Source organism: Saccharothrix espanaensis DSM 44229 (assembly GCF_000328705.1).
Lineage (GTDB): Bacteria > Actinomycetota > Actinomycetes > Mycobacteriales > Pseudonocardiaceae > Actinosynnema > Actinosynnema espanaense.
The window spans coordinates 5,388,523-5,503,865 of the sequence record NC_019673.1; the positions used below are offsets into that span (position 1 = coordinate 5,388,523).

Annotated in this window: 90 protein-coding genes, 3 pseudogenes and 2 riboswitches (1 of these 95 running past the window's edge); of the genes and pseudogenes, 39 read left to right on the top strand and 54 right to left on the bottom strand. The window is 73.4% G+C overall.

Going from position 1 to position 115,343, the window contains the following annotated elements; all coding sequences use genetic code 11:
• Positions 1-9,779, bottom strand: partial view of a type I polyketide synthase gene (locus tag BN6_RS23375; RefSeq protein ID WP_015102217.1) — the 5' portion only. Its footprint begins 2,968 nt before the window's first position; the window shows 9,779 of its 12,747 coding nt (coding positions 1-9,779); it begins with the start codon at positions 9,777-9,779; the stop codon falls past the left edge of the window.
• A 463-nt stretch (positions 9,780-10,242) separates the two neighbouring features.
• Here BN6_RS23375 and BN6_RS23380 point away from each other — a divergent pair, with 463 nt between their 5' ends.
• Entirely contained in the window at positions 10,243-11,106 is an 864-nt protein-coding gene (locus BN6_RS23380; RefSeq protein ID WP_197540177.1) for an NAD(P)-dependent oxidoreductase, read from the top strand.
• 261 nt (positions 11,107-11,367) lie between these two features.
• Here the strand turns inward: BN6_RS23380 and BN6_RS23385 are convergent, their stop codons facing one another.
• The 5 genes from BN6_RS23385 to BN6_RS23405 form a co-directional block, all read right to left on the bottom strand.
• On the bottom strand, positions 11,368-13,131 hold the full coding sequence (locus BN6_RS23385) for an acetyl/propionyl/methylcrotonyl-CoA carboxylase subunit alpha (protein WP_015102219.1): 1,764 nt from the start codon (positions 13,129-13,131) through the stop codon (positions 11,368-11,370).
• Positions 13,132-13,185: 54 nt separating this feature from the next.
• The gene (locus tag BN6_RS23390; protein ID WP_041313732.1) at positions 13,186-13,380 is read right to left on the bottom strand and encodes an acyl-CoA carboxylase epsilon subunit; all 195 of its coding nucleotides are present in this window, start codon (positions 13,378-13,380) and stop codon (positions 13,186-13,188) included.
• Entirely contained in the window at positions 13,377-14,945 is a 1,569-nt protein-coding gene (locus tag BN6_RS23395) for an acyl-CoA carboxylase subunit beta (protein ID WP_015102220.1), read from the bottom strand. Before BN6_RS23395 ends, BN6_RS23390 begins: the two co-directional genes overlap by 4 nt.
• The gene (locus tag BN6_RS48035) at positions 14,942-16,753 is read right to left on the bottom strand and encodes a fatty acyl-AMP ligase (RefSeq protein ID WP_015102221.1); all 1,812 of its coding nucleotides are present in this window, start codon (positions 16,751-16,753) and stop codon (positions 14,942-14,944) included. Before BN6_RS48035 ends, BN6_RS23395 begins: the two co-directional genes overlap by 4 nt.
• A 211-nt stretch (positions 16,754-16,964) precedes the next feature.
• The gene (locus BN6_RS23405; RefSeq protein ID WP_015102222.1) at positions 16,965-17,435 is read right to left on the bottom strand and encodes a YybH family protein; all 471 of its coding nucleotides are present in this window, start codon (positions 17,433-17,435) and stop codon (positions 16,965-16,967) included.
• A gap of 469 nt (positions 17,436-17,904) precedes the next feature.
• Here BN6_RS23405 and BN6_RS42295 point away from each other — a divergent pair, with 469 nt between their 5' ends.
• Positions 17,905-20,457, top strand: coding sequence for a BTAD domain-containing putative transcriptional regulator (locus tag BN6_RS42295; RefSeq protein ID WP_015102223.1), 2,553 nt, complete (start codon positions 17,905-17,907; stop codon positions 20,455-20,457).
• Here the strand turns inward: BN6_RS42295 and BN6_RS23415 are convergent.
• On the bottom strand, positions 20,438-20,815 hold the full coding sequence (locus tag BN6_RS23415) for a winged helix-turn-helix transcriptional regulator (protein WP_015102224.1): 378 nt from the start codon (positions 20,813-20,815) through the stop codon (positions 20,438-20,440). The two genes, BN6_RS42295 and BN6_RS23415, sit on opposite strands and share 20 nt — an antisense overlap.
• A gap of 146 nt (positions 20,816-20,961) precedes the next feature.
• Complete coding sequence (locus tag BN6_RS23420; protein WP_015102225.1) at positions 20,962-22,536, bottom strand: aspartate aminotransferase family protein; 1,575 nt, start codon at positions 22,534-22,536, stop codon at positions 20,962-20,964.
• Positions 22,537-22,645: 109 nt separating this feature from the next.
• On the opposite strand from BN6_RS23420, the gene BN6_RS23425 reads away from it, so the two are divergent.
• A complete protein-coding gene (locus BN6_RS23425; protein ID WP_015102226.1) occupies positions 22,646-23,158 on the top strand; it encodes a flavin reductase family protein in 513 nt (170 codons plus the stop codon).
• Positions 23,159-23,776: 618 nt separating this feature from the next.
• Positions 23,777-23,983: pseudogene (locus tag BN6_RS44055) on the top strand (IS5/IS1182 family transposase); the annotation flags it as partial.
• Between the two features lie 248 nt (positions 23,984-24,231).
• On the opposite strand, the gene BN6_RS23440 reads toward BN6_RS44055, so the two are convergent.
• A complete protein-coding gene (locus BN6_RS23440) occupies positions 24,232-25,422 on the bottom strand; it encodes an acyl-CoA dehydrogenase family protein (protein WP_015102229.1) in 1,191 nt (396 codons plus the stop codon).
• 223 nt (positions 25,423-25,645) lie between these two features.
• Between BN6_RS23440 and BN6_RS23445 the strand changes: the two genes are divergently transcribed.
• The gene (locus tag BN6_RS23445) at positions 25,646-26,890 is read left to right on the top strand and encodes a cytochrome P450 family protein (protein ID WP_015102230.1); all 1,245 of its coding nucleotides are present in this window, start codon (positions 25,646-25,648) and stop codon (positions 26,888-26,890) included.
• Between the two features lie 41 nt (positions 26,891-26,931).
• Here the strand turns inward: BN6_RS23445 and BN6_RS23450 are convergent, their stop codons facing one another.
• The 6 genes from BN6_RS23450 to BN6_RS23475 all read right to left on the bottom strand — a co-directional run bounded on the left by BN6_RS23450 (position 26,932) and on the right by BN6_RS23475 (position 34,910).
• A complete protein-coding gene (locus BN6_RS23450; RefSeq protein ID WP_015102231.1) occupies positions 26,932-28,416 on the bottom strand; it encodes an aldehyde dehydrogenase family protein in 1,485 nt (494 codons plus the stop codon).
• Between the two features lie 66 nt (positions 28,417-28,482).
• Positions 28,483-29,916, bottom strand: coding sequence for a flavin monoamine oxidase family protein (locus BN6_RS23455; protein ID WP_015102232.1), 1,434 nt, complete (start codon positions 29,914-29,916; stop codon positions 28,483-28,485).
• A gap of 139 nt (positions 29,917-30,055) precedes the next feature.
• Entirely contained in the window at positions 30,056-31,240 is a 1,185-nt protein-coding gene (locus BN6_RS23460) for an acyl-CoA dehydrogenase family protein (RefSeq protein WP_148302978.1), read from the bottom strand.
• The gene (locus tag BN6_RS23465; protein WP_015102234.1) at positions 31,237-31,614 is read right to left on the bottom strand and encodes a YybH family protein; all 378 of its coding nucleotides are present in this window, start codon (positions 31,612-31,614) and stop codon (positions 31,237-31,239) included. Before BN6_RS23465 ends, BN6_RS23460 begins: the two co-directional genes overlap by 4 nt.
• A 171-nt stretch (positions 31,615-31,785) precedes the next feature.
• The gene (locus BN6_RS23470) at positions 31,786-33,372 is read right to left on the bottom strand and encodes a long-chain-fatty-acid--CoA ligase (protein WP_015102235.1); all 1,587 of its coding nucleotides are present in this window, start codon (positions 33,370-33,372) and stop codon (positions 31,786-31,788) included.
• The gene (locus BN6_RS23475; protein ID WP_015102236.1) at positions 33,369-34,910 is read right to left on the bottom strand and encodes a class I adenylate-forming enzyme family protein; all 1,542 of its coding nucleotides are present in this window, start codon (positions 34,908-34,910) and stop codon (positions 33,369-33,371) included. Before BN6_RS23475 ends, BN6_RS23470 begins: the two co-directional genes overlap by 4 nt.
• Positions 34,911-35,133: 223 nt before the next feature.
• Between BN6_RS23475 and hemA the strand changes: the two genes are divergently transcribed.
• Both hemA and BN6_RS23485 read left to right on the top strand, forming a co-directional pair.
• The gene (gene hemA / locus BN6_RS23480; RefSeq protein WP_015102237.1) at positions 35,134-36,369 is read left to right on the top strand and encodes a 5-aminolevulinate synthase; all 1,236 of its coding nucleotides are present in this window, start codon (positions 35,134-35,136) and stop codon (positions 36,367-36,369) included.
• Between the two features lie 233 nt (positions 36,370-36,602).
• On the top strand, positions 36,603-36,884 hold the full coding sequence (locus BN6_RS23485; protein ID WP_015102238.1) for an RICIN domain-containing protein: 282 nt from the start codon (positions 36,603-36,605) through the stop codon (positions 36,882-36,884).
• 77 nt (positions 36,885-36,961) lie between these two features.
• On the opposite strand, the gene BN6_RS42300 is transcribed toward BN6_RS23485, so the two are convergent.
• From BN6_RS42300 to BN6_RS23500, 3 genes are read right to left on the bottom strand one after another with little or no spacing between them, the layout of a single operon-like run.
• The gene (locus tag BN6_RS42300) at positions 36,962-38,599 is read right to left on the bottom strand and encodes a CATRA conflict system CASPASE/TPR repeat-associated protein (protein ID WP_015102239.1); all 1,638 of its coding nucleotides are present in this window, start codon (positions 38,597-38,599) and stop codon (positions 36,962-36,964) included.
• Entirely contained in the window at positions 38,589-38,894 is a 306-nt protein-coding gene (locus tag BN6_RS23495; protein ID WP_015102240.1) for a CATRA system-associated protein, read from the bottom strand. Before BN6_RS23495 ends, BN6_RS42300 begins: the two co-directional genes overlap by 11 nt.
• Positions 38,876-41,512 carry a CHAT domain-containing protein gene (locus BN6_RS23500; RefSeq protein WP_041313739.1) on the bottom strand — a complete coding sequence of 879 codons (2,637 nt, stop codon included), beginning with the start codon at positions 41,510-41,512 and terminating at the stop codon, positions 38,876-38,878. Before BN6_RS23500 ends, BN6_RS23495 begins: the two co-directional genes overlap by 19 nt.
• Positions 41,513-41,885: 373 nt before the next feature.
• On the opposite strand from BN6_RS23500, the gene BN6_RS23505 reads away from it, so the two are divergent.
• The 5 genes from BN6_RS23505 (at position 41,886) to BN6_RS23520 (ending at position 46,264) form a co-directional block, all read left to right on the top strand.
• The gene (locus BN6_RS23505; RefSeq protein WP_015102242.1) at positions 41,886-42,749 is read left to right on the top strand and encodes a DUF4231 domain-containing protein; all 864 of its coding nucleotides are present in this window, start codon (positions 41,886-41,888) and stop codon (positions 42,747-42,749) included.
• Between the two features lie 155 nt (positions 42,750-42,904).
• A complete protein-coding gene (locus BN6_RS23510) occupies positions 42,905-44,098 on the top strand; it encodes a tetratricopeptide repeat protein (RefSeq protein WP_015102244.1) in 1,194 nt (397 codons plus the stop codon).
• 55 nt (positions 44,099-44,153) lie between these two features.
• Positions 44,154-44,915, top strand: a complete 762-nt coding sequence (locus BN6_RS23515) for a maleylpyruvate isomerase family mycothiol-dependent enzyme (protein WP_015102245.1) — start codon at positions 44,154-44,156, stop codon at positions 44,913-44,915.
• Between the two features lie 87 nt (positions 44,916-45,002).
• Positions 45,003-45,140 (top strand): hypothetical protein, encoded by a 138-nt coding sequence (locus tag BN6_RS46845; RefSeq protein WP_015102246.1) that lies wholly within the window; start codon positions 45,003-45,005, stop codon positions 45,138-45,140.
• A 452-nt stretch (positions 45,141-45,592) separates the two neighbouring features.
• A complete protein-coding gene (locus BN6_RS23520; RefSeq protein ID WP_015102247.1) occupies positions 45,593-46,264 on the top strand; it encodes a DNA alkylation repair protein in 672 nt (223 codons plus the stop codon).
• Between the two features lie 150 nt (positions 46,265-46,414).
• Here BN6_RS23520 and BN6_RS49035 read toward each other — a convergent pair whose 3' ends face one another.
• The 4 genes from BN6_RS49035 to BN6_RS23530 form a co-directional block, all read right to left on the bottom strand.
• Positions 46,415-46,732 carry a hypothetical protein gene (locus BN6_RS49035; protein WP_015102248.1) on the bottom strand — a complete coding sequence of 106 codons (318 nt, stop codon included), beginning with the start codon at positions 46,730-46,732 and terminating at the stop codon, positions 46,415-46,417.
• A 42-nt stretch (positions 46,733-46,774) separates the two neighbouring features.
• The gene (locus BN6_RS49040; protein ID WP_051075704.1) at positions 46,775-47,050 is read right to left on the bottom strand and encodes a hypothetical protein; all 276 of its coding nucleotides are present in this window, start codon (positions 47,048-47,050) and stop codon (positions 46,775-46,777) included.
• Positions 47,008-47,538: a hypothetical protein gene (locus BN6_RS49045; RefSeq protein WP_015102249.1), complete on the bottom strand. Its 531-nt coding sequence runs from the start codon at positions 47,536-47,538 to the stop codon at positions 47,008-47,010. Before BN6_RS49045 ends, BN6_RS49040 begins: the two co-directional genes overlap by 43 nt.
• A gap of 97 nt (positions 47,539-47,635) precedes the next feature.
• Positions 47,636-48,301: a DUF4097 family beta strand repeat-containing protein gene (locus BN6_RS23530; RefSeq protein ID WP_015102250.1), complete on the bottom strand. Its 666-nt coding sequence runs from the start codon at positions 48,299-48,301 to the stop codon at positions 47,636-47,638.
• 224 nt (positions 48,302-48,525) lie between these two features.
• Here BN6_RS23530 and BN6_RS23535 point away from each other — a divergent pair, with 224 nt between their 5' ends.
• Positions 48,526-49,257: a MarR family transcriptional regulator gene (locus tag BN6_RS23535; RefSeq protein WP_041313741.1), complete on the top strand. Its 732-nt coding sequence runs from the start codon at positions 48,526-48,528 to the stop codon at positions 49,255-49,257.
• A 6-nt stretch (positions 49,258-49,263) separates the two neighbouring features.
• Here BN6_RS23535 and BN6_RS23540 read toward each other — a convergent pair whose 3' ends face one another.
• Positions 49,264-50,406 carry a polysaccharide deacetylase family protein gene (locus BN6_RS23540; protein WP_015102252.1) on the bottom strand — a complete coding sequence of 381 codons (1,143 nt, stop codon included), beginning with the start codon at positions 50,404-50,406 and terminating at the stop codon, positions 49,264-49,266.
• Between the two features lie 84 nt (positions 50,407-50,490).
• Between BN6_RS23540 and BN6_RS23545 the strand changes: the two genes are divergently transcribed.
• Positions 50,491-52,068, top strand: coding sequence for a putative glycoside hydrolase (locus BN6_RS23545; protein ID WP_015102253.1), 1,578 nt, complete (start codon positions 50,491-50,493; stop codon positions 52,066-52,068).
• On the top strand, positions 52,065-52,835 hold the full coding sequence (locus tag BN6_RS23550) for a DUF3152 domain-containing protein (RefSeq protein WP_015102254.1): 771 nt from the start codon (positions 52,065-52,067) through the stop codon (positions 52,833-52,835). The genes BN6_RS23545 and BN6_RS23550 overlap by 4 nt, the downstream gene beginning before the upstream one ends.
• A gap of 58 nt (positions 52,836-52,893) precedes the next feature.
• On the opposite strand, the gene BN6_RS23555 is transcribed toward BN6_RS23550, so the two are convergent.
• Positions 52,894-53,304, bottom strand: coding sequence for a hypothetical protein (locus tag BN6_RS23555; protein ID WP_148302980.1), 411 nt, complete (start codon positions 53,302-53,304; stop codon positions 52,894-52,896).
• A 403-nt stretch (positions 53,305-53,707) separates the two neighbouring features.
• Between BN6_RS23555 and BN6_RS23560 the strand changes: the two genes are divergently transcribed.
• The gene (locus BN6_RS23560) at positions 53,708-54,991 is read left to right on the top strand and encodes a M14 family zinc carboxypeptidase (protein ID WP_015102256.1); all 1,284 of its coding nucleotides are present in this window, start codon (positions 53,708-53,710) and stop codon (positions 54,989-54,991) included.
• 55 nt (positions 54,992-55,046) lie between these two features.
• On the opposite strand, the gene BN6_RS23565 is transcribed toward BN6_RS23560, so the two are convergent.
• The 3 genes from BN6_RS23565 to BN6_RS23575 all read right to left on the bottom strand — a co-directional run bounded on the left by BN6_RS23565 (position 55,047) and on the right by BN6_RS23575 (position 57,632).
• Positions 55,047-56,066 (bottom strand): helix-turn-helix transcriptional regulator, encoded by a 1,020-nt coding sequence (locus BN6_RS23565; RefSeq protein WP_041313744.1) that lies wholly within the window; start codon positions 56,064-56,066, stop codon positions 55,047-55,049.
• A 302-nt stretch (positions 56,067-56,368) separates the two neighbouring features.
• Entirely contained in the window at positions 56,369-56,719 is a 351-nt protein-coding gene (locus BN6_RS23570; protein ID WP_231904733.1) for a VOC family protein, read from the bottom strand.
• Positions 56,720-56,816: 97 nt separating this feature from the next.
• Positions 56,817-57,632, bottom strand: a complete 816-nt coding sequence (locus BN6_RS23575; protein ID WP_015102259.1) for a DUF6597 domain-containing transcriptional factor — start codon at positions 57,630-57,632, stop codon at positions 56,817-56,819.
• A 309-nt stretch (positions 57,633-57,941) separates the two neighbouring features.
• Here BN6_RS23575 and BN6_RS23580 point away from each other — a divergent pair, with 309 nt between their 5' ends.
• Entirely contained in the window at positions 57,942-58,808 is an 867-nt protein-coding gene (locus BN6_RS23580; protein ID WP_015102260.1) for a hypothetical protein, read from the top strand.
• Positions 58,809-58,968: 160 nt separating this feature from the next.
• On the opposite strand, the gene BN6_RS23585 is transcribed toward BN6_RS23580, so the two are convergent.
• Positions 58,969-59,388, bottom strand: a complete 420-nt coding sequence (locus BN6_RS23585) for a transposase (RefSeq protein ID WP_158509417.1) — start codon at positions 59,386-59,388, stop codon at positions 58,969-58,971.
• Between the two features lie 577 nt (positions 59,389-59,965).
• Here BN6_RS23585 and mdlC point away from each other — a divergent pair.
• Together mdlC and BN6_RS23595 are read left to right on the top strand one after the other, a co-directional pair.
• Positions 59,966-61,582, top strand: coding sequence for a benzoylformate decarboxylase (gene mdlC, locus BN6_RS23590; protein ID WP_015102262.1), 1,617 nt, complete (start codon positions 59,966-59,968; stop codon positions 61,580-61,582).
• A 240-nt stretch (positions 61,583-61,822) separates the two neighbouring features.
• On the top strand, positions 61,823-64,219 hold the full coding sequence (locus BN6_RS23595) for a LuxR C-terminal-related transcriptional regulator (RefSeq protein WP_041313747.1): 2,397 nt from the start codon (positions 61,823-61,825) through the stop codon (positions 64,217-64,219).
• A 62-nt stretch (positions 64,220-64,281) separates the two neighbouring features.
• Here the strand turns inward: BN6_RS23595 and BN6_RS23600 are convergent, their stop codons facing one another.
• From BN6_RS23600 to BN6_RS23610, 3 genes are all read right to left on the bottom strand, one after another.
• Positions 64,282-65,730, bottom strand: coding sequence for a dynamin family protein (locus BN6_RS23600; RefSeq protein ID WP_015102264.1), 1,449 nt, complete (start codon positions 65,728-65,730; stop codon positions 64,282-64,284).
• Positions 65,727-67,526: a dynamin family protein gene (locus tag BN6_RS23605; RefSeq protein ID WP_015102265.1), complete on the bottom strand. Its 1,800-nt coding sequence runs from the start codon at positions 67,524-67,526 to the stop codon at positions 65,727-65,729. The genes BN6_RS23600 and BN6_RS23605 overlap by 4 nt, the downstream gene beginning before the upstream one ends.
• Before the next feature lie 114 nt (positions 67,527-67,640).
• Complete coding sequence (locus BN6_RS23610; protein WP_015102266.1) at positions 67,641-68,816, bottom strand: IniB N-terminal domain-containing protein; 1,176 nt, start codon at positions 68,814-68,816, stop codon at positions 67,641-67,643.
• A gap of 282 nt (positions 68,817-69,098) precedes the next feature.
• Here BN6_RS23610 and BN6_RS49720 point away from each other — a divergent pair, with 282 nt between their 5' ends.
• Positions 69,099-70,985, top strand: a complete 1,887-nt coding sequence (locus tag BN6_RS49720; RefSeq protein WP_015102267.1) for an Hsp70 family protein — start codon at positions 69,099-69,101, stop codon at positions 70,983-70,985.
• Between the two features lie 205 nt (positions 70,986-71,190).
• Here BN6_RS49720 and BN6_RS44975 read toward each other — a convergent pair whose 3' ends face one another.
• The gene (locus BN6_RS44975) at positions 71,191-71,610 is read right to left on the bottom strand and encodes a hypothetical protein (RefSeq protein WP_148302981.1); all 420 of its coding nucleotides are present in this window, start codon (positions 71,608-71,610) and stop codon (positions 71,191-71,193) included.
• Positions 71,611-71,776: 166 nt separating this feature from the next.
• Here BN6_RS44975 and BN6_RS23625 point away from each other — a divergent pair, with 166 nt between their 5' ends.
• Positions 71,777-74,035 (top strand): XRE family transcriptional regulator, encoded by a 2,259-nt coding sequence (locus BN6_RS23625; RefSeq protein ID WP_051075707.1) that lies wholly within the window; start codon positions 71,777-71,779, stop codon positions 74,033-74,035.
• Positions 74,036-74,067: 32 nt separating this feature from the next.
• Here BN6_RS23625 and BN6_RS23630 read toward each other — a convergent pair whose 3' ends face one another.
• Entirely contained in the window at positions 74,068-74,619 is a 552-nt protein-coding gene (locus BN6_RS23630) for an alpha/beta hydrolase (RefSeq protein ID WP_015102269.1), read from the bottom strand.
• Positions 74,620-74,858: 239 nt separating this feature from the next.
• Complete coding sequence (locus BN6_RS23635) at positions 74,859-75,863, bottom strand: helix-turn-helix transcriptional regulator (RefSeq protein WP_015102270.1); 1,005 nt, start codon at positions 75,861-75,863, stop codon at positions 74,859-74,861.
• 64 nt (positions 75,864-75,927) lie between these two features.
• On the opposite strand from BN6_RS23635, the gene BN6_RS42330 reads away from it, so the two are divergent.
• Positions 75,928-76,722, top strand: coding sequence for a nuclear transport factor 2 family protein (locus BN6_RS42330; protein ID WP_148302982.1), 795 nt, complete (start codon positions 75,928-75,930; stop codon positions 76,720-76,722).
• A 175-nt stretch (positions 76,723-76,897) separates the two neighbouring features.
• On the opposite strand, the gene BN6_RS23645 is transcribed toward BN6_RS42330, so the two are convergent.
• The 4 genes and pseudogenes from BN6_RS23645 to BN6_RS23655 form a co-directional block, all read right to left on the bottom strand.
• On the bottom strand, positions 76,898-77,065 hold the full coding sequence (locus tag BN6_RS23645) for a recombinase (RefSeq protein WP_148302983.1): 168 nt from the start codon (positions 77,063-77,065) through the stop codon (positions 76,898-76,900).
• 290 nt (positions 77,066-77,355) lie between these two features.
• Positions 77,356-77,898 (bottom strand): annotated as a pseudogene (locus BN6_RS48040) (tyrosine-type recombinase/integrase); the annotation flags it as partial.
• 209 nt (positions 77,899-78,107) lie between these two features.
• A complete protein-coding gene (locus BN6_RS48045; RefSeq protein ID WP_084672742.1) occupies positions 78,108-78,425 on the bottom strand; it encodes a hypothetical protein in 318 nt (105 codons plus the stop codon).
• A 187-nt stretch (positions 78,426-78,612) separates the two neighbouring features.
• A complete protein-coding gene (locus BN6_RS23655; RefSeq protein ID WP_015102275.1) occupies positions 78,613-78,918 on the bottom strand; it encodes an alpha/beta fold hydrolase in 306 nt (101 codons plus the stop codon).
• Positions 78,919-79,254: 336 nt separating this feature from the next.
• On the opposite strand from BN6_RS23655, the gene BN6_RS23660 reads away from it, so the two are divergent.
• On the top strand, positions 79,255-82,275 hold the full coding sequence (locus BN6_RS23660) for a BTAD domain-containing putative transcriptional regulator (protein WP_041313753.1): 3,021 nt from the start codon (positions 79,255-79,257) through the stop codon (positions 82,273-82,275).
• A 72-nt stretch (positions 82,276-82,347) separates the two neighbouring features.
• Here the strand turns inward: BN6_RS23660 and BN6_RS23665 are convergent, their stop codons facing one another.
• On the bottom strand, positions 82,348-82,749 hold the full coding sequence (locus BN6_RS23665) for a hypothetical protein (protein ID WP_015102277.1): 402 nt from the start codon (positions 82,747-82,749) through the stop codon (positions 82,348-82,350).
• Between the two features lie 176 nt (positions 82,750-82,925).
• Between BN6_RS23665 and BN6_RS48050 the strand changes: the two genes are divergently transcribed.
• The 3 genes from BN6_RS48050 to BN6_RS23680 all read left to right on the top strand — a co-directional run bounded on the left by BN6_RS48050 (position 82,926) and on the right by BN6_RS23680 (position 85,733).
• On the top strand, positions 82,926-83,744 hold the full coding sequence (locus tag BN6_RS48050) for a hypothetical protein (protein ID WP_015102278.1): 819 nt from the start codon (positions 82,926-82,928) through the stop codon (positions 83,742-83,744).
• Between the two features lie 92 nt (positions 83,745-83,836).
• Entirely contained in the window at positions 83,837-85,330 is a 1,494-nt protein-coding gene (mhpA, locus tag BN6_RS23675) for a bifunctional 3-(3-hydroxy-phenyl)propionate/3-hydroxycinnamic acid hydroxylase MhpA (RefSeq protein ID WP_015102279.1), read from the top strand.
• An 85-nt stretch (positions 85,331-85,415) separates the two neighbouring features.
• A complete protein-coding gene (locus BN6_RS23680; protein WP_041313756.1) occupies positions 85,416-85,733 on the top strand; it encodes a hypothetical protein in 318 nt (105 codons plus the stop codon).
• Positions 85,734-85,805: 72 nt separating this feature from the next.
• Here BN6_RS23680 and BN6_RS23685 read toward each other — a convergent pair.
• Positions 85,806-85,976 (bottom strand): annotated as a pseudogene (locus BN6_RS23685) (LuxR C-terminal-related transcriptional regulator); the annotation flags it as partial.
• Between the two features lie 140 nt (positions 85,977-86,116).
• Between BN6_RS23685 and BN6_RS23690 the strand changes: the two are divergent.
• A complete protein-coding gene (locus BN6_RS23690; RefSeq protein ID WP_015102282.1) occupies positions 86,117-86,326 on the top strand; it encodes a hypothetical protein in 210 nt (69 codons plus the stop codon).
• 235 nt (positions 86,327-86,561) lie between these two features.
• Positions 86,562-87,299: a L,D-transpeptidase gene (locus BN6_RS23695; RefSeq protein ID WP_041313758.1), complete on the top strand. Its 738-nt coding sequence runs from the start codon at positions 86,562-86,564 to the stop codon at positions 87,297-87,299.
• 18 nt (positions 87,300-87,317) lie between these two features.
• Here the strand turns inward: BN6_RS23695 and BN6_RS23700 are convergent, their stop codons facing one another.
• Genes BN6_RS23700 through BN6_RS46850 form a run of 4 tightly spaced genes read right to left on the bottom strand, consistent with a single transcriptional unit; the run spans position 87,318 to position 93,460 of the window.
• Positions 87,318-88,049 carry a MerR family transcriptional regulator gene (locus BN6_RS23700; protein WP_015102284.1) on the bottom strand — a complete coding sequence of 244 codons (732 nt, stop codon included), beginning with the start codon at positions 88,047-88,049 and terminating at the stop codon, positions 87,318-87,320.
• 34 nt (positions 88,050-88,083) lie between these two features.
• Positions 88,084-88,986, bottom strand: a complete 903-nt coding sequence (locus BN6_RS23705; RefSeq protein ID WP_015102285.1) for an alpha/beta fold hydrolase — start codon at positions 88,984-88,986, stop codon at positions 88,084-88,086.
• A 44-nt stretch (positions 88,987-89,030) separates the two neighbouring features.
• On the bottom strand, positions 89,031-89,993 hold the full coding sequence (locus tag BN6_RS23710; protein ID WP_015102286.1) for a hypothetical protein: 963 nt from the start codon (positions 89,991-89,993) through the stop codon (positions 89,031-89,033).
• The gene (locus BN6_RS46850) at positions 89,990-93,460 is read right to left on the bottom strand and encodes a hypothetical protein (protein WP_041313761.1); all 3,471 of its coding nucleotides are present in this window, start codon (positions 93,458-93,460) and stop codon (positions 89,990-89,992) included. Before BN6_RS46850 ends, BN6_RS23710 begins: the two co-directional genes overlap by 4 nt.
• Before the next feature lie 146 nt (positions 93,461-93,606).
• Here BN6_RS46850 and BN6_RS23720 point away from each other — a divergent pair, with 146 nt between their 5' ends.
• Entirely contained in the window at positions 93,607-94,365 is a 759-nt protein-coding gene (locus BN6_RS23720) for a hypothetical protein (RefSeq protein ID WP_041313764.1), read from the top strand.
• A gap of 7 nt (positions 94,366-94,372) precedes the next feature.
• Here BN6_RS23720 and BN6_RS46855 read toward each other — a convergent pair whose 3' ends face one another.
• A complete protein-coding gene (locus tag BN6_RS46855) occupies positions 94,373-94,693 on the bottom strand; it encodes a hypothetical protein (RefSeq protein WP_158509418.1) in 321 nt (106 codons plus the stop codon).
• Positions 94,694-94,787: 94 nt separating this feature from the next.
• Here BN6_RS46855 and BN6_RS23730 point away from each other — a divergent pair, with 94 nt between their 5' ends.
• Positions 94,788-95,375 carry a YkgJ family cysteine cluster protein gene (locus tag BN6_RS23730; protein ID WP_051075708.1) on the top strand — a complete coding sequence of 196 codons (588 nt, stop codon included), beginning with the start codon at positions 94,788-94,790 and terminating at the stop codon, positions 95,373-95,375.
• Between the two features lie 243 nt (positions 95,376-95,618).
• Here the strand turns inward: BN6_RS23730 and BN6_RS42335 are convergent, their stop codons facing one another.
• The gene (locus tag BN6_RS42335) at positions 95,619-96,311 is read right to left on the bottom strand and encodes a DUF4328 domain-containing protein (protein ID WP_015102290.1); all 693 of its coding nucleotides are present in this window, start codon (positions 96,309-96,311) and stop codon (positions 95,619-95,621) included.
• A gap of 394 nt (positions 96,312-96,705) precedes the next feature.
• Here BN6_RS42335 and BN6_RS23740 point away from each other — a divergent pair, with 394 nt between their 5' ends.
• A complete protein-coding gene (locus BN6_RS23740; RefSeq protein WP_041313770.1) occupies positions 96,706-97,695 on the top strand; it encodes a serine hydrolase domain-containing protein in 990 nt (329 codons plus the stop codon).
• Positions 97,696-97,729: 34 nt separating this feature from the next.
• Here the strand turns inward: BN6_RS23740 and BN6_RS23745 are convergent, their stop codons facing one another.
• On the bottom strand, positions 97,730-98,302 hold the full coding sequence (locus BN6_RS23745; protein ID WP_231904734.1) for a DUF4240 domain-containing protein: 573 nt from the start codon (positions 98,300-98,302) through the stop codon (positions 97,730-97,732).
• A gap of 411 nt (positions 98,303-98,713) precedes the next feature.
• Between BN6_RS23745 and BN6_RS23750 the strand changes: the two genes are divergently transcribed.
• From BN6_RS23750 to BN6_RS23755, 3 genes are all read left to right on the top strand, one after another.
• On the top strand, positions 98,714-99,151 hold the full coding sequence (locus BN6_RS23750; RefSeq protein ID WP_015102293.1) for a hypothetical protein: 438 nt from the start codon (positions 98,714-98,716) through the stop codon (positions 99,149-99,151).
• Between the two features lie 277 nt (positions 99,152-99,428).
• Positions 99,429-99,551, top strand: coding sequence for a hypothetical protein (locus tag BN6_RS49725; RefSeq protein ID WP_015102294.1), 123 nt, complete (start codon positions 99,429-99,431; stop codon positions 99,549-99,551).
• Between the two features lie 154 nt (positions 99,552-99,705).
• Positions 99,706-100,188, top strand: coding sequence for a hypothetical protein (locus tag BN6_RS23755; RefSeq protein WP_148302985.1), 483 nt, complete (start codon positions 99,706-99,708; stop codon positions 100,186-100,188).
• A 66-nt stretch (positions 100,189-100,254) separates the two neighbouring features.
• Here BN6_RS23755 and BN6_RS23760 read toward each other — a convergent pair whose 3' ends face one another.
• Both BN6_RS23760 and BN6_RS23765 read right to left on the bottom strand, forming a co-directional pair.
• Positions 100,255-101,175 (bottom strand): alpha/beta hydrolase, encoded by a 921-nt coding sequence (locus tag BN6_RS23760; protein ID WP_015102296.1) that lies wholly within the window; start codon positions 101,173-101,175, stop codon positions 100,255-100,257.
• 85 nt (positions 101,176-101,260) lie between these two features.
• Complete coding sequence (locus BN6_RS23765; RefSeq protein ID WP_041313777.1) at positions 101,261-101,839, bottom strand: TetR/AcrR family transcriptional regulator; 579 nt, start codon at positions 101,837-101,839, stop codon at positions 101,261-101,263.
• 56 nt (positions 101,840-101,895) lie between these two features.
• Here BN6_RS23765 and BN6_RS23770 point away from each other — a divergent pair, with 56 nt between their 5' ends.
• Positions 101,896-102,546, top strand: a complete 651-nt coding sequence (locus BN6_RS23770) for a pentapeptide repeat-containing protein (RefSeq protein ID WP_041317874.1) — start codon at positions 101,896-101,898, stop codon at positions 102,544-102,546.
• A 137-nt stretch (positions 102,547-102,683) separates the two neighbouring features.
• On the top strand, positions 102,684-103,106 hold the full coding sequence (locus BN6_RS23775; protein WP_015102299.1) for a hypothetical protein: 423 nt from the start codon (positions 102,684-102,686) through the stop codon (positions 103,104-103,106).
• 56 nt (positions 103,107-103,162) lie between these two features.
• Here the strand turns inward: BN6_RS23775 and BN6_RS46860 are convergent, their stop codons facing one another.
• From BN6_RS46860 to BN6_RS23785, 3 genes are all read right to left on the bottom strand, one after another.
• Positions 103,163-103,315 (bottom strand): hypothetical protein, encoded by a 153-nt coding sequence (locus BN6_RS46860; protein WP_158509419.1) that lies wholly within the window; start codon positions 103,313-103,315, stop codon positions 103,163-103,165.
• A 135-nt stretch (positions 103,316-103,450) separates the two neighbouring features.
• Entirely contained in the window at positions 103,451-103,681 is a 231-nt protein-coding gene (locus BN6_RS23780) for a hypothetical protein (RefSeq protein WP_015102301.1), read from the bottom strand.
• A gap of 194 nt (positions 103,682-103,875) precedes the next feature.
• Entirely contained in the window at positions 103,876-105,021 is a 1,146-nt protein-coding gene (locus BN6_RS23785; protein WP_015102302.1) for a glycosyltransferase, read from the bottom strand.
• A 350-nt stretch (positions 105,022-105,371) separates the two neighbouring features.
• On the opposite strand from BN6_RS23785, the gene BN6_RS23790 reads away from it, so the two are divergent.
• Positions 105,372-106,142 (top strand): phosphatase PAP2 family protein, encoded by a 771-nt coding sequence (locus tag BN6_RS23790; protein WP_231904735.1) that lies wholly within the window; start codon positions 105,372-105,374, stop codon positions 106,140-106,142.
• Between the two features lie 476 nt (positions 106,143-106,618).
• Here BN6_RS23790 and metE read toward each other — a convergent pair whose 3' ends face one another.
• On the bottom strand, positions 106,619-108,853 hold the full coding sequence (gene metE / locus BN6_RS23795) for a 5-methyltetrahydropteroyltriglutamate--homocysteine S-methyltransferase (RefSeq protein WP_015102304.1): 2,235 nt from the start codon (positions 108,851-108,853) through the stop codon (positions 106,619-106,621).
• Between the two features lie 118 nt (positions 108,854-108,971).
• Positions 108,972-109,181, bottom strand: a riboswitch (cobalamin riboswitch).
• Positions 109,182-109,453: 272 nt separating this feature from the next.
• Positions 109,454-109,671, top strand: a riboswitch (cobalamin riboswitch).
• Between the two features lie 116 nt (positions 109,672-109,787).
• Between metE and BN6_RS23800 the strand changes: the two genes are divergently transcribed.
• Entirely contained in the window at positions 109,788-112,652 is a 2,865-nt protein-coding gene (locus BN6_RS23800) for a ribonucleoside-diphosphate reductase subunit alpha (RefSeq protein ID WP_015102305.1), read from the top strand.
• Positions 112,649-113,719, top strand: a complete 1,071-nt coding sequence (locus tag BN6_RS23805; protein WP_015102306.1) for a ribonucleotide-diphosphate reductase subunit beta — start codon at positions 112,649-112,651, stop codon at positions 113,717-113,719. Before BN6_RS23800 ends, BN6_RS23805 begins: the two co-directional genes overlap by 4 nt.
• Before the next feature lie 237 nt (positions 113,720-113,956).
• Here the strand turns inward: BN6_RS23805 and BN6_RS23810 are convergent, their stop codons facing one another.
• Positions 113,957-115,054: an LLM class flavin-dependent oxidoreductase gene (locus BN6_RS23810; RefSeq protein ID WP_015102307.1), complete on the bottom strand. Its 1,098-nt coding sequence runs from the start codon at positions 115,052-115,054 to the stop codon at positions 113,957-113,959.
• Positions 115,055-115,343 lie beyond the last annotated feature (289 nt).

Sequence of the window (115,343 nt, forward strand, 5' to 3'; positions counted from 1 at the left end):
CCGGCGGCGCTCCACCGCTCGGCGATCGCGCGGACCGCTTCGGCGTCGCCGGACACGACGGTGGACCGCGGCCCGTTGACGGCGGCGACGGCCACCCCGGCGTGGTCGCCGATCAGGGCGCGGGCCTCGTCCTCGTCGGCGCGCAGGGCGACCATGAGCCCGCCGGGACGGGCCGCGCCCATCAGCCGGCCGCGCGCCGCGACGAACCGGCAGGCGTCGGCCAGGTCGAGCACCCCGGCCAGGTGGGCGGCGGCGACCTCGCCAACGGAGTGCCCCAGCAGGTAGTCCGGCGTGATGCCGTGCGCGGCGAGGGCGCGGGCCAGCGCGACCTCCACGGCGAACAGCGCGGGCTGCGCGGACGCGGTGTGGTCGAGCGCGTCCGCGTCGGCCAGCACGTCGGCCAGCGGCGTGGGCAGGTGCGGGTCGAGTTCGGCGGCGACCTCGGCGAACGCCTCGGCGAACGGCGTCGACGCGGCGGCCAGGTCACGACCCATGCCGAGCCGCTGGCTGCCCTGCCCGGCGAGCAGGAACGCGGTGCGGCCGGGCGGGGCGTCCGACACCGGCAGCACGGCGGGGTGGGCGGTGCCGGCGGCGACCGCGTCCAGCCCGGCGAGCAGGTCGTCCCCGGTGAGCACGACCCGGCGCGGGTGGCGGGTGCGGGTGGCCAGGGTCGCGCCGACGTCGGCCGGGTGCGCGGTCTCGGCGGCGGGTCGCAGCCGGGCGGCGGTGGCGCGCAGGTCCTCGTCGTCGCGGCCGGTCACCAGCCAGGCGACGGGCCCGGTCGGCTCGGCGGGCGGCACCGGTTCGGGTTCCTCGATGACGACGTGCGCGTTCGTCCCGCTGATCCCGAACGACGACACCCCCGCCCGACGCGGACGACCACCCCGCGACCACGGCTGCTGTTCCGTCAACAACCGCACCGCACCGCTGTCCCAATCGACATGCGGACTGGGCTCCTCCGCGTGCAAAGTGCGCGGCAACACACTGTGCCGCAACGCCTCCACCACCTTGATGATCCCACCCACACCAGCAGCAGCCTGCGAATGACCGATGTTCGACTTCAACGACCCCAACCAGAGAGGACGATCCCGGTCCTGTCCGTACACCGAGAGCAGCGCCGTCGCCTCGATCGGGTCGCCCAGGGCCGTTCCGGTGCCGTGCGCCTCCACAGCGTCCACATCGGACGGACGAAGCCCGGCATCCGCGAGCGCGGCCAGGATCACCCGTTCCTGCGACGGTCCGTTGGGTGCGGTCAACCCGTTGGACCCGCCGTCGGAGTTCACCGCCGAGCCCCGGACGACGGCCAGCACGCGGTGTCCGTTGCGGCGGGCGTCGGACAGCCGTTCGACCAGCAGGAGTCCCGCCCCCTCGGACCAGCCGGTGCCCGACGCGCCCGCGCCGAACGACCGGCAGCGGCCGTCCTCCGCCAGCCCGCGCTGCCGGGAGAACTCCACGAACGTGTCCGGCCCGCACATCAGCGTCACGCCGCCGGCCAGCGCCAAGTCGCACTCGCCGCGCCGCAACGCGTTGGCGGCCAAGTGCAGCGCCACCAACGACGACGAGCACGCGGTGTCGACGGTGACCGCCGGGCCCTCCAGCCCGTAGACGTAGGCGAGCCGGCCGGACACGACGCTGGACAGGGTGCCGGTGAGCAGGAACCCCTCCACCTCGGCCGGCGTGGCGGGCAGCCGGGACGCGTAGTCGTTGTACATCGCGCCCGCGAACACGCCGGTCCGGCTGCCGCGCACCGACTCCGGTGGGAGACCGGCGGATTCGAACGCCTCCCACGCGGTTTCCAGCAGCAGCCGGTGCTGCGGGTCGGTGGCCAGCGCCTCGCGCGGCGACATGCCGAAGAACGCCGCGTCGAACAGGTCGGCGTCGTGCAGGAAGCCGCCGTGCCGGGCGTAGGACGTGCCGGAGTGGTCGGGGTCCGGGTGGTAGAGCCGGTCCAGGTCCCAGCCCCGGTTGTCCGGGAACGCGCTGATCGCGTCGACGCCGTCGGCGACCAGCCGCCACAGGTCGGCCGGGGACTCGACACCGCCGGGGAAGCGGCACGCCATGCCCACGATCGCGATCGGCTCGTCGGCCCGGACCGGCGCGGCGGCGACCACCGCGGCCTTCGTCCCGATGACCCGGCCGAGCAGGTACCCGGCCAGCGCGTCCGGCGTCGGGTGGTCGAACGTGGCGGTCGCGGGCAGCCGCAGCCCGGTGCGCTCGGCCAGCCGGGACCGCAGTTCCAGCCCGGCCAGCGAGTCGAACCCGAGGTTGCGGAACGGCCGGTCGCCGGGCACGCCCGCCGCGTCGCCGTGCCCCAGGACGGCCGCGACGGTGGCCCGCACCAGGTCGTGCACGGCGGTGCGGCGGGCGTCCTCGGGCAGGGCGGCGGTGCGGGCCCGCCACGAACCGTCCACAGTGGCCGGACGGGCGCGGTCGGCGGGCCGGCGGGTGAGGCGGGCGGCGACCAGCGCGGGCCTCGGGTCGCCGAGCACGGCGTCGAACAGGGCCAGGCCGGCGGCCGGGTCCAGCGGTTCGACGCCGGCCCGGGACCAGCGGGTGCGGTCGGCGTCGCCGAGCGCCGCACCCATGCCGACCTCGGACCACAGGCCCCACGCCACGGACGTGGCCGGCAGGCCCTGCTCGTGGCGGTGCGCGGCGAGGGCGTCGAGGTAGGCGTTGGCGGCGGCGTAGTTGGCCTGGCCGGGCGTGCCGAGCACGGCGGAGACCGAGGAGAACAGCACGAACGCGGTCAGCGGCCGGTCGCGGGTCAGGTCGTGCAGGTGCCAGGCGGCGTCCGCCTTGGGCGTGAGCACGGCGCTGATCCGCTCGTCGGTCAGGTTCTGCACGGTCGCGTCGGCCAGCACCCCGGCCGCGTGGACGACCGCGCACAGCGGCCGGTCGGCCGGGATGGCGTCGAGCACGCGGGCGACTTCGGCGCGCAGCCCCAGGTCGGCCGCGACGACGTCGACGCGCGCGCCGAGGTCGCGGAGTTCGTCGGCCAGCGCGTCGGCTCCGGGCGCGTCCGGGCCGCGCCGGCCCACCAGTGTCAGCGAGCGCACGCCGTGGGCCGTCACCAGGTGCCGGGCCACCAGCGCGCCGAGCCCGCCGGTGCCGCCGGTGACGAGCACGGTGCCGGGGAACTCGACAACTTCCGTCGCTGCGGTCGTCTTCTCCAGGCGGGGTGCGGTAAACGCCCCGTCGCGCACGGCGAGGGCGGGTTCGCCGGTCGCCAGCGCGGCGGGCAGCACGTCCCCGTCCTCCGGTGCGGCGAGGTCGACCAGGGCGAACCGGTCGGGGTGCTCGGACTGGGCGGTGCGCACCAGGCCCCACACCGGACCGGCGGCGGACCGGCTCGTGACGACGGTGAGCCGCGCGGCCTGGGTCCAGTCGAGGGCGAGCCACTCGCGCAGCAGGCGGGCGGTGCGGTGCAGCACGGCGTGATCGGGCGCGGGCCCGGTGTCGGGCACGCGCCACACCACGTCCGCCACCGATTCATCCACAGTGGACAGATCGGCGTCGGCGGGCAGTTCGACGTGGTCGGTGGGCGGTGTCGCCGGCACGCCGACAGGCCGCCACCCGACCACGTGCAGGCCGCCACGGACCGGGGCGAGCGCGCTCCGATCGACTTGGCGCAGCACGAGCGACCCCACCGACACGACCGGGGCCCCGGTGGCGTCGGCGACCAGCACGGAGACCCGGTCCGCGCCGGTCGGGGTGACCCGCACCCGCAGGGTCCCGGCGGCCGGGCCGTGCCGGCGGACGTCGGTCCACGCGAACGGCAGCGCGGTGCCGGGCCGGTCCAGCACGGCCGGGTGCAGGGCGGCGTCCAGCAGCGCCGGGTGCACGCCGTAGCCGGCGGCGTCGACGGTCGGGGTGATCTCGGCGTACACGGCGTCACCCGCGCGCCACAGCGCCCGCACCCCGGCGAACGCCGGGCCGTAGTGGTACCCGGAGTCCGCGAGCCGTGCGTAGGCGTCGGTGACGTCTTCGGGGTCCGCGCCGGACGGTGGCCACTGGGTGAGGTCGCCGGGGGCCGCGGTGCCGTCGCCGAGCACACCGGTCGCGTGGCGGGTCCACGGGTCGTCGTCGGTTTCCCGGGCGTGCACCACGAGGTCCCGCCCGGTCACCACGACCTGCACGGTGACGGTGGCCGCGTCGGGCAGCGGGAGCGGCTTCTCCAGCACCAGCTCCGCCACCCCGGCGGCGCCCGCGCGGGCCGCGGCCTCCCCCGCCAGCTCGACGAACAGCGTCGCGGGCACCAGGACGGCGTCCCCGATGCGGTGATCGGCCAGCCACGGGTGGCTGCGCACGTCCAGTTCGGCGGTGAGCACGGTCTCGTCCCGCCCGGCGACCGACACGGCCGCCGACACCAGCGGGTGGCCGCCCGCCACCGACCGGCCCGGGGCGAGCCAGAACCGCTCCCGGCGGAACCGGTAGGTCGGCAGGTCGGTCAGCCGGCCCGGAGTGAGCGCGGCCAGGTCGACCGGGACGCCCGCCACGTGCAACCGGGCGACCGCGTCGGCGAACACCGCCGGCTCGTCACGGCCGGCGCGGGCCAGCGGCACCGTGCCGGGGACCAGCGGGGCGAGCACGGCGTCCGGACCGAGTTCCACCGGCAGGCCGGTCACCCCGGACACCGCGTCGTGGAAGTGCACGGCGGTGCGGATCTGGCGCACCCAGTACTCCGGGTCGCGCAGGTCGTCGGCGGTCGCGCCGGCCACCGTCGGCACCACCGCCAGCTCCGGCTCCCGGTACTCCAGGCTCGCCGCGACCTCGCGGAACCCCGCCAGCACGTCGTCCATGTGGTGCGAGTGGAACGCCCGGCCGACCTTGAGCCGCCGGGTGCGCCGGCCGCGGTCGGCCCACTGCCCGGCCAGCGCCAGGGTCGGCTCGGCGTCACCGGACACCACCACCGCGCGGGGCCCGTTGACGGCGGCCAGCGAGACCCCCTCGGGCAGCTCCACCTCGTCGGCCGACGCCTCCAGCGCGACCATCACGCCCCCCGGCCGGGCCGCGCCCATCAGCCGCCCCCGGGCCACGACGAGCCGGGCCGCGTCGGGCAGCGACCACAGCCCGGCCACGTGCGCGGCGGCCACCTCGCCCACCGAGTGCCCGACCAGCGCGGCCGGGACGCACCCCAGGTCGCGCAGCAGGCCCGCGGCGGCCACCTCGAACGCGAACAGCGCGGGCTGGGTGTACTCGGTGCGGTGCACGTCGTCGGTGCCCAGGACCTCGCGCAGCGGCCGGTCCAGGTGCCGGTCCAGCTCGGCGACCACGCGGTCGAACCGCTCCCGGAAGCCGGGGTGCGCGGCCAGCCCCGCGCCCATGCCGGGCCGCTGCGCGCCCTGCCCGGAGAACAGCCAGACCACGTCGGGCGAGCCGGCGACACCGCGCACCAGGCCGGGCGCGTCGCCGTCGGCGGCCAGCGCGTCCAGCCCGGCGAGCGGCCGGCTCCCGACCACGACGGCCCGGTGCGCGAACGCGGTGCGGCGGGCCAGCGTGTGCGCCACGTCGTCCGGCTCCGGCCCGGCGGCCCGCACGTGCTCGGCCAGCGCGGCGGCCTGACCGCGCAACGCCTCCGCGTCGACCCCGGACACCGCCCACAGCCGCACCGGCGCGCGGTCAGCCGGCTCGGCGGCGGGTGGGGCGGGCGGCTCCTCGATCACGACGTGGGCGTTGGTGCCGCTGATGCCGAACGACGAGACCCCGGCCCGGCGGGGGCGGCCGGCGCGCTCCCACGGCCGGGCCGCCGTGAGCAGCTCCACGTCGCCGGTCCAGTCCACGTGCGGGGTCGGCTCGTCGGCGTGCAGGGTCGCCGGCAGCACGCCGTGGCGCATCGCCAGCACCATCTTGACCACGCCGCCCACGCCCGCCGCCGCCTGCGCGTGGCCGATGTTGGACTTCAGCGACCCCAGCGCCAGCGGGCGGTCGCGGTCCCGGCCGTAGGTCGCGGCGATCGCCTCGGCCTCGATCGGGTCGCCGAGCCGGGTGCCGGTGCCGTGCGCCTCCACCGCGTCCACGTCGGACGGCCGCAGGCCCGCGTCGGCCAGCGCCGCCCGGATCACCCGGCGCTGGGCCAGGCCGCTGGGCGCGGTCAGGCCGTTGGACGCGCCGTCGGAGTTGATCGCCGTGCCGCGCACGGTGGCCAGCACGCGGTGGCCGTTGCGGACCGCGTCGGACAGCCGCTCCAGCAGCAGCACGCCCACGCCCTCGGCCCACGACGTGCCGTCGGCGGCGGCCGAGAACGCCTTGCTGCGGCCGTCGGCGGCCAGGCCGCGCTGGCGGGAGAACTCCACGAACATGCCGGGCCCGGCCATCACCGCGACACCGCCCGCGAACGCCAGCCCCAACTCGCCCGACCGCAGCGACCGCACCGCCAGGTGCAGGGCGACCAGCGACGACGAGCACGCGGTGTCCACCGTGACGGCGGGGCCGTGCAGCCCGAGGTGGTAGGCGATCCGGCCGGAGAGCACGCTGGGCGCGGTGCCGGTGAGCACCGCCCCGTCCACCTCGGCGCGGCCGTCGTGCAGCCGGGGCCCGTAGTCGCCGGCGGTGGCCCCGACGAACACGCCGGTGTCCGTGCCGCGCAACGAGGTCGGGTCGATGCCCGCGTGCTCGACGGCCGACCAGGCGGTCTCCATCAGCAGCCGCTGCTGCGGGTCCATCGCCAGCGCCTCGCGCGGCGAGACGCCGAAGAACGCCGCGTCGAAGGCCGCCACGTCGTCGAGGAACCCGCCGCGCGCCACCGTGCTGTGGCCGCTGCGGTCCGGGTCGGGGTGGAACAGGTCGGCGGGCCAGCCCCGGTCGGCCGGGAACGGCCCGATGGCGTCCACCCCGTCCTCGACGACCCGCCACAGGTCGTCCGGCGAGTCGACACCGCCGGGGTAGCGCACGGCCATCCCGACGACGGCGATCGGCTCGGCCGGGTCGACCCGGGCGGCCGGGGTGTCCACACCGGACTCGTCACGGCCGGCGGCGAGCGCGGTGAGGTGGTCGGCGAGCGCGGCGGGCGTCGGGTGGTCGAACAGCAGACCGGTGGGCAGGGCGGTGCCGGCGACGGCGGACAGCGCGTCGCGCAGTTCCACGGCCATCAGCGAGTCGAACCCGAGCGCCTGGAAGGTCCGGTCGCGGTCGACCCGGTCGGCGTCGGCGTGCCCGAGGACGGCGGCGACGTGCGCGTGCACCAGGTCGGCCACCGCCCGCCGCCCGCCGGCCGCTTCCGGCGTCGTCACGGCGGGTGCCGGGGCGGCGGGTGCGGTGGCGACGGGTGCCGGGGCGTCGAACCAGTGGCGTTCGCGCTGGAACGGGTAGCCGGGCAGGTCGACCGGGCGGACGTCGACGCCGTCGAACGCGCGGCTCCAGTCGACCGCCGCCCCTCGGGTGAACGCGGTGGCGAGCGCGGCGGTGAACGTCTCGGGTTCGGGCCGGTCGCGGCGCAGCACGGGGACCGCGACGCACCCCGACTCGGCGGCCGGCGCGGACAGCGCCCCGTCCGGTCCCAGCTCGACGGCGGTGGTCACGCCCGCGTCGGCGAGCGCCCGCACGGCGTCGGCGAACCGCACCGGGGCGGCGATCTGGTCGACCCAGTAGTCCGGGGTGGACAGCGCGCCGGTGACCGACCCGGTGACGGTGGAGACCACCGGCAGCCGCGCCGGGTGGAACTCCAGCCCCGCCACCACCTCGCGGAAGCGGTCCAGCACCGGGGCCATCAGCGGCGAGTGGAACGCGTGCGAGACCGGCAGCCGCTTGACCTTGCGGCCCCGGGCCCGCAGCACCTCGGCGACCTGCGCGCACGGCCCGGCGGCACCGGAGAGCACGACCGAGCCCGGCGCGTTCACCGCGGCGATCCCGACCTCCGGCACGTCCGCGAGCAGCGGCAGCACCTCGTCCTCGGTCGCGCCGACGGCGATCATCGCGCCGCCCGGCGGCAGCGCGCCCATCAGCCGGCCGCGCTCGACCACCAGCCGGGCCGCGTCGGGCAGCGACAGCACCCCGGCGACGTGCGCGGCGGCGATCTCGCCCACCGAGTGGCCCACCAGGTGGGTCGGCCGCAGCCCCCAGTGCTCGGCCAGCCGGTAGAGCGCGACCTCCAGCGCGAACAGCGCGGGCTGGGTCAGCGCCGTGTCGTCCAGCCGCTCGCCGGTGGCCACCGCGCGCCCCACCTCGGCGGGCAGCAGTGCGCTCACCTCGGCGTGCGCGGCGGCGAACACCGGGTGCTCGGCCGCCAGCCCGAGCCCCATGCCCGCGCGCTGCCCACCCTGCCCGGCGAACAGCACGCCCAGCCCGCCGGACCCGCCCGCCGAGCCGACGACGACGTCCGGGTGCGGCACGCCGGCGGCCAGCGCCGCCAACGCCGCCGCCCGCCGGTCCGGTCCGGGACTGGTCACCACCGCCCGCTCGGCCAGCAGCTCACGCGTCGCCACCAGCGAGTGGGCCACGTCGACGGGGTGCTCCCCCACCACCGCGGCCAGATCGGCGGCACGGGCGCGCAAAGCGGCCGGTGCTGCGGCGGTCACCACCCACGGCCGGCCGTCGGGCAGGTCGCCGCGCGGCGGCCGCACGACGGCGGGCGCTTCGGAGATCACGACGTGGCAGTTGGTGCCGCCCATGCCGAACGAGCTCACGCCCGCCACCAGCGGACCGGTCAGCGCGACCGGCTCGGCGGCCACCGCCAGCCCCAGCTCGGCGAACGGGATGTCCGGGTTGGGCGCGGTGAAGTTCAGCGTGCCGGGCAGTTCCCGGTGCGCCACCGCGAGCACGGCCTTGAGCAGGCCCGCGATGCCCGCCGCGCCCGCGAGGTGGCCGATGGCGGGCTTCACCGAGCCGATCAGCAGCGGGTCCCCGGCCGGGCGGCCGGCACCGAGCGCCGCGCCGAGCGCCCGCGCCTCGACCGGGTCGCCCACGGCCGTGCCGGTGCCGTGCGCCTCGACGAACCGGACCGCGCCCGGTTCGATCCCGGCGCGGCGCAGCGCCGCCCGCACCACCGCCGTCTGGGCCGGCGCGCCGGGGACGGTCAGGCCGGGTGCCGCGCCGCCGTGGTTGACCGCCGTGCCGCGCACCACCGCGTACACCCGGTCACCGTCGGCCTGAGCCCGCGCCAGCGGCTTGAGCACCAGCACCACCGCGCCCTCGCCGGGCACGAAACCGTTGGCCCCCGACGCGAACGCGCGGCTCACACCGTCCGGGCTGAGCCCGCCGAAGCGCTCCTCGACCACCCGGCCGCCGGGCAGCAGCCCCAGGTGCACGCCGCCCGCCAGCGCCAGGTCCGACTCGCCCGCCTCCAGGCTGGCCACCGCCAGGTGCACGGCCACCAGCGACGAGGACTGCGCGGTGTCGACGGTCAGGCTGGGCCCGGTGAAGTCCAGCGCGTAGGACACCCGGTTGGCGATCAGGCCGCGGCTCAGGCCCGTCATCGAGTGCGAGGTGACGGCGGCGGGCCCGCTGCGGTGCACCAGGGCCGCGTAGTCGTCGCGCAGCGCGCCGACGAACACGCCGGTCCGGCTGCCGCGCACCGTCGAGGGCACCACCCGCGCGTCCTCCAGCGCCGCCCACGCCAGTTCCAGCACCAGCCGCTGCTGCGGGTCGGTCGCCGCCGCTTCGCGGGGCGACACGCCGAAGAACCCGGCGTCGAACCCGTCCGCGTCGGCCAGGTACCCGCCGCGGGCACCGTCCGGGCCGGTGGTGATCGCGCTGGCGCCGGACCGCAGCAATGTCCAGAACCCGGCGGGTCCGGTGGCCATCGGCAAACGGCACGCGACACCGACAACAGCGATTTCAGGCACCGGTCAACCCCTTTTGCGTTGCCGAAAAAGAATTCGGTCCACAGCCCGCGATCCGGATCGTCGTGGACCAGTATCGCCAGGTCGGGACAACCGCCGGTCATGTCGCGGTAACCGCTCGCGCCACCGGCCGCCGGCCGTGCCGCCGACACCTCGGCCGCCCGGCCGGCACGGGCCGGAACACCTGCCGCGACAGCACGATTCGTGACCGATTACCCGACCGGTGGCACAGTCCCGGCGGACGGGTGGCACCGGGCCGGCGGATACCGGCGATTAACGCACTTTGGAGTAAGTACTTGAAGACCCGCGCCGGGCGCGGATAAAGTGGGGCGCGACGGAAAAACCCGCGCCGCACCCGGCGTGACGCGCAGCGGCGCGAATCCGTTCGACCATTCCCGTGCCGTCCGCATTCCGGGGCAGTCCCGAAGGAGTTGTTATTGTGGTGACCGAGGCAAGTCCTGCGCCCGTGTCCGTGATCGGTCTGGGGTTGATGGGCGCAGCGCTGGCCGGCGCCTACCTCAAGGCAGGGCACCAGACCACCGTGTGGAACCGCTCCGCCGGCAAGGCGGACGCCCTGGTGGCGCAGGGCGCGACCAACGCCGCCGACATCGCCGAGGCGGTGGCGGCCAGTGACGTCCTGGTGGTCTGCGTGGTCGACTACGCGGCGTTCCACGCCATCCTCGAACCGGTGAAGGACGCCCTCCAGGGCAAGGTGATCGTCAACCTCACCTCCGGCCTGCCCGACGACGCCCGCGGCGCGGCCGAGTGGGCGAGCGGCACCGGGGCCGAGTACCTCGACGGCTACATCATGTCCGTCCCGCCCGGCGTCGGCCTGCCGCAGACGCTGCTGTTCTACGGCGGCGACGCGGACGTGTTCGCCAAGCACGAGGCCACGCTGAAGGTCCTCGGCGGCAACAGCATCCACCTGGGCGCCGACGCCGGCGTGGCCGCGCTCTACGACCTGGGCCTGCTGGCCATCCTGTGGTCCTCGCTGGCCGGCGCGCTGCACGCCTACGCGCTGGTGGCCAGCGAGAAGATCCCGGCCGCCGCGCTGGCCCCGTTCGCCGAGCAGTGGATCACCCACGTCGTGCTGCCCAGCGTGAAGGGCGCGGCGGCGGCGGTCGACTCCGGCCAGTACGCCACCAGCGTGTCCACCACCGCGCTCAACGCGGTGGGCCTGGGCAAGATGGTCGAGGCCAGCAAGGCCGCGGGCATCCGACCCGACCTGATGCTGCCCATCAAGGCGTACCTGGAGCAGCGGGTCGCCGACGGCCACGGCGAGGAGGCCCTGGCCGGCATGTTCGAGGTCATCCGCTCCCCGGAGCGCTAGACCCGGACCGCTCGACGGCCCGTCCGCGCGCGATATCCCCCAGTCTCCGCGCGGACCCGGCCACCCGGTGACGGCGCTGGTGCCGACCGGGACCCCTGGCCCGCACCCCTCTCCGGGTGCGGGCCGGGTGTACTTCCGCCGTGCCGAGGGGTTTCCGCGCCGGAACCCCTCGGCACGGCGAAGGGCCCGCCGCACCTCCGGCGGGCCCTTCGCCGTCGAAGTCGCCCAGTCCGCGACCTCACCACGATCCCCGATCCCGCCTCAGTCCTTGATCTCACACAGGGCGGCACCGGCCGCGACCGAGGCGCCGACCGCCACCGCCAGCCCCTTCACCGTGCCGGAGCGGTGCGCGGCGACCCGCTGCTCCATCTTCATCGCCTCCAGCACGGCGACCGGCTCCCCCTGCTCGACCCGGTCGCCGTCGGACACCAGCACCTTCACGATCGTGCCCATCATCGGCGCGGTGAGCGTGTCGCCCTCCACCACCGCGACCCCGCCCGATGCGGCACGGCGGCGCGGCGGCGCGGTCCGGGCGACCGGGCCGGCCGGGCCGATCGGCGACGCGGGCACGGTGATCTCGATCCGCTTGCCGCCGACCTCGACCACCACCGACTCCCGCACCCCGGCCGGCCCGCCCGCCGCCGACCCGCCCTCGTACGGCGGGAGGTCGTTGGCGAAACCGGTCTCGATCCAGCGCGTGTGGACGGTGAACGGCTCGGCGGACCCGGTGAGCTCCGGGGCGAACGCCGGGTCGACCACCACCCGGCGGTGGAACGGCAGCGCGGTCGCCAGGCCGGTCACCTTGAACTCGGCGAGCGCGCGGGCGGCCCGGCGCAGCGCCCGCTCCCGGGTCGCCCCGGTCACGATCAGCTTGGCCAGCAGGGAATCCCACTCCGGGCCGACCACCGACCCGGCGGCCACCCCGGAGTCCACCCGCACGCCCGGTCCGGCGGGCGGCTCGAACACCTCCACCGTGCCGGGCGCGGGCAGGAACCCCCGGCCGGGGTCCTCGCAGTTGATCCGGAACTCCAGCGCGTGGCCGCGCACCGGCGGGTCGTCGTAGCCGAGCGGCTCGCCGGCGGCGATGCGCAGCATCTCGCCCACCAGGTCGATGCCGGTGACCTCCTCGGTGACCGGGTGCTCGACCTGCAACCGGGTGTTGACCTCCAGGAACGACACCGAGCCGTCCGCACCCACCAGGAACTCGCAGGTGCCCGCGCCCACGTAGCCGACCTCGGCCAGGATCGCCTTGGACGCCGCGCGCAGCCGCGCGTCCTGCTCGGCGGTCAGGAACGGCGCGGGGGCCTCCTCGACCAGTTTCTGGTGCCGCCGCTGGAGCGTGCAGTCCCTTGTGGACACCACGACCACCGCGCCGTACCGGTCGGCCAGGCACTGCGTCTCCACGTGCCGGGGCCGGTCCAGGTACCGCTCGGCGAAGCACTCGCCGCGCCCGAACGCGGCGGTCGCCTCGCGGACGGCCGCCTCGAACAGCTCGGGGATCTCCGCCAGGGTGCGGGCGACCCGCATCCCGCGCCCGCCGCCGCCGAACGCGGCCTTCACCGCGACCGGCAGGCCGTGCCGGCGGGCGAACTCCACCACCTCGTCGGCCGACGTGACCGGGTCGGGCGTGCCGGGCACCAGCGGCGCGCCGACCCGCGCGGCGACCCGCCGGGCGGCGACCTTGTCGCCCAGCGCCCGGATCGCCGCCGGCGGCGGCCCGATCCAGGTCAGCCCGGCGTCCACCACCGCCTGGGCGAAGTCGGGGTTCTCCGACAGGAACCCGTAGCCGGGGTGGACCGCGTCCGCGCCGGCGGCCCGCGCGGCGGCCAGCACCGCCGCGCCGTCGAGGTAGCTGGTCGCCGGCGTGTCGCCGGGCAGCCGGTAGGCCTCGTCGGCGGCGCGCACGTGCGGCGCGTCCAGGTCCGGGCCCGCGTAGACCGCGGCGCAGGCGATGCCGGCGTCACGGCAGGCGCGGGCGATCCGGACCGCGATCTCGCCGCGGTTGGCGATCAGCACCTTGCGCACGATGACTCTCCTCGGATCGACGTGGTCGGGAGTGGTTCGGGAGCAGGACCGGGGCTACAGGCGCGCACCGCGCCGCCAGGGACCGCGCACCAGCGGATCCCGCAGCCCGCGCGGCCGGGACCGTGCGGTGGCCGCGGCTGGGTCCCCCTCGGTGCGCGCGCCGGCCAGCGCCCGGACGACCACCAGCGCGACGGCCAGTTCCTCGGGCGTCGGGTTCCCCGCGACGGCCACCACCTCCGGCGGCGTCACAGCGGGATGTTCCCGTGCTTGCGGGGCAACCGGTCCACCCGCTTGTCGCGCAACGCCGCCAGCGCCTCGGCGACGTACCGGCGCGTCTCGCTGGGCAGGATCACCGCGTCGACGTAACCCCGGTCCGCGGCCACGTACGGGTTGCACAGCCGCTGCTCGTACTCCGCGCGCAGCCGTTCCCGCTCGGCCTCCGGGTCGTCGGCGGCGGCCAGTTCGCGGCGGTGCAACAGGGTCACCGCGCTGTCACCGCCCATCACCGCGATCTCGGCCGTCGGCCAGGCGAGGTTCACGTCGGTGCCCAGGTGCTTGGACCCCATCACGCCGTACCCGCCGCCGTAGGCCTTGCGGGTCACCACCGTCACCATCGGCACGGTCGCCTCCGCGTAGGCGTAGATCAGCTTCGCGCCGCGCCGGATGATCCCCAGCCGCTCCTGCTCCAGGCTCGGCAGGAACCCCGGCACGTCGACGAAGGTCACCACCGGGACGTGGAAGGCGTCGCACAGCCGGATGAACCGGGCGGCCTTCTCGCTGGCGTCGATGTCGAGCACGCCCGCCAGGTGCGCCGGCTGGTTGGCGACCACGCCGACGCTGCGCCCGTCGACCCGGCCGAACCCGCACACGATGTTGCGGGCGAACAGCGGCTGCACCTCCAGCAGCTCGCCGCCGTCGAGCACCGCGCGCACCACCTCGGTCATGTCGTAGGGCTGGTTGCGGCCGTCCGGGATCACCGAGTCCAGCGCCAGGTCGGCCGGGCGCGGGCCGGGGTCCTCGGTGGCCGCGTACACCGGCGGGTCGGCGGCGTTGTTCGACGGCAGGTAGCCCAGCAGCAGCCGCACGTACTCGAACGCGTCCTTCTCGTCGGCGGCCAGGTAGTGGGTGTTGCCCGACACCGCGCTGTTGCGCCGCGCGCCACCCAGCTCCTCCGCGTCGACGTCCTCGCCGGTGACCGTGCGCATCACGTCCGCGCCGGTCACGTGCATGTGCGAGATGCCGTCGACCATGACGATGAAATCGGTGATCGCGGGCCCGTACACCGCGCCGCCCGCGCACGGCCCGACCATCAGCGAGATCTGCGGGACCACGCCGGACGCGTCGACGTGCTTCCTGATCAGCTCGCCGTAGCGGGCCAGCGACACCACGCCCTCCTGCACCCGCGCGCCGCCGGAGTCGTTGACACCGATCACCGGCGCGCCGACGCGCAGCGCGAAGTCCAGCAGCTTGACGATCTTGCCGCCGTTGACCTCGCCGAGCGAACCGCCCAGGACGGTGAAGTCGTAGGCGTAGAGGCAGACCCGGCGGCCGTCGATCGTGCCGTGGCCCACCACGACGCCGTCGCCGGCGGGCCGGTCGCGCAGGTGGTCCGCGGCGCGCGGCCGGGCCAGCGCGTCCAGCTCGGTGAACGAGCCGGGGTCGAGCAGCGCCTCGATCCGCTCGCGGGCGGTGAGCTTGCCCTTGTCCCGCTGCCGGCGCACCGCCCGCTCGTCCTGCTGGGCCAGCAGTTCGGCCCGGCGCGCCAGCAGGTCGTCGATGCGCTGTCGGGTGCTGCCCGCGCCGTGCCCGCTCACGCCCGCTCCCCCGCGCCGACCGGGCGGGACGCCGTGACGTCGACCAGGTCGCCGGCCTCGTAGCGGGCGCGGGCGGCCCGGCGCTGGATCTTGCCGCTGGAGGTCTTGGGCAGCGCGCCCCGGCGCAGCACCAGCACGTCGTCGGCGACCAGGCCGTGGTTCTCGGTCACCACGTCGCGGACCAGGGCGCGCAGCCCGTCCGCGCCGACCGCGCGCAGCACCCGGCCGTCCGCCTCGACGGCCACCACCAGCCGTTCCTCGACGCCGTCGTCCAGCGAGAACGCGGCGGCGCAGTTGGGGTGCAGACCGTCCACGACGGACTCCGCCGAGAGTTCGATGTCCTGCGGGTAGAAGTTGCGGCCCCTGCGGATGATCACGTCCTTGAGCCGGCCCGCCACGAACAGCTCGCCCCGGTGCAGGAACCCGAGGTCACCGGTGCGCAGGAACGTCCTCGGGTCGCCGGGCGCGTCGGCGAGCCGGGCCCGGAAGGTCTCCTCGCTGAGCCGGGGCCGGCCGTGGTAGCCGGCGGCGACGCACGGCCCGCTGATCCAGATCTCGCCCACCTCGCCGGGCCCGCGCCGGGACGCGGTGTCCGGGTCGACGATCTCGATCGTGGTTCCCATGATCGCGACGCCCGCGCCGACCAGCACGGTCGCGCCCTCGACGTCGGCCGGCACCGGCTCGACCCGGCCCCGGCTCAGCGCGGCGGTCGAGACCCACAGCGGGCTCGGCTCGCGGTACGGGTCGCTGCCGGTGGCCTTGAGCGTGTTCTCCGCCAGGCCGTAGCCGGCCGACATCGCGCGCGGGTCGAACCCGTTGGGCGCGAACGCGTCCAGGAACGCCCGGACGGTCGCCCAGCGCACGGGTTCCGCGCCGTTGGCCGCCACCCGCCAGCGGGACAAATCGCCGACGTCGGCCGTGCCGCCCTCCTCGAACGCGCGCACGCACAGGTCGTAGGCGAAGCTGGGCGCGGCGGAGTGCGTGCCGCCCCACCGCGCCATCGCCTCCAGCCAGCGGGCCGGGCGGCGGATGAACGCGTCGGGGGCCATCAGGTGGGCGGGCCGCCCCGCCCACAGCGGGATGACGATGCCGAACAGCATCCCCATGTCGTGGAACAGCGGCAGCCACGACACGAACACCGCGTCGTCCCGGCACTGCCACAGCGCGTCGGTCTCCACCGCGTTGTCGATGAAGTTGCGGTGCGTCACCATGACGCCCTTCGGGTCGCCGGTCGACCCCGAGGTGTACTGGAGCATCGCCACGTCGTCCGGGCCCGGCCGGACCGCCCGGCCCGGCGCGGAGCCGGACGGGGGCACGGACGGGGGCACGGACGGGGGCACTGTCGCGGGCAGCGCGTCGGTGGCGACGAAGGTCAGGCCGGCCAGTTCCGGCGCGTCGCCGAACCGCTCGACCAGGTCCCGCTCGACGGCCGCGGTGGTGAGCACGGTGGTGGTGCCGGCGTCGTCGGCTATGCGGCGCAGCCGGGCCAGGCCCTGACGCCGGCGCGGCACTTGGACGGGTGCGCCGGCCACCCCGGCGCACATCGTGCCCAGCAGGGCGCGGACGAACTCCAGCCCGGACGGGTAGAGCAGGACCGCCGTGCCGCCGGACAGGCCCGCGGCGGTGAACGCGGCGGCCCGGACCCGCGCGTCGGCGTCGAGCCCGGCGTAGGTGGTGGACTCCGCCGGGACCTCGCCGTCGCGCAGGAAGACGTAGGCGACCTGGTCCGGCTGCCGGGCCGCGCGCTCGGCCAGCACGTCGGGCAGGGTGGACGCCGATCCGGTGCGGTGGTCGGGAGTGCTGGCCATGTCAGGTGTTCTCCTTGCCGTGGGCGTTGCGGGGAAGCGGACCGGGTTCTCCGCCGGTCGTGGGAGCGCCCCGGCGACCGCGCCGGGCCGTTCGGACGCTAGGCGCGGCCGGTGCTCCGGCCTCCAGCCCGCAGTCACGCGGCGGTAACACGCCGGTGGCCGGGAGTCCCGGCCCCGGGTGCCCGAGCGGCGGTCCGGGGCCGGGACGCGGCTACCCCGCGTGCGCGCTCGCGGTGTCGGCCGCGGTGTCTGCCGCGGGATCGACGGCGGGATCGACGGCGGGATCGGCCGGGGTGCCGGTCGGCACCGGCCGGTCGATGGCCAGCCGCCACTCGCCGTCGGCGTTGCGCACCAGCACGTCGGTGCACACCCCGTGCACGCTGACCATCTCGCCGCTCTCGCCCGGGATGTCCAGGTGGTAGTCCACGAACAGCAGCGAGGTGTCCCCGGTGGTGAATGCCCCGACGACCTTGGAGTCGATCTTCGGGCCGCCCGCCAGGAAATCCTTGAAGAACCTGGTGCGGGCCTCGCCGGTCAGCGGGCCGCCGGAGATATTGGAGATGCCGTCGGGGGTGTACATCGAATCGTAGAGCGAGCCGTCGCCGTGGTTGAAAAGCCGGACGAACAGATCATTCTGCTCGTGCGGGTCGTCCGGGATATCAAATCCGATGCCGGAATTCATGGGTGCCGTCACCTTCGCTGGACCGGGCCCGCCCGTGCCGGACAGGCCGAGGGAAAGGGCGACCACCAGCGTAATTACGGACCGCCCACACCCCGGTAACACGCGCCGTGACCGGCCGACCTCCGCCAGTTACCGCCCGGTGAGCCCGGCGGGCCACCGTGGGACGGTGCCCCCGGGCGCGGAACCTCCGACCAATACGGCTTTCCCCTTGACTGCCGACCAGGGGCGCTAACGTTTTGGTAAGCGCACCAACCGAGACATCACCTTGCCAACGATGCCAAGTGATGTATCATGATTTAGCGAATATTCTGCCATTCGGGGGACACGTGGTGCGGAGTCGCCAGCACAATGGAGTGTACGGCCCGTCGCATGGTTTTGAGGTCTCCTCACGACCCAGTCGATGGCCGGGTCCGCCGGTCGCGGACGGAATCCGGTCTGCCAACCACTTCAGCTAGGGGGAGCAGGGCTCATGGGGGACATCATCCGATTCCGGTTGCTGGGGCCGCTGGAGGTGCAGGGCAAACGTCAGCGCGAGGGCCTGGGGGGCACCAAGCAGAAAGCGACCCTGGCGTACCTGTTGCTGCACGCCAACCGCGTCGTGTCGATCAGCCAGCTGCTCAACGCGCTGTGGCCGGCCGACAGCGCGCCGCTGTCGGCCCGCAAGATCCTGCAGAACTCGGTGTCGAGCCTGCGCCGGGGCCCGGTGCCGGGCGACCGCGCGGACGGGACGCCCACCCTGGTCACCCAGGCGCCCGGCTACAAGCTGTGCGTCGACCGCGAGGACATCGACCTGCACGTGTTCCACGACCGGGTCGCCGAGGGTCGACGCAGGCTCGCCGACAACGAGCCCGAGCCCGCCGCGCGGGTGCTGCGCGAGGCGCTGGCGCTGTGGCGCGGCCCGGTGCTGGCCGACCTCGCCGAGGCCGGCATCAGCTGGCTGGAGCTGGCCGTGCTGCAGAACGCGCGCTGGGACGCCACCGAAGACCACTTCGAGGCGGAACTGGCCTGCGGGCGGCACCTGGCCGTGCTCGGCGACCTGGAGGCGATGGTCGAGACGAACCCGGTCCGCGAGCGCGCCGCCGGGCAGTTGATGCTCGCCCTGTACCGCAGCGGCCGGCAGGCCGACGCGCTCAACACCTACAGCCGGGTGCGGGTGGCGCTGGTCGAGGAGCTGGGTCTGGAGCCCGGCCGCGAGCTGCGCGCCCTCCAGCAGTCGATCCTGGCGCACGACCCGCTGCTGCTCGCCCCGCGCGGCTCGGCGCGGGTGCCGCTGCGCGGGCACACCGGCACGCCGGTCGACCTGGCCGCCGCGCGCACGCCGGACCAGGCCCGGTTCGCCGGCGGCGACACCGTCCCGCTGCTGGACGCGCCGCAGCCGTCGCAGCTCTCGCCGTGGTTACCGACCGGCCCCGCGCCGCACACCGTGCCCGACCCGTGGCCCGCGCCGCCGCACCGGCACCCGGTGCCGGGCAACGGGCAGCCGGGCAACGGGCAGCCGGTTCCCGAGCCCGCCGCGCCCCGTCCCGCCGACGAGGTGCCGCCCGCCCGGGAGGAGCGCAAGACGGTCAGCGTGCTGCTGGTGCGCACGGTGATCGACGACGGGCAGGACGGCGCGAACACCCCCGGCGTCGACCGGATGCTGGCCGAGATCGCCCAGCTGGTGCGGGCCAACGCCGAGCACTTCGCCGGGATCGTCAGCGCCACCATCGGCTCGGTGTCGCTGACCGTGTTCGAGCCCGGCAGCTCGGGCTGGGTGGACGCGGCGAAGCGGGCGGTGCTGGCCGCCCTGGCCATCGGCGAGGACCTGCGGCCGGACGCGGACGCGCGGGAGCGGCCCCCGGTGTCGTTCCACGCGGCCGTGGTCACCGGCGAGGTGCTGGTGCGCCACCCCGCCGGCGGGCGCGGGCCGATCACGCTGACCGGCACGCTGCTCGACCGCTGCCACACGCTGCTGCTGCGCACCGGGGTGAGCGAGATCAGGGTGTGCGAGGCGACCCGCGAGGCCACCGAGCCGCTCGCGGTCTACCAGCCGGGCGACGTCCACGACCACCGGTTGCAGGGCATCCGCAAGGACTTCGTGGGCGCCACGCCGGGCCTGGCCGCGGAGCGCGAGTTCGAGATCGGCCTGCTGCTGGGCATGCTGGAGCGCACCCGGCTGCGGTCGGCGGCGCACCTGGTGACGCTGCTCGGCGACCGGGGCACCGGCAAGACCCGGCTGCTCGACGAGTTCGAGGAGCGCGCCCACGGCCAGGCGCACATCGCCCGGTTCCAGGTGTCCAGACGGCCCACCGGCGCGACCGGCGTGGACATCGACGCCATACACGACCTTCAGCGCGAGCTGATCCACACCATCTGCGCCATCGCACCGGGCGACGAGCCGACCGCCGCGATGGCCAAGGCCTCAGCGGTGATCAACCGGCTGATCGACGACCCGGTGCGGGTGCAGGCGCTGCTCACCTGCATCGCCCCGTACCTCGACCCGGAGCTGGCGTTCGTGATGAACGACCCGGTGGCCGAGCTGCGGGCGTGGCAGCGGTTCCTGGCGATGACCGAGTTCAGCCGGCCGTTCGTGCTGATCGTGGACGACCTGCACCGGGCCGACGAGAGCCTGCTGGACTTCGTCGGCGAGCTGGCCGACGCGGCGTGCGGGCCGCTGCTGGTGGTCGCGTCGGCGCGCTCGGAGCTGCTCGGCCGGCGGCCGACCTGGGGCGGCGGCAAGCGGCACGTCACCACCATCACGCTGGAGGCGCTGGGCGACGCGGCGGTGGACGAGCTGGTCGGCCACCTGGTGTCCTCCGCGCAGCCGGGCCGGACGCGCGAGCCGGCCCGGTTCTCCCCCGCCCGCGCCGACGACGAGTCGGGCCCCCGGCAGCCGGGGTGGCGGCGCTACTTCCGCAGCCTGCTCGACATCGGGACCCCGCAGCGGGCGCCCCGGCCCCGCAGCGCGGAACTGGAGGCCGTGGCCCGGCTGCGGTCGTGCGGCTCGGCCACGACCGCCGAGGTCAGCCCGGTCCGCGCTTGACCGCCGCCGCGAGCACCTGCTCCCCGTCCCGGGCGGCGGGGACCAGGTGCTCGCGGCCCCACGCGCCCAGCGGGCGCAGCGCCTCGAACAGCTCCCGGCCCATCGCCGTCAGCGAGTACTCCACCCGGGGCGGCGACACCTCGTCGTCCAGCTCGCGGCGCACCACCCGGTCGGCCTCCAGCTGGCGCAGCTGCTCCACCAGCACCTTGTCACTGACCCCCGGCACGCTCCGGCGCAGCTCGCCGAACCGGCGGTCGCCGTCGTGCAGCTCCCACAGGATGAGCACCTTCCACTTCCCGCTGATCACCTCCATGGCAGCGTCGAGCCCGCAGTGCCTCGGTCGTGTCCGGACCGTCATAGCCACCCGTCCCCCAGTCGCCGTGCCGCCGTCCACGAGCCGGCGCGGAGGTCCCCCGGTGACCGACCCGACAGCGGGCGCACCGTGACGGTGCGCCGCTGACAGGTTACGACACGCGACCGGTCCACGGGTGTGGGCTGGTGGGGTCAGCCGGCGGTGAAGGCGTGCTCGTCCTGGGCCCGCAGAACGGCGGCCAGGGCGCGCAGCGCGACGTCCAACCGGGCGATCTCGGTCGCCGTGAGCAGCACGGACGGCTCGAAGCGCAGCGTGGTCGTGGCGCTGGCCGTCGGGAACGTCCGGATCCGGTGCACCCGGAACAGGTAGCCCGCCACCGCGTAGCCGAAGGTGTCGGTCAGCGCGGCCTGGGCGATGGACGGCGCGGCGGAGCCGGTCTGGTCGTGGAACTCCAGCCCGAGCATCAGGCCCTTGCCCCGGACGTCCTTGACCACGTCTGGGAAGTCCTCGCGCAGCGAGGTGAACAGGGCGATCAGCTCGTCGCCGAGTTCCGCCGCCCGCCGGTAGACCGCGCCGCCGTCGGCTTCGAGCAGCTCCACGGTCCGCAGCGCGAGCGCGCTGGAGAACGCGTCCTTGGCGAACGTGGAGCTGTGCAGGAGCTCGAACTCGGGCCGGTAGCGCCCGCCGCGCACCAGCGTGACGGCGGATTTCGCGACGCCGCCGCCCAGGCTCTTGGCCAGCGTCACGTAGTCGGGCACCAGGCCGATCAGCGACCCGGCGAAGAACGCCCCGGTGCGGCCCATGCCGCTCTGGATCTCGTCCACGACGATCGGGCAGTCCACGGCGTCGCACGCGGCCCTGATCCGCTCCGCCGCCGCCCGGTCGACCACCCGGATGCCGCCCTCGCCCTGGATCACCTCCAGCACGAACGCGCTGAACACCGGGAACTCGCGCTGCACGACGGCCACCGCGCCGCCCTCGACCACCACGTCCGGCACGGTGGCGCGTTCGGCGGCGATCACCTCGTCCAGCACGTCCAGCCGGTCCAGCGGCACGAACCGCGCCTGCGGGGCCATGGTGGCGAACGGCGTGCGGAACGCCGGGTTGTGGGTGATCTGGATGCTGCCCACCAGCTTGCCGTGAAAGCCCCGTTCGAGCGCGAGGAACAGCGACGGGCGCGCCGCCGACGCCGCGAGCCGGCCGCCGACCTCCGCCGCGACGGCGTCGAACCCGCTGCCGGCCGGCAGGCCGAGCGCGGCCACGGTCGTCTCGGGCAGCACCGCCGTGCCCGACGCCACCGCGGCACCGGCGGCCTCCAGGTGCCCGGTGATCTCCTCGGCGAGCGCCTTGACCTTGAGCACCCGGTCGAACTCGGCGTGCTTGAGCGCCACCTCGACCGACTCCGCGCCGCTGTTGGCGAACACCGCGAAGTACGGCTCGGTGACGCCGAACTCCCGGTGCAGCACCGAGTTCAGCGCGGCGGCGACCCGGCTCGCGGCGGGCTGGCGGGCCGCCTGCGCGAGCACCGGCGTGCCCGCGTCGAAGAAGTCCCTGGCCGCGTCGACGATCGCGGGGTGGTTGTGGCCCAGGATCAACGACCCGTAGCCGCCGGCGTAGTCCAGCACCGGGACCTCGGTGCCGTCCGGGCCGACGAAGTAGAGGGTGTTGCCCTCGCCGCGGACGAACTCGACGTCGACGCCGAGCGCGGTGAGCCACTGGAGCATCAGGGGTTCGGCGAGTTCGTACTCGGCCGTTGCGGTGGACATGCGACGACGGTATGACGGCCCGGTCACACAGCGGTAAGGCCGCGGCCGGTGTACCGGGCGTGACCGGCCGATGGGTGGCGGCGGCACGCCCTGCGGAAGAGTCACGGCCATGTCGACCACCGGAGGAGCCCGCGCGGCGATCGCCCCGGATTCGCTGCGCCACACCATGGCCCGGCTAGTCACGGGCGTAGTCGTGATCACCGTCGGCGGCCGCCACGCGCACGGCATGACGGCCAACGCGTTCACCTCGCTGTCCCTCGACCCGCCGCTGGTGCTGTGCTGCGTCGCGCACAGCGCGCGCACCCACGCGGCGCTCACCGCCGAACGCCGGTTCGCGGTGTCGGTGCTCACCGCCGACCAGGAGCCGGTGGCGCGCTACTTCGCCGACAAGTCCCGACCCAGCGGCGAGGCCCAGTTCCGGGGCGTGGACTGGGAAGCGGGCGCGCACACCGGCGCGCCGGTCGTGGCGAACGCCGCGGCGTGGCTGGAGTGCGCGCTCGTCGACGCGCACGACGCCGGCGACCACACGATCTTCATCGGCGAGGTGCTGGCCACCGGCCACGGCCCCGACGACAGCGCGTTGTTGTTCCACCACGGCCGTTTCCGCCACCTGCCCGGGTGAAAACCCTTCTGTGCCCGGGTAGAACTGCCTTGGGGCCGTCCCGCTGATCTCTGGCTGCATAGGCCGTGCGGCTGGCATGATGACGGCCGTGACCGCAAACCGATGGGCCGATGCCGCGTAGACGGCCTGGTGCCCTGCGCGCCCAGCACCATGGTCCTCGCATCTGGGAGGACCCACCGCCGCGTCGGATCCACGACCTCTCCGCCCTCACCAGCCTGGCGATACATCGAGTGGAACGCCTCTCGGGCGACTACTACGTCTTTCCCGGCGCCACAGTCCGCGCGCTGCGGCGTTATAAAGGGTTCTTGCAACCGCCGGGGCGGCGTCCCTTGTATCCCCAGGACGCCCACTGCTCGTGCCGCGGCTGTTCCCTCGACGATGTGAGGCATGCCCGTGACGTGCTGGAGGAAGTCCTGCAACAACTGCCCTCCCGGTCCCGCGCCGAGCTGAAGCGCCAAGTGGCCTCCCTGGACGCCGTGTACCTCGGGCGCACGCTGCCTGACCCTTTCGCCGATCGCCGGCAGCGGCGTGCTGACCTCTGGTGGCGTCGCCGTCTCACGGTAGGCGGGGAGACCATGTGAGGCTCGTGGTCCGATCCGGGGCTGAGGCGATCACAGCGTGACCGGTGTGATCACGGCGTCGGAGCCCTCCTGGGCAGCCCCGTTCGCAGGGCTGAGCCCGCGCTGCTTCGGGAAGCTGGGGACCGTGCTGCGACGCGAGGGCGCGGATGCGGTTCGCAAAGACCGGCCCTGAAGCCTTCCGTTGGAGGACCGAGCACTGCTGGTCGCGGTGTACTGGCGCAGCACAACGAATCCCACAAGCAGGTCCGCACACGCATCGAACACGTCTTCGCCCGCACGAAAGACCTGGAAGATCCTCTGACACTGCCCTCTCAAAGGCGACCGAGTCCACCACGGCCCATCACGCCCGAGGCAGCTCGGAGACCATCTACCGAACAGCCCTTTGCCCGGGTAATCCCTTTCCGCCGGAACGAAATCCCCCGGCACCGGCTGACACCACTGCACGCCGACAGGACCGGCGGTCGGGTTCCGCCGGTCCTGTTCGCTGTGCGGTCAGAGCATCTCGGTGCCGGGGTCGAGGCCCAGCAGGTGCCGGCCGTAGACCTCCATGTTGGTGGCGAACACGATCCACCCGTGCAGCGACAACCCCTCGATGTCGCGCCGGAACCGTTGCAGCGGCAGGTCGCGGCGGATCGCGGTGGCGCCGGCCGCCTCGTAGAGCTCCTCCACCGCCTGCTTGAGCAGCTGCACGGCGAACGCGCTCTGGCCCCGGACCTCCACCCGCTCGGCGAGCGTCGGCTCCTCGCCCGCGTCGGCCCGCTCCTGCTGGATCCGGTACAGCCGCTCGGCCACCGCCTCGGCCGCCGCGATCCGGCTCGCCGCCACGCCGACCTTCACCTGGACCAGCGGGTGCTCCCGCTGGTCGGTCCACGACGTGTAGCTGATCCCGCGCCCCGGCAGGCGTTCGGTGAACAGCTCGTACGCGCCGCGCGCCAGTCCGATGAAGGTCGACACCGCCTGGGAGAACAGGAACGGGTAGAGGCTGTAGGCGCGGCCCGGCGGCAGCGCGGCCAGCAGTTCCGGGTGCTCGGCCAGTTCGGCGGCCGCCTCGGCGGGGATCACGACCCGGTGCGCGGGCACGAACACGTCCTCGGCGATGGTGGTGCAGCTGCCGGTCGCGGCGAGCGCGGAGGCGTGCCAGTCGTCCACGATGGTGAACTCCGAGATCGGCACCACGGCGATCGCCTCGTCGACCCGGCCGTCGGGGTGCTCCAGGACGGTGATCATCATGTTCCAGTCGGCGTCCTGGCAGCCGGAGTTGAACCGCCAGGTGCCGTTGAGCCGGTAGCCGCCCTCGACCGGGACGAGCGTGCCGGTGGGCATGAAGCCGCCGGAGACGCGCGGCGCGGGTGTCGCGAAGATCTCCGCCTGGAGCTCTTCCGGGTACAGCGAGCAGATCCACGCGCTGGACAGCCACACCATGGCCACCCAGCTGGTCGAGCCGCAGCCCCGGGCGACCTCGGCGAGCACCTTCGCCTGGTCGGCCAGGGAGAAGTCCAGCCCGCCGTAGTGGCGCGGCGTGGCGATGCGGAACACCCCGGCCTTCTCCAGCAGGTCGAGGTTCTCCGCCGGTACCCGCCGGGCGTTCTCGGCGGCCAGGCCGTTGGCCCGCAGGCGGGGCACGGCCTCGCGCACGGCGGCCACCACCGCGTCGACGTCGGTGTCGGTTTCCACACTGACCATGGGGAACTCCCTGGAACCTAGTTCATCGGGCTCAAGTCCGGACGGGCGTCGACACCCCCGTCGACGCCCCGGGGCCCGAGCCTGTCAGCCGGCGCGGGAGGCGCGGTCACGCCCCGGTAACCGGGCGCGGTGCCGGCGGTGCGCGCCCGGTTACGCCGGCTGCCTACCGTGGGAGCGCCGCCGGCCGCGCGGCTCTCGGGTCCACCGGAGGAAGAGGGCAGCCATGACCCAGACCAGCCTGCACGTGCTCGACACCGCGGGCCGAGACATCCAAGGCGAGGTGGCGGCGCTGCGGGCGCACGGCCCGGCGGCCCGGGTGGAGCTGCCCGGCGGCGTCGTCTCCTGGCTGGTGACCGACACCGCGCTGATCAAGCAGCTGCTGACCGACCCGAGGATCTCGCGCGACGCGTACGCGCACTGGCCCGCCTGGGAGAACGGCGAGGGCGAGCTGGCCCGCACGTGGCCGTTGGCGATGTGGGTCGCCGACCGCAACATGATCACCTCCTACGGCGACGCGCACCGCCGGCTGCGCAAGCTCGTGGCGGGCGCGTTCACCGCGCGCCGGACCCGCGACCTCAAGCCGCGCGTGGAGGCGATCGTGGCGGCGCTGCTGGACGGTCTCGCGGCGCACGGCCCGGACCGCCCGGTGGACCTGCGCGCCGAGTTCGCGCAGGCGCTGCCGGCGGCGGTGATCTCCGAGCTGCTCGGCATCCCCGACGACGTGCGCGGCGAGCTGCTGGGCGTGATCGGGGCGTGGATGACCGCGCAGGACGAGGCGGCGATCGCGGAGTACACCCGGCGCGGGTACGAGCTGCTGCACCGGCTGGTGGACCTCAAGCGCGCGGAACCGGGCGACGACCTGGTGAGCGCGCTGATCGCGGCCCGCGCCGAGGACGGCACGCGGCTCTCGGAGCGGGAACTGGTCGACACCGTCCTGCTGACCTTCACCGCCGGCCACGAGACCACCACCAACCTGATCGACCAGGCCGTGTTCGCGCTGCTGACCCACCCCGCGCAGCTGGCGGCCGTGCGGTCCGGCGCGGCGGGCTGGCCGGACGTGGTGGAGGAGTCGATCCGGCTGGAGGCCCCGTTCGCGAACCTGCCGCTGCGCTTCGCGGTGTCCGACGTGGAGATCCCCGGCGGGCAGGTGATCCGGGCGGGCGAGCCGATCCTGATCTCGTTCGCCGCCGCCGGCCGCGACCCGCTGGTGCACGGGCCGGACGCGGACGAGTTCGTGGTGACCCGCCCGACCCGGGCCGACCACATCGGCTTCGGGCACGGCGTGCACTTCTGCATCGGCGCGCCGCTGGCCCGGCTGGAGGCCGGGATCGCGCTGCCCGCGCTGTTCGGGAGGTTCCCGGACCTGGCGCTCGCGGCGACCCCGGAAGCCCTGAGCCCGCTGGAGTCCTTCGTCTCCAACGGCCACCGGGAGCTGCCGGTCCTCTTGGGACGGTCGTCGGACGCCTGACCGCCGCGGTGTGGGGGCCGGGTCCCGGCCCCCACCACCGGTCACGGCGTGCCGTGCACGACCCACACCGTCTTGGGTTCGAGGTACGCGTCGAGGTTGGCCCGGCCGAGTTCACGGCCGATGCCGGAGGACTTCACCCCGCCCCACGGCGCGGCCGGGTCGCCGACCGCCCACGCGTTGACGTAGAACATGCCGACCTTGAGCCGGGCCGCCAGCACGTGCGCCGAGGCCAGGTCACGGGTCCACACGCCGGCGGCCAGCCCGTACGGGGTGTCCTCGGCGAGGTCCACGACCTCGTCGAGGGTGTCGAACGGGGTCACCGCGACCACCGGCCCGAACACCTCCTCGCGGGCGAGCGCCGCGGTGGCGGGCACGTCGGCCAGCACGACCGGCGCGACGAAGTACCCGCCCCCGGGCTCCTCCGGCGGCACCTGCCCGGCCACCACCCGCGCGCCCTCGGCCACCGCGTCCACCAGGTAGCCGCGCACGCGGGCGTACTGCTCGGCCGACACCAGCGGCCCGAGCACGCCCTCCGGGTCGAGCGCGGGCGCGGGCACGATCCCGGACGCCGCCCCGGCCAGGCCCGCCAGGACCTCGTCGTACACCGCGCGCTGGACGTACAGCCGGGCCCCGGCCACGCAGCTCTGGCCGGAGTTGAAGAACGCCGCCTCGGCCGCGCCGGCGATCGCGGCGGGCAGGTCCGCGTCGGCCAGCACGATGTTCGGGCACTTGCCGCCCAGTTCCAGGGAGACCCGCTTGACCGCCGCGCCCGCCTTCGCCGCGATCTCCCGGCCGACCGCCGTCGACCCGGTGAACGCCACCTTGGCCACGTCCGGGTGGTCGACCAGGGCGGCCCCGGTGGAGCCGTCGCCGGTCAGCACGTTGACCACGCCCGGCGGGAAACCGGCCTCGGCGACCAGCCCGGCCAGCCACAGCGCCGACAGCGGCGTCTGCTCGGCGGGCTTGAGCACCACCGTGCAGCCGGCCGCCAGGGCGGGCGCGAGCTTCCAGCCGGCCATCATCAGCGGGAAGTTCCACGGGATGATCGCCGCGCACACCCCGACCGGTTCCAGCCGGGTGTAGCACAGCGCGCCGGGCAGCCCGACCGGGAGCGTCGCGCCCTCCAGCTTGGTGGGCCAGCCGCTGTAGTAGCGCAGGTGCTCGACCGCGCCGGGCACGTCCACGGCGGCCGTGAGCGAGCGGGGTTTCCCGCCGTCCACGGCGTCGAGCTCGGCCAGCACGGCGGCGTCCCGCTCCACGAGGTCCGCCAGCCGCGCCAGCAGCCGCTCCCGGCCGGACGCGGGCAGGTCGCCCCACGGCCCGTCCAGCGCCGCGCGGGCCGCCGCGACGGCCGCCGCGACGTCGTCCGGACCGGCGAACGCGACCTGTGCGAGGGGCGCTCCGGTGGACGGGTCGAGCGTGCTGAACGTGCGTCCGCCGGCCGCGGGCACGAACCGCCCGCCGACGAACAACTCCTTGTCCTGCTTGAGGAACTGCTCGACCTCCGCGCCGAGAACCCGGTCCACGGTGTGCTCCCTCCCGTTCGGGTGGGAGCCCCGCCCCGGACCTGGTGCCCGGGGCGGGGCTCCGGCCTACCTGACGCCCGCGAGCGCGGGCGTGCCCACCACGGCCGCCGCCTGCCGCGCGGCGGTGGCGCCGGACTCGATGGCGCCGTCGATGTAACCGCTCCAGCCGTTGGCCAGGTCGCTGCCCGCGAACGTGATCCGCCCGCGCGGCTGCTGCACCTGCGGGAACGGGCCGGCGAGCTGGCCGGGCCGGCGCACCGACCAGCCGCCCAGGGCGTACGGGTCGGTCGCCCAGTTGTGCGTCTTGACCGCCTTGACCCGGACGTTGGGCACCACCCGGCGCAGGTGCTGCTCCACGATCGCGCGGTCGTTGAAGTTGATGTTCGGGTCGTAGCCGAACCCGAACATCACCAGCCCCTCCGGCGTGCGGGTGTGCGGGCGGACCGCGCCGAGCACGGTGCCCTCCGGCGGCTGGGTGGCGAACTGGCCCTGGTCGTCCTCGATCAGCAGCCACAGCTTCTGCACGTTGGGCGCGCCGATGCCCTGCGTCGAGATCTGCGGGTACGCCGCCGGCAGGCCGGGGCTGAACGAGATGTTGCGCCACACGTTGACCGGCACCGCGAGCACCACCACGGGCGCGGTGTAGACCTGCCCACCGCGCGTGGTGACCCGCACCCGGCTGCTGGTCTGCTCGATGGACACGACCGGCGAGTTGAACCGGACGTCCGCGCGCGCGTCGGCGAGCATCGCCCGCAGCAGCGCCTGCGTGCCGTTGGTCGGGTGGTAGGTGTTCACGCTCAGGTAGCCCTGGAAGTTGTGCCCGGACAACGCCCACGACTGCATCAGCATGGTGTACGCGCCCCGGCTGGAGTCGCCGCCCGCGAGACCGCTGAACGAGCCGCTGACCCACAGCCGTTCGGCGGTGGTCAGGCCGAGCTCGTCCAGCCGCGTGCGGAAGGACTTCGAGTCGGCGGGCACGACCAGGTCCGACCGGTACAGCGGCTCGTAGGGGCGCGGGAACATGTCCTGCGACCCGCTGAAGAACGGCGTGAACAGCTGGCTCAGCCGCGGCCCGACCTCGGCGGCGGGCAGCGCGTCGTAGACGCCGAACTCCTGCGGCATGTACAGCCGCTCGGCCGGCAGCGTGGTGCCCAGCGGGATGCCGTAGCGCTGGACCTCGCGCCACACGTTGGGCTGCTTCTCGTCGACGGCCTCGCCGCCCATCTCGACCGGGACGCCCGCGAACGTGTCGGTCCAGGTGCGGCCGCCGATGCGGCTGCGGGCCTCCAGGATCCGCGGGTTCAGACCTCTGGCGCGCAGTTCGCGCGCCGCGGTGATCCCGGCGAAACCGGCGCCGATGACCAGCGCGTCGCAGCCGCCGATCTCGGTGTCGGCGTGCGCCGCGCCGTAGCCGGCGCCGGCCAGCAGGACGCCCGCGCCCAGGCCCTTGAGCAGGCCGCGACGGGATAAGGCAGGACGGAATGACTGGTGGTCGGACAAGGTTATCCCCCATGTAGGGCGGCGGTTGGGTGTTGTCGGACGCGCACACGCACCGCGCGGCCGACCGGGAGGGAGGCTGGTCTCCTCCGGGGTCGACCGCGCAGCGGTGTTCGTCCTCGGTGTTGCTTTCTTCCCGGGGCTACAGGAAGAGCGTGTCCGGCTCGTGCCCGAGCAGGACGCGCCCCTGCAGCTCCAAGTTCGTGTTCGGCGTGAGCATCCCGTGCCGGGACAGGCCCAGGACGTCGCGGTGGAACCGCTGGAACGGCTCCTTGCGCAGCAACGAGGACGCCCCCGCGACCTCGTGCAGCGCCTCGACGGCCTCCTTGGCCGACTGGACCGCGAACCCGGACTCGCCGCGCACGCGGACGCTGTCGGCGACCGTGGGGTGCTCCCCCGCGTCCGCGCGGTCCTGCAACGCCGTGATGAAGTTGTGCGTCAAGGCTTCCGCCGCGGCGATCTTGTTCGCGGCGGTGGCGACCTTGACCTGGGTGAGCGGGTGCGCCGACAGGTCGGTCCAGTCGGTGTAGGCGATGCCCCGCCCGCGGGCGCGTTCGACGAACGTGTCGTACGCGCCGCGCGCCGCCCCGGTGAACACGGCCACCGACATCGCCATCACGTAGGTGATCAGGCCGTAGTTGCGCCCGGTCGCGCCCGCGTTCGCCCGGCCCCCGGTGGTGCCGGTGACCAGTTCGGCGGCGTCGGCGACCCGGTGCGCCGGGACGAACACGTCCTGCGCGGAGGCGGTGAAGCTGCCGGTGCCGGCGGCGGCGCTGACGTGCCAGTCGTCGGCGATCGTGAGCTGGTCGGCCGGGACCATGGCGTAGACCGGCGTGTACTCCTCGCCCTCGCCCGGGATGACCGCGGCCAGGAAGTCCCAGTGCGCGCCCCGGACTCCGGTGTTGAAGCCCCACGAGCCGGTGAGCAGGTAGCCGCCGTCGGTCGGCACGAGCACCGCGGTCGGCGCGAGGCCGCCGGACACCCGCACGGCACCGCCGGCGAACACCTCCTCCTGCACGGCGTCGGGGAACAGGCTGGTCACCCACCCGCCCTGCACCCACGCGCTCGCGACCCAGCCGGTGGACGCGCAGCCCCGGGAGACTTCCGAGACGACCGCGGCCTGGTCGACCAGCGGCACGTCCAGGCCGCCGAACCGGGCGGGCACGGCGAGCCGGAACACGCCCGCCTTGTCCAGCAGGTCGACGTTGTCCTGCGGGATCCAGCGGTTGTCCTCGGCCTCGCGCCCGTTCTCGCGCAGGGTCGGGATCAGCGCGGTGACCGCCTCGCGCACCTGCGCCGCCGGACCGGCGGCCGCCCCGGCGCTCACTGCTCGCCGTAGGGGTTGTCGACGGCGAACAGCCACTGGCCGCCGCGCCGCCGGAGCACGTCGAGGCCGACGCCGCTGAACTTCTCGGTGCCCATCTCGATCGTCCAGTCCACGACGAGCAGCGCGGTGTCCGCGGTGACGTGGGACTCCCGCAGGCTCGCGGTCATCTTCGGCTTCTGCGCGATGAACTCGCGCAGCGCGTCCTTGCGCGCCTGGCCGGACAGCGGGGAGCCGGGCTCCCACACCGAGATGGCGTCCTCGGTGTACATGGTGTCCAACGCCGCGATGTCACCCGCGTTGAACGCCGCCACGTAGCGGTGCCCGTGCTCCTCGGCCTCGCGGACGAGGTCGACGGTGTCGACTGTGCTGCTCATGACAGTGGTTCCCCAATCCCTGTGCGCTCTGGGCGGTCATGGGCGAGGCGGCAAGCCAACCGCACACCGCCCACCGGGCGTCCACCGCCGACCCCGGGAACCCGGTGCCGGCGATGGGCCCGCGATTGCCCGGCGATTACCGCCGGGCCGCTGTCGTGCCGCGATGCCCGCTCACCCGGCGTACCGGGAGACCAGTTCGCGCTTGAGGACCTTCCCGCTGGGACCCAGCGGGAAGGTGTCGACGAACTCGAAGCGGCGCGGGTACTTGTAGGCCGCGAGCCGCTCCCTGGACCACGCCGTGAGCGCGGCGGCCACCTCGGCGCAGCCGCGCACCCCGGGCCGCAGGGCGACCACGGCGCAGACCTCCTCGCCGTGCCGCTCGTCCGGCACGCCGATCACCGCGACCCGGTCGACCTGGGGGTGCCGCACCAGCACCTCCTCGACCTCGCGCGGGTAGACGTTGAACCCGCCGCGCACGACCATGTCCTTCTTCCGGTCGACCAGCCGCAGGTAGCCGTCGGCGTCGAGCACGCCCAGGTCGCCGGACCGGAACCAGCCGTCCACCAGCGCCTCGGCGGTCGCCTCGGGGCGGTTGAGGTAGCCGGCCATCACGTTGTGGCCGCTGATCACCACCTCGCCGACCTCGCCGGCGGGCAGCAGCTCGACGCGCGAGTCGAGCTCGGCGCGGGCGATCGCCACCCGCACGCCCCAGACCGGCCGGCCGACGGTGCCGGGGCGGCGCGGCCACGCCTTCTGGTTGTACGCCACCACCGGCGAGGTCTCGGTCAGGCCGTAGCCCTCGTACACCGGGCAGCCGAACACCCGCTCGACGTCCTCCAGCACCCGCACCGGCAGCGCGGACCCGCCGGAGTAGGCCCGGTGCAGCCGGGGCGTGCGCGGCGCGGTGCCGGCGGCGGCCAGCAGGTCGTGGTACATCGTCGGCACGCCCATGAACACCGTGCAGCCGTGCTCGGCCATCAGCCCCAGCGCGGGCGCGGCGGCGAACCGGGCCGCCAGGACCATCGTCGCGCCGGCGGCGAAGCAGGTCAGCATCCCGCAGACCTGGCCGAAGGTGTGGAACAGCGGCAGGCAGCCGAACAGCACGTCGTCGGGCCCCATGTCGAACGGGGACCGCATGGTCGTGCCGACGTTGAGCAGGACGTTGAGCTGGGTCAGCATCGCGCCCTTGGGCTTGCCGGTGGTGCCGGAGGTGTAGAGCACCAGCGCCAGGTCGTCGGGGGCGCGCAGCACGTGCTCGGCGATCGGCTCGGCGGCACGGGCGAGCACGTCGAGCCGGTCCGGCCCACCGGCGTCCGATCCGGTGGCGTCCGATCCGTTCGGGTCCGATCCGGTGGCGCCCGATCCGGTGGGGAGGACTTGCAGCACCCGGCTGCCGGCCCGCTCGGCGGCGGGTTCGCCGACGCCCAGCAGCGATCCGGCGCACACCACGTGCCCGGCGGCGGAGTCGGCCAGCACGAACGCGACCTCGTCCACGGTCAGCAGCACGTTCACCGGCACCGCGACCGCGCCCAGCGCCAGCACCGCGAAGTAGACCTCGCAGAACACCGGGTGGTTGGGCACCAGCAGGGCGACCCGGTCACCCGGGCCGACCCCGCGCTCGCGCAGCACGGCGGCGTGCGCGCGGGCCCGCAGCCACAGCTCGGCGTAGTCGACGCGCTCGCCCTCGTGCACCAGTGCGGTGTGGTGCGGCCGGCGGGCGGCGGACTCGGCGAGGATCGAGGCGACCGAGACGCTCATCGCCGGTCACCGGCGGCGGCCCGCAGCGCCGCCCGGTCGGGCTTGCCGGCGGGGTTGAGCGGCAGCTCGGCGCAGAACCGGATGACCACCGGCGCGTGGTTGGGCGACAGCGCGCCGCCCACGTGCCCGCGCAGGACGTCCGAGGTCGGCGACGTGCCGGGCCGGGGCACCACGGCGGCGTGCACGTGCTCCACCCGGTCCGCGTCCAGCACGCCGAACACGGCCGCGCCCAGCACGTCCGGGTGGCCGGTCAGCACGTGCTCGACGGCGGTGGGGTGCACCTTCACGCCCCGGCTCTTGATCATGTCCGACATGCGGCCGTGCAGCCGCAGGTAGCCGCGCTCGTCGAAGCGGCCCAGGTCGCCGGTGCGGTAACGTCCCCCGTCGTCGCGCACGGCGTCGGCGGCGGCCGGGTCGGGCCAGTAGCCGAGCATCGCGAACGGCGTGCGCACCCACACCTCGCCGGTGCGCCCCGGCGGCAGCTCCCGCCCCTCCGGGTCGCGCACGGTCACCTCCGCGAACGTCGGCCGGCCCGCGCTGTCCAGCAGCTCCGGGTCGTGGTGGTCGGCCGGGCCGAGTTCGGTGATCGGGCCCAGCTCGGTGGTGCCGTAGGTCTGGGTGAGCACGTCGCCGAACACCTTGACCGCCTCGGCCAGCCGGGTGGGCGCGGCCGGGCAGCCCGCGTAGGTGAGGGTGCGCAGCGACGACAGGTCGGTGTCGCGGATGGACGGGTGCTCCAGCAGCGCGTAGAGCTGCGGCGGGGACACCGTCATCCGGGTCACCCGGTGCCGTTCGACCGCCGCGAGCGCCTCCCCCGCGTCGAACTCCGGGTGCAGCACCACCGAACCGCCCGCCACGAGCGTCATGTCCGCGACCGCGCCGCTGGTGTGGCTCAACGGGAGCGTGGACAGGTAGACCGTGCCGGGGTCGGCGACCAGGCCGCGCACGGCGGCCCGCCGCACCCCGAACGACACCGCGACTCCCTTGGGACGCCCGGAACTCCCGCTGGTGTAGGTGACGGTCGCGGGCGCGTCCGGCGTGACGCGCGGTTCGGCGAAGCCCGCCGGTCCGGCGGCCAGGTCGACCACGTCGGCCGCCGCCAGTCCCAGGCCGGCCAGCGCGGGCGGTGAGGCGAGGGCGTCGCGCAGCGCGCGGGCGGCGTCGAGGTGCTCGGCGTCCACGGCCAGCACGTCGACCCGGACGATGTCGAGCTGCCCGCGCAGCCAGTCGAGGTCGATGCGGTCCAGCGGGTCGACCGCGTTGGCGGTCTGAAGGTGCACCGCGGTCGCGCCCGCGAGGTTCGCCGCGTACCGCAGCACCAGGGTTTCCGGCGTGTTGGTGACGGTGAGCAGGCCGACCACGGGAGTACCGCCGGGCCGGTCGGCGACCAGCCCGGCCAGGTCGCGCGCGGCGGCGGTGACCCGGTCGGCGAGCTCGCGCCCGGTCACCACCCGCCCGCGCCAGTGCAGCGCGGGCCGGTCCGGCGCACCCGCCACGGCGGTCAGCAGGTCCCGCACGTAGTTCCCGTTGTCGCCCACCGGCAACCCTCCTCGGTATCGGCCGCTCGCCGCGACGATGGCACGGATTCCGGGTCGGAAATCCACCAGCGGCCCCCATCGCCGGTAACCGCCGGCGGTGGGTTCGCGATTACCGGGCCCGGGAACGGGGTCGATAGTTTTCGGGGGTCGCCTTCCCTGCGACGCGGTTTCCGCAGTCAGCGGTCCGCGCCGAATCCGTCGCCCCGAGAAGAGAGGCGAGTCAGTGGCACAGCACCTGGAGACTTTCGAACGCCGGATGAGCGTGGTCGCCGAGAGCAGGCGGGAGTTCCTCGAAGTCGGCCGCATCGCCGGCCGCTACCCGGCGGCGAGCGCGCGCGTCGAGCAGGACGGCGCCCTCGCGGAGATCCGGATCTGGTGCAGCAACGACTACCTCGGAATGGGTCAGCACCCCGGGGTCATGGCCGCCATGAAAGGGGCGATCGACGATCACGGCGCCGGTTCCGGCGGTTCCCGCAACATCTCCGGGACGAACCACCACCACGTCGTGCTGGAACGGGAACTCGCCGAACTGCACGGCAAGGAGCAGGCGCTGCTGTTCAGCTCCGGGTTCTCCGCCAACGACGGCGCGCTGACCGTCATCGCCAGCACGCTGGACCAGTGCCTGGTGTTCTCCGACGCGAAGAACCACGCCTCGATCATCGACGGCCTGCGGCACAGCGGCGCGGAGAAGCGGATCTTCCGCCACAACGACGTGGCGCACCTGCGCGAACTGCTCGCCGCGGCCGACCCGACCCGGCCGAAGCTGATCGTGCTGGAGTCGGTGTACTCGATGAGCGGCGACATCGCGCCGCTGGCCGAGATCGCCGACCTGGCCGACGAGTACGGGGCGATCACGTACCTGGACGAGGTGCACGCGGTCGGCATGTACGGCCCGCAGGGCGCGGGCATCGCGGCCCGGCTGGGCATCGCCGACCGGTTCACCGTCGTGATGGGCACCCTGGCCAAGGGTTTCGGCACGGCGGGTGGTTACGTGGCGGGCCCGACGGCGCTGATCGACACGATCCGCACGTTCTCCCGCCCGTTCATCTTCACCACCTCGCTGCCGCCGGCGACGACGGCCGGCGCGCTGGCGGCCGTGCGCCACCTGCGCGCGTCCGAGGTGGAGCGCACCCGGCTGTGGGAGAACGCGACCCTGATGCACAGCCTGCTGGCCGAGCGCGGCATCCCGTTCATCTCCGACGAGACCCACATCGTGTCGGTGCTGATCCGCGACGAGCTCAAGTGCAAGCAGGCGTCGGACCTCCTGCTGCGCGACCACGGGATCTACGTGCAGTCGATCAACGCACCCAGCGTCCCGGCGGGCGAGGAGATCCTGCGCATCGCCCCGGGCGCGACCCACACCCCCGACGACGTCCGGGCGTTCGCGAAGGCGTTGGACGACGTCTGGCAGGCAGTGGACATCCCCCGCATCCCCACCCCGGCCGTCAACCCGGCCTGATCCAGCGAGGTTCGACCCACGCCCAGACGGTCCCGTAGTCGCGGGACCGCCTGGGCGGGTCGGAGGGGAAATTCCACTGTCCACAGTGGACATGACTCGCGGCACGCCACTCGTTCGGCGGCTGCCCGAGGTGGTAGCGCTCAGTACCGTTACCGCCGCAGTGCGTCACAGCTTTGACATGTGCGGACCAGACAACCCTGACCGGCGCACTGCTCGTACGGACAGGAGAGCGCATGCACACCGGCAGAGGACTGTCCCTGATCATGAGCACGGCTATCGCAGTGGCCGCCGTGGTCACGAGTGCCGCCACCATTCTCGCTCCCTCCACTTCAGCGGCGTCCGTGTCCACCCGTACCGTGGCGGACACCCAAGTCGCCGCGCAGCCGGCCGCGCCCGTCTACATCCGGCACCGGCAGAGTCAGAAGTGCCTCGACGGCAGTGTTTCCCAAGGCGTCCGCCTCAACACCTGCAACGCCACCAACTACCAGCAGTGGGAGTACTTCACCAACGACTAGGTTGCCGCAGGCTCCCGGGCCGGCCCAGATAACTCCACATCGGACGGTCGGCCACGGGGAGCCGAGAGCGCCAACGGTCACGAGCCGTCGTTCGACCTCCACAGCCACGCCTGCGCCTCGAACGTTTTGACCGCAACGGACACCCGCTCGAACCGCTCCGGGTCCAGCCCCGGCGCGCCCTCCGCGACCACGTAGTCGTGCAAGCGGTCGGAGACCATCGCGACCACGTCGGCGTCCGGGTGGTCCAGGACCGCTTGGCGCAGGGGGCCGCTGTCCAGGAGTCGGCCCATCACCAGGGCGACCTTCCCGCCGAAGCCGAGCGCCGCCACGCCGACCGGGCCCACGTCCAGCGCCAGGCGCAGCCGCAGGCGGTCGCGGTAGGTCGTGTTGTCCTGCCCCATCCGGACCACCACGCGGTCCAGCAGGATCGGGAGCACGCGCTGGACGTCGACGTCGTGCGGCAGGAACACCAGCAGCCCGTCGCCGGTGCCCTGGTGGTCGGTGTCGGCGAAGGTGAGGCCGAGGTCGGCGAGCAGACCGGCCACCAGCGCCTCGACCCGTTGCTGGAGCAGCACTTCCTCGAACGTCGTGCGCCCGCTGTACTGCACCACGTCGAGCATGAACCCCATCCGGATCGCCCGGCCGACCGGGCGGGGCGGCACGGCCGGGGCGACCGGCGCGGGCACCAGGTCGCGGATGGTCCGGGCCAGGCCGCGGCTGCGCTCCACCTGGTCCAGCGTGTCGCCGAGCTGGGCCAGGAACCACTCCGCCAGCCCCTCGTCCGCGGGCAGCGGCCGGGGCCGGAACGCGGCCATGTTCACCCGGGCGATCTCGACCGACTTGCGCATCCGCTCGACCCGGTCCGCCGCCACGACGAGCCCGGCCTCGTCGCCGCGCAGCTCGTCCGCGAGCGCGGCCCGGTCACGACCGGGCTCGACACCGCCCACCCCGGCACGGGCGGTGCCGTCGAGGTCGGTCCGGAGTTCGTCGACGTGCGTGTCCACCTGCGTGCGCAGCCGGGTGAGCCAGTCCTCGTCGCGCTGCCACACGCCGACGTGGTGGCGCAGCTTCACCGCGTGCAGGAGGTACCGGGCCAGCACGGGCATCGCCGGGTCGCCCCGGCTCCACGTGCACGCGCTCAGCTCGGGGTCCTTGTCCGGCGGCGCGAACGCCACGATGTCGCGCACCGGGCCGACCGTCAGATCGGGCTCCCACAACGTGACGTCGTCGTCCCAGCGGTACGGGCGGTCCCAGCGCACGGTGTCGCGCAGGTGTGTCGGCAGGTGCGGGCGCACCTCCCCCACCGGCAGCTTGGCCTGGTAGACCCGGGTGACGCCGAGCAGGACGCCCACGTCGCCGGCGATCTCGGCCCACCACCGGTCGAACTCGATCCACCCCGGCGGCACCCCCGCCCCGAGGCCCTCGGCCGACGGCGAGACGAGCAGCAGCGACAGGTTCAGCACGTCGTGCGCCCGCCGGAGCACCAGCTGCGCGTCCACCGCCGTGTTCTGCGCCGCGGCCAGCGGCCCGTCCGGGCCCCGGTCGAGCGCCGCGGGCGGCGTGCCGGGCAGGCCGGTGGGCGCGATGGGTTCCGCGGTGCCCAGCAGGTCCTGGCAGCGCTGCCAGGTCTCCTGGACCCACTGCCGGCCGCGCCGGGCGGGCCGTCCGGTCGACGGGGCGAAGGCGTGCACGACCAGCTCCTGCTCAGCCGCCACCGCGCCGCTCCTCCGGCCCGGTGCCGCGCAGGCTGTCCACCCGCTCGTTGCGGCGTTCGAGGACGACCGGCGGCACGGGTGTCGTGGGCTCGGTGCCGATCGGCGTCGCCCGGATCGGCGACACGAGTTCCAGCGCGCCGACCACCTCGCGCAGCCGCACGTCGTCGCCCGCCCGGCCGGCCGCGCCGAGCTCGTCCAGCAGCTCGGCGACCCGCTCCCACCGCCGGGCGGTCAGCTGCCACTTGATCAGGTCGTCGAGGACGTCGAGGGCGTCGGCTACCGACTGCTGGTCCACAGTTCCTCCTCCGGGTCTCCGGGCCGCACGGCCGGGGTGGAGTACCCGTCACCGATGATGCACAGGCTCGCCCACGCCGACGGCGGCGCGGCCGGCTGCCAAGCCAGGTAGTCGACCTGCGCGCGGTGCAGCGCCGCCGCCGGCGACAGGTCGCGCAGGTAACCGTAGAACGAGGCCATGATCCGGGCGGCGGGCGCGCCGCCGACGTCCACCGACCCCGCCAGCACCCAGCGCGCGCCGGCCAGCAGCGCCGCCGTCGGCAGCCCGAACGGTTCGGTTGCGACGACCTGCACCACCCGGCCGGTCCAGCACGACGCGGTGATGAACGCCTCCGGCAGCGAGGCGGTGAGCAGGTCGGCGGCGGTCAGCTGGTCGTCGGGGGCCAGGGACAGCGCCTGGGCCAGCCCGGCGCGGGCCGCGCCGTCGATGTGCGTGCCCGGTCGGACGGCGGGCGGACTGCCGTGCGCGCTGACCACCACAGCCGAGAACCGGTCGGCGGCGGCCAGTGCAGCGCGCAGCCGGTCGCCCGGGACCGACGTCACGGGCGCGAGCGCCTGGTCCAGCGCGCGCCGTTCCTTGGCCGCGCCGGGGAGACCGGGGTCGAGGAACGCCAGCACGCCGGTGCCCGGACGACGTGGCCGGGACCGCAGCGCGATCCACAGCGGGAAGCTCGGCACGAGCGAGAGCTGCGCGAGTTCGGCCAGGAACCGCCCGCCGACGCGCACCGCGGCCACCGGGACCGGCCCGAGCAGGCCGCCGGTGGAGACGACCAGCGGTGGCGGCGTCGCGGCGGCCGCCAGCTCGGCGGCGAGCCCGGCGGGGATCACGGCCTCGCCCAGCAGTGCCAGGTCGTCGTTCTGCGGGTCCCAGCCGACGTCCGCGACCGCGTCCGCGTACCGGGACAGGGCTTCCAGCACGGGGCCAGGCAGCGCGGCCTCGTCCACGAGCGGGGGCTGCCCCGCGCGCAGCCACACGCGCGTGCACGTGCCGCCGTCGTCCTCCATCACGTCGAGCAGCAGCGCGTGCCCGCCGGGCGGCAACGAGGAGAGGACGTCCTCGACACCGGTCCCGCTGCTGCTCAACGCCTGGCGCAGCTCGGTGGACGTCGCGTGCTCCAGTTCCCGGTACAGCCCCGGGAGCAGTCCGTCCGGGTCGGCTTCGGCGGTGATCAGGGCGATGCGGGCGACGAGGTCGCTCAGCCCGGGAGACAGGCGGGCACCGGCCCGCACGAAGGCCGCCAGCGCTTCCGACCGCGCGGCGGTGGCGACCACGAGGGCGGTGCGCCCGTCGCCGGCGCGCACCGCGCACCGCATGGCCAGCGCGTAGGTGGCGTTGTTGCCCAGGTAGAACGACCGGCGGTCGTCGGGGTCGCCGAGCCGGCGGCCGTCGTCCTCGTCCAGCGTGAAGCTCGCGACCGCGTGCGGCAGCGCCTCGCCGATCCGCCCCGCTTCGACGTGCTGCCGGGCGATCTGGTGGTGGGCGATGCTCGCCGCCCCGCGATCGGCGTCCTGGTCGAGCAGGGCGAGCGCCCGGGTGAAGTGCTCCAGCGCCCGCTCGGGCCGCCCGGAGTCCCGGGCCAGGAAGCCGCGCTCCAACTCCACCGCCGACAGCCCGCGGTGCGGCCCGTCCGGAGCGCCGTCGAGCCCGAACACCGCCTCGGTCTGCGCGAGCAGGGCCTCGGCCTCGGCGAGCCGGCCGCGCAGCCGGGCCACCTGGCCGAGCAGCCGGGTCGCGACCGCCCGGTTCGTGGGTTCCCCGCCCGCCAGCCGCAGCGCCTGCCGCAGCCGGGTCTCGGCGCGCGCGTAGAGCTCCGGTCGCAGCGATCCGGCGACCAGGTCGAGGAAGCCCAGGCGACGGGCGACGGCCGCCGCACCGAGGCGACGGCCCGCCCGCAGGTAGCCCGCGAACGCCTCGCCGTACCGGCGTCGCGCGCCCTCCTCGTCGCCGACCTGGTCGAGCACGGCCCCGAGTTCCCGCAGCGCGTTGGCGACGCCGACCCGGCGGCCGATCCCGGCGTAGCGCTCGCGCGCCTGCTCCAGCAACGCCCGCGCGGCGTCGAAGTCCCGGGCGATCCGGGCGGACACCGCCTCTTCCCGGCAGATGTTGGCCAGCAGCAACTCGGCCTGCTCGACGGTGCCGCCGCCCTCCTGGTACGCCGCCGCCGCGCGCCGGGCGGCCACCAGGCACTCGCGGGCCTTGGCGAACTGGTCGAGGTGGTGCGCGATCGTGGCCCGGCCGAACTGCGCCTGCCCCGCTTCCAGGAAGTCGCCGATCTCCGACGCGGTCCGCACGGCCCGCGCCAGCACGTCGTCGGCGAGCCGGAACTCGCCCTGGTACCGCAGCACGATGCCGAGTTCGCGCAGCGCCTCGCACTCCAGCGACCGGTGCCCGGCCCGCTCGGCGAGCGCGACCGCGTCGGTGAGCCCGCTCCGCGCGGCGGGGTAGTCGCCTCGCGCGCCACGGACCCAGGACCACTCGATCAGGACCCGGCACCGCAGCCGTGAGTCCGGCACGTCCTCCGCCACGAGACCGGTCAGCAGCGCCTCCGCCTCCGCGAGGTCGTGCCGGTCGACCGCGGCGCTCGCGCGCGCCACGCGCGCCTCCAGGTCAGCGCCCATGCCGCAGTGGCATTCGCGGTCGCCGCGCGCGGTCGGCCGGGGAAGCGCACGTCGCCACCGCGATCCTCCCCGGACGGTTGAACACCCCGTCACGACAACGTGCGGGACGAGTGGTCCTCGATCTTCGTCCAACCGAGACCGCCGCTGTACGCAGAATTACGGACTCCAGGCGACGGTCCCGCCACCAATTCGAATTCACCCGGAATCTACCGTTCCGAGGAATGCTCGCGCAGGCACGACACCCCCACCTCTCCGCTATCCGGGTGAACACCTCCGCGCCGGGGCGGAGATCGCCTCTACCGGCACCGGCCGCCTGGTAACAAACGTCCATCGGCTCACGATCACCGTTCGTCGCACGACCGAAAGGGGCCGGATGACCGACGCGGACCTGCCTGGTTTCTTCCACGACGCGGAGCGGGTGTCGGACGAGGGAAAGCGGCAAACCCTGTTGCTGAGCCGATTACGACTGGTGAGCGCCATCGTCGCGGCCTTGGGCGGCGCGCTCACGTGGAAGCTCGGCTCCTACAACCTGTGGGGGTTCGTGTCGCTGGCCGGGTTCCTCCTGGCGCTGTTCGCCGAGATCCTGCTGTGGGTGCTGCACCCGGAGCAGAAGTGGAACGGGGGCCGCGCGGTCGCCGAGGGCGTCAAGTCCCTGGCGTGGCGGTTCGCCGTGGCGGGCGACCCGTTCCCGGCCCCGCTCCCGCAGGCGAAGCACGACCTGCGGGAGAAGATCGGCAAGGTGGTCGAGGCCCACGGCAGGCACCTCGGGCTGGCCGGCGCGAACCCGTCGAGCACCGGGCCGATGGCCGAACTGCGCGCCAAGTCGTTCGAGGAGCGCAAGCGGGAGTACCGCGAGACCCGCGTGCTCAGGCAGAAGGACTGGTACGCCCGCCGGGCGAACGAGAACGAGGCTCGCACGGTCCTCTGGCGGTACCTGCTGATCGGCGGCGAACTCGTCGCCGTCGTGCTGGCGCTGCTGCGCGCGGTGGACGTGTGGGACGTCGACATCTCCGGCGTGATGGCGGCGGCGGTGGCCGGCGGCGCGGCGTGGCTGGGCCTCAAGCAGCACCAGGGCCTGTACATGACGTACTCGGCGGCGGCCAGCGACCTGGCCCTGCTGCACGAAGACCTCGCCGACGTCCCCGAGGACGGCTGGGCGGCGGCGGTGGCGGACACCGAAGACGCCATCGGCCGTGAACACTCCGCCTGGCTCGCGTCCCGACCGAGCGCGGCATGACGACAGGAGGCCCCGCCGTGGAGCCGTTGACGATCTTCGTGGCGATGCCGAACACGACGCTCGGCGAGAACGCGAAGTGGAAGAGCATCGAGCGGGTCAAGTCCGCCCTGTAAGAGCCGATCGCGAAGGCCGTCGGCGAGCGGCTGGGGCGGCCGGTGGAAGTCGTCATCGAGAAGGACCGGCAGGAAGCCGGCCCCATCCACCACACGATGTTCAAAGAAGCGCTGCAGGCCCCGGTCTACATCGCCGACCTCACCGGAGCGAACCCCAACGTGTACCTCGAACTGGGGGTCCGCTGGGCGCTGCGGGACAACGTGACGATCCTGGTGTGCCAGGACCCCGCCGACGTCAGGTTCAACGTCGCCCCGAACCGCGTGGTGTACTACACCGGCGACATGGACGAGGTCGCCACGGCGCGCGACAGCATCGTGACGATGATCATCAACGGCCTCACCCGCAAGCACGTCGACAGCCCGGTGCGCCACGGGTACGACCTGGTCACCGTCACCCGCGCCCACCTGAAGGTGCTCGACGACAAGGTCGCGGAACTCGAACACTCGCGTGGCGACGACCTGCTGGCGACCGCCATGGACGACCAGACCCCGTACCCGGACCGGGTCCGCCTGCTGCGCCAGGCACTCGACCTCAACGAGGCCCGCGCGGACGTGAACGGCGCGCTGGGCATCGAACTGCGCGACGTCGCCGAAGACCTGGTCCCCGCCATCAACCACCTCGATCGCGCGACCCGGCTGCAACCCGAGGCACCGAAGTGGTGGCGTGAGCTCGGCATCGCCCAGAGCCGCAAGGGCCAACTCGAAGCAGCGGTCAGGTCGCTGTCCGAAGCGGTTCGGCTGGATCCCGCGGACGCCGGCGCGCACTCGTCCCTCGGTGGTGCCCAACGGCGGCCGGCCCGCGCCACGGGGGACGTGGCCGAGCTGCGCCGGGCCCGGGACTCCTACCGCCGGGCCGGCGAGGTGAAGCCGGACGAGACCTACTCCTTGGCCAACCTGGCCCGCCTCGACGTGGTGCCGGCCGACGACGACGCCCAGCGCGCGGCGGCCGTGGGCGCGTTCCGCCGGCTCAACCCCTTGGCGACGTGGCTGACCGAGGGCAAACAGGCCACGTGGCCCTGGCTCGACCGCGCCGACATCCTGGCCTTCCACGGCGACACCGCCGCCGCTCTCGACGCGCTGCGCACGGGCATGGGCCAGTTCGAGCCGGAGAAGCGGCCGGAGAACGCGCGGACCGCGGCGGAACCGTTGCGGGACATGGTGGCCACGGGGTGGCTGGACGACTCGATCGCGGGGGCGTTGCGCGCGTTGATCGGGGAGTACGAGAAGTACGCCTGACCGGTCGGCGGTAAATCGCTGTCCCGCCGGCGGAGCGCGGTGCTAGACATTCGCGGTGGCGAAGACTCTGGAGTTCCCTGCTCTCCTGCGGCTGATCGACGAGCGGTCGGTCGCGTTCCGGGCCGCCGTCGCCGCTGCTCCCAGCCTCGACGCGGAGGTGCCGACCTGCCCCGGGTGGACGTTGGCCGACCTGGTGCGGCACCTGGGCGAGGGGCGTCGCCGGTGGGCGGGCATCGTCGCCGCCGGGCCCGCCGACACCCGCCCGGACGTGGCAGACGACGCGGTCGTGCCCGAGGAGCGCGAGGCCCTGCTGGAGTGGCTGGCCGCGTCGACGCGGCAGCTGCTCGACGCGCTGCGCGAGGCCGGTCCGGATCGCGGGTGCTGGACGTGGTGGGGCGACTCGCAGTCGCCGCAGACCGCCGGTGCCGTCGCCCGGCACCAGCTCCAGGAGATCGCGGTGCACACCTACGACGCCCAGCTCACCGCCGGCACCCCGCAGCCGCTGCCGGTCGAGGTGGCGCTCGACGGCGTTGACGAGTTCCTGGTCACCTGCTGCGCGACGACGTCCGCCTGGCCGCACGCGCCCGCCGTTGTCGACTACCACGCCACCGAAGGCCGCTCCTGGCGTCTCCGGCTCTCCGCCGACGGCGCGCACACCACCCCGGGCACCGGCGACGCCCCAGCCGACGCCTCCGCCACCGGCACGGCCGGCGAGCTGGTCCTGGCCCTGTACGGCCGCAACCCCGTCGACGCCCTCACGCTCGACGGCGACCGGCAGGTGTTCGACCAGCTCGTGGCCTGGGACCCGAGCGCCTAGTTCGGCCTGCCCGCGCGCGGGCACCGACGCGGAGTCGGCTGCCGAACGCGAAGGAGGTCCGCGGATTCCGCGTCGGCGACGACGTCCGTGGGAGCCCAGCTCACGATGCAGGGCGCGGACCAAACGGGCCTGGGCCTCCTGGCGGTGACCAACGCGGGTTCCGCGCCGGTCAGGGGTTGCTACCAGAGCACCGGCGGCTGGTTCTTCCAGTACAACAGGGTCTGATCCGCGACGCCCGAGCGCCGAACCGACGGGCGAGCGCGTACAGCGTGAGCGCCAGTCCGGCGCCCTGCACGCCGCCGACCAAGCACCGGCGCACCCAGTCGAAGGCACTGACTTGGCTCACCGGATCTGCCAACGCGATACCCGCCCAGACAACAGGAATCGTCGCAGTGGCAGCACGGCGGCCGGGTGGGCGAACGTGAACGGCACGTCGACGGCTCGTCTTCTCGTAGCTGCACGGCCACAAGCCAGCGGATTCCTTGCTGGTCACTGAATGCTAGGCCGGACCAAGCCGGTGAAATCGCGCCTCCACAACGTCTTCACCCGTTCCACGCGCGAAGCGCACACGGGGCGGCCACGTCCGGCGACCTCCACGAACGCGTTCCCACGCCGCGAGCCGCGCACCTCGACTGTACGATCGCACCGGATTCCGGGTGCCGAAACAGGAGGCCGAGTTGACGGGGACGACGGTGGCCGAGGTGACGGCCGAACTGGCCGCGCTGGAGGACCCGAGGATCCGCGAGGTGAACGAGAAGCACGGTGACGACCACGGGGTGAACCTCGGCAAGCTGCGCGCGGTCGCGAAGAGGCTCAAGACGCAGCAGGAACTCGCGCACCTGCTCTGGGCGACCGGCGACACCGCGGCGCGGCTGCTCGCGACCCTGGTCTGCCGCCCGAAGGCGTTCGAGCACGACGAGCTGGACGCCATGGTGCGCGAGGCCGGCACCCCCAAGGTGCACGACTGGCTGGTGAACTACGTCGTGAAGAAGAGCCCGCACGCCGAAGCGCTGCGCGTGGCGTGGTCCGCCGATCCGGACCCGGTGGTGGCGAGCGCGGGCTGGGCGCTGACCACCGAGCGCGTGGCGAAGAAGCCCGAGGGGCTCGACCTCGCCGGCCTGCTCGACGTCATCGAGGCCGGGATGAAGGACGCCCCGGACCGCCTCCAGTGGGCGATGAACCACTGCCTGGCCCAGATCGGCATCGACCACGCCGAGCACCGCGCCCGCGCGCTGGACATCGGCGAGCGCCTCGAAGTGCTCAAGGACTACCCCACTCCGCCGAACTGCACGTCCCCGTTCGCGCCCGTCTGGATCACCGAAATGGTGCGCCGACAGGAGAATCCCTGAGGCAACGCGCGACCACGCCAAGCGCTCGGCCGGAAAGCCCCGGCCGAGCGACGTGCCACACCTCTGGCCGAAGCCGGCTCACCAGTTGCGACGACCTGTGGGATCCGCCGTCTCACACCTGGCCCACGCCACCGGGGCGCGGTGCCGCGGTCAGGAGAACAGCTCGCCGAGGGCGATCGGGGCCGGGCGGTAGGCGGGGGGCCGCGTGCCCATCAGCTCGCGGACCAGGAAGTCCCAGCAGCGCGTGCGGACGTAGGCCAGGCAGTCGGTCAGCGTGTGCTCGGCCTCCGGCACGATGAGCAGCTTGAAGTCACTGCCCGCCAACCGGTCGGCTGTGTCCACATTGGACGTGCGGGCCCATGCGGCCGGGTTGTCCGGGCCGTCGTAGTTCTCCACGAAGCCCGGGTTGAAGCAGCGGGCGTCGCGCGCCGCGGCGAACCCGCCGCCGGAGTGGCCGAACGCGCCCACCCGGTCGGAGGTCCAGCCACGGCCGGGTCCGGGCCATCTGGGTCAGCGCCGCCACCACGAAGCCCAACTCCGCCAGCGGTTCCGCGTCCAAGCCCGTCCCACCGGGGTCGAAGCTCGGGGCGACCCGCTCGACCTGCGGGCCGGGGTAGAGGGTGTCCACCACCGGTAGCGGCGGGCCGGGTCGAACCCGCGCGGCCGGTACAGCACGCCGTACACGTCGGTCACGCCGTCGGCCGCCTTGACCCGGAACCGCTCCGGCGGCGTCCAGCCGGTGGTCACGAGCCTGGTGACGTCGGCGCGTTCCAGCTCGACCAGCACCCGACCGGACCAGAGTCCGGCGACCAGACCACCGCGGGCGGCAGGTGCGGCAGGCCGATCTTGCGCAACAACGTGCTGTTGCCGGTGCCGGCCGGGCCGGTGCCGTACTGGTGGTCGGGTCCGCCGTCGGTGGTCAGCGCCCACTCGCGGCCGTCGGACAGCGAGCGCGCCCACAGGTCGGGCCCGCGCTGGGACACCGCGACCGTCCGATCGGGCGAGAGCACCTCCAGCGGGGTGCCCGGCGGCGTGAACTCGGCCCGTTCGCAGGTGTAGTCGTCCAGGCCGCACCGCCAGTACTCGCCGAACGCGACGAACTCCACGGCGTCGCCGACCGGTTCGACGGCCGCGAACGGGAGGGCGTCCGGGTCGACCGGCTGTTCGGCGGCGTCGGCCGGCGCGGCGGCGAGCCGGCCGTGGTCGAAGGCCGGTTCGCGGGTGCCCGCCGCCGGGTCGACCAGCACGAACCGCCGGCCGGCGCCGTCGGCCACCGAGTAGCGGAACCGCGCGCCGCCGTCGGCCCACTGCGGGCGGACCTTGTCCCCGACGACGAGCTGGCCGGGGCGGGCGGGACGCTCGGCGGCCTGGTCAGAGGCTGCGGGCGGCGATGTCGCCGTGGGCGGTGGTCGCCTGGATGGTCAGGGCCGCGACGCCGTCGGCGTTCTTGAGCGAGTTGTGGATCCGGCCGTGGGAGGTGCCGGCGTCCAGCGACGCGGAGACCCCGGCGGCGGCACCGACCGACACGTCACCCGCCTGGGTGCGCAGGACGACCGCGCCGCGCACGGCCTCGTCGATCCGGATGTCGCCCTTGGCGGTGCTGATCTCGGCCGGACCGGTGAGGCGGCCGATCGAGACGTCACCGGCCTGGGTGGTGAGCCGGGCGCTCGCGGCCTCGTCCAGCTTGATCGAGCCGGCCGAGCCCTCGAACACGACGTCGCCGAGCCGGCCGACGCCGCGCAGCTCCGCGCCGGGCGCGGTGGCCTCGACCCGGGAGCCGGCGGGCAGCTGGACCGTCACCTCGACGGCCCCGGAGCTGCCGAAGAGCTGGTTCTTGACCGAGGACCGGATCCTCAGCACGCCGTCGGCGTACTCGACCTCGGTCTGCTCGGCGACCTTCACGTCACGGCTCTTCGAGGCGTCGGCGGGCAGGACCTCGACGGCGGTGTCGGAGCGGTCGGCGGCGATGAACCGCACGCGCCCGGCGGGGACGTCCAGGACGGTGGAGATCGGGGTGGGGGTGTCGAAGGTGCGCATCGTGCTCAGCTCCTGTGCTCCGTTGTTTCTGATAGTCGAAACGCTACGTTGCGTTCAAATATCAAGCAACAAGTTCGTTGCACCCGATACGGATCAGTGCACGTCAACGCCACTCTTTCGTTGCAATGGTTGTGATGCTAATGCAACAGATCATGGTCGTTCATTGCAATGAGATGGCGGTGAACGCTATCCTGGTGCTCCGCAGGAGCAGAGGGGGGATCACGGTGCCGGGAGGCAGGCTCACCCAGCAGGAACGCCGGCAGATCGCGCTGGGCCTGGCCGACGGCCTCGCCTACGCCGAGATCGCCAGGGGGCTCGACCGCCCCACCTCGACCGTCACCCGCGAGGTGCTGCGCAACGGCGGCCCGGCCGGCTACCGCGCCGACCTGGCCCACCGCGCCACCGAACGCCGCGCCCACCGCCGGGGGCCGACCGCGCCGAAAGGCGCGCAGGCACCCCCACCCGCCCACGGGCGCGACGCCGAGGCCGTGCGCGAGTACGAGGAGTCGTTCACCACGCTGCTCATGCAGTCGGGCCTGCCCAAGATGCCGGCCCGCGTCCTGACCTGCCTCTACACCACCGACGCGGGCAGCCTCACCGCCGCCGAACTGGTCGCACGGCTTCAGGTCAGCCCGGCGTCGATCTCCAAGTCGATGGCGTACCTGGAGAGCCAGGGCCTGGTCCGCCGGGAGCGCGACGACCGCCGCCGCGAGCGCTACCTCGTCGACGACGACGTCTGGTACCAGTCGATGATCGCCGCCGCCCGGTCCAACGCGCAGTTGGCCGAGAGCGCGCGGCAGGGCGTCGGCATCCTCGGTCCCGGCACCCCGGCCGCCACCCGGCTGGAGAACATCGCCCGGTTCGTGGACTTCGTCGGCGAGAGCATCACCCGTGCCGCCGAACAGGCCCGCGAGATCCTCTACACGAAACCCGGGACACCCCCGGACCAGGACTGACCGCGGTCAGTAGGCGATGGCCTTGTCGGCGAACCGCTGCGCCGGCCGCACGCCCTGCGCCGCCGGGTACGAGACGCGGTCGGGCACGCCGTCGGAGGTGTAGCGAATCGCCGGGTTCGCGGCCAGGTGGTCCAGCCAGGTGGTCGAGCCGTAGCGCGCCTCGTCGCCGGACGCGTCCTGGGAACGGATGCGGGGCACGTTGAGCGGGTCGAACTCGTCCGCGTAAGGCGACGGTGCCGGGTTCGCGCCCACCAGCAGGACGCACGAGTGCTCGTAGGACGTGCCGCCGGACGACCCGCGCAGCGCGAGTGACGCCGTCCCGGGCACGGCACCGAACGGCAGGGCGAGGCTGGTGACCGGGTAACCCGGCACGGCGGCCTGGATCTCGCGCAGGCCCGACGCGATCGCCTCCTGCACCTGCTCGTCGCCGGCGGCCGACAGGTTCGTGTGCTGCTGCGTGTGGTTGCCGATCTCGAAGTCGTGGTCGCGCAGCCAGGGCAGCACGCCCGCGCCGTCCGACGTGCCGAACGGTGCCGCGTTGACGTACAGGCTGGCCACCGGGCGGAACCCGGGGTGGCGGGCGGCGACGTCGAGCAGGATCGCGACGGCCGTGCCGGGTGCCGGGCCGCCGTCCGGCCCCAGGGCGAACTGGGTGGGGTCGCCGTCGTCGAAGGTCAACACCACCGGATGACGTCCCGCCGGGAGGTCGATCCGGCCGGTGGCGTACTCGACGGCGGTCACCGGGACGTAGCCCTCGCCGGCCAGCCGCTCCAACTCGGCCCGGAACCCCTCCGGCGTGCGGTCGTAGACCGACGTCGGCTGCGCGGTCAGCCGGTGGTACATCAGCACCGGCACCTGACCCAGTTCGTTGGCACCGATCGACGCCGGGTCCGGCGGCGTCGACGCGGGCGGTGCGGACGAGGGCGCGGCGGGGGAGGTCTCGGCGGGGGAGGTCTCGGCGGCCGGGGCGGCCTGCACGGCGGCCTCCGGTGTCTCGCCGGCCGGCTGGCCGCCGCACGCGCAGCAGACGGCCGCGACGAGCGCGAGGGCGAGCGGACTCCGACGGGTGGGCGCGGGTGCGTCGTTCACACCTCGAATGGTGGCGGCTGCGGGGCGAACGCAACACCGGGGGAACGAAGTACCCACCATCGAATGATGTTGCGTTTGGGAGGCGACGCGGCGGGCTAGTCGCTGATTGACTGTGCCGGACCCGGAGAGCTTAGGAGTTTACCGGTGTCACATGGACCAACCAGGGCCAAGCGCATCCTGGTGCCGCTAGTCGCAGTCGTCGTCCTGTTGTTGGTGGCGGGCACCGTCACCACGATCGTGCACAGCCGCGATGTCGGGCTCGCCGTCACCGACCTCGCCGACGGCACACCGATCACGCCCACCGGCGTCGACCGGGTGGCCATCACCACGGCCGACCCCGCCGACCTCGCCCAGGTCTCGGTCCAGGTGGACGGGAGACCGGTCGAGGTGGACCGCGCCGGCGGCCGGCTGCGGCTGGCCGGCCTCGACCTGGCCGAAGGGGCGCACACGCTGTCCGCCCGCGCGCCCAACCCGCTGCCGTGGATGCCGGACGAGACCGTCGAACGGACCTTCACCGTCGACGCCACACCTCCCGCCGTGGTGGTCGAGCCCGCCGAGGCGAGTTCGCCGCGCGGCCCGCTGACCGTGCGCGGCACCGCCGACGGCGCGGACACGGTCCGGCTCGGCGACCGCGAGGTGCCGGTGCGCGACGGGAAGTTCGAGGCGTCCCTCGACGCCGTGCCGACCGCGCTGCGGGTGCGGGCCGACGACCGCGCCGGCAACACGGTGGAGCACGACGTCGCCATCAAGGTCACCCACCCGGGGATGCGCGCGGTGCACCTGAGCGCCACCGCGTGGGCGACCCCGGAGCTGCGCGACCCGGTGCTGGCGCTGGCCCGCGAGCACCGGATCGACACCGTGCAGCTCGACATCAAGGACGAGAGCGGCGAGATCGGGTACGACTCGCAGGTCCCGCTGGCCCGGCAGGTCGGCGCGAACCGGAACTACTACGACGCCCGCGCCGCGCTGGACCAGCTGCACGGCATGGGTTTGCGGGTGGTCGGGCGCGTGGTGGCGTTCCGCGACCCGGTGCTGGGTCGCGCGTCGTGGGAGTCCGGTGCCCGCGACCGGGTCACCCAGGACACCTCCGGCGCGGCCTGGTCGGCCCACTACGGCGAGTACTCCTTCACCAACTTCGCCAACACCGAGGTGCGCGACTACAACATCGCGATCGCCAAGGAGGCCGCGCAGCTGGGCTTCGACGACATCCTCTACGACTACGTGCGCCGGCCCGACGGCCCGCTCGGCCGGATGGCGTTCCCCGGCCTGGCCACCACCCCGGAGCAGTCCATCGTGGACTTCCTGCGGGACAGCCGCGCGGCGGTGCGCCCGCTCGGCGCGTACCTCGGCGCGTCGGTGTTCGGCATCGCCGCGCACAGCCCCGGTGACGTGGCGCAGGACATCCCGGGCATGTCGCCGCACGTCGACTACGTCGCCCCGATGGTCTACCCGTCGCACTGGGGTCCCGGCGAGTACGGGGTGGGCAACCCCAACGCCCAGCCGTACGACATCGTGCGCCCGTCGGTCGCGAACTTCGTGGAGCTGACCCGGGGCAGCGGCGCGGTCGTCATCCCGTGGCTCCAGGCGTTCTCGCTGGGCCACCACTACGGTCCGGGCGAGATCCAGGCCCAGGTCGCGGCGACCCGGGACGCGGGCGCGCCGTCGTTCCTGCTGTGGAACGCGGCGTGCGCGTACGGGGATTCGGGGCTGGAGCCCGCATGAGAGCGGTGCCCGTCGTCTACGTGACCGGGTTGTGCCTCGCGACGACCGCGGTGCTGGTGCTGGAGTTCGGCACCGCACCGCGGCCGGCGGCGGTGCGGTGGCCGGTGTCCGGCGTGCCGGCGGTGTCCGAGCCGGCACCGCCCGCGCCGACCGGGCACGTCGCCGACCTGCCGGAGGGCCTGCCGTTCCCGCAGCGCGGCGCGGGAACGTGGCACGTCGTGCCCGGCACGTTCGGCAGCGCGGGCACCGCGTACTCGGTCGAGGTGGAGGACGGGACCGTGCCGCCACGCGACGAGGACAACTTCGCGGCCGTGGTGGACTACGCCCTCGCCCACCCGCGCGGGTGGGCGCGCACGGGCGAGGTGTTCCACCGCGTCGACGGCGGCACCGAGCCCGACCTGCGCGTCCGGCTCACCTCGCAGGAGACGGCCCGGCGGTTGTGCGGCTTCGAGCTGCCGTACGACGTCTCGTGCCGGATCGGCTCGGAGGTCCACGTCAGCGCCGCGCGGTGGTTCCGCGGCGCGCACACCTACCGGGGCGAGCTGCGCTCGTACCGGCTGTACGTGGTCAACCACGAGGTGGGCCACTTCCTCGGCCGCGGGCACGAACCGTGCCCGGCGGACGGCGGGCCCGCGCCGGTGATGATGCAGCAGACGTTGAGCACCGCCAACGACGAGCTGGCCGCGATCACCTCCGGCGTGGACCAGGGCGTGACGATCACCGCCGACGGCAAGGCGTGCACCGCGAACCCGTGGCCGACCGGCTGACCGGGCTGGCGGGGCCGACCGGGCTGACCGGGCTGACGGGCTGACCGGGCCTGCCGCGTCAGTCGAGCAGGGGGTCCAGCGGCACCCGGGGGTCCGGTGCCGGCGGGGCCGGGGTGAGCGGTGGCCCGGCCGGGTGCTGGAGGTTGATCAGCACCGGGTGGCCGTCGGTGTCGAACTCGATCACCCCGGACCGCCCGGCGGTCAGCGCCCGGTCGATCTCGGCGAGGATCTCCAGCAGCACCAGTTGGGCCTGTTCGAGGGTGTCGGCGTGGGTGATGACGTACTCGTGGCTGCGGCCGCGCTGCCCGTCCGCGTCGCCGTGCAGCTGGACGACGACCCCGAACGGCCGGGGCGGGTCCGGCGTGAGCAGCAGGGCCGCGCCGATCCGCAGCAGGAGGTCGGCGCGCACCAGACCGCGGTCGAAGGTGGGCAGCCACACCTGTGGGGTCCCGGTTGAAACGCTGGTCACGTCCCCAATGTAAGAGCACCGGCACCGCTCCCGACCTCACCCGATCGGCAAACTCCCGGATCGGGTGAGTCACCCGCCCGACAACGACAGCGCGCAATCGACCCTTCCCATCCGAAAAGGAGCCGGTAGCCGATGCCCCCGGACCGTGGCGATGCCGCGCCGGCCGAACGGCGCGTCGATCTTGCGGCGCACGGCGCTGACGTAGACCTACGTCGCCGACGGCGACACACCAAACCCACCGTCAATCTGCGTTGACACAGCGGGCGCGAGTGATGACGTTCCGGATACAGTTGACCACCGTTCGTAGGTGCTGATCACGTGCACGGTGCTCCATACTCGCGTTCGGCGCGGCGGCCTTCCCTGCACCCTGCCTCGGCCGCCGGGCTCGTCTGGAGGTCTGACGATGAAGGTATGGGTAGGTCTTGTCTCGGCGGCGCTGTTGCTGCTCGGGACCAACTCCGCAGTCGCTCAACGGGACACCACTCCGTATTTCTGGCAGGTCCCGGGAGCCAGTGAGCACGTGCTCGAAGAGGCCGGCTTCGACGTCGAGCACGGCGACGGCGGTGCCGTCCAAGTGGTCGGCGACCGCCGGGTGGCCGACCGGCTGGTCGCGCTCGGCTACCAGCCGAAGAAGTTCGACACGGTGTACAAGCCGGTGCCGCCCGGCCGCACCGGGGACGTCGGCGTGCAGACGTACTACGGCGGCTACCGGACGGTGGCCGAGCACCACAAGCACCTGACCGACGTGGCGGCGGCGTACCCGGCGCTGACCCAGGTCCACGACATCGGTGACAGCTGGCGCAAGACGCGCGGCCAGGGCGGGCACGACATCAAGGCCATCTGCATCACCAAGAAGCAGGCCGGCGACTGCGCGCTGAACCCCGACTCGACCAAGCCGCGGTTCGCGTTGATCGCGCAGCTCCACGCGCGGGAACTGGCCACCGGCGAACTCGCGTGGCGGTGGATCGACCACGTCACCAAGGGGTACGGCACCGACGCCGAGGTGACGTCCATCCTGGACACCACCGAGCTGTGGGTGGTGCCGATCGTCAACCCCGACGGCGTCGACATCGTCGCGTCCGGCGGCAACCAGCCGCTGATGCAGCGCAAGAACGCCAACAACACCGGTGCCACGTGCTCCGCGCCGAGCTACGGCGTCGACCTCAACCGCAACTCCTCGTTCAAGTGGGGCAAGGCCGGCACCAGCCGGTGCGGCGAGACCTACCAGGGCCCCGCGGCCGCCTCGGAACCGGAGACCAAGGCCGTCGAGGCGTGGTTCAAGCAGCTGTTCCCCGACCAGCGCGGCCCCGGCGACACCGAGCCCGCACCGGTGACGACCAAGGGCGTCATGATCACCGTCCACAGCTACGGCAACCTGATCATGCCGCCGTGGGGCTGGACGTGGAACGCGAACCCGAACGCCTCGGGCCTCGCGGCGCTGGGCCGGAAGATGGCGGCGTACAACGGGTACACGGTGAAGGCGGAGGGTGACACGACCGGCACGACCGACGACTTCACCTACGGCAACCTCGGCATCGCCAGCTACACCTTCGAGATCGGCTCGGGCAGCGGCACCTGCGGCGGGTTCTTCCCGCAGTACTCGTGCGTCGACAGCCTGTTCTGGCCGAAGAACAAGGGAGCGTTCCTGACCGCGGCCAAGGCCGCGAAGGCGCCCTACGCGGGGTGATCCCCCGCTCGACCCCGCGGCCGTGACCGGTTTCCGGTCACGGCCGCGGCCGACCTCAGCCGTTCATCGCGGCGATGAGGTGGTCACGGCCTTGCGCGCCGGTCTTGCGGAAGACGGACTTCAGGTGGTCGTTGACGGTGTGCACGGACAGGTCGAGGCGGCGGGCGATGTTCTTCGGGGCCGCACCCGAGTGGAGGTGTTCCACGACTTGGCGCTCGCGGGCCGTCATGCCGTACCAGGAGCAGAACGACGGCAGCAGCTGCGCGGCGGTCGCCGCCTGGATGACGACGGCCACGTCACCGGAGCCGTCCTGCAGGCGCTCGGCCTGGCAGGCGATCCACCGGCCGTAGCTCGCCGCCGGCCCCAGCACCAGCACCGGCTCGGACCGGGTGCGGGCCAGGGCGGACAGGCCCGCGAAGAAGGTCCGGCCGGTCCACTCCGGCGCGCGCAGCCGGGCCTCCAGGTCGCTGCGCCAGGCGAGCGCGGCGGGGGTGACCGCGCGGATCCCGTGGTCCGGGCCGAGCACGAGCACGCCCGGCGGCGGGCTCGGCGCCGCGACGGCCGGCGGCCCCGCGGTGACGTGCCGGCGCAGGAACGCCGCCAACGCCGGCGCGAGCCGTGCCGCGTCGGCCAGGTCCCGCTCGCCGAACGGCCGGGCACCCCGGGCCCGGATCAGCCCGAGCGTCCCCCACACCCCGCGCCCGTCGCGCAGCAACACCCGCAGCTCGCCACCGACGCCGTGCGCCGCGAACAACCGCCGCACCACATCGTCCCGGCCGCCCTCCCCCGCCACCACGACGGGCCGCCGGGCGGAGTCCTCCCACCCGAACGGGTCGTCCCCGGCGTAGCAGCCGCTCAACAGCGCCTGCCCGAAACCCGCCTCGTACCCGTGCCAGAAGCTGAACGACGCGGGCCCCGCCCCGGCCGCCGGCCCGACCCCGGCCATCCGCAACCCGTCGTGCGGCACCACGGAGGCCACCACCCGCGAAACCTCCGCGCCCAGCTCCTCCCACCCGGCACCCTGCCCGGTCGCCGCGGGCAACTCACGCAGCAACCGCTCCCCCGAACGGTCCATGCGACCGAGTGTGGCCCCACCCACCACACCCCGCAACGCCATAACGCCCGGCGCGGTTGAGCAGGGGGCGGGCCGGGACGAAGGCGCGCGGGCCGAAGAACAGCACGTCGGCGAGCAGTCCGACCACGCCGGACTCGCACCGACCTCAGCGGCGCAGGCTCACGACGGTACTCGGCGGCATCCACCGACCGAACGGGACGATCGGCGCGTCGCGATGGCACGCCCGGCGGTGGCAGGTCGGTGGGCCCACGGCCGCGCTGGTGACTTGAGCACCGTGGGCCAGGTCTAGAACCGGTCGGCGGTCATGAGAGGTGGGCGAGGACGTTGATGATCGTGCCGCCCGGGTCCTCGACGAAGAACCGGCGCACGCCCCACGGCTCGTCCCTGATCGGGTAGACCACGCGCAGACCTCGTTCGAGCGCGGCGGTGTGCGCGGCGTCGACGGCCGCCGGGTCGCCGAGGTCGAGGCCGAAGCTCGGCTCCGGGTCCTCCGTGCCGGGTGGAGGGATGATCACCTGCGCCGACGGGTTGGCCGGCGACACGAGCCCCAGCACGTGGTCGCTCATCGCGACCTCCAGGCCGAGCACCTCGGTGTAGAACGCCTGCGAGGCGGGCAGGTCGGTCCCCCGGGCGTACGCCACGATCCTCGTCACGGACAAAGCGCCGGCCTCCTGTGGTCGTGCTGTGGGTCCTGGGCCGCCAGCCTGCCGCGCCGGCCCGCCCGGCGTATTGGACGAATGCGAAACGCGCCTACCGCACGAGAGGCACGTGGTTGATCCCGCCGCCCCGACCGCGCAGGTAGGCGGTCGGCGAAAGGCCGCTGTGGGCGCGGAACTCGCGGACCAGGTGCGCCTGGTCGTAGTAGCCGCGCCGCACCGCGAAGGCCGACCACCCCAGCCGACCGACCTCGTCGATGGCGGCCAGCACCGAGCGGAACCGTTGCAGGCGCTGGTAGCCCTTGGGGCTGAGCCCGATCTCGGTGCGGAACACCTGCTGCACGCGCCGGGAGGTCAACCCCAGCCGGTCGCCGAGGTCACCGACGCCGGGGTGCCCCGGGAACCGGGAGAGCCACCTGGTCGCCGCGTCGACCGCCGGATGGGGAGCCAGGTTCGCGCCCGCCAACCGCTCGCCCAGCACGGTTTCGAGCACTCGGAGGGTGCGGGTCGCGTCAGGTGCGGCGAGCAGCCGCTCACGCACCCGCGCCGCGCTCGCGCCCCACAGGTCCTCCAGGGCCACGTGCCGGTTGGACAGTTCGGACAGCGGCACGTCGACCAGGGCTCGGGCCCGTCCGGGTCGGAAGACCACGCCGACGACGTGCGAGGGCCGCGTGCCGTCGAGCAGGTAGGCGTGCCGGTAGGGCCCGGCCACCAGCGCACCGGGCAGACGTCGACAGGTGCCGGAACCGTCGGGCATCCAGAAGCACTCCGCGGCGAGGTTGACCACGAGTTCGACCGCGCCGGTCGGCAGCCGCAGTTCCACTCCCCGACCGGGGCCCGCGGACTCGTGCAGCCAGAGCAAGGCCACGAACTCGCCCACCAGCCCGCCGGGTGCCACTGACCTGAACATCGTGTCCGCACGATACCTCCGCGAGGCCGAGGGGTCGTGTCGGAAGCACGGTCACGCGGGTGTGCGGTCCTGCTCCGCCGGTGGCTCGGCGGCCTGCGGTGGCGACTCGGCGGCCGGGTCGTTCCGGTCGGGCCGGTTCCCCGATTCCGCACAATTCGTGCCGGGCGATTCCGTCATTCGACGGAATCGCATAAGGCTCATGCAACACGTGAATGGACGCCCCGCGCCCGGTCAATGGACGATCTGCGACGACCCCGAACACCGCGTGGCGACCCCGCGCGGTGCCGCGGGTGCGGGGAGGGGCGTCACATGCGCGGCTTGGTGCGGTGGTTCGAGGGGCACGTGCTGCGCGTCGGCCTGATCGGGTTGATCGAGGCGGCGCTCGCCGTGCTGTCCTTCGGCGCGGTGCTCAGCGCCGTGTTCGGCGGCCCGGCGGCCAAGACCGCGGCCGTGGTCGTCGCGGTCCTCGGCGTGCTCGCCACCTTCGCGGCGCTGGTCGCCAACCGCCGGCGCGGCGAAGCCGACCGCCTGCGGGACCGGCGGCTGACGGCGCGGTACTGCGACCTGGTCCACCACGCGATCGGCGCGCCGCTGCACTACCTGAGCTGGGACGACGTGACCGTGATCGACAGCCGGGGCGACGCGGTGGAGACGATCGCCGTCCGGGCCCGGGTCGAGGCCGACCAGGCGCACTTCTTCCGCTTCCGGATCGGCCCGGCCTGGGACCAACCCGAGCGGCAGCGGACCAGGGTGGTCTGCCGGGTCCGCACGCTGGTCGGCGGGGCGGCCCGGGGTCCTCGTTGCGACACCACGGAAACCTGGCTGGCCGACGGCAGGCTGGAGGTGATCGCGCACCTCGCGTCGCCGGTGAAGGTTGGGGACGAGCTGCGGCTCGTGATCGACCTGGAGTGGCCCGGCATGTGCGCGCCCCTGGTCCGCGAGCGCGAACCGGACGACTACTTCCTGCGCTTCGCCCGCCCCGCCGACGAGGCCCGGTACGTGATCGTCCTGCCCGAGGGCGAGGACACCTACGCCGAGCCCATCGGCTTCGCCGACGGCGACCGCGGCTACGACCTGACCGTGAAACCGAACGACTCGGGCCGCGTCCAGGTCACCCTGACCGCCTACGACATCCCGGCCCGCCACCGCTTCGGCGTCCGCCTGGACCTGAAGTAGGCAACGCCCGACCCGACGCCGGGCGTTGCCGGGGTGTTCAGTCGTCGTCGGTCTTGTCGCCGCCCACGAGCGCCCTCCCTGACTCCGTCGATCTACTCTCGGTCGGGACCGTCGACGCGGATGACCCGACAGGCCGAATGTGATCATCACCGGCGCTGTCTCACGTGGTGGTCCCGGATGGCCGTGACCGGTCGCGCCGAACTGCCGCGTCCCCACCACCGCCGCGCACGCCGGTCCCGGTCCGGAGCAGAGCGGCCCGACACACCTTGTCCAGCCAGGCGAGTTCCCGGTCCCAGCCGTCCTCCGACGCCGTGATCGCGCCCAACGCCTCCCACACGCCGGCCGCCGTCCACGCGGCGAACCTGCGGTGCGCGGTGGCCCGCGAGACCCCGAACACGGGCGGCAGCTCCCGCCACGGGCAGCCCGAGACCAGCACGAAGACCACCGCCGCGAGCGAGGTCCGATCGTCCCTGGGCTCGGTGCCGCCCCCTTGCCGCCGCCGCTTCCACTCGGGCAGCTCCGGGCTGATCAGCTGCCACAGGCGGTACGGCACCAGCCGCTCGACAAGATCTTCCGACACGGCCTGGATTGTCATGTCGGACAACGACATGAGATGTCGTATTCCACGCGACATCGGCCACGCGTCGCCCAGTGGTCGACTCGACTGGTCCAACGGCTGAGGAGAATTCCGCCGCGCCTATTTTTCGCCCCACGCATCCGAGCACCGGTCATGAACAAAGCGCAGATCGGGGCCGGCCACCGCACAAGGCGTACTACGGCACGACGGAACACCCGACGACGCCGACGTCAACGCTCCAGACGGGCCGAGGACGCACGCTCGACCGCTCGCGTCCGCGCTCCACCGACCGTCGGACCGGACCCAGCACGACCGGCCCCCGTACGAACGGGTCCGCCAGCGCACACGCGCCTCGACACGGGTTGACGCCGTACGTGCGCTGTCTGTGCACCTTATGGGCACAAGGCGTGCCCTGGACACGATTGCGGGCAGTAGTCGGTTGCGGCGTTCGGGTCGGTGTCTTTCGGGGTCGTCGTCTTCTCAGGTATTCGTGATGGGCTTCGGCGTGCGGGCGCCGACGAGGGGCAAGCCTGTGGGCGCAAGCGACGCGCCGATCGTTGCCCACCGTTGGAGGCACAGCATGGTCGCTGTTCGCGAGGTCGTGTTCGACCTGTTCCGCTCACAGGGGATGGACACGATCTTCGGGAATCCGGGGTCGACCGAGTTGACCATGCTCCGGGACTACCCGGACGACTTCCGCTACGTGCTCGGGCTGGAGGAGTCCGCCGTCGTCGGCCTGGCCGACGGCTACGCGCAGGCGACCGGCCGCACGGCGGTGGTCAACCTGCACACCGCCGCCGGGGTCGGCAACGCGATGGGCGCGCTGCTCAACGCCCGCGCCAACCGCACGCCGCTGCTGGTCATCGCCGGGCAGCAGGTCCGCGCGATGATGACCGTGGGGGCCCTGCTCACCAACACCGACCCCACGGTCCTGCCCCGTCCCGCCGTGAAGTGGGCGTTCGAGCCGCCCAGGGCCCAGGACGTCCCGCTGGCACTCATGCGCGCGCTGCACCTCGCCCGAGCCGAACCCCGGGGGCCGGTGTTCGTCTCGCTCCCCCTCGACGACCTCGACGCGGACCTGACCGCGCAGGAGGCCGACGACGCGCAGGCCCTGGCCCGCCGGACCGTGATCACCGCCGCCGGCACCGACGAGCACGCGATCCGTTCCCTGGCGACGAAACTGGCGGCGGCGCGCAACCCGGTCATGATCACCGGCGCGGGGGTGGACCTGGGTGGGGCGTGGGCGGACGCGGTGGAGGTCGCGGACCAGTACGGGCTGCCGGTGTGGGCCACCCCGTTCGAAGGCCGCTGCGGGTTCCCCGAGGACCACCCCCACTTCCGCGGCTTCCTGCCCCCGGCGATCGGGCCGGTGGCGGAAGCGCTCGCCGGGCACGACCTGGTCCTGGTCGCCGGCGGGCCGGTGTTCCGGTACTACCACGACCTCCCCGGCCCCTACCTGCCGCCCGACTGCGAGGTCGTGCTGCTGACCGCCGACCTGGACCACGCGGCCCGTGCGCCGGTCGGACGCGCGATCGTGGCCGACCTCCGCCACTCGCTGCGGGCGCTGCGCGCGGCGGCCCGAACCGGGCCGCCGACCCGGCCACGCACCCTCCCGACCCCCCGACCGCTCCCGCCGACGCCGCCGAGCGCGTCCCCGATGTCGGTGGACACCCTGTTCGCCACGCTGGCCCGGACCGCGCCACCGGACACGTTGTGGATCAACGAATCGCTCTCGAACCTGGCGGCGTTCCACGACCACATCCGCATTTCCCAACCCAATTCCTACTGGTTCACCGCCGGCGGCGGCCTCGGGTTCGGCCTTCCGGCCGCTGTCGGCGCGCGACTCGGCGCGCCCACCCGCCCGGTCGTGGCGGTGATCGGCGACGGGTCCATGCACTACTCGATCACCGCCCTGTGGACGGCCGCGGAATACGCCGTCCCCGTTACCGTCGTCGTGGTCACCAACAAGGAGTACGGAATCCTGAAATCGGTGGCCGACACCACCGGTGTGGACAAGGTCCCGGGCCTCGACCTGCACGGCATCGACATCCGGGCCATCGCGGGCGGCTACGGCCTGCGCAGCCACCTCGCGACCGACCCGACCGACCTGGCCGACCTGGTGGCCGCCGCGACCGCCCCGGGAGCCGACGCGCCGACCCTGATCGAAGTCCCCGTGGCACCGGCCGCCGACCAGTAGCCAACCCCATTTCCGCCTACATGCGTAGACAGATTCGTCGGTTCCACAATAGCTCTGCGGCGATTGTCGAATCACGCAGTGAATGAGCTGTGACCCGCCGTGTCGATCTCCGATTATTTCGGCCGAGCAATAACGCTGCGGCCCGAAAACCCGATAGGCAGAGTGCTTGACCCTCGCACCGGGTTGGGGAGAACAATGGGCACAGCCGGTTCGACCTCGCTTCCAGGCACCACCCGAGACGTGTTCACCGGCTGCGCCGCCGCCGAGCGGCTGTTCGACGAGGTGGCGGCGGACCCGGACGCCGAGCGCGTCGTGGCCGTGTCCGGGCCCGGGGGCTTCGGCAAGACCGCCGCGCTCGCCGTGCTGTCCGGGCTCTTCGAGACCACCGGGTCGGGAGGGCGGGCGGTCGTGCTGGTGGACGACGCGCACGAGCTGCCGGACTGCGAGTGGGACCGGCTGGTCCGCCTCGCCGACGACGACGGCACGCGGTTGGTCGTCGCCCACCGGCCCTGGTCGGGCATCGACGCCGCGCGGGCGTTGCCCTGGACGCAGCCGCCCGTGCGCCTGGAACCGCTGGACCGCGCCGCCGTGGCGCGGCGGATCGCCGCCCTGCTGGACGCCGAGCCGGCCGACGAGCTGGTGGACCGCGTGTGGGCGCAGACCGGGGGCATGCCGGCGCTGGTCGTGCCGGTGGCCGAGGCCGCGCTGGCGGGGCGTCCGGTGGCCGGCCACGCCGCCGACCGGGCCGTGCACGAGTTCGAACGGGCCCCGGCGGCCGTGCGGGACGTGCTGCTGGTGGCCGCGCTCGGCTGCCCGATCGAGGTGGACGCGCTCGCGCCCGTGCTGCGGATGGAGTCCTCGCAGGTCGAGGCCGCGACGGCAGGCACCTGGTCGACGGGCCTGCTCACGGCCTCGGGCGCGGTGGTCGGGCTGGTCGGCGAGGCGATCCTGCGCCAAGTCCCGGAAACGCGGCTGAGGGACTTGCGGACCAGGGTCGCGCTGGTGCTCCTGGACCGCGGCGAGTCCGCTGTGGCCACCGCGCCGCTGCTGGTGGACGCGGGGACCCGCGGCTCACGGGCGGCCGGCGTCCTGGAGGCCGCCGCGGACGAACTGCTGCTCAGCGACCCCAGAGGGGCCGGCGAGTACTACACCGCCGCGGTGACCGCCGGGGCGGCTCCGGCCCGGCTGGGCGCTCGCCGGGCGGAAGCCGCGGCGTTGTCCGGCGATTTGGACACGGCGCTGCGGCTCGCCGAAGAGGTGCTCGAACGCCCGGACGGGCAGGCGCGGGCGCTGGCCGCCACCGTCGCCGCGACCGCCTTGGCGCACAAGGGGATGCTCGCGCAGAGCGCGTCGCTCTACCAGTGGGCGGAACCGTCGGTCAGCGCCGTGCTGCCGCTGATCGGGGTGGGCCGGCTGGCCGAGGCGACCCGGCTGGTGGCCGGAGCCGACCCGCGGCCCACGATCAGCGGCACCATCCGGTCGCTCACGGCGCAGGGCGTGCTCGACTCCGTCATCGGGTCGCCCGTGGCCGCCCTGTCGCACCTGTTGCGCGCGGACGCGCTGGTCGAGCCGAACGGGCACGGCGGGCTGCTGCCGGACACGCCGGCGGCGCTGGCCGCCCTGGTCGCCATGCACCTCGGCGAACCGGAGGTCGCGACGACGGTGCTCGACCGCGCGATCACCGGCCGTGGGTGCGCGGACCTGGTCCGCCACCGGCTGTTGCGGGCGTGGGTGGCGCTGGCCGCCGGTGATTTCGCGGGCGCGGCGGACGGGCTGAAGGCCGCCACCGGGGGCCACCGCGTGGCCGACCCGCGTGACGAGTTGTTCGCCGCCGCGATCGAGGTCGGCATCGCCCGTCGGCTCGGCGAGAACGCCGACCTGGAGAACGCCTGGCCACGGGCGCGGGACGCGGTCATGCGGCACCCGGTCGACCTGTACGTGCTCCAGCCGGTCGGTGAGATCGCCGTCGCCGCCGCGCGGCTGGACAAGGACCGGTGGGTCGAGCCGCACATGTCCGAGGCCGAGGCGCTGCTGGAGCGCCTGGGCTCGCCGCCGCTGTGGGCGGCGCCGCTGCACTGGTACGCCGTGCAGGCCGCCATCGCGGCCGAATCACCGGCCAAGGCGTTGCACCACGCCACGATCGTCGACGGGATGGTGCTCGCCGGGACACCGGCCGGCGCCTTCGCCGAGGCGACCCGCTGCTGGCTGCGCGTCCTGGGCGGGGACGTCGAGGTGCGGGCGGTGCGGCACGCCGCGCTGGCGTTGCGCGAGGCCGGGCTGGTGTGGGACGCCGCCCGGCTGGCCGGCCAAGCCGCGATCCGGACCCCGGACCGGCGGTCGATGAGCGCCCTGCTGACCTGCGCGCGTTCCCTGCGCGAGCACGACACCGACCCACCGGCCGAGCAGTCCGCCCAGGCCCGGACCGGTCCGGGCGGTCCGGCCTTGAGCGACCGGGAGGTCGAGGTCGCCGAACTCGTGGTGGCCGGCCTGACCCACAAGCAGATCGGCGAGCGGCTGTTCATCTCGGCCAAGACCGTCGAGCACCACATCGCCCGCATCCGCCGCCGGCTGGGCGCGGGCAACCGCGCCGACCTGGTCGCCCAACTCCGGATCCGGTTGGCGCAGCGGGAGAACTAGCGACCCGTCGCACCGCACTGTCCACTGTGGCAGGTCCGGCCGGGGAAGAGACCGGCCGGTCGCTAGTCGTCCAGCCGGTCGACCATGCCCTCGCAGCTGCGCACGACGACCCGGGCCACGTCCACGAACGCCCGGCTGGACAACGGGTTCTCGGCCCAGCGCTGCCAGCGTTCCAGGGCGGCCCACGCCGCCGCGCGCTGACCCGGGCGGTCGATGTCGGCGGGTAGGGACAGGCGGGAGCACGGGGTGGCTCCCGTGCCGCCCAGCAGGCGTTCGGCCTCGTCGCCCGCGCCCTCGGGCAGGCGCACGGCTCCTGATCGCAGGACGCCGATCGTGCGCAGCTCCGCGAGTTCGTGGGCGTCGGCCAGGACGCGTTCGACCTCGGTCAGCAGGGGCACGGTGTCCGGGCCCGCTTTCCGGCGCAGCACGGTGTCCACCGTCAGCAGCGCCGACCGCGCCTTGAGCAGGTCGCGGCGTTCGGTGAACAGCACCGACAACGTCTCGCGCAGCTCGTCCAGGCCGCTGCGGCGGGTCAGTTCGGCGGCCAGCCGCGCCGGGTCGTCGAAGCCCTGCCGGACCAGGGTCAGCGACAGGCGGATGCCGAAGAGGCCGAAGCGGGCCAGCAGGCGGGCGTGGTCGGGGCCGGCCCGGGTGAAGCGGTCCACCGAGAGCATCGCCGCCTCGACTTCCGCGCGCGGCGCGGCGGACAGCGCGGCGAGCGCGGTGAACTCGTCGTGCCGGAGGGTGCGGGCGGTCTGGGCGATGAGGCCTGCGACCGGGACGACCGTCTGGCACAGCTTGCGCAGCCGCGGATCGGCCCGGTAGCGGCGGGCGATGCGCCGAGCGGACATCAGCGCGTCGATCCGCCCTACGCCGATCTCGTCCGCGCGGGAGAGCACCGCGATGGTGTGCACGGGGGTCGCCCGCGCCACGCCCCGGTCGTGGAAGGACTCGAGCAGCCGCAGGTCCGCGCTGTGCAGGTGGCGCATCAGGTAGATGACGGCGTCGGCCTCGCCGGGCTCGTCCTCGGGGGCCAGGAAGCGGGTGGCCGTGGCGGAGACGTCGGTCGAGGCCGACGCGACGCCGGGGGTGTCGATCAGCGTCGTGTCGCGCAGGCCCCGGGTCGGCCAGTCCACGGTGAGCCGCTCGACCGCCTCCGGGGCGGTGCCGTCCAGGTCCAGCACCAGCGCGCCGTCCACCCGCTCGACCGGCAGGTGGCGTGGCGCGCCGTCGCGGGGGTGCAGGGTGATCCGCGGGGTGTGGCCGTCGCGGTACCAGGTGACCACGCGGGTGCACTCGCCCGCGTCGGTCGGTGCGATCTCCTCCCCCACCAGGGCGTTGAGCAGCGTGGACTTGCCGGCCTTGACCTTGCCGGAGATGGCCACCCGCAGCGGTCCGTCCATCCGGTCCAGTTGGCGGCGCAGCAGGTCGGCGGTGTCCGGGTCGTCGCGGTGGGCGTCGATCGCGGCGCGCAGCAGCGAGCGCACCTCGCCGGAGAGGGTCCCGGTCACCGCCGGGCCCCCACCGGTCCGGCCAGGGCGTCCGCCGCGGCGACCACGTCGGCCACCCGGCGCAGCTCCACTTCGAGCTCGGCGACCCGCCGAGTCCGCTCGCCGGCGTCGGCGTCGACCGCGCGCTGCGCCGACGTGATCGACTCGGTCAGCGACCGGGACAGCTCGCCGGCCCGGCCGGTGAAGTGGTCGCGCAGGTCGCGTTGCAGTTCGCGCAGCATGTCGCGGGAGTCCTTGCCCAGTTGGAAGACCACGTCGTCGACGAACCGCCGCACGGCCGCCTTGGCGTCGGTGCGGCGCCGTTCCAGCATCCGCTTGCGCTCCTCCTTGACCACCTTGCGGCCCAGCAGCACGCCCGCGGCCAGCGACAGCGGGTTGACCAGCGCGAGGCCGCCGATCGTGCCCACCATGCCGACCATGAGGGTGCCGCCGTAGCCGCCCCGGACCCCGGCGATGAGCCGCTGGCCCAGACCGAACTTCTCCGGGCCGGGGAACTCCAGCGCGATCGCGTGGGCCAGCGGCCCGGACGGGTCGTGGGCGCGCAGGTCGGGCAGCACCTCGCCGCCGTCGTGGGCGAAGTGGTCGGCCACCCGGCCCGCCAGCCACCGGGCGCGCTGGTGGGTCCACACGAAGTTGGCCGCCGACTCGGCGCAGATCCGCTGCCCCACCCAGCCGACGAACTGCTCCTCGACCAGGGCCGGTTCGATCCCGTCCAGCTCGGCCTCCGCCTCGCGGGTGATCTGCCGCAACCGGTCGCGCAGGTCGAACTCCACGTCGGAGATCAGGTCCGCCACGCCGTCGTTGAGCGTCTGCTGCCACCGCGCCGAGCGCTCGCGCAGCGCGTCCGCCCGCTGCCGGGCCTCGCGCAGGTCGGCCAGCAGGGCCCCGGCCCGGTCCGGGTCGCGGTGGGCGGCCAGTTCCGCCCGCGCCGCGGTCGCCACCTGGCGGGCCGCGGCGTGGACGTCGTGGGCGACCGACGCGGCGGCCAGCTCCGCCGCCCGGCCGACGATCCGCTCCCGCAGGTGCGGCACCAGCGCCGGGAACCCGGACTCGTGGTTGAGCTCCTGGTCACCGGTCCGCACGGCGTGCAGGCGCAGCACCGACGACACCGGCAGCAGGTCCGCGCCCAGGTCGGCGGCGGCGAGGTGGGCCCGGTCGCGCTCGGCGACGCGCTGCCAGTCCGGGTACAGGTCGATCTTGGTCAGCACGCACACCACCGTCGGGCACACCCGCGCGACCTGCCGCAGGAAGTCCAGCTCGGTGGCGGTGTACTCCTGCGCCGCGTCGGAGACCATGATCACGGCGTCGGCCGAGGGCAGCGCGGTCATCGTGTCGGCCCCGTGCGCGGAGCCCAGCCCGCCCACACCGGGGGTGTCGACCAGGCACAGCCCGCCGGTCAGGACGGACCGCGGGATGCCGACCTCCGCGTGCCGCAGCCGGCGGTGGTTGCCGGGGTTGCCGGCCTCCGAGACGTGCTCGGCGAGCGTCTCCAGCGGCACGGCGGTGCAAGCGCCGGTGCGGTCGACCAGGGTCGCGCAAGGGGTGTCGGCGTACCGGACCGCCGTGGGCACGGCCGTGGCGACGTCGTCGTCCACCGGGCACACCGGCGCGTTGACCAGGGCGTTGACCAGGTGGCTCTTGCCCTGCTTGAACTCGCCGACGACCAGCACGCGCACCTCGGGGTCGAGCAGCCGGTGCCGGGTCTGCGCCAGCCGTGCGGCCAGGTCCTCGCGGCCGTGCGCGCGCACGGCCCGCAGGGCGAGGTCGACGACCTCGATCGGTGTCCGTCCGCTCACCGCGGCTCCTTCCGACGCGGGGCCGCGCCACCCCGGGAAGGGGTGGCGCGGTCGTGCACCGCCGAGGCCCAGGGAATGGCATCCGGTCGGATGCCGCCACCCGGGACCGGTGGCTCAGCCGACGGCGATGCTGTTGTCCACGTCGACCTCCACGTCGAGGTCGTTGTGGGACGCGATGTCGGTGTGGGTGTCGTTGAACGAGTCGTCCACGTCGACGCTGTTGTCGGTGTTGAACGAGTCGTCCAGCACCACGCTGTTGTCCGTGGTGAAGGAGTCCTCGTACTCGGTCTCGGTGTTGTTCGAGTCGTCCACGTTGTTCGAGTCGTCCACGTCGACGCTGTTGTCGGTGTTGAACGAGTCGTCCAGCTCCACGCTGTTGTCCGTGGTGAACGAGTCGTCGACGCTGTTGTCGGTGTTGGTCTCGATCTCGGTGTCGACCTCGGTGTTGTAGGAGTCCTCGGTCTCGTGGTTGTACGAGTCCTCGATCTCCACGCTGTTGTCGACGTCGTGCGAGTCGTTGCTCTCCCAGTCGTGGGAGTCGAGCTGGTTGGTGTCGCTGCCGTTCGTGGCCACGGCGACGTTGCCGCTGCCGTTGGCCTCGACGTCGGTGGAGTAGTCGTTGGCCTCGTACTCGCCGGTCGCCTCACCGTCGCCGATGGACACCGCGCCGCCGTTGTTCGCGTTGGCCTCGCCGACGTTGTTGACCTCGTTGTCGTCGCCCGCCACGTTGTGGTGGCCGGTGACCACGGTGCCCTTGATGTCGTCGCCCGCCGCGACGGCACCTTCGCCCGACGCCACGACCGGGTCGTTGTCGAACCACTGGAGCACGTCGCCGTCGGCCCAGATGTTCTGGTTGACCGAGTTGTCCAGCACCGTGTTGTGGCTGTCGCTCCACGAGTAGCTCTGCGTGATGTAGTGGATCTCGCGGATCGCGCCGTCCATCCCGTCGTGGTGGTCGCTGTGCGCCGGGGCTGCCGCCGCTGGGGCGGCTGCGGGGGCGGCACCGGACCCTGCCCCGGGCCCGGCGCCGGGAGCCGGCGGGGACGATGCGGCGTGGTTCACGTGGGTGCTGTTGCCGCCGCCGTTGAGCTCGCGGTCGAACGAGTTGTGCTGGGCTGTCTGCACGTTGTCCACGATCAGCGGCCGGGCGTCGCGGACGTCGTCGGCGCACAGGTCGTCGAACCCGTTGTCGTGGAGCACCTCGCGGGGGTTCGCGGTGAACGCGGCACGGGCGTCCCCGCTGCCCAGGAGGTTGAGGATGAACTGGAGCAGGCTCACGTTGGTGGTCATCGGAGGCACCTCTCGTCGGGAAGGTTCCGATGACGCTACGTATCCGGCACGGACGTGCCATCGGGACAAGCACCCACACTGCCGATAGTCCGATTGGGGGTTTGCCCATACCCGTTAGGGGGAACGTCTGCGCACCAGATTAGGGGCCTTGCCTCGCTAATGAGACGCATCGGCGCACCGATGACCCAGGTGGACAGCGTGGTCCGTCGGTGCGATCGCCCAGAGCCACCGGCGGCTCGCATCACCGTGCGTCACCTCGGTGACGAGTAGAGGGGCGAGCAGATGTCCTACGTCTTGGGTGTCGACCTGGGAACGACCTACACGGCCGCCGCGGTGTGCCGCCGGGAGGCGGGCGGGTGGGGCCCGGCCGAGGTGCTGCCGCTGGGCACCAGGTCCGCCGCCGTCGCCTCGGTGCTGTACTTCGGCTCCGACGCGACCGTGCTGGTGGGCGAGGCCGCCGAGCGGCGCGCGCTGGTCGACCCCGCCGGGGTGGCCCGCGAGTTCAAGCGCCGCATCGGCGACCGCACGCCGTTGCTGCTGTCCGGCCGGCAGCACACCGCGCACGAACTCGCCGCCCGCCTGGCCCGGTGGGTGGTCGACCGGGCGACCGAGCGGGAAGGCGGCGCGCCCGACCGGGTCGCGGTCACCCACCCGGCCGGCTGGGGCGAGCACAAGAAGGGGCTGCTGCTCGCGGCGCTGGCCGACGTCGGGCTCGGCGAGGCGGCGCTGTCCACCGAGCCCGAGGCGGCCGCGTTCGACTACAGCGCCGTCGAACGGGTCGGGGCCGGCACCACCATCGCCGTGTACGACCTGGGCGGCGGCACGTTCGACGCGGCGGTGCTGCGCAAGGTGGACGACAGCCGGTTCGAGCTGCTCGGCGACCCCGCCGGCGCGGACCGGCTCGGCGGGATCGACTTCGACGAGGCCGTGTTCGACCACCTGCGCACCGCGTTGCCCGGCGACTTCGCCGCGCTCGCCCTCGACGACCCGGTTGCCATGGCGGCGGTGACCCGGCTGCGCCGCGAGTGCACCGAGGCCAAGGAAGCCCTGTCCGGCGACACCGAGGTCACCATCCCCGTCCTGCTGCCCGGCGGGCACGCCCAGACCCGCCTGGTGCGCGGCGAGTTCGAGGCGATGATCCGGCCCGCGCTGGACGAGACCGTCGCGCTGCTGCGCGCGTCCATCCGCTCGGCGGGACTGGCCGAGTCCGATGTGGACCGCGTGCTGCTCGTCGGGGGCTCGTCGCGGATCCCGCTGGTCAGCCAGTTGCTGTCGCAGGAGTTCGGCCGGCCGGTGGCCGTCGACAGCGACCCGAAGAGCGTGGTCGCCAGGGGCGCGGCACGGGCCGTGGTGCCGGCCGGGCCGCACACCACCGCCGTCGAGCGGACCGACGAGGTGGACGACGAGGTGGACGACGTGCCGGCGGACGTGCCGGCGCGTCCGAAGGTCGCGGACATCCCATTGGTGCTGCCGCGACCGGCACGGCGACGGCGGCTGCTCAGGCCGCGCGTGCTGGCGGGAGCCGCCGCCCTGGCCGTGGTCGCGATGAGCGCGGCGAGCACCGTGGCGTCCGACGAGCCGATCGCGACCGGCACGGCCGCGACAACGCCCGACAACCCCGTGGTCCCGCCTGACGACGCCGCCGTGCCCGATCAGGCCGAACCCGCCGCCGAACCGGCCTACCCGCAGGTCCAGCCCGTGGCGCAGCGGTCCACCCCACCGCCCAACCGCAAGGCCAGGCCCAGCCCCAACGTGCCCGACGCGGGTCTCAACGACACCGACGCGGCACCGGCCCCTGTCCCTGCCCTTGCCCGCGCGTCGACCGGCACCGCCGACCCGACCCGGCCATCGGCGTCCCCGGCGACGACGTCCTCGCCTGCCGCTCCGGCACCGCTCCAGGCAGCCGCGGTTCCCACCCCCGACTACCACCCGCCGGCCGCCGACAGCCTCCCGCCCGCGACCGCCACCTCCGCCGAAAACCCGCCCCCACCAGCCGAGACCCCGCCGCCACCGGCGGAAACCGAGCCTCCGACCACCGAAGCCCCGCCCCCGACCACCGAAGCCCCACCGCAGACGACCGACGATCCCCCGCCCACCACGGACGACCCGCCGCCCGCCACCACCACCGAGCCCACGACCACCACCGAGGACCCGGTTCCGACGACGTGAACCGATCGCGTTGGGCGTGCGCCTCCCGCTCGACCTCGCCGACGTCGTGAGCCCCGCCGGCAACCAGGTCGAGCAGTACAACGTCACGACAGCGGTCCAGGGACCTCCCCGGCGGCCGGCTGACCACGCGTGGCATCGCCGAGGCGCACGCCGACAGGGCGGCCCCGGCTCTCCCCGGGACCGCCCCGCCGACGACCGGTCGTGATCAGACGCAGTTGTACGGCGTGAAGCTCGATTCCTTGTCGGTCGCGTTGTAGACGACCCCGCGGTTGCAGCCGGAGCCGACCCACGTCGGCCACGTGTGGGCGTAGGTGTTGCCCGCCGACATCGTGACGTCGGGCGACCGGAACGTCCTGCCGGCCGGGTTCACCCATTCCAAGTGGCCGTAGAACGAGGTCCCCGACTTCTTCTGGTACGAGACCCGGATGCTCCCCTGCTGGTTCACCGGCGTGATGGTGATGCACAGCCGCCCGTTGCGCAGGTCGGTGCACTGGGTGGTGTCCAAGGTGCCCACCGATCCGGACGCCGTCCCGGCCGATCCGGTCGGGGTCGCCTGGGCCATCCCCCCGGAGAGCGCCACCACCGCCAGCGCGAACGCCACCACCAGACCCTTCTTGCCCTTCACCGCTACCCCCGCAGCCGTCTTCCCGTTGCCCGACACCATCGTCAGGTCCCCCTCCTGGTCGAGCCCGCCCCTCGCGGGCAGTGACCATGCTGCTCGGAGCCGGTCGCCGGGAACAGGTCGCGGACCGGCCGTGCGTGGCCGGTCCGGACTGGTACCAATAGTCCCCATGGGGGAACAACTGGCCACCGCCCTGCGGCACTACCGCCGACGGGCGGGGCTCACCCAGGAGGGGCTCGCCGAGCGGTCCGGGGTCTCGATCAGGACGATCCGGGGCATCGAGACCGGTGAACGCGGCAACCCGCAACTGGTCTCGGTCCGACACCTGGCCGCCGCGCTCGACCTGGAGCCCGACGAGCAGCACGAACTGCTGTCGGCGGCGGCGGGCGCGCCCGAACCGGCGGCGGGCCCGCTGCCCCGCCAGCTGCCGCCCGACGTGGTCGGCTTCGTCGGCCGCGCGGACGAGCTGGCCCGGCTCGACGCGGCGGTGGCCGCCGCCGGTCAGGAGCCGTTCGCGGTGGCCATCTCGGCGGTCTCGGGCACGGCCGGCGTCGGCAAGACCGCGTTGGCGGTCCGCTGGGCGCACCGGGCCGCGCACCGCTTCCCCGACGGCCAGCTCTACGCGAACCTGCGCGGTTTCGACGCGCGCAGCCCGGTGGTCGACCCCACCGACGCGCTGCGCGGCTTCCTCGACGCGCTCGGCGTGGCACCGCAGCGCGTCCCGGCCGACCTCGACGCCCAGGTCGGCCTGTACCGCAGCCTGCTGGCCGGCCGCCGGGTGCTGGTCGTGCTGGACAACGCCCGCGACGCCGACCAGGTCCGCCCGCTGCTGCCCGGCGCCGCCGGCTGCCTGGTCCTGGTCACCAGCCGCAACCAGCTCGCGAGCCTGGTGGCGTCCCACAACGCCCACCCGCTCACGCTGGACCTGCTCGGCCCGGCCGAGGCCGAGCACCTGCTGGCCGCCCGGGTGGGCCCCGAGCGGACGGCGGCCGAGCCGGCGGCGGTGGCCGAGGTCGTCGCCCGCTGCGCGGGTCTGCCGCTGGCGCTGGCGGTGGTGGCCGCGCGCGCCGCCACCAGGCCCGCGCTCCCGCTGCACGCGCTGGTCGAGGAGTTGCGCGAGGCCGACGGCGGGTTGGACGGCCTGGCGGGCGCGGAACCCAGCACCGACGTCCGCTCGGTGTTCTCCTGGTCCTACCGGGCGCTGGACGCCGACGCCGCACGGGCGTTCGCCCTGCTGGGCCTGGCACCCGACCCCGACATCGGCCTGGCCGCCGCCGCCCGGCTGGTCGGCGCGCCGACCAGCCGGGTCCGCGCGTTGATGCGGAAGCTGGAGGAGGGGCACCTGGTCGAGCAGCACCGGCCCGACCGCTACCGCATGCACGACCTCGTCCACGCCTACGCGACCGAACTGGCTCAGGACGTGGCCGAAGAGGACCGCCACGCCGCGCTGCGCCGGCTGGTCGACATGTACCTGGTCGTCGCCGGCCGGGCCCGCGACCTGGTGATGCACAGCCCGCGCCTGGCCGAGGTGGTCGACCTCGCGGCGGGCGACCCGGACTGGCCTGCCTTCGCCGAGGAGGCCGAGGCGCTCACCTGGCTGGAGGCCGAGCGCGGCCACCTGCTCGCGACCGTGCGGTGGCTCGCCGGGCACGGCTGGGACGACGACGTGTGGCGGCTGTCGTGGCTGCTGCACGGGTTCTTCCGGGCCCGCCAGCACAAGGCGGACTGGCTCGAGGTCGGGCGGTTGGGCGTGTCGTGCGCGCAGCGGCTGGGCGACCCGGTGGCCCGGTTCCACGCGGCGAACTGCCTGGGCGGCGCGCACATGGCGGCACGCGACTGGGACCGGGCGATCGCCTCCTTCCAGGACGCGCTCGCCGTCAGCCAGACCGACCACGACCTGGCCAAGGGAGCGGTGTGCCTGAACAACATCGGCATCACGCTGGTCAACAGCGGCGACGCCGAGAAGGCGATCCCCTACCTGCGCCGGGCGCTGACCTACGCCCGCACCACGCGCAGCGCGGTCGACGAGGCCATGTACTCGCTCAACCTGGGCGACAGCTACTGCATGGCCGGCCGCTACCAGGAGAGCCTCACCCACGGCCGGCGCGCGCGGGAGCTGTTCCACTCGCTGGGCCGCCGCTACCACTGCGCCGTCGCGGTCGGCAACCTCGCCGAGTCGTACTTCGGCCTGGGCGACCTGGCCGAGGCCGCCCGGCACGCCCAGGACGCGCAAGCGCTGCTGCGCACCGTGGACGCCCGGTACGACGTCGCCAAGAACCTGCTGTTCCTCGGCCGCGTCCACACCGCCCAGGACCGGCCCGACCTGGCGCGTCGAGCGTGGCTGGAAGCCCTCGACACCTTCCACCAGCTGGACGACCCGCGCGCGGCCGAGGTGCGGGACCTGCTGGAGCGCAACCACGACCGGTGATCAGGGTTTCCGTTGTTCAGGGTTTCCGGTGTTCAGGGGTGCCGGCGGATGTGGTCGAGGATGGCGTCGGCGATGGTGTGGTGCACGGCGGCGGGCAGGGCGTGGCCCATTCCCGGGATCTCCAGGAGGGTGGCATCCGGCAGCAGGGCGGCCAGGTGGCGACCGAACCCGGGCGGGTAGAACGGGTCCAGTCCGCCCTGCACGACCAGCGTGGGCGTGGTCGCCCGGCGCAGGTCGTCGGCACCGCGCGGCAACGGCTCGGCGCCCAGCCGGATGTGCGCGGTGCTCGGGGCGAACGTCCCGGCGTGCGCCACGGCCCGTTCTTCCAGCCGCCGGTACTCCGCCTCGTCGAACGGCAGCACGTCGCCGTGCATCTCGCGCCACAGCGCGACCCGGCGCGCCAGTTCGGACTCCTCGTCCGCGCCCGGCACGGCGAGCGCGATCAGCCGTTCCAGCCGTTCGCCCTCCAGCGCCGGCGCTTCCCCGGTCGTGCCCATGTCCAGCGCGCCGGTGTGGGTCAGCGTCACGGAGCGGAGCCGGTCGGCGTGGTCGACGGCCGGCAGTTGGCCGATCAGCCCGCCCATCGACTTCCCTGCACCAAGCAAGAGGACACACCGGATTGATCGGTTCAGGTCCTTACAGTCCAGCGATCGCACCTTCACCCGTCGCGGTATGTCGGTGCCGTGCGGCGATCGCACCACGTCCTGTAATGCCGAGTTGAGGACGTATCGGGGTCGACGGGTGTGGGCGTGAGGACGTCTGGGTGGCGGTTGAATCGGGTCAAGACGGCTCCAGCCCAACCAAGTTCGTCGACGGAGCGTCATCAGGGCTGGTGGGGCGTGCCTGGGGCGTTCGGGTAATCGTAGACGTGATTCATTGCTCGTAGGGTGTGGATGATGTGGGCGCGCAGGTTTTCGGGTGTGAGGACTTCGGCGTCGGCGCCGAGTTTGAGCAGTTCGGGTAGAGCTACTTCGACCGACTCGATGGGGATGGTGATCTGGGTCCAGCCTTGCGGGTCCGGCCCGGTCGCGGTCTGCCGGGCGGCGTGGACCACGGCCGGTTCCCATAGGTGGGGCATCAGGTCAAGGCCTCGGGGCGAGACCCGCAGCGTTGCCTGGTGCTGGTGTCGGCGCTGGTCGAAGTGCTCAAGATAGTCGTGCCAGTAGCCGGCGAGGGTGAAGTCTTCGACGCGGTCGAAGGAATCGGGCAGAGCGTGCGCGTCGAGGATGCGGGAGATCCGGTAAGTGCGGAACTGGCCCGGGTGCCGGGCCACGAGGTACCAGTGGCCGGCTTTGAGGACAAGACCATACGGTTGGACGATCCGGGTGATCTCCTGCGGTTTCGCCCAGCGCAGGTAGCGGATCTGCAGAGTGTGCTGGTTCCACACGGCGTCGGCGACCACAGCCAGATGGGGCGTGGGATCGCCTTCGTGGTACCACGAAGGCGCGTCGAGGTGGAACCGGTCGGCGACGCGGTTGGCGCGATCACGCAACTCGGCGGGCAGCGCGGCGGTGAGCTTGAGCCGCGCACCGGTCACCGCGGTCGCCAGGCCCAGCTGGGCAGCCGCCGCGGGCAAACCGGTCAGGAACAACATCTGGGCTTCGCCGGCGGTCAGACCGGTCAACCGGGTTCGGTAGCCCTCGAGCAAGCGGTATCCACCCTCGTTGCCGGGTTCGCCGTAGATCGGTACACCTGACGCGTTCAGCGCTTCCACGTCCCGATAGATGGTCCGTACAGAGACCTCCAGGGCGTCGGCCAGCTGCTGGGCGGTCATCCGGTCCCGCGTCTGCAGCAGCAACAGCAGGGACACCAGGCGGCTGGCGCGCATGACCCGAATTGTGCCCTGCCCCACTGACAGAAGATGTCAGGGAAGGCTGGCTAGCGTTTCGGCCATGACCAGCACCACCGACATCGAGACGTTCGTCAGCCGCTACGCCGCCGTGTGGAACGAGCCCGACCCTGCTCGGCGCAGCGCGGCCATCGCCGCACTGTGGGGCGAGGACGGCGTTGAGTTCATCAGTTCCGCCGACTACCGCGGGCATGACGCTATCCAGGCCCGCGTCGCCGATGCGCACGAACAGTTCGTCGCGACCAGCGAATTCCGCTTCGTGGCGGCGAACGACACCGTACACCACCACGATGCCGTCACCTTCACCCTGCACATGGTTCCCGCCGCCGGCGGTGAACCCGTGTGGACCGGCGTCGTGTTCGCCCTGCTCGGCAACGACGGGCAGATCCAGCGCGACTACCAGTTCACCGGCGCCGAGACGACCACCCGCGCCGTCGTGACGGAGTTCCTCGCCCGCCTGGCCGAGGGGAAGCCGGAGCAGATCGCCGAGCTATTCGCCGATGCCGTCGACTGGCAATTGGACTGGCCCGCCGAAGGGCACCCGGCTGTGCCATGGATCAGGCCCCGCTCGACTCGCGCCGAGGTGGCCGACCACTTCCGCGCGCTCGACACGTTCCACGTGCCTGAAAAGCGTAGCGGGGTCGCGCCCCGGATCCTCGTCGACGGCCCGGACGCCGTGGTGCTCGGCGAGATCCGCCAGACCGTGAAGGCAACCGGCAAGGCCTACATCGCCCGATGCGCGCTGCGCCTCACCATCGACCACGGTCTGATCATCCGCTACCACGTCTACGAGGACAGTCTCACCGTGGCACAGGCACTCTCCGACAGCGACCTGTAAGCCACCGCCATCTCTGGGCCCGTATCCGGCAATGGCCAAACGCCCGCTATGAGCCCATTGAAGAGATCGTTCACCGTTGAAGATCCGAACATGCCGCATAGAGGAGGCTTTGCTCGCTCGCAGGCGGATCGCTCCCGGCATGCTTCAGTCGCTGGGAGCGATCCAGCTAGCGTGGTTATCGGCCTGTGCTGATGGCGGGCATCCCGAGGTCGACCTGTCGGGTGATGCGGGTGAGCCTCAGCGCGTCGGCGCGCTTGTCGCGCAAACACTGAAGGGTGCGGTCGATCCCCTCGATCTCACCCAGCCAGCCCTCGGACGCGGCGCGCGCCTTCCGCTCTTCCAAGTCGGACTCCAATTCATCGAGCCGGGGCAGCATCTTCGGGTTTACGTGCAATTGCGCACATCGCAAACAAGCGTGCTCATGCCGGCAACTCGTTCCGCAAGGACGGCCGCAGGACCCGAGCCCCCAAGTCCGCGATCGGGGCACGGGACAGGTTCCCGAATGGACGGGGCGGCGTGGTCGGAGCCGCTGGGGCTGCGATGACGGTGTCGATCGCGAATCGCGACCGACGTTCCCGGTCGGCGTCGGCCTCCCGCAACGACGGTGAGCGGCGGTTGCGCAACGTGTACTTCTCAGCCACCGAACACCGCCTTGACATCAGCCTCCGCGTAGCCGGCAGAGTAGGTCCGCTGTGGGCGAGGCCGGTTGTAGTGCTCTTGAAGCTTGTCGAACATGTCCTCCACCCGCGCCGTCAGGTAGCGCCCCGTGGTTTCGATGTTGGCGTGCCGGAGCACTGCCTGGACGTCCCGCAAGGTCATCTCCGGGTCGCACGCCATCCTGGTCGCCGCGGTGTGTCGGAGGTCGTGCAGTGACCAGTTCGTGCGCAGCTTTTCGTTGGCCCGCTGTAGGACTCGACGCATCGCCCAGTACGACACCGGTCGGCTCTCGCCCCTGCGCGTTCGCCACAGCGGCTCATCAGGGCCAGGCAGGCCGTCTGCGTCCAGGTAGCGCGTCAGGTATCGGATCGCCTCCGGCGACACAGGCACCGGCTGGCGCAACCGACTGCCCTTGGAGATGACATAGAGCCGCGCGCCCGCCCAATCCACGTCCCCGATGACCACGCCGAGCAGTTCGCTGGCCCTGGCCCCGCTGGACACGTAGCACAGCAGCAGCGCCCGGTCCCGGTCCCGGTCATCGTGGCGAGCAGCTCATCCCACATCACGTCAGGAATTGCCCGAGGAGTCATGTCCGCCACGCGTTGCCGCAACCGCGCCCGCTTGAACTGCTGCTTGGCCTCGATCAGGCTCCGGTGCGCCACCGCGAGCCGCCGGGCACGCGAAGACGGCACCGGATTGGCTACCGGCCCCCGTCCGAAATGCCCGTGCTAGGCGGAAAACCCATACACAGCAGTGAGGCAATGGTTGATCGTCCTTGGGGCATACCCCTCGGCCAATGCCGGCTTGCCCGTACGGAGGTTCACGGTGCCCGGCGCCGTGCCCGCTGGCCTGGTCCGCCGACGCTGTGGATTGCGCGCGGTCTTCATCCACCCGACCAACACGTCCACTTCGGAACCGGTCGCACGCTCCCAGTCGACTTCCAGCTCCCACAAGACCCGAAACCAACGCAGCAGGTCGTAGCCGTAGCTGCGGCTGGTCAACGGGCTCATATCGCTCAACGCCAGGTCGCGCAGGTAGCGGGTCACCGGCTCGACCTCGACTCCTGCTGGGTTGGTCACCACAAAAGGGGGAAGTTTCCCCGCGGCTGTCGTGACGGCACCAACACGTTCGAGGTCGACTCGTCCCTCCATGAGTCGCCTTCGCAAATCAGACATACACCAAATCCCTCCACTGTGGATTGCCGTCGCCCTTGATCAACGGCACTTGGTGCAGTCAACTGAACATCCCCACCACGTGCGCCCGCTCGACACCGTGGGCGTCGAGCACCGCCACCGCGTCCCGCGCGAGGTCGCCCATGCCGTAGTCGCCCGCCTCGGTCTTGGTCGAGCGGCCGGTGTCGCGGTGGTCGTACCGGACGACCCGGCAGCCGCCGGCGACCAGCAGCGCCACGAACTCGTCCGGCCAGCCGTGGGCCGGGGCGTTGGCCCCCATGACCAGGAGCACCGGCGCACCGCCGTCCTCTCCCAGCACCTCGCTCCACAGCTCGACCGAACCCGCCCGCACCCACTGTTCCACCACGACGCCCCCCAGATTCCGATCAAGTCCTGCAAACCTCAACCGGACGCTCCACTGTGGATCCCGATGCCGCGGGGACGTGGAGCGCGCTGTGGTGAGGTTCCTCGGGTTGCAGTCGGCCGGCTTGGTCGTGCTGCCCGCCGACTCCGTGCGGTACCCCACTTCGGTGCGGCCCACCGGCCCACCGCACTCGCCGAAGGTTGCTGCGCCTGGCCGCGCCGACCGGCGTCGGGTCGTAGGCCGGCTGGATGGGTCGTCGACGGCACGGGGTCGTCGGTGGCAAGAGGCGTGTGCGGGCGCGAGGTAGGCTTCTGCGCGCTGCTACCAGGGGGTCACGTCGTGCGGTTCGCAATTCTGGGGCCGTTGCGGGTCGAGCGCGACGGTGTCGAGGTCCCGGTCGGCGGGCCGCGACAGCGCGACCTGCTGGCACTGCTCCTGGTACGCCCGAACCGGGTGCTCACCGCCGACTGGCTGGCCGACGCCCTGTGGGACGGCCGGCCGCCGGCCAGCGCCGCGGTGACCCTCCGGACCCACGTGGCGGGCCTGCGGCGCGCCCTGGAGCCCGGTCGGGGCCACCGCGCGCCCGCCGAACTGCTGCGCGGGCACGCCGGCGGCTACGAGCTGGCCGTGCCGCCGGACGCGGTGGACGCCGTCCGCTTCACCGCCCTCGCCGACGACGCCGCAGCGGCCCTGGCCGCCGGCGACGCCCCGCTGGCCGAACACCGCTACCGCGCGGCGCTGGCCCTGTGGCGGGGTGAGGTGGCGGTCGGGCTGGCCGCCGTGCGCGCCGACGTCGCCGGGCTGGTCGAGGCGCGCCTGGTGGCGCGGGAAGGGCTCGGCACGGCGGCGGTGGCGCTCGGCAGGCACCACGAGGTCCTCCCCGACCTGCGGCGCTTCGTGACCGACCACCCCGAGCGCGAGCACGCGCGCGGCCAGTTGATGCTCGCGCTCTACCGCGCCGGCCGGCAGACCGAGGCGCTGGCGGTCTACGACGAGGGTCGGCGGGTCCTTCTCGACGAGCACGGCGTCACGCCAGGCGAGCCGTTGCGCGCCCTGCACCGACGAATCCTGGCCCAGGACGTGCCGGCGCTCGTCACCCCGCCACGCGCCGTAGTCGTGCCCGGCGCTCGGCAAGCCGTCGTGCCGCCCGCTCCGCCGCGTGACCGGCACGACGCGCCCGCCCCGCCGCCCGCCACCGCCGCTGCGCCACGCGCCGTCGAGGCGGACGGGGTGCGGGTCGTGGGCCGGGAACGCGAACTCGCGGTGCTCGACGGGGTGCTGGTGGCGGCGCGGCACGCGGGCGGGCGGGTCGTGGCGGTGGTCGGCGAAGCCGGGATCGGGAAGACCAGCCTGGCCCGGGTGGTCGGGGCGCGTGCCGCGGCGGCCGGTACCCCGGTGGTGTGGGCGCGGTGCCCGGACATCGGGCAGACGCCGCCGTTCTGGCTGTGGACGCAGGTGGTGCGGGCGTTGTCGCCGGACGGCGTGGAGCCCGCCCTGGCCGGGTTCACCGGTCCGTTCGCCGTCGACCGCGCCGACCGGGTCGACCCGAGCGCCCGCTTCCGCGCCTACGACGCCGTCGCCGCGCTGGTCCACGCGGCCGCCGCCGACGCGGGCCTGGTGCTGGTCCTGGACGACCTGCACGCCGCCGACCCGGACTCGTTGCTGTTGCTGCGCTACCTCGCACCCACCCTGCACACCTCGCGGGCGCTGGTGGTCGCGACGCTGCGCCCTTACGAGCACGACCCGGACGTGGTCGCCGCGCTGGCCGACGTGGCCCGCTCCCCCGGCCACCGCCGCGTGCACCCCGCCGGGCTCGACGCGGACGCGGTGGCCGACCTGGTGCGCGGCCACACCGGCAGCACTCCGTCGGCCGCCGCCGTGGACCGGCTGGTCACCCGCACCGGCGGCAACCCGTTCTTCCTCACCGAGCTGCTGACCTCGCCGGAGGACCCGCCGCCGAGCATCCGCGACACCGTCCGCCGCCGGCTGCACGCCCTGGACGACGCCACCCGCGACTGCCTCGACCTGCTCAGCGTCGCGGGCCGGGACCTCGACGTGGCCGCCGTCGGCACGCCCTCGCCCGCCGCCGACCACCTGGTCACCGAGACCGCGCCGGGCGTCGTCGGGTTCCGGCACCCGCTGTTCGCCGAGGCGACCTACGCGGACCTGTCCCCCACCCGGCGCGCCGCCCTGCACGCCCGGCTGGCCGACACCGCAGGCGGCCTGCTCACCCCGGCGGAGCTCGCGCACCACTACGGCCGGGCACGCGACCGCGCCGCCGAACACCTGCGCTGGACGTTGGAAGCCGCCGAGGACGCCACCCGCCGGCTCGCGTTCGAGGACGCGCTGACCCACCTGGACCGGGCGGCGGGCCTGCTCACCGACCCGGCCGGGAAGCTGGCGGCGCACCTGCGCCGGGTGGCCCTGCTCCAGATCACCGTCGGCGTCGGCAGCGACGCGGTCGCCGAGGCCGCCGCGCCCGCCCACCACCTGCTGGCCAGGCTGGGCGGGGCCCGGCCGGCCGACCTGGCCGCCACCCTGTGGACGCTCGGCGAACTGGCCTGCAACCGCGCCGACTTCCCGCTCGCCGCGGACCTCGCGACCCGGCTGCTCGCCATGGACGGCGACGCGCTCACCAGGACCGCCGCCCACTACCTGCTCGGCGTCACCGCCTACTTCGCCGGCCGCCTCGCCGACGCCGAGGACCACCTCACCACCGCGCTGGACCACCTCGACGAGCGGCTGCTGCGCGGGCAGACCGGCCGCCGGCCGACGCTGGCCGTCCACGAGTTCCGCGCCCTCGTGCGCTCGCTGCGCGGCCTCGACGCCCAACCGGACCTGGCCGCGGCCCGTGCCCTGGCCGAACGGACCGACGACCCGTACGGCCGGGCCAACGCCGAACTGTTCGCCGGGTGGGCGGCGTTGCAGGAGCACGACGTGGCGGCGGCCGAGCGGGCGGCGCGGGAGTGCCGGGGCATCGGCGTGCGGGGGCACATGGCGCACTTCGTCACGACCGGCGACTTCTTCGCCGAGTGGGCGGCGCTGCGCCGGGGTGACGCGGCCGGGCCGGCGGCCGTGCGCGCCGCCGCCGACGGCATCTACCGGCTGGGCCTGCGCGCGACCCGCACGATCACGGTCGCCGCCCTCGCCGACGCCCACCTGGTCGCCGGTCACGTCGAGCAGGCCGCCGCGCTCGCCGACGAGGGCCTGACCAACGCGCGGGCGCTCGGCGAGCACGTCCTGACCGCCGAACTGCACCGCGTGCGCGGCCTGGCCACGGGCGACGCCCACGACCTCGACACCGGCCGTGCGATCGCACGGGCGCAGGGCGCACACCTGCTGGCGGCCCGCTTCGACTAGTCCGAGTGCGGTCGGTGTTCGGTGCGGACGGGCGCGGCCCGGCGGGTTCGACCGCCGGGCCGCGCACTGCTGTTATCCGCACATGGTCGACACACCGGCACCTGCGGCCCCGTTGCGCAGGTAAGCGGCCGGGAGGTAGCCCTGGTTCCGCCCGTCCCCCAACTGCTTGATCCAGAGGGTGTTGCCGTTGATGCTCTCGCCCCGCACGTAGCAGTAGGCGTCGTAGCCGTGGCCGGCGGTGACCTTGTCCTTCCACTTGGCTCCGTTGCGGGTGGCCCGGTCGAGGACGTCGGCGTGCGTCGCCGCCGTGACGCGGAACGGTGCCGCCAAGTGCGCGCCGGAGGTGGCGGACCCGGTCGGCTCCCCCGCTGCGGCGTCCGCCTCCGGCGCTCCGACGGCGAGTGCGCTCAGCAGGGCCGCTCCGACCAGCGTGCCGATCCGGCGAGGGCGGTTGGCAGTCGTGTTCTTCGGCATGTCCGATACCCCGTTCAGGTGTGTCGATGATGCGAGGAGGTCTCGCAGCCACCAGCACACCCCACCCCTGACCTGCTACGTCATCCATCTGGACGGTTCTGGACGTCCGTGGACTTCCCTGAGCGCCGACAGCCGGTCCGTGTCACGATCATCACCCACGGTGACCGAGAGGGTGGATGGTGGACGACGCGGACCCGACCAGAATCCACGCCCTGGACGACCTGAAGGCGGAGTTCGACCTGCTGCGCCGGGTCGAGGGCCGCCGGCTGGGCAAGCACCGCCTGTCCTTGCAGGACCTCGTGAAGCGGGTGAAGGAGCAGCGTGACGGGCGCGAGGTGCCGCGCAGCACGTTGGACAACTACCTCACCGGCCGCACGCTCGCTCCGCACGACGTCTACGCCGACATCCTGCGGGCGCTCGGGATCGACACCGGGGCGCAGGGGCCGTGGGCGGACGCCTGGGACCGGATCGACGACTGCCGGCGGCAGCCACCCGCCGACGTGCCGGCGCGGGACACGCCCCCGGACGTACCACCGGCCCCGGGCCGATCGCGTCGGAAGCGGGTGCTGATCGGGGTGCTCGCGGGAGCGGCCGTGCTCGCGCTGGTGGTCGCGGTGGCGCGGTTCCCCCGGGACGAACCGACGACGGTCGGTGGCCCCACGGGCGTGTCGACCATGTCGGTCAACGGCCTGGTGGCCGGGCCGGGCGACGGGGCGGACGCGCTGTGCCCCGGCCCGCAGAAGATCTGCCTGTGGGCGGCGGACCCCGGCGACCCGGCGGGCAGGTACGGACCGGTTCCGCCGTCCTGGTCGTTGACCGATTCCCGGATCCCGCCCGCCGACGCCCTGGCCGGGTTCAACAACAGCAACCAGAACCAGAAGGTCTGGTCGGATGTCGACTCCCGGGGCCAGTGCGCCGGTTCGCACCGGGTGTGGTTCGCCAACGAGCGCTTCACGAACCACCGGTGGCCGATCCGCTGCGTCAACCACTCCTGAGGCGAACCCGGTGTTCCACTAGCGCCTCCACACGTTCTCCACAGCCCTCCGTTGCGATAGGTCGCGAACAGCACAACGGAGGGGGTACTTCCATGTATGACGCCATCGTCGTCGGGTGCGGGCCGGTCGGGGCGCTCACCGCGAACCTGCTGGGCGCGCGCGGCGTGCGCACCCTGGTCGTGGAGCGGAGCACCGGACCGCACGGCCAGCCGCGCGCGTTCTCGTGCGACGACGAGGCCCTGCGGATCTACCAGCAGGCCGGCCTGCGCCGGGAGGTCGAGCGCGACACCCACCCGCCCCGCCGGGCCGAGTACGTCAACGCCCGGGGCCGGGTGTTCGCCGAGATCGCGCTGGACGAGATCGATTTCGGCCTCGGCGCGCGCCCGCTGCACTTCTTCGACCAGCCGACGCTCGAAGCGGCGCTGCGCCGGGGACTGGACCGGTTCCCGCACGTCACCCTGCGCACCGGCACCGGACTCACCGGCCTGACCCGGCATGAGGACCACGTGACCGTCACCCTCGACGGCGGCGAGGAGGTCGACGCGCGGTACGTGCTCGGCGCGGACGGGGCGCGCAGCGCCACCCGTGCGGCCGCCGGGATCACGCTCGCCGGCACCTCGCACCCCGAACCGTGGCTCGCGGTCTCCGGCGTGGTCGAACCGGGCGCGACCCGCGTCGGCACCACCCGGTTCGTGTGCGACTGGCGGCGTCCGGCGTTCGTGTCGCCGGGTGCGCTCGGCACGCACCGGATGGAGTTCATGCTGCTCGACGGCGAAGACCCGGAAGCGATGACCGACCCGGCGACCGTCCGCCGCCTGATCACGCCGTACGTGGACCCGGACCGGTTCACCACCACCCGTGCCGTCGTCTACACCTTCCACCACCTGATCGCCGACCGCTGGCGGGACGGCCGGGTGCTCCTGCTCGGCGACGCGGCGCACCAGATGCCGCCGTTCCTGGGCCAGGGCCTGTGCAGCGGGCTGCGCGACGCGGCGAACCTGACCTGGCGGCTGGCACAGGTGCTGCGCGGCGACGCCGACGAGGCGCTGCTCGACGGCTACGAGGCCGAGCGCCGCCCGCACACCGAGGAAATGGCGCTGACCAGCGTGCGCCTGGGCCGGGTGTTCCTGGTCCGCAACCGGTTCGGGGCCGCCGTCCGGGACGCCGTGCTGCGCGCGGTGCAGACCGTGCCGCGGGTGCGCCGCGCGATCCGGCACTTCGAGTTCAAGCCCCGTCCCGCGCTGCCGGGCCGGCGTGGTCCGGTCGGCTCGATGTTCCCCCAGCCCGACGTCGCCGTCGGCGGCACGCGGGTGCCGCTGGACGACGTGCTGGGCGCGGAGTTCGCGGTGGTCGGTCCCGGGGTGGACACGGCGACGGCGATCGGCTGGCGCGGCCCGGTGGCCCGTTTCGTGCGGGTCGTGCCGCCCGGCACGGAGGCTCCCGCCGACATCACCACGGTCGAGGACGTGGACGGCGCGCTCACCGCCTGGTTCGCCGAGCACGGCACGGACGTCGTGGTGCTGCGCCCGGACCGGTTCGTGCACGCCACCGAGGTCGGCAGCCGGCCGCTCGCGCTGAGCCGCTGACCGGTTCCGCCGACCGGTCCCACTCACCGCCGGTTCCGCTCGCCGGGCCGGGGTGCCCGCGAGCGCGGGGGTTAGGCTCCGGGGCGTGGACAGAGACTCGCTCGCCGCCCTGTTCGAGGAGGCCATCGCCCGCGCGTCCGCCGGCGAGCACGACGCCGTCGTCACGTGGACGGCGGCCGACGGCCACTGGGTGCAGATCTCCTGGCACGTGATCAACCTCGCCTACCCGCACCGGCGCTCGCCCGACGCGGTGCTGGCCGGTGTCACGCGGCCGGAGTACGTGGAGCTGCGGGAGTGGGCGGCGGACTCGCACGTGACGTTCGACCACGGCGCGCACGACCCGGCCGCACTCGCCGACTTCGTGCTGGCCTGCGGCGAACGCCTCTGGCGGCCCGCCGCCTGACCGGCCCGGAACCCCCGCCACGTCGGACGATCACCGGCACGACCCCGCCTCGGAGCGGCGGAGGTGGTGCGGTCAGCGGGCTTCGCGCAGGTAGGTCAGGACGGCCCCGACCCGACGGTGGGTCTGCGGGGCGACGGCGAGGTCGAGCTTCCCGAACACGTTGCCGATGTGCTTGGCGACGGCGGCCTCCCCAACCGACAGGCTCGACGCGATGGCACTGTTGCTGTGCCCCTGCGCCATCAGGTCCGGCCGCCACCGGCGCAGCTCCAGCGCCGCGCGGAGCCCTTCGTCGCCGTGGTCCGGGGGCATCCGGACGTCGGCCCACCAGGTCGACCGCGATCCGCAGTCCCGTCACGCTGTTCGCCGTCGCCAACACGGTCGGCATGTCGTTCGGGCTGCGTTCGGCCGAGTTCGCGCAACTGCGGTTGGTCGGTGTGAGCCGGCGACAGGTGCTGCGCGCGACCGGGTTGGACATCCCGCTCGCCCTGCCGTGGGGCGCGCTGGCGGCGGTCGTCGTCGGCTGCGTCGCCGTGCTGCTGACGACCTCCGTCCTGGCCTCGGCGGTGGTGGTGCGCGGCGTCGAACCCCCGTGAGCCACCGCATGGCCCGCACACCCCCGTTCGCCGCCGGACCGGGTGGCTCGTGGGGCACCTCGTGCTCCGCGGAACCCGCGTTGCGGAATTGCCGTCGAGCCACGGTTGCCCGTTCGGCCGGCCGAACGGGCAGCGGATCATGCACTCGAGATCGGCCGTCCGGACGGTTCGTCAGCCTCCACGCCCCCTATACCTGGGGTATCAGCGAACGCGCCGACGAACGCAGGGCCACACCATGCGAGATCACGACGCCCACTCGGCCGGCGACCGCATGCACCGCGAACGCGGCGCACGGCGCTCCCCCACCGGATTGCTGGCGCTGCAAAGCCTGGCGGGCAACGCGGCCGTCACCGCCGCGTTGCAACGCTGCGGTCCCGTGCGGTGCGACTGCAACAAGGACGAGAAGGACGCCGCTGTCGTCCAACGCGACACCAAAGCCAAGCCGCGCAAGGTGGCCGGACAGGACGCGCCGCCGTTGGCACAGCGCGGACCGATGGTCACCCGGATCGAGGTGCACCTCGGGACGCAACAACTTGTCGCGCACCTCAACGACGGCAAGTCCCGCAGCCGGCAGGTCTCCACCGGCAAAGGTGTGTGTGGCACCAAGGCCAACCCGTGCGCCGAACCCGAGCTCGACAGCCACGACCAGTGCACCCCGCCGGGCGACTTCCACGTGCAGAGCCGTCGCGGCGGCAACTGGCACGGCTCCGACGGTCGGCTGACGCCCGACCACGCGATGGGCTACTACCTGGGGTTCCACGACCAGCGCGGCATCGGCATCCACAACACCCAGACCGCCGACGGCACGCCGCGTTCGCACGGGTGCGTCCGCCTCGGTCACGACAACTCACCGACCGGTTTCGCCGCCTGGCTCAACACCCACACCCCGGTCGGCACGCCCGTCGTGGTCGACGGGGTCGCCGCCGCCGCCCCCTATTCCTGCCCTGCCGCCAAGAGGCCGAAGAAGGGGTAACCCCGCACAGCGGCACCCTCAGCCGTCGGCCGCGCGACGGCGCTGGGCCCGGTGCACGAGCGTGTCCACGATCCGTTGCCACGCCGGTGAGTCCTCGGAGATCCGGGACACGACCAGCTTCCGGCTCTCCGGCCGGTCGCCGGCGCGTTCGTGCCGGACCTCCCACGCGTCCAGCGCGTCGATGAGCCGGTCCAGCCGGGGGTCGTGCGGATCCCAGTCGACGGCCTCGTCACAGGCGAGGTAGAGCCGCGTCGTCTCGGGGTCGTCCAGGGCGGCGTTCTTGTCCCGCACCCGTTGCGGCAGGGCGCGCGGGTCCAGTGCCTGCAACAGGATCCACGAGTCGCGTTCCAGCAGCACCCGTCGCTCGCTGATCCCCAGGCCGCGCATCCGGTCCAGGACGGCGACCACCTCGGCGGGCAGCACCAGGCTCTCGCCGCCGTCCAGCCGGGCGATCCGGCGGCGGTACTCGGTGAGCTGGTCGATCTTGCGCCGCAGTTCGAGGTCGATGTCGGTGATGGCGGCGGCGAACTCGGCGGGCCGCGCGTGCAGCAGCGCGTCGATGCGGGCCAGCGGAACTCCGGCGTCGGCGAGGGTCCTGATCCGGATGAGGTCCACGGCCGCCTGCGCGCTGTAGCGGCGGTAGCCGGAGTCGTCGCGCTCGGGCTCGGGCAGCAGGCCGACGTGGTGGTAGTGGCGGACGGCGCGCACGGTCACGCCGGCGGTCGCCGCGAGCTGGCCGATCGTGAGCACCGTCCTCCTCTTCTCGCGGGATTCGTTGTCGATCCTACGAGCGGACCACCCGGTCGATGACGTCGCGGATCGCCTGGACCACGGCGTCGGGGCGGTCGAAGCAGAGCCGGTGGTGCAGGGTGTCGGTCAGGATCCGGTGTTCCCCGTGCGAGACCGAGCCCACCAGCGCCGCGTCCATCCGGGACTTGCCGTCGTTGATCTCCGGCGAGGTCAGCGCCTGCGCCGCGGGGTCGACGCCGACCGCGGTGAGGGCGATCACCGGGACGTCGGGGAGGCCCGGCCCGGCGCGCAGTTCGTCGGCGAGCGCGACCAACGTGCCGCGCTCGGCCAGGCCGGCGCGCATCCACTCGTCGCTCGACTTGGCGTCGACCAACGGTTGCCGCACGTGCTCCGGGTAGTCCGCGAGCAGTTCGACGAGCATCTGCCGCAGCACCGGGCGCAGCTGTTCGAGCTGGTCCGGACCGGGCCCCATCCGCTCGAACGCGGCGAGGTGCAGCGCGGGCGGCAGGAACTCGTCCCAGTCGCGGTGCAGGGCGTCCAACCAGACCAGCCCCGCCACGTCCTGCGGGTACAGCTGCGCGAACCGGTGCGCGTAGAGGCCGCCGAGCGAGTGCGCCGCGAGAACGTACGGCGCGGCAACGCCTTGGGCGCGCAGCAGTTCACGCACTTCCGTGGCGACTGCGGCGGCGCTGCGCGGCAACAAGAGCCGGTCGCTGTAACCGGTGCCGCCACGGTCGTACAGCACAGCGGTGGTGAACCGCGCAACGTCCTGGTGGACACCGAAGTAGTCCAGACCGACCGCGCCGGCACCCGGCAGGAACACGACGGCCGGCCCGCCGCTGCCCGCCCGGTGCACGAAAACGCGGCGTCCGTCGATCTCCGCGAACCCGCCGACCGGCGGGGCGAGCCGATCCGCGGCAGTGATGTCATCCGTCATGCGCCCCAGGCTCCAACCCTGACGCAGGGTCAAGGTCAACCCGGTCAGCGCGACGGCCGGCCCTCCCGAGCGGCCCGGCGACGGTCCTCGTAGGCCGATCTTGCCTGGTCGAAGGCCCCGGCACCCCAGCCCTGGCGCAGGTCGAGCAGCAGCGGTTCGACCATCGCCCGCCCGGCTTCCCGACCGACGAGGTCCCCCAGCGTGACCCACGCCACGGCCAGCGACCCGTAGGCACCCACCCGGTCCCCCGCCGTCTCGGCCAGCCGGGCCTGGGCCGCCGCAGCGGCCAGGTACGGCACCGCCGAGCCCGCCCGCAACGCCTCCGCACGGGCCGAAGCGGCCGCCGCCCCCGCCCGCACGTCGTCACCCCGCCGCAGGGCGATGGCCATCGCGACGAGGTGCCCCTCCGCCAGGGCGGCGGCGTCGTCCCGGGCACGGGCGGCGGCGAGGCACTGCTCCACGACGAACGTGGCGCGCGCCGGATCACCGGCCGCCAGCAGGGCACCGCCCAGCTCCAACCGCACCCGGACGGCCTCGCCGGCGTGACCGGTGCCCTCCAACGCCCCGGCGGCCTCCTCACCGGCCCGCACGGCGGCCGTGAACCGCCCGGCCGCGGCCTCCAGGTTCGCGAGCTTGACGAGGATGCGGGCCCGCCCGACCGGATCCGCCGAGGGCAGCGCCCGGTAGAGCCACGCCGCGGCGGTGTCCGGGTCGCCCGACGAACGCGCCACTTCGGACAGTTCCACGGCCGCGGCACGTCTGGTACCCACGTCGGCCGTCGTGTCCCAGGCCGTGCGGGCCGCCGTCGCCGCGTCGTCGGCCCGGTCGGCGAGCCGGAACAGCACCGCCGCCTGGGACAGCAGCACCGCACGACCGCGCGGGTCCGTCGAGCCGTGCACGTCGGCGGCCTCGACCAGGCGCTCGGCCGCCGTCGACGGGTCACCCGCCTCCAGCGCCTGGTTCGCCAGCCGCACCAACCCGGCGGCGACGGGCGGGGTCGCGCTCATCCCTGGCTCTTCTCGGCCACGTCGTAGCCCTGCGCGCGCAGCTTCTCCATGGTCTCCGCGATCGCGGCGCGGCGCGCCCCTTGGTGCTCCTGCGCCCAGCCCTGCATCTTCTCGGCCAAGGTCTGCACCTTCTCCTGCTTGATCCGCGCCGCCTGGGTGAGTTCCTGCTTCTCACCGGCCGCCGCCTGGCCTGCCGCGGTCGCGCCCGTGAGCGCGGTCTCGTTGGCCTGCTGGAGCCGGCCCGCGCCGTCCTGCGCGGTCTTCACGTCGGCAGCGGACTGCTGGGACTTCTGGTTCGTCGCCGCGATCCGGTCCTTCTCCCCGGAGATCTGCGCCTGCTTGGCGGGCTGCTCCTTGCCGAGCTGCCCCATCTTCGTGTCCATGCCGGTGAGGGCGCCGAGCAGCTTGGTCGAGTCGGTGTGCAACGTCGTCATCGCGCGACCGGGCGGCCCGGGGATCATCGAGGCGTAGTGCGAGAACCGCTCGAAGGCGGCGAGCGGCCCGGTCAGCGCGACGATGCCGGCGGCGCGACTGGCGTAGTTGCCCACCGTGGACGAGGCGTGCTCCTGCTCGGCCTTCTTCCGGGCGTTCGCCTCGTCCTTGTGGGCAATGGCCCGCTGGTGGGCGGTGACGGCGGAGGTGCCGCCGGTCGCGTCCTTGACCGCGGCGTCGAACGGTGCCCGGTTCGCCTCGTGAACCGCTTGCTGCTGCGCCATCTTCCGCTGGGCGAGCTCCGCGCGCGCCCGCTCGCCGAGGATGTTGACGATCTCCCCCCGCAGCGCGGCCACGTCGGCGGGCGTGCCGGGCGGGTCCCGGTACGCCGGATTGACCCGTTCCACGATCGCCCCGGCACCGGCCGGGATCTGGTTGTCGGCCGTGAACTGCGCGGCGAACGCGGCCTCGCGCAGCTCGTGGCCCGAAGGCGCGCGACCGGCCGCGGCCCCGCCCGCCGCTCCCGGGATCCCGGTGGCGGCCCCGCCCGGCACCGCGCCCCGGCTCGGTGCGGGCCGGGCGCCTCCGGCCGGCCCGGGTGGGACGGGCGCCCCGGACCCGGCGGCCTTCGCGTCGCGCCAGAGGGCCTTGTCGCCGGGTTGGACGGAGTCCCCCGACCCCCGCGCGTACCTCCGCTGGAACTTGGTGAACTCCCCCATCGTGCCGAACGACCTGGTCTCGCTCGCGCCGCCGGCCCCGTACGGTCCGGTGACCTGGAGGGTCCCCGTCGCCGGGTCGAAGGCGAAGGTCACGGTGTGCTCGCCGGACGCGACGACGATCCGCTCCTGGCGCGCGCCCTTCGTGGTGATCACGTCGAAGAGGAGACCCCGGATGTCGCCCGTGCTCGGGATGACGTCGCCCCTGGCCGCCTTGCCGCCCGGCACCACGGGGGCCTCGAACGTCCCCTTCGGCGCGGCGGCGTCGGCCCGGCCCGGGTGGTGGTGCGCGACGCCTTCCCACGGTCCCCCGCGCGCCGGCGGGGAGACCTCGCCGGGCTTGCCCTTGGTCACCGCCCACACGCGCGACTTCGGGTTGTACCAGACCCCGAACTCGTACTGCGGGTTCGCCCGCACGGCACCTTCGAACACGGCGTTGGCCTCGGTCGTCCGGCGGGTCTTGAAGTGCTTGCCGTGCTTGGCGAGCGGCTCCACCGCGGGGTGCGGCGGCGCGGCCGGGTTGAACTTGCGACCCCCGCCGCCCGAGCCGCCCCTGCGGCCGCCGGCCGGTGCCTCCCGCGTCCCGGTCGGCCCGGCTTCGACGGGAACCGGCTCCGGCGTCGCCCGCCCCTCACCCGCGACCGGCGCGGGCTCCTCGCCCTTCCCGGTGCCCGGCATGATCCACTCCGCCAGGCGCGGCCCCCAGACGTCGGCCATCGCCTTGTGGCTGTCCTGCAGGTGCGGTGGGAGCGCCCGCTGCTCGGCCACCGCGCCGGTCAGCCGACCCCACGCGCTCGTCTCGGTCGGCTTGCCCTCGACGGCGGGCACCTCGGTGGCGGGCGGGTGCGGCTCCGGCGGGTGGCTGCCCGGCGGCTCGGCGGCCCCGGCCTTCTTGCCGGCACCGGCGGGCTTGGCCCCGACGTTGGCCAGCGCGCCGCCCGCGAACCCGCCGAGCATGCCGGCCATCTTCCCCGCCGACGTGGACAGGTCGCCGCCCTCGTGCTCGACCTCGCGCGGGTCGGCCTCGCTGGTGAACGTGTGCAGCGCCCGGAACGCCAGCACGCACGGTTGCAGCACGAGGTTGTTGATCGCGTCGACCACCATGGTGGCGGCCTGGATGCCGAGCGCGATGGCCGACAGCGTCGCCGCCAGCGGGGAGGCCACCCCGGCGGTGAGCACGGTGATGATCCACATCGCGGCGGCGACGACCCCGATCACGCCCGAGATGACGTTGAGGACGTTGGTGACGACGTCGATGATCTCGGAGACGGCGGCGATGCTGTTCGCCATCCGCTCGTAGTCGTCGGCCCCCTCGCCGAACTTGCCGATGGTCGCCGCGGTGTCGCCCCAGTCCCGGGTCGCGAGACCGTAGGCGGCGACCGCGCCGCCGATCGCGGCACCGACACCGGGGATCGGCACGAACTTGGCCGCCATCCGGGCCCCGACGCCGACGGCGAGCCCCATCGCCGCGCCCTGCGCGAACCCGGCCAGCGCCCCGCCCCCGGCGGCCTCGGCGATGAAGTCGGCCCGCTCCCCGGAGAACGCCTCGCCCACCCGGCCCGTCGCGCCCTTCCAGCGCTCGTGCTCGGCCAACTCCTCGTCCACCAGCGCGAGGTCGCCGGTGCCGAGACCGGCCGCCCCCGAAGCCGCCCCCGAAGCCACCGCCGGACCACCGGCCACCGGCCCGGCCCCCGTCCTCCCGGCCGACCCGGCCGCCTGCCCGGCCAGCGCGGGTCCCGCCCCAGCGGCCTGCCCGGCCGGACCGCGCCCCTGCGCCGAAACAGCCCCGCTCGCCGTCCGAGCCGCCCCCTCGGCCGGTGCCGGAGCACCCGGCTTCGCGCTCTCGGACGCCTGCCTCGGCACACCGGCCCCACCCCGGACCGGTCCCCGCCCGGCCGCCGCCAACGCCCCACCGCCCTGCCCACCCGCTCCACCCGCCGGCGCGGCGCTCCCGCCGTCCCCACCACTCCCGGCGGCCTTCTGCTGCTCGGCTTCGGCGGCACTGGCCTCGCCGGCGGCGGCGATCTCGCGCGCCGCGTCGGCCGCCTGCCGGGTGGCCCCGACGTCGACGGTCATCGTGGCCGGGTCCGGCATGCGCTGGACGGGACGGGCGGCCGTCCGGCCCAGGAGCGCCGACACCCCGCGGTTGCCCGCCGATCGCTGTAACGCCGCGAGGGTCCCGGGGTTGAGGTTGCCGGCCGTCTCCATCCGCGCGCCGACGCGGGCGAGCGCCTCCGGCACCGGCGCGCGACCGCTGTTCCGCGGCGTGGCGCGCTCGTCGGGCCCGGCCGGGGTCTTGGCCCCGTGGTCCGGGCCCATCAGGAGCCTGCGCGGGCTCGGGTCGGGCCATCCACCCGTCGACCGTCCACGGTCGGTCGCGGCACCGGAAGGTCGGCGCACCCGACCTGCCGGGCGGACTTTCGTGCCCGTTCGGGCAGCGCCGGTTCCCGTAGACTGACGGACTGATGTGGTCACGTGACAGCGGTTTCCGGGAGTTCGACGCCCGCGTCGAGGCGGCGGGCGACGACGCCGCCGCCCTGGGTGCCGCGCTGCTCGATCGCGGGCTGGTGCGGCTCGCCGCCGGCGCGTTCGAGGACGCGCAGTCCGATCAGGACGCCGCCGGCGACGTCCTCCACGAGGCGGGCCACCGGGAGGCCGCCGCGCTCGCGGCGAGCGTGGCCTCGCTGACCGCGCGGCTGCACGGCGACCTCGACGGCGCCGTGGCCCGTGCGCTGTTCGCGAGGGGCTGGGCACCGCCGGAGACGATGGCGAGCGTCGCGGGCCAGATCGCCGTCGCCGAGTCCGCGATGGACGCGGGCGACCTCGGACCCGGGATGTGGGCCTACGTCCAGGCGACGAACGTGTTCGGGGACGCGGGGTTGGGCGAGGACACCCGTGACGCGCTGGCCGCGTACTCGGACTGGCTCAACGAAGCCGACAACGCCGACCACCGCCCCCCGACCCCGGACCTCACCGGCCGACAGGCGGCCCCGCACCTCGTGGACGCGGTAGGACGCGCTGTCCTGGGCCAGATCCCGGTGGACCGGCTCGACACCGAGAACACCACCGAGAACACCACCGCGAGCGCCACTGAGGACCCGCTGGGCCACGCGGCCGTCGCCGCGACCCGGGCCGTTCTCCACTTCCGCCTCGACCACGGCCGACAGGCCGCGGAAGCGATCGTCGACGCCCACCTCCTGGGCGCGACGGTCCCCCCGACCTGACCCCCCCTCACCCGGCGACGAGCAGGACGACCCCCGCACCGAACAGCACGAGCCCGGCGACGCCGCACAGCACCCACCCCACCGCGACGCGGCCACCGTGCCGCCCGGTGGTCCTCCGCCGGATCAGCGGCGCGGCGACACCGGCCGCACCCACCGCCAGCACGACGATGCCCGAGACCATGAGGGCACCGGCCGGCAACGAGCCGCGCAGCAGCCACACCCCCACCGCGAGCGCCGTCAGCCAGCCGAAGTGGCCGATCCACACGGCCGCCCTCGCGCGTCGAGCGCCACCCGCCGCACCGCGGCTCTCCCCGGTCGATTCGGACACGCCTCCATTCTTGCCCCTGAGGGCAACCGGAACTGCCTCTCCCGGTGTCTGTCGGCCCCTTCCGGGGGGCCGGAGGGCCGACCACGATCGAGCGATGTCGATGATGGCCGCGCCGGAGCCGGTGCTCGAACCCGCCGCCGTGCTGTCCGGGTTCCACGAGACGTTCCGCCGCATGGGGCTGAACACCGAGCTGACGATCCAGCTGGCCGCCCAGGTCTTCGCGCTGGTCGAGGTGCTGATCGCGCGCGGCGTCATCGGCTTGGACGAGCTCACCCGCCGCCAACGCGCGTTGGAGGAGCGGCTGCGGGCCGACAGCGACGCCGACAACGTCGTGCAACTGGCCGACGAGTCCGACAAGTACGCGCTGGACACCGAACGGGTGGAGATCGACTGTGCCGACCGACTCCCCCTGTGCCACGCGGCGTGCTGCCGCCTCCGCTTCGCCCTGAGCCGCCAGGACGTGGAAGAGGGCACCGTCCAATGGGAGATAGCCCGCCCCTACCTCAACCGCCGCCGTGAAGACGGCTACTGCGTCCACAGCGCCCCGGACACCCGAAGCTGCCAGGTGTACGACCAACGCCCCGGCGTCTGCCGCCGTTACGACTGCCGCAACGACTCCCGCATCTGGCTCGACTTCCCCAACCGGATCCCCAACCCAGACCTGGCCACCCTCACCCCGTGACACCTCCACCGGGCGACCGAACCAGCTCGGTCGGCCAGACGGAACCGCCGAGGTAGCCGCTCCTGGCGGCAACACCCGCCGCAGGTCGTGGGCCGGTGCGGAAGCGTCATGGTCCCGATCGGGCACCTTCAGCACCAAATCCGAACCCTCGCGGTCCAGTGAGTGGTGCAGGCGCCGAACCTCGATCACGCACTACTGCGGGCTCACCAGATCTCCGACGGCCAGCGCCGGCAGGTCGGGGTTCTAGCGGTTCTCGTCCTTGGGCAACTCGACTGGGATCAGCCCCATCGGCGGCGACAGGACGTCGGGCGGCGAGTAGAAGCCCGGTGTGGACTGCCACGTCGTGATCCGCCGGACGACGACGATCAGGTTGACCGCCGCGGCCACGCACAGCACCGAGGCCGCGGTGGTGAGCTGGGCGGCGTTCTCCAGGTCGAATCGAGGGCTGTCCGGATCGGCGTAGGGGCGGCTGTAGCGGTCGAGGACCAAGAAGATCAGCCACGGTCCCCACCACCAGTTGACGATCGAGGTCGTCCTGGCCGACACCTGGTCAGGCGCGCAGGCCCGCCACACGTCGAGGACGAAGCGGCGCGGCACCCAGAAGTTGACCACCGGCAGCCAACCCCAGATCGCCGCACCCCGGTTCCACCGGTGTTCGAACCGCGGGTTGGCGAGGGCGGCGTTGGTGCGCACCCGCCACAACCACACGATCGTCACGACCGCGGCCGAGAGGAAGACCAGCGCACCGATGAACGCCATCGGCACCCCGGCGGTCGCGACGGCCAGCAACGCGGTGTCGGTCACCTCGTCGGCGAGGTAGTCCTCGTAGGTGCTCTTGAAGTACCAGAGCCAGCCCGCGGTGATGACGTTGGCCAGCGTGTACAGCCCCACCAGGATCGACAGCGCGGTGCCCAGACCGCGAACCGGAGAAAACACGGATCCCCCCACTCACTCGCGCCCCGCCACCCGGGGTCGCCACCGTGCCGACCGTCCCCCGGGCAGCCGACGGGACCACCCTCCCACCGGCACGACGTCCGCACAGCGCAAATCTGCGACCATCGCATCCACCGGCCCCGCCCAACCGGCCGTCCGGCGTTCCCGGTTCCAAGACCAAGACGACCGCAAGAGCGTCCAACTCTTCGTCGAGCGCATGCCGGCGGCCCCACAGCCTCGACCGTTCGTCGCACCCCGAGAGCACGTCACCCGAAAACCAAAGTCGCACGACCGGTAGCCGAAGGCGCCATGTCGACCGGATTCCCACCGGCTACGGTTCGGGTCGTCGCTGTGGAAAAGGATTTCAGGAGGTCGTCGTCGTGTCCGGTGGTCGGCTGTGACGGGCGTGCAGGGTGACGAGGCGCTCGCGGAGAAACTGGTCGAACGCATGGGTGCCCAACACCCGGTGTTCGCCGTCGCCGCGCTCTCGCCCCGGCGAACGACGGTGGCGAGCGTGGGCGCGTCCCTCGACGCGGATTTCGAGATCGGCTCGGTCTCCAAGGGGATCACCGGCCTGCTGTACGCCGACGCGCTCGAACGCGGCCACATCGGCCCGACGACCACGCTCGGCGACCTGCTGCCGCTCGGCACCGGCCCGGCGGCCCGGGTGACGCTGTCCTCGATCAGCACCCACCGCTCGGGGCTGCCGAGCCTGCCCTCGTCGGCCGGGGTCCTGCGGCGGACGCTCGCGCTGTGGCTGAAGGGCGCCAACCCGTACGGCGACACGCTCGACCAGTTGATCGCCCAGGCGCAGGGCGTGCGGCTCAAGGGCACCCGCCCCCGGTACTCCAACTTCGGGTTCGAACTCCTCGGCCACGCCCTCGCGGCCGCCGCGAGCACGACGTTCGGGGACCTGCTGCGCGACCGGGTCGCCACCCCGCTGGGCCTCGACACCTTCTACGCACCGGCGACACCGGACGAGCTGCGGCCCGGCGCGCTGACCGGCAGGTCCAAGTCGGGTCGGGGCCGCGAGCCGTGGACCGGTGAGGCGCTCGCACCGGCCGGCGGGATCCGCTCGACCATCCAGGACATGGCCCGCCTCACCGCCGCGCTGCTCGACGGCTCCGCGCCGGGCGTCGGCGCGCTGGACCCGGTCGCCGACTACACCGGGCGGGTGGTGCGCATCGGCGCCGCGTGGATCACCCTCGACCGCAACCGCCGCCTGATCACCTGGCACAACGGCGGCACCGGCGGCTTCCGCACCTGGCTCGGCCTCGACCGCGCCGCGGGCACCGCCGTCGTCCTGCTGTCCGCGACCGCCGTTTCGGTGGACCAGCACGGTTTCACGCTGCTCGCCCAGCTCACCGAGGACGAAGGCACGTCGTGAGGCACCACCGCCGGCCGCGCGACCTCCGCCGGGCTCAGCCCTGGAACAGGGCGGCGAGCCGGGGCAGCCGGCGCGCGTTCTCCGCCTCGTCCTCGGCGTCCCAGTTCTCGCCCGCCGGGTCCTGCGGCGGCACCCGGCCGACCAGGTGCCGGTCCACCAGGTCGTCGAACGTCCCGGTCTCCCCCGCCGCCCGCTCGTAGGCGGACTTGGCCAGGTACCCCACGGACTCGTACCCGATCCAGCCGCTCGCGCCGCCCGCCATCCGCACCACCACGGGCAGGTCGGCGAGGCTGTCCGGGTCGGCCACGGCGCGGGTGAACGTCTCCCGGCCGAGCAGCACCAGCCCGTCCCGGAAGTCCATGAACCCGTCGTCGCTGCACCCGCCCTCGATGAGATAAGCCGCGTTCCACAGCGGGTAGCGGTAGGCGGTGTCCTTGAGCGAGTAGTGCCGCGCGGCGAACGCGGCGATCCGCGCCGGCTCCAGCGCGGCCAGCACGTCCACCAGCGCGCCGGGCAGCGGGTCGTCCGCGCCGTCGCGGTCGTCGGCCCGGTCGCCGACCGCTGCCCGAGCCTGTTCGATGATGTCCCACAAAGTCCCGTCGTCCACAACGGACATCCTACGATCCGGCCCGGCTGCAATGGACCGGCACCGTCCCCACCGGACGATTCCCGCTCGGAGTTCCCAAGCGGACCGTTGACGACGCAACCGCTCGTCGTCGGTGTCCGCCAGGCACGGCGGTGGCACTGCGCAACCGGAGAATCCCGTGTTCACCCGGACGGGTTGATGCCTCTCGCCGCCGGCGGTGGGACGATGTGGGCGGACGGCGAGGCGCTCGTGTCGGCGGGGAGTGACGACACCGAGCTGTGCCGGAACACCGACGCCGAAGACCACCGCCTGGTGGCTCCGCACGGCCTCGGACGCGATTCCACCCGGGCCGTGCAGCCCGGAGCCCCGGCACGGCCGGATCGGGCCGGAGCGCCGCCCACGTCCGCGCAACCGGAACCAAGGGGGAAACACATGAGGAAGACTGTGAAGGTCGCGGCTGTCCTGACGACGGCCGCGGCGACCACCGCGCTGCTCGCCGGGACGGCGACGGCGCAGGGCTCCGCCGCCGCACCACCGTGGCTGAGCGACCCGGCGACGTGCTCCAACCCGGCGACGGCGGTGCAGCGCACCGTGAACACCCGGGTGGTGCAGGTCCGCAACGGCAACTGCGGCGGAGTCCAGTACGGCTGGGGCCGGATCCTCAACTACACCGGCTCGGAGTTCATCCGCTTCGAGGTCGACCTGAACGGCGACCGGGTCGCGGACGACTTCTCGACCTACACCGCGGGCAGCCGCAACTACACCCAGGCCTACCCGACGAGTTCGAGCCCGAACCGCGCCTTCCGGGCGTGCTACGTGGTCGACCCGAACGGCACCTGCACCCCGGACAACGCCACCGCCTGGTGGTAGCCCACGACGCCGTGCCCGCGCGGACCTGACCGACCCGCTGTCCGGCCGACACCGGGTCCCTGGCCGCCCTGATCGTCTTCAGGGCGGCCAGGCCGCACGCCACCCCACCGAACCCTCGTCCGAGCGCAACGCCCGGCGAGCTTTTCGCCGTGCCCACAGCCGATTCCGCCCGTTGGCCGTCCTATTTGTTGGCCGCAGATCCAGGGGTGGGCCGACCGGATCGACGCGGCCGTGCTGGAGGCGGCGCAGCGCACCGGTCTACACCGGCGGGAAGGCCGTGGCGACGGCCCGAGCGGGCGCGACCGCGTACGTGACCATCGAGGCCAACGACGCCTTGGACGTCAAGCCCTGCGAGGGCAACAAGGCAGCCAAGTGCGGCTGCACCGCCACCTGGTGGTGATCACCCGCTGACGTGGGGCCCGGCGGCACCCGCCGTCGGACCCCCGCACGTAGCCCTGCCCCGGCACGTAGCCCTGCGACGGCACAACAGCCGCTATGGTCTTCGGCAGCGAAGTGATCGTCGACTGAGGGGGACCGTCGTGGGTGGGACCGTCGTGGGGAGGACCGCGTTACTCACCGCCGGCGCGCTGATCTGCGTGTTGCTGGGCGGCTGCGGCAAGAGCGACCGGCCGGGGCTGGAGGTGGACGGCGACCTCGGCGAGATCGGGACCGCGAGCGGTGAGGCGGGAGCGCGGGACGCGGCACGCGCCTACCTCGACGCGTGGGCGTCGGGCAACAGCACGATCGCGTGCGGCCTGCTCACGGCTGCCAAAGCGCGCGAGTTCGGCACGAAGTTCGGTGACGGCACCTGCCCGTCGGCGTTCACCGGCGTCTGGAACCGGATGAGCGAATCGGCGCGGAAGGCCTACGCCGACGTCCAGATCACCGAGGTCAAGGTCAGCGCCCTCGGCGGCGGCCCGCAGTCGGCCAAGGTCCGGGTGTCGCAGAAGCTCGACGGCCCGCTGAACAAGGACGACGACTTCACCTGGCGCTACGAGAGCGGCCGCTGGCTGACCAAGGAAGACCCCGAAGGCTGACCCGCGACGGCCCTCCCGCCCAGCAACCCTCCCGCCCAGCGGCCCTCACGTCAGGCGGCCCTCACGTCAGGTGGACGCCGGGAATCGGTCGTCCAGCCACCGTTCGATGCCGTGCAGCGCCGCCTTGGCCATGCCCGTCGAACGGAGCGTGAAGGCGTGGGGTGCTGCCGGGTAGATCCGGAGGTCGATTTCGCCGCCGGCGGCGGACAGTCGGGCCGCCATCGCCATGTTGTCCTCCAGCAGCACGTCCGCACTGCCGACGACCACCAACGCCGGCGGCAGGCCGCGCAGGTCCGCGAAGACCGGCGAGATGTCCGCGACGGTGCGGTCGTCCACCTGACCGACGTAGGCCCGGATGAAGTACTCGTCGGCGATCAGCCGACCCGCCGGGGTCGTGCCGCTCAGGTCGTACGTGCCGAACTGCAACGCCGCACCGGCGAACGCCCCGGCGATCCCGCGATCGCGCAGGCGCAGCAGGGTCGTCATGGCCAGCGTGGACCCCGCCGAGAAGCCGCCGATCATCAGCCGTGTCGTGCCGAAGCGCGCCGCCGCCTGTTCCACGAGCCACAACGCCGCCGTCTCGCAGTCGTCGGGCGCGGCCGGCCACGGATCTTCCGGGGCGAGTCGGTAGTCCACGCTCACGACGGCGATTCCGAGCGCATCCGCCAACTGCCGGTTGCGCACGTCCCCCCGCGCCGCCGAACCCAGGTAGAAACCACCACCGTGGATGTCCAGGTAGACGCCGCGCGCGATCCCTTCGGGCGCAAGGATCCTGACGGGCACGCGCCGACCACCGGCTTCGGCGACCAGCTCGACGGCCGACGGGTCGCACCGTGCCGGCACCGCGTCCCGCTTCGCGCGCAGCTCCCGCAACTCCGCCAGGCTCCCCGGCCCCCGCACCCCGCCCGACGCGGCATCCGCCGCCCGGCACTCCTCGACGTGCGCCGCGAGCTCCACGTCGATCAGACTCGTCAACCCCAACCGCACAAGCGTCCCCCGCCCTCTTCGACCTGTTCCACCACAGCACGCCGACGTGATCGTCCCCGGCCACCATCGCGAGCGACCGCCGGTCTCACCGCCGTTCGGGGTCGGCGACGAGGGCGCGCACCAGGGTGCGGCCGAGCAGGTCCCCCGCCTCCTCGGTGGTCCGACGCCCGGCGATGACCTCCTCGTTCGCGGCACGCCCGAGTCCGTGGACCATCGCGTACATCCAGTCGGCCGGCAGGTCCGCGCGGAGTTCGCCGCCGGCAGCAGCCTCGGTCAGCCACACCATCAGCGGCTCGTCGGCGGCCGGGTCGCGCAACGGCGCGTCGCCGGCCGGGCTGCCCGCGAAGCGGTAGCGCTCGCCGACCCGCACGATCCCATGACCCAGGCGGCGGAGCACCTCGGCGGCCGGAGCGGGCGGTGTGGTGGCGTCGACGGCGACCGCGCGCTGCTCCTCGACCACGAGTTCGGCGAGCGCCCGCAGCAGGTGTTCCCGGGTCGGGAAGCGCCGGTAGACGGTGGCGCGCGCCACGCCGGACTCCTCGGCGATGCGCCGCATGCCCGCGTCGGGGTCGGCGGCGAGGATCCGGAGCGCGGCCGTGAGCACGGCGTCGCGGTTGCGGCGGGCGTCGAGCCGCAACCCGGATGCGTCGGTGGCGTCGTCCACCCAACAGATGATACAACATGTCTCAATTGAGACGCTGAGTATCACTTGGAGGTGTGGTGTCCGAGCCGCGCGACCTGGAAGACCTCCCCTACGCCCGCCACCTCTCCGCGCCGGAAGGCCCCCTCGCCCCGGGCGAGGACTACGACGTGGTGCTGTTCGAGAACTCCGACTTCACCGGCACGCGCGGTGGCAGCGCCCGCTTCACCGAGTCCGCGTTCACCGGCGTGGCCTTCGGTGACTGCCAGTTGCGCCGCAGCCGGTTCAACGACGTGTGGATCGCCGGCTCGCAACTGATCGACACCGACCTGGCCGGCACCCAGTGGCTGGACGTGGAGATCGTGACCAGCGTGCTGGCCGGAACCGCGCTGTACGACTCCACGCTCAACCGGGTCTCCTTCTTCGGCTGCAAACTCGTCGGTGCCAACTTCCGCAACGCCACGTTGCGGGGCGTGACGTTCGTGAACTGCACGCTCCGCGACGTCGACTTCGCCGACGCGACCCTCACCGACGTCACCTTCCCCGGCAGCACGATCACGTCGCTGTACTTCGACAACGCCAAGGCGGACAACGTGGACTTGCGCGAAGCGTCCGAAGTGGACATCCACAGCGGGTACGACTCGCTCAAGGGCGTGACGATCAGCGACGCGCAACTGCTCGCCCTGGCCCCCGCCTTCGCCCACGCCCTCGGCGTGACCATCGCCGACTGACCGCCCGCGAGACCCGCCGACCTGCACTACGACCGCACCACGCGCAACCCGGAGACCCAACGGCTCACCGTTCGTCCCGTTGCCCAACCGTTGTCGCTTCCCGCCCCTGGGCCCGTCGATGCCGTCACCCTGGAAGCATGGCCGACAAAGCGTCCGAGACGAGGTTCCCGTGGTTCCCGGCGTTCTGGGTGTTGTTGGCCATCGCGTGGATCATCGCCGTGCCGTGGCTCGCGCTCCAAGCGGCATTCACGCCACCCTCTCCGGATCCCCGAACCTCCCTGGACATGCCACGGACCAGCGGTGACTTCACCGAGCGCGACGCCCTGTTCGGCTGGGTGCGGGTCGCGGCGATCGTCCTGCCGCTGCTGGGCGTGGTGGTGGCGACGATAGGCAGGCGGTGGACCGCGGTGATCGTCACGAGCAGCATCCTGGTCTTCAGCACCGGATACATCGCCCTCAAGGACGACCGCCGCCCCTACACTCCGCCGGCCCCTACCGCCCCCCACACCCCGATCTGCCAGGAGCACAGCGGCGGCGACAACAAGTGCCCGGGAAACTGACACAACCGTCCTGGGCACCTCCGGCACCCGCCGCGGCATTCGCGACCGCCGCCGCGTCAAGACGGATTCAGGTTGATCGCGAACCTGTTGAAGATGGACCACACGTCGACCCAGCCCAGCCCGGTGCTGCAGCCGGACGACCCACACCCGTAACCGATGCTGACAATGCCGTTGAGCTGCCGGGAATTGGCGTCGTTGAGGTAGATCACCAAATCACCGCTGTCACCACCGCGGCCGACGCCGCCGCCGTTGTGGGGAACGCCGTAACTTTCGCGTTGGACTGGTCGCCGAACGGCGGTCCGAGCGCGGCTCCGGCGTAGCACGGCAACAGGCGTTCCAGCGGGTCAGGGGCCGCGACGTGGACGCCTCCCGATGCGGATCCCGGTGGAATTGGCGGCGGCACGCCGCTGCGCGACGGCGGGCGAGGCGGAGTCGGTGATCTCCGAGATCTCCCGGCGGAGCTGCTGCCGGGACTTCTTGCCCTGGCGCACACCGGTCAGGTAGACGTTGACCGAGCGGTAGTCGGGAGCCGGCTCGACCTGCGGGTAGCTGTCCGTCCGGGCACACGGACGCACCGAAATCCACCGGTACGCCGTTCGGCGGTGCGGCGAAGACCACACGAAGCGACTTCATTCACGAGCCTCGACCATGCCCCCACTTCACGTGCGGAGGGGAGCCGGCCCGCCGGGGCGGTCCCGCCGGGCCCGCCCGACCGCAGCCCGCCCGACCGCAGCTCCATCGACGCGGTCAGGCGGGCGGGGATCGGGTTTCACGCGTAGTCGGGCAGCAGGCGGGCCACGTCGTGCGGTGACGGGAGGGTGGCCACCTCCTCCGCCATCGCCTTGGCCGCCGCGAGCACGGCGTCGTCGGTGAGCAGGCGGCGTGCCTTGGTCGCGATCAGCTCGGCGGTCAGGTCGGCGGCGAGCACCTGGTCGCCGAGCCCGGCGGCGGTCACCACGTCGGCGTTGCTGAACTGGTCGGCACCCTGCGGTAAGACCAGGTGCGGAACGCCCGTGGCGAACGTGCCCATCGTGGCGCCGGCACCGCCGTGGTGCACCACGAGGTCCACGTGTGGCAGGAGGTCCGCTTGCGGCAGCCACGGCCGCACCACCACGTTGTCCGGCACGTCGCCCAACGCGCGCACCGTGACGCTCGGACCGGTGGACACGAACACCTTCGCGCCCACCGTGGCCAGCCCCGCGATCGCGGTGCGCAGCACCCCCGCGTCGCCGAACGCCGTGCCCAACGTCAAGTACACCAACGGATCGCGGTGCTCGCGCACCCACGACGGCAGCTCGCCGGGCTCGGAGAACGGCACCGGTCGCAGCGGGATGGTGTCGGCCGGCGGGATCGGGAACTCCGGGTCCTGCACCGATGGCGGGCAGATGTCGAGGTAGGGGTTGCCCAACGACATGAGGTCGCCGTCGGACAGGTCGACGCCGAGGTCGGCGGCGACCTCGGCCAGGTTGGCGCGCATGGCCTCGGGAGGTCCTGTCGGCCGCCACCTCCGGCCGAACGAGTGGCACACCGCGGGTATGTCGGCGACTTTCGCGGCGAGCCCGGCACCGGGGTTGGCCAGCTCGTGCACGACGAGGTCCGGCTTGCGGTCGACGATGATGGGCCCGAGGTCGGCAGCACAGCTGCGCGGCAGGATCGAGCCGAACACCCTCGACACCCGCTCGGGCCGGAAGTCGGGTGCTTTCCGGGCCGCCGGACCGGCGTTGGCGAGCTCGAACGCGGCGAGCATGTCCATGCCGCCGGCGACGTGGTCGATGCCGTACGTGGTCACCGCGCCCGCGAACGGGGCCGTGGTCACGAACGTGACGTCGTGCCCCACCTCGCGTGCGGCGATCGCGAGCGGCAGGAGGGGGAAGGTGTGTCCGTAAGAGCCGAGGCTGGAGAAGAGGATTCGCACCGGGAAGAACGTAGTGAGTTCCCTTTCCGCACAAGGTGAATCATGCTCGGTTCGTGCGTACGGCGCTATCTCGGCCTCGAATCGACGTCCAGATGGTCGCAACGGGCCTGCCCAAGCGCACCAACCGCCCAACCGGCGGGTCGCCGCCGCATGGCGTGCCGTGATCACGGACGTGACGGTCAGGCAGAAGTCGACCCACGCGTACGGAACCGCTGGGGACCTGCCGGCGAAGTTCGCGCGGCTCCGCGACTGACCCGGACGACGGCCAGTGAGACGAGCCGGTTTGGTCAGTCACCGCGACGGCGGGTCGGGCGAGGTCACCCTCCACGCCCCGCGTACCGTCGTGCCCCGTGCCTCTCTTACCCCTCATGCACAAGCGGTTCGCGTGGTACTTCGAAGTCCCGCTGCTGATCGCCGGGTACGTCGCGTTCGGCCTGGCCCGCGCGGCGGTCGACCGTGGTGACCCGGCGGCGACGAGCAACGCCCTGCAAGTCCAGCGACTGGAGCAGATGCTCCACATCGCCATCGAACAACCGCTCAACCAAGCGATTCTCGCCCACCCCGCCGCGATCCACCTGACCGGCTACTTCTACCGCCTGAGCATCCTGGCCGTGCCGGCGGTCCTGATCTGGCTCTACATCGCCCGACGAGCGCGGTACAGCCACCTGCGGACCGTCCTGGTCGTCATGATGCTCCTGGACCTCCTGCTCGTCTGGCTCTTCCCGGAGGCTCCGCCGCGCTTCGCCCAACCCGGCATCGTCGACTACCTGGCCACGCACGACATCCTCTTCAGCGCCGAGTCCCGCGTCCCGCGCCCAGGCGTGAACCTGTTGGCCGCCATGCCGAGCATGCACGTCGCGTGGACCACCTGGTGCGCCTACGCCCTGTGGACGACCCTGCGCGACCACGCCCCACGAGTCGCCCGGTCGGCGTGGGTGTTCCCCCTCCTGACCGCGTTCGTCGTCCTCGTCACCGGACACCACTACGTCGTGGACATCCTGGCCGGTGTCGCCCTCGTCGCAGTCTCGGCCGCCGTGATGAAGCGGATCAGCTCGCCGGACCGGCAACTCCCCACCGGTGGGCCACCGGAGACCTCCCCCGGCCGCGCGACTCCGCGCTGATCACCCCGGGGCCGCTCCCACGTCCGGCTGGTGATGCTGGGCGCCGTCGCGGCCACTAGGCCGGCGCGGGCCGGCCACGTCGGAACCCTGGTCCTGGCCGACGGCATCCACGACAGCCTCTACCAGACGGCCGCAACCACAACCGCTTCGCCTTCGGCCGGGCCTCGGCCGGGGTGTGGAAGCCGACCGACACGATCTCGCCGTCGCGGAGCACCACCCGCGCCAGGTCAAAACGGACGACCGACCATCCCACCGAGGCCGAGTCGCCGGCCGCGGACTCCGGACGCCGGCCCTTTCGCGTCGTTCGCATCGACGATCGTCACCGGCACCTGCTCCGGTGTCACCGCCGCGCCGTGGCAAGCCACGAGTTGCCGCAACGCTGGGTGTCGACCGGGGTGCGGACCACTGCGCCCTGGGCCACTTCCGGCGACATGACCGGCGTCGGGTGCCCCGGCGGGCCGGGGCACCCGGTCAGGTCACGCCAGGCTGTCGCGGACTCGGCGGGTGGCCGCGACCAGGTTGCGCAGCGCCGGTTCCACCTCCGCGTAGCCTCGGGTCTTGAGGCCGCAGTCCGGGTTGACCCACAGCCTGTTGCCCGCCACCACGCGGGACGCGGCGGCGACCAGGTCCGCGACCTCGTCGGTGGCCGGGACGCGGGGTGAGTGGATGTCGTAGACGCCCGGTCCGACGCCCCGGCTGAAGCCGGCCGAGCGGAGGTCGGCCAAGACCTCCATCTTCGACCGGGCCGCCTCGATCGTGGTCACGTCCGCACCCAGGCCGTCGATGGCGTCGATGACCTCGCCGAACTCCGAGTAGCACAGGTGGGTGTGGATCTGGGTGTCGGTCGCCGCGCCGGCGGTGGCCAGCCGGAACGCGCCGACCGACCACTCCAGGTACGCCGCGTGCTCGGCCGCCCGCAGCGGCAGGAGTTCGCGCAGCGCGGGCTCGTCCACCTGGATCACCCTGATGCCGGCGGCCTCCAGGTCGGCGATCTCGTCGCGCAGCGCCAGCGCGACCTGGTCGGCGGTCTCGCCCAGCGGCTGGTCGTCGCGCACGAACGACCACGCCAGGATGGTCACCGGGCCGGTCAGCATGCCCTTCACCGGCCGGTCGGTGAGCGACTGCGCGTAGGAGCTCCACGGCACGGTGATCGGCTCCGGTCGGCTGACGTCGCCGTGCAGGATCGGCGGGCGGACGCACCGCGAGCCGTAGGACTGCACCCAGCCCAGGTCGGTCACCGCGAACCCGTCGAGGTGCTCGGCGAAGTACTGCACCATGTCGTTGCGCTCGGGCTCGCCGTGCACCAGGACGTCCAGCCCGATGTCCTCCTGCAACGCGATCACGCGGCCGATCTCGGCGCGCATCCGCTCGTCGTACTCGCCCCGCGACAGCCCGCCCGACCGCAGGCCGGCACGGGCCGTGCGGATCTCGGTCGTCTGCGGGAACGAGCCGATGGTGGTCGTCGGCAACGCGGGCAGGGCGAGGCGGGCGTCCTGCGCGGCGGCCCGTTCGGCGTAGGGCGCGCGGTCGCGGTGGTGCGGCCCGAGTCCGGCGAGCCGGGACCGGATCGCGTCGTCACGGCGGGGCGCGGCGATCGGTTCGTCGAGCGCGTCCGCCCACGCGCCGTCCACGCCGTCGCGCAGCGCCTGGCCGAGCAGGACGACCTCGCGCACCTTCTGCCGCGCGAACGCCAACCGCCCGCGCACTCCCGGTTCCAGCGCCGTCTCGGCGTCCAGGTCGTAGGGCACGTGCAGCAGCGTCGAGGACGTCGAGAGCACGACCTCCTCGGCCGTTCCGAGCAGTGACGCGGCGGTGGCCAGCGCCTGCCGCAGGTCGGTGCGCCACACGTTGCGGCCGTCGACCACGCCGGCGACCAGCGTCTTGTCCCGCAGCGCGGGCACGCTCGCGATGCCGTCCACCGGGCCCGCGACGAGATCGACGCCGATCGCTTCGACGGCGGTGCCGGCCAGCACTTCCAGCGCCGGGCCAAGAGACCCGTAGTAGCCGGTGACCAGCAGCTTCGGCCGCGAGTGCAGGTCTGCCAGGCGGGTATAGGCACGGCCGAGCGCGGCCAGTTCGTCCTCCGAGCGGTCGGCGGCGAACGCCGGCTCGTCGAGCTGCACCCACGGCGCACCTTCGGCCGCCAGCGCCACCAGCAGCTCGACGTAGACGTCCACCAAGTCATCCAACCGGGCCAACGGGTTCGTTCCTTTGGCCAGCAACAGGAACGTCACCGGCCCGAGGACCACCGGCCGGGTCGTGATCCCGAGCGCGCGGGCCTCGCGGTACTCCGCGAGCGGCTTGTCACCGGCCAGTCGGAACTCCGTCCCGGGGTCGATCTCGGGCACCAGGTAGTGGTAGTTGGTGTCGAACCACTTGGTCAGTTCCAACGGCGGCAGGTCGTCGGTGCCCCGGGCCGCCGCGAAGTAGCTGTCCAGCTCCGACTCGCGCCGGTAGCGCGCCGGGACCGCGCCCACCAGGAACGCGGTGTCCAGGACGTGGTCGTAGAACGAGAAGGTGTTGGACGGCACCGAGTCCAGCCCGGCGTCGCGCAGCTCCGCCCAGCCGGCCGCGCGCAGTTCGGCGGCCGTGGCGAGCAGGGCGTCCTGGTCGGTGCGCCCGACCCAGTAGCGCTCGACGGCCCGCTTGAGTTCCCGACGTGGACCGATCCGGGGGTAGCCCAGGACGGTGGCACCGATTCCGCTGGTCACTGGCTCTCTCCTCGCGAGCGTGCGTGAACGCCGGAGGATTCCCGGGGACGCTTCGCGGGCGGCACGAGCCGCGTCCGCCGCAGCCCTCCCGAGAGGCCACCGGACACCGCGGGCCCGGTGGGCGCGCGGACCGGTGGCAGGTCTTCGGACTCACGGGCGCACAGCACGCTCCTACCGGCCGTCGCTTCCCACGCTCACGCGCAGTGCTTCATTGACGGCTTTCGTTCCCGTTCACCGCTGCGGGGCAGTCCCGGACTCACACCGGGTTCCCTCTTGCCTCGCTCCGGCCGACCATCGCCCGGAGCGAACCACCAGTGGGATCGAGAGTAACGCACCCCTGGACGGTCTCCCATGATCCGGGAAAAGTCACTCCACCGCCGCAGTCGGCAGCGTTCCCCGGGGTGCCGGTGATCTCGGCGGGCTCCTCCGCCGTGAAGTCACGTTACCGACGAGTGATCAGTCCATTGTGGATGGTGCTGCCGCGGTCCGGCACGCGTCTCCACGCCACCCTTGCCACGCCGGCCGGCGATCAGGGTCACCCGAGGTTCGGTCCGCGACACGCCCATGTGGGGCCGTGTTGCGGACCGATCTACAACATGTAGTGTTCCGCCCGTCGATGGTTCCGACGCCCTCTTCGAGGGCCGAGGAGGCAAGAGGGAACCCGGTGCGAATCCGGGACTGCCCCGCAGCGGTGAGCGGAAACAACCGCCGTCACGAAGCACTGGGAGCACGCGCTCCTGGGAAGCGACGGCCAGTAGGTCCGGCTGGAAGGCCGGGTGTCCGCGAGTCCGAAGACCTGCCAGCGATGCGCGCGCCGGCCGGCGCGCGCGTGTCCGGGGCCTCGTGGGCGGGCCGACACGGATGACGCGCCGTCGTGCGCGCGCTGTGTGGTCGCCGCGTGCTCCGGGCCGTTGAGGCTCGCGAGGAGAGGGCTTTGTCGACCACAACCACGGCCACCGGGGTCAGCCAGGTGCGGGTGATCCGACGCGACGGCAGCGTTTCGGCGTTCGACCCAGGCAAGATCCAGGTGGCCTTGACCAAGGCGTTCCTGGCCGTCGAGGGCGAGGTCGCGGCAGCGGCGTCGCACCTGCACCCGCTCGTGGCGGAGTTGACCTCGCAGGCGGAGGGCGCGCTGCTCAAGCACGCCCGCCCCGACACCGCACTGCACATCGAGCAGATCCAGGACCAGGTGGAACTCGTGCTGATGCGCGGCGGTCATCACAAGGTCGCCCGCGCGTACGTGCTGTACCGCGACGAGCACGCGAAGGCACGCGAACTCGCCCCCGTCGCGGTCGAGTTCCGGATGAAGGACGCCGAGGGCGCGCTGGTCCCGGTGGACTGGGAGCGGATCGCGGTCGTCGTCGGCGAGGCGTGCGCGGGGCTGTCCGACGTGCCGGCCGAGCCGGTGCTCACCGAGGTCCGGCGGGCGCTCTACGACGGCATCACGGTCGACGAACTGGCCGTCGCGCTGGTCATGTCGGCGCGGACGCTGGTCGAGACCGAGCCGAACTACTCCTTCGTCGCCGCCCGCCTGCTGCTCGACCAGCTCCGCCGCGAGGTGCTGACCAGGGTCGCGGGCCGACCGGTCGAGGCCACCGCCGAGCAGCTGTCCTATGTGGACTACTTCCCCGAGTACGTGCGGCTGGGCGTCGCGCTGGACCGGCTCGACCCCGCGTTGGAGTCGTTCGACGTGGCCCGGATCGCGGCGGCGATCCGCCCCGAGCGCGACGCCATGTTCGACTTCCTGGGCATGCAGACCCTGTACGACCGCTACTTCCTGCACGACCACGGCGTCCGGTACGAGTTGCCGCAGGCGTTCTTCATGCGGGTCGCGATGGGGCTGGCGCTGCGCGAGGACGACCGCGAGGCGCGGGCGATCGAGTTCTACGAACTGCTGTCGGCCTTCGACTTCATGTGCTCAACCCCCACGCTGTTCAACTCCGGCACCACCCGCGCCCAGCTCTCGTCGTGCTTCCTGACCACGGTGGACGACGACCTGAAGAGCATCTTCCAGAGCTACCAGAACAACGCACTGCTGGCGAAGTTCTCCGGCGGGCTCGGCAACGACTGGACCCCGGTGCGCGGCATGGGCGCGCACATCAAGGGCACCAACGGCCAGTCGCAGGGCGTCGTGCCGTTCCTCAAGATCGCCAACGACACGGCGGTCGCGGTGAACCAGGGCGGCAAGCGCAAGGGCGCGGCGTGCGCGTACCTGGAGACGTGGCACATCGACGTCGAGGAGTTCCTCGACCTGCGCAAGAACACCGGCGACGACCGGCGGCGCACGCACGACATGAACACCGCGAACTGGGTGCCCGACGAGTTCCTGCGCCGGGTCGAGGCGGACGCCGAGTGGACCCTGTTCTCCCCGGACGAAACGCCGGACCTGCACGACGCGTACGGCTTGGACTTCACCGCCCGCTACCGCGGCTACGAGGAAGCCGCCGACCGCGGCGAGATCCGCGTGTTCAAGCGCGTCCGCGCGACGGACCTGTGGCGGCGCATGCTGACCATGCTGTTCGAGACCGGCCACCCGTGGATCACGTTCAAGGACCCGTGCAACCTGCGGTCGCCGCAGCAGCACACCGGCGTCGTGCACTCGTCCAACCTGTGCACCGAGATCACCCTCAACACCAGCGCCGACGAGGTCGCGGTGTGCAACCTCGGCTCGGTCAACCTGGCCAACCACGTCACGGCCCACGGCCTCGACGCCGAGCGGCTGGCGCACACGGTCCACACGGCCGTGCGCATGCTCGACAACGTCATCGACATCAACTACTACACGATCCCCGAGGCGAGCCGGTCCAACCTGCGGCACCGGCCGATCGGGCTGGGCCTGATGGGCTTCAGCGACGCCCTGTTCACCCTGCGGCTGGTGCCCGGTTCACCGGAGGCCGTGGAGTTCGCCGACCGCAGCATGGAGCACATCGGCTACCACGCGCTGTCGGCGTCGGCCGACCTGGCCCGCGAGCGCGGCAGCTACGAGTCGTTCGACGGTTCGCTGTGGAGCCGCGGCGTCCTGCCGATCGACTCCATCGCGCTGCTCGCCGAAGCCCGCGGCGGCGTGCTCGCCATGGACACATCGTCCACTTTGGACTGGGAGACCCTGCGCGCCAAGGTGCGCGGCGGGATGCGCAACTCCAACACGATGGCCATCGCGCCGACCGCGACGATCTCGAACATCTGCGGCGTCGGCCAGTCCATCGAGCCGCTGTTCCGCAACCTGTACGTGAAGTCGAACATGTCCGGCGACTTCACCGTCCTCAACCGCTTCCTGGTCGCCGACCTCAAGGCGCTGGACCTGTGGGACGAGGCGATGGTGTCGGACCTGAAGTACTTCGACGGCTCGGTCGCGCCGATCGACCGGGTGCCCGACGACCTCAAGGCCCTCTACGCCACCGCGTTCGAGGTCTCGTCCGAGTGGCTGATCGAGGCCGCGTCGCGCCGGCAGAAGTGGATCGACCAGGCGCAGTCGCTCAACCTGTACATCGCCGCGCCCAACGGCCGCAAGCTGGACAACCTCTACCGGCTGGCCTGGCACAGCGGCCTCAAGACCACCTACTACCTGCGGTCCACCGCGGCGACCAGCGTGGAGAAGTCGACCTTGCGCGGCACCGACGGCAAGCTCAACGCCGTCCGTCCGGGCGCGGCACCCGCCGCCTCCCCCGTGCCGACCCCCGTAGCGTCGCCGTCGCCGGCCGCCGTCCCCTCGGCCGTTCCGCCGCCGGTCCCGGCCGCGACACCGGACGACGCGCTCGTCTGCTCCGTCACCGACCCCGACTGCGAGGCCTGCCAGTGACCACCGACCTCCCCTACACCTCGGGTCTCGGCTCCATCGAGCGCGGCGCGGGCCGCGTGCAGGTGGACGACAAGTCGATGATCAACGCGCGCGCGGACGTCAACCAGCTCCTGCCGCTGAAGTACCACTGGGCGTGGGAGAAGTACCTCGCCGGCTGCGCCAACCACTGGATGCCGACCGAGGTGTCCATGCAGGCCGACATCGCCCTGTGGCGCTCGCCCACCGGCCTCACCGACGACGAGCGGCACACGATCAAGCGCAACCTCGGGTTCTTCGCCACCTCGGAGTCGTTGGTGGCCAACAACATCGTGCTCGCGGTGTACCGCCACCTGACCAACCCCGAGTGCCGCCAGTACCTGCTGCGCCAGGCGTTCGAGGAGGCCGTGCACACCCACACGTTCCAGTACGTCTGCGAGTCGCTCGGCTTGGACGAGGGCGAGCTGTTCAACATGTACCGCGAGGTCCCGTCGATCACCGACAAGGCCGCGTGGGCGTTGAACTACACGCAGCACCTCGAAGACCCGGGGTTCCGCACCGGCACGCCCGAGACCGACCAGGCGTTCCTCCGCGACCTCGTGGCGTTCTACGTGGTGTTCGAGGGCATGTGGTTCTACACCGGCTTCGCCCAGATCCTGTCGTTCGGGCGGCGCAACAAGATGATCGGCATCGCCGAGCAGTACCAGTACATCCTGCGCGACGAGTCGATCCACCTGAACTTCGGCATCGACTCGATCAACCAGATCAAGATCGAGAACCCGCACCTGTGGAGCGATGCCTTCCAGGCCGAGGTCCGCACCATGCTGGGCGAGGCGTGTGAGCTGGAGATCGCCTACGGCCGCGACACCATGCCCAACGGTCTGCTCGGCCTCAACGCCGACCAGTGCGAGCAGTACATGCACTTCATCACCAACCGCCGCTGCGCGCAGCTCGGCCTGGCCCCGGTCTTCGGCCCGGCGGACAACCCGTTCCCGTGGATGTCCGAGGCCATCGACCTGAAGAAGGAGAAGAACTTCTTCGAGACCCGGGTGACCGAGTACGCCTCCGGCGCGTCGCTCGACTGGGACTGACCACGTCCCGGGGCCGGGGTCTGTTCCCGGCCCCGGCTCCCTTCTCCCGGCCAGGAAAGGCGACCACCGGTGCGCTGCCGGTTCACCACCGTCCAGGAAACCGTCTTGGCCGTGGTCAAGCGTCCTCCGGGCGACCGACGCGCGCCCTTGGCTGGAGCGGTCACGGCGCTCGTGGGACGCGCTGGCGCCGCCACAGTTCCGAGCGCACGGGCACGGCCGCGTCACCCGTGCACGGAGTCATGCAGGCGTGCGGAGGCCCTGGGCGTGCAGGCGGGGCAGGACTTCCTGGGCGAAGTAGTCCAGTTCGCCCAGGTAGTCGACGAAGCTCACGGTGATGCCGGCGAACCCGGAGCGGTGGAAGCGGCCGATCTGGTCGGCGATGTCGTCGGGGCTGCCGATCAGGGGGCAGGTCCCGTGGCCGGACGCGAAGCGGGCGCGGAAGGTGGCGAGCATCTCCGGTGTGAAGGATCTCGCGTGCAGTCCCTGGAGTGTCATGAGGTTGTCGACGGCGTCCCAGTCGGCGTGGTCGTGGGCGTAGTGGTGCAGGTAGTCCTCTGCTTCACGGCGGGTTGGGCGGCAGACGACGTGCGTAGGGGTGAACACGCCGACGGTGCGGTTGTGGTGCCTGCGCGCGCGGTCTCGCAGACGCTCTACCACCGGTTGTCCATCCTCGGGGCCGGAGACGATGGTGAACGCGATGTCGGCGTTGCGCGTGGCGTAGGCGAGGCCCTGCTCGGATGATCCCGCGTTGATCACGGGGAGGGGGCCGTCGTACGGTCCGGGCAGCCCTTCGGCGTTGTGGAGGTGGAAGAAACGGCCGTCGTGGTCGAAGGGGTCCGATCGGGTCCAGACCGCCCGCACGACGTCCCACCACTCCTGGGCCAGGGCGTAGCGGTCGTCGTGGCTGTCGGGCAGGACCGACCCGAACGCCTCGTACTCGGGCTTGTTCCATCCCGCCACGATGTTGATGCCGGCCCGGCCGCGGCCGATCTGGTCGAGCGTGGCGAGTTGCTTGGCCACGGCGAGCGGGTGGTGGAAGGCGGTGTGGACGGTCGAGAACACGACCAGGCGGCTGGTGTGCGCGAGGAGACCGGCGGCCGAGGTCGTCGGGTCGAGGACCTCGTCGTGGAAGTTGCCGCGCCCGCCGTACCCCTTCCAGCGGGCGGCGGGGAGCAGGAAGTCGATGCCGACCTCGTCGGCCCGCCTCGCCAGCCGCAGGTTGTCCTCCCAACCGCCGGACCACCGTTCGGGGACCGTGGTCGCGGCCAGTCCCGACGAGCAGTTCGCCCCGAACAACCCCACCTTGAACCCCTTGCCGTCCGTGATCGTCTTCATCCGGCCGCGCCCTCCGTCGTGGTGTCCTGCGCTTCGTCTACTCCCCCGGCCATGGCGTGCCTACGCCGATCCGGGCCGCCGCGGCGACTTCACCCCTTCGCGCCGACCGGTCGCCCTGCCCATGGTCGACCCGTTCGAACGGGCTCGTCGGCGCGTCGCCCGAAGGCGTTGCCGAAGCCATCGCACTCCACCGGGAGGTCGCCGACGACGTGCCGTTCGGCCGCGCTGCGCTGGAAGCCGACAGCGACTGCACCGGACGCGCCGCACCGCACGCCGCGCGCACCAGCCC

Coding starts and splice junctions, on each gene's coding strand:
- BN6_RS23415 (WP_015102224.1), bottom strand. CDS start 20,815: ATGACGGTCCGGACACGACCGAGGCACTGCGGGCTCGACGCTGCCATG.
- BN6_RS23405 (WP_015102222.1), bottom strand. CDS start 17,435: ATGAATTCCGGCATCGGATTTGATATCCCGGACGACCCGCACGAGCAG.
- BN6_RS23530 (WP_015102250.1), bottom strand. CDS start 48,301: ATGCGCACCTTCGACACCCCCACCCCGATCTCCACCGTCCTGGACGTC.
- BN6_RS23440 (WP_015102229.1), bottom strand. CDS start 25,422: ATGGTCAGTGTGGAAACCGACACCGACGTCGACGCGGTGGTGGCCGCC.
- BN6_RS23625 (WP_051075707.1), top strand. CDS start 71,777: ATGGGGGAACAACTGGCCACCGCCCTGCGGCACTACCGCCGACGGGCG.
- BN6_RS23420 (WP_015102225.1), bottom strand. CDS start 22,536: ATGTCCACCGCAACGGCCGAGTACGAACTCGCCGAACCCCTGATGCTC.
- BN6_RS23425 (WP_015102226.1), top strand. CDS start 22,646: ATGTCGACCACCGGAGGAGCCCGCGCGGCGATCGCCCCGGATTCGCTG.
- BN6_RS23690 (WP_015102282.1), top strand. CDS start 86,117: ATGTCGTTCGGGCTGCGTTCGGCCGAGTTCGCGCAACTGCGGTTGGTC.
- BN6_RS23720 (WP_041313764.1), top strand. CDS start 93,607: ATGTGGTCACGTGACAGCGGTTTCCGGGAGTTCGACGCCCGCGTCGAG.
- BN6_RS23505 (WP_015102242.1), top strand. CDS start 41,886: ATGACCGACGCGGACCTGCCTGGTTTCTTCCACGACGCGGAGCGGGTG.
- BN6_RS23610 (WP_015102266.1), bottom strand. CDS start 68,816: ATGACCACCAACGTGAGCCTGCTCCAGTTCATCCTCAACCTCCTGGGC.
- BN6_RS46850 (WP_041313761.1), bottom strand. CDS start 93,460: ATGGGCCCGGACCACGGGGCCAAGACCCCGGCCGGGCCCGACGAGCGC.
- BN6_RS42295 (WP_015102223.1), top strand. CDS start 17,905: ATGGGGGACATCATCCGATTCCGGTTGCTGGGGCCGCTGGAGGTGCAG.
- BN6_RS23635 (WP_015102270.1), bottom strand. CDS start 75,863: ATGCGCGCCAGCCGCCTGGTGTCCCTGCTGTTGCTGCTGCAGACGCGG.
- BN6_RS23750 (WP_015102293.1), top strand. CDS start 98,714: ATGAGGAAGACTGTGAAGGTCGCGGCTGTCCTGACGACGGCCGCGGCG.
- BN6_RS23705 (WP_015102285.1), bottom strand. CDS start 88,986: ATGACGGATGACATCACTGCCGCGGATCGGCTCGCCCCGCCGGTCGGC.
- BN6_RS48050 (WP_015102278.1), top strand. CDS start 82,926: ATGGTGGACGACGCGGACCCGACCAGAATCCACGCCCTGGACGACCTG.
- BN6_RS23810 (WP_015102307.1), bottom strand. CDS start 115,054: ATGAAGACGATCACGGACGGCAAGGGGTTCAAGGTGGGGTTGTTCGGG.
- BN6_RS23665 (WP_015102277.1), bottom strand. CDS start 82,749: ATGCCGAAGAACACGACTGCCAACCGCCCTCGCCGGATCGGCACGCTG.
- BN6_RS23710 (WP_015102286.1), bottom strand. CDS start 89,993: ATGAGCGCGACCCCGCCCGTCGCCGCCGGGTTGGTGCGGCTGGCGAAC.
- BN6_RS48035 (WP_015102221.1), bottom strand. CDS start 16,753: ATGGCCAGCACTCCCGACCACCGCACCGGATCGGCGTCCACCCTGCCC.
- BN6_RS23470 (WP_015102235.1), bottom strand. CDS start 33,372: ATGAGCGTCTCGGTCGCCTCGATCCTCGCCGAGTCCGCCGCCCGCCGG.
- BN6_RS23575 (WP_015102259.1), bottom strand. CDS start 57,632: ATGTTCAGGTCAGTGGCACCCGGCGGGCTGGTGGGCGAGTTCGTGGCC.
- BN6_RS23580 (WP_015102260.1), top strand. CDS start 57,942: ATGCGCGGCTTGGTGCGGTGGTTCGAGGGGCACGTGCTGCGCGTCGGC.
- BN6_RS23730 (WP_051075708.1), top strand. CDS start 94,788: ATGTCGATGATGGCCGCGCCGGAGCCGGTGCTCGAACCCGCCGCCGTG.
- BN6_RS23630 (WP_015102269.1), bottom strand. CDS start 74,619: ATGGGCGGGCTGATCGGCCAACTGCCGGCCGTCGACCACGCCGACCGG.
- BN6_RS23565 (WP_041313744.1), bottom strand. CDS start 56,066: ATGGACCGTTCGGGGGAGCGGTTGCTGCGTGAGTTGCCCGCGGCGACC.
- BN6_RS23550 (WP_015102254.1), top strand. CDS start 52,065: ATGAGAGCGGTGCCCGTCGTCTACGTGACCGGGTTGTGCCTCGCGACG.
- BN6_RS42330 (WP_148302982.1), top strand. CDS start 75,928: ATGACCAGCACCACCGACATCGAGACGTTCGTCAGCCGCTACGCCGCC.
- BN6_RS23485 (WP_015102238.1), top strand. CDS start 36,603: ATGCACACCGGCAGAGGACTGTCCCTGATCATGAGCACGGCTATCGCA.
- BN6_RS23445 (WP_015102230.1), top strand. CDS start 25,646: ATGACCCAGACCAGCCTGCACGTGCTCGACACCGCGGGCCGAGACATC.
- BN6_RS23560 (WP_015102256.1), top strand. CDS start 53,708: ATGAAGGTATGGGTAGGTCTTGTCTCGGCGGCGCTGTTGCTGCTCGGG.
- BN6_RS23540 (WP_015102252.1), bottom strand. CDS start 50,406: ATGGTGGGTACTTCGTTCCCCCGGTGTTGCGTTCGCCCCGCAGCCGCC.
- BN6_RS49720 (WP_015102267.1), top strand. CDS start 69,099: ATGTCCTACGTCTTGGGTGTCGACCTGGGAACGACCTACACGGCCGCC.
- mhpA (WP_015102279.1), top strand. CDS start 83,837: ATGTATGACGCCATCGTCGTCGGGTGCGGGCCGGTCGGGGCGCTCACC.
- BN6_RS23465 (WP_015102234.1), bottom strand. CDS start 31,614: ATGAGCAGCACAGTCGACACCGTCGACCTCGTCCGCGAGGCCGAGGAG.
- mdlC (WP_015102262.1), top strand. CDS start 59,966: ATGGTCGCTGTTCGCGAGGTCGTGTTCGACCTGTTCCGCTCACAGGGG.
- BN6_RS23695 (WP_041313758.1), top strand. CDS start 86,562: ATGCGAGATCACGACGCCCACTCGGCCGGCGACCGCATGCACCGCGAA.
- BN6_RS23775 (WP_015102299.1), top strand. CDS start 102,684: ATGGCCGACAAAGCGTCCGAGACGAGGTTCCCGTGGTTCCCGGCGTTC.
- BN6_RS23500 (WP_041313739.1), bottom strand. CDS start 41,512: ATGGGCGCTGACCTGGAGGCGCGCGTGGCGCGCGCGAGCGCCGCGGTC.